This window comes from Halobacillus sp. H74, from assembly GCF_052246715.1.
Lineage (GTDB): Bacteria > Bacillota > Bacilli > Bacillales > Halobacillaceae > Halobacillus > Halobacillus litoralis_A.
Genome location: NZ_JBQQCI010000001.1, coordinates 171,063 through 286,405, shown reverse-complemented (window position 1 = coordinate 286,405; position 115,343 = coordinate 171,063). Strand labels below are relative to the sequence as shown.

The following is a 115,343-nucleotide window of genomic DNA, read 5'->3' as shown; positions in this document are numbered from 1 at the left end:
TTTCGGGTGGTGTCACAAATACAAAGGGAATTGTCCTTGACCAGGTGGAGAACGATTTAGGCTTGGACATGGGCCAGTTCGGTCTTGTCGTTTTCATTTTCCAACTTGGATTCACGCTCGCCAGCGTGATCATTGGTTACTATACGGATAAAAAGGGCTTGCGTACGATGACGATCATCGGTTCGATCATTATGGGACTTGGGTTTCTAGGTACAGGTCTTGCACCGAATATCATGTTCTTCCTCGGTTTTTATATGATCGTCGGTTTCGGTCTTGGCGCTCTCGGTGTAGCCTCGAATGCCATAGTACCAGCTGCCTATCCACAAAAACAAAATCAAATGTTCAACTTTGCGATGGGAGTGTATGGTTTAGGGATGGTGCTGTTCCCTCAACTCCTGAACTTTATGTTCCAATTCGCTTCTTGGCGTTATTTTTATATAGGAATTGCTGCTACTCTTATTGCAGTCATCATTTATATTACAAGTGTCGCTTTTCCTTCTGGTAAAGCAGAGAAAATCGATCTTAAAGCTTTTATTCCAATGTTGAAAGATGCTCAATTTGTATTCTTACTGGTCTTTTTAGTATTTCAAGTTTCTGCAGAAGTCTCTTTTACGAATTTCTTTCCCACCTATTTGAAGTCCCTTGATTTGGGCGGGATTTCAAAACAAGCAAAAGAAGACATGGTTGCTACGATACTTTCTGTCTTTTCCATCTTTTTCATGGTTGGACGTCTAGGTGTCGCTTACTTGACGAATTGGATCAATGAACGGATCATTTTGATCACATTCTCCGCAGGTTCGTTGATTATAGTAGGAGTAAGTTTTCTTGTAGCTGAAAGCTTTCCGTATTTATTCGCAGGTGCAGGTTTATTCTTTTCAGCGCTCTTCCCGACAGCGACAGCTTTCGGTACACAGCTATCTAAAACAAGTGGTTCTGCTCTCGGATTAATTTACATTGCAGCAGGTCTAGGAGGCGGTATAGCCGGTTACATTATCGGTGTCGCTTCTGAAATCTTCGGTATGGCCGGCGGTTTCAGTATTGTTCTTATTTTCTTGCTGCTCATGTTGATTACCTCATTCTTCATGAATAGTCAAAAGTCTACTCAAGCGAGCAGTTGACCTTAAACTCCGTCGATTAATTCGGCGGAGATTTTTCATTCTAGGATTTATAAAAAAGTTCCGGTGAAATTAACCCCTCCCGAAGGAAATAAAGTCTAAGCTTTGAGGTTATATAATTCCTTTGAATCCTGTAAAATTTTAGAGGAAGGGAGTATGGGCATGAAAAGAATATTAATACTGATAACAGTATCCATTTTATTTATTACAGGATGTGTCAACAAGGAGGACACTGATGAGCAGAAAGTGGGTAATGAGGCAGGCAGTGAATTGGAAGGTTATTGGGAAGGGACGATTGATGTACCGAACCAACCTTTAAATATCAATATAGAATTCAATAAAGAAGAAGAATGGAGTGGAACCATCAGCATTCCTGTCCAGAATGTCGATCGTTTTTCCTTATCGGAGATAGATGTGAATGGAGGAAAAGTGAGCTTTCAAATGCCTGTACCTGGTCAGTCCATCCGTTTTGATGGAACGATGGGAGAGGATAAATTAAATGGGACATTCAATCAAGCTGGGCAGAGCTTTCCTTTTTCTTTGAAAAAAAGTGACGAAATAAAGGAAGAGACAGGGAAAGAGGATTTTCTTTCTATTGAAACACCTACAGGAACCCTGTACGGTGAATTGCTTTTGCCAGAAGGGAAGGAGTCTGCACCCGTCGCTCTAATCATCCCGGGCTCAGGCCCCACGGATCGTAATGGGAATTCACAAAGCTCGCCAGGAAAGAACGATAGCCTTAAATTGTTAGCAGAAGGTTTAGCCGCACAAGGGATTGCCTCTGTTCGTTATGATAAACGTGGTGCCGGAAAGAATACTGAGGCCGTTGTAGAAGAAAAAGAGATGCGGTTTGATATTTTTATTGATGATGCTAAAAATTGGCTGGAACTGCTGGAAAGTGATAAACGATTCACTGATATTGCGGTTATCGGTCATAGTCAAGGATCGCTTGTCGGTATGATGGCAGCAGGACCAGAGACCACAGAGGCTTTCATATCAATAGCTGGAGCTGGAAGACCGATCGATAGAGTTCTTGAAAAACAGTTAGAACAGAGCTTATCGGAAGATCTGCTTAGTGAAAGTCGAGCACTGCTTGAAAACTTGAGAAGTGGGAAAGAGGTTTCAGAAGTAAGTGAGCCCTTGATGGGGTTGTTTGCACCTGACGTCCAGCCGTTTCTCCGTTCATGGATGGCCTATGATCCATCAGAACAACTGCAGGAATTGAATGTTCCGACATTACTTATTAATGGGGGCCATGACCTTCAAGTCCCTGTTGAAGATGCAAAGCTGATGAACGAAGCCAGCGCTAATAAATCGGAAATATTAATCATTGAGGACATGAACCATGTATTGAAGCAAGCACCTGAAAATAGAGAAGAAAACTTATCCACCTATACTGATCCTGATTTACCCTTGGCTGAAGGGTTGGTAGAGGGCATCATCGACTTTTTAGCTGAAAACAACTTTAATTAATAAAAAAACAGTTTCGGATATTTATCCGAAACTGTTTTCTGTTTGCTCATTCAATTAACGGCGAATCTTTTGTAATAGACGTAGAATTTCAATATATAGCCAAACGAGGGTCACAATCAGACCGAAGGCTCCATACCATTCCATGTGTTTCGGGGCTCCGCGATTCACCCCTTGTTCAATGAAATCGAAGTCCAGGACCAGGTTCAAGGCAGCGATTGCTACGATGAAAATACTAATACCGATTCCGATCGGTCCGCTTGAGTGCAGGTAAGGGACCTGCATACCAAAAAAGTTCATGACGAAGTTGATCAGGTAGACGACGAAAATGCCCAATGTAGCGGAAACGACCATTAATCGGAAGTTTTTAGTCACTTTAATGACTCTTGTTGCATAGAGGAAGAGAAGAACGCCCATTACCGCTAAAGTCAGGCTGACTGCCTGAATAACGATTCCTGAGTAAGATCCTTCCAGAAATGCTGAAATCCCTCCAATGAAAAAGCCTTCCAATGCTGCATAAATGGGGGCTGTAACTGGCGCAGCTTTAGGGAAGAAGGCTGTGATTAGAGCGAAAATCAATCCGCCGATTGCTCCGATCAGCATCATCATTGTGACGTTGACCCCTTGTGAGTACTGATACCAAGTATAGAGTGCTGTCCCTAGAAGGAACAGGAATAATAGCGTTATTTTAGCTACTGTGCCGCCAAGAGTCATGGTTTGATCTTGACCAGAAGAGCGTTGAAATGTGTTATTTTTAAGTACCGGGTTTCCTGATCTCATTATTTCACTCCTAAAAAAAGACCTGTTTCATTTATTACCCTGTAAAGGGGTGATTAACACACTTCTCCTCTAGTGAGCATACCACTTGTATAATTTCTTAGGACGGCCGATCTTTTGGTGACTGACCACTTGTTTGACCTTTCCTTCATCAAGGAGATGCATTAAATATCGATACACGGTCGGATATGCAAGACCTATTTCTTTTGATATTACATCAACAGGGTAGGCTTCGCGGTTTTCCTGTAAGAAACTTGCTATGGAATGGAGTGTACCTTTGCTGATTCCTTTTGCTGTGAATATGTCTTCATCTTCCTCTTGCGCATGCTTCATGTTGGCGATTTGCGCATGTAACTTGATACGGGAAATCAAATCAGGTGCTTTTACCGGCTTCAAAGCAAAATCGGTAGCTCCTTCTTCTAAAAATCGATCAGCTACTTCTTGTCTTTCATCAACGGTCAACACTAAGAGCGGGATAACCGAGTTGTGTTTTCGTATTTCCCGTACCGTTTGTAAGCCGTCCATCTCAGGCATATGGTAATCAACGAGAATGACGTCATAGGAACCTTTTAAAAACTTGTCTACACCTTCACGACCATTGGCAGCAGTGTCAGACTCCCACTGTGCATGCTTGCAGAACTCTGTCAGCATGTAACGCAGAGATTCATCATTATCCATGATCAGTATTTTCATCTTTTACTCTCTCCTTCGGTAAATGGATCCAGAATGTCGTTCCAATCCCTTGTTCACTTTCAATGGAAAGCTCGGCTCCATGTTCTTTGACGACATTTTTTACAAATGTCAGGCCCACCCCTGGGTGTGATTTTGTGCTGTATCCAGCGTTCCATATTTTATCGATGTTGTCTTGGCTGATGCCATGTCCATTATCTTTGACTCCAATCAGAATACCCTCATGAGCGACTTTTGTAGCGATGGTCACTCTGGCTTCTTTTTTCCCTTCCACAGCATCACTCGCATTATCAATCAAGTTGACGAGCGCTCGGGTCATACGGATTTTGTTGATGAAAATCTCGATATGCTCTGATGCTTCAAGGTCGAAAGCATAAATTGTTGCTGAGTCTGATAGTTTATTGGCACGTACATATTCGATGAACGTTTTCAGTGTACACCAGTTCTTTTTTTCGTGATATAGGATTTCTGATACCATATCGCTCGTGGCTTGGATGGAAGACGAAATCTTATTGGTATATTGAAGTATTTCCTGGTCGTTTGTTTTCATCTGAATCAGTGAATTTAACCCTTCCATTAAAGAAAGGGGGGTCTTCAAATCATGGACAAGATGAAGAGCCTCCCTTCCGGATCGTGATTCCACCATGTCCAAACGGGCAATATCGAGATCCTGTCTCATTCGTGTTTTTTGTTCAGAAACGGTCAAATAAATTGCCAACACCGTAGCATTAATGATGAATACAGCAAAAAAGACAAGGCTGTAAAAACTCAACGTACTGCCGAAACCTAGCTGCGAGGCAATTGTTTTGACTTCCATTGAAATTTCTCCCCCACCGAAACCGAAGGCAGTTAAGAACAAAACAGTGTCTAACCATTGGAATCCAAACAGTAATTGAGCAAGTATGAACGATTTAAATACAGGGCGGAGCTGTCCTTTACCTAAGAAATGAAGCACCGCTATGGAAAGTAATAGGAATAAGGCGGGACCGCCAAAATGATAATTGATAGAATTATACCCATTGATGATCGCATAGACAAGGGGGATGACGGTTAAGGGGATAGCAACCTTTAACCATGAATACCCGAGACGGGCCCCAAGTTCATCTCCAAGTAGTAGAGCCCCTAAGTAATGGGGGAGTGCCCGGACCGTATTTAACATGATAAGTCCGAAGGCAGCCATCATAAGTGTACTACCTGAAGGGGAAGCTTGTAGTTTTTCTATGATGGAGGCAAGACCTGATCGTTCCACGCTCAACCAAAGGGGCATGGTGATTCCAGTGAGGATGAGAGCTATTTTGATCCAAAAACTCTTAGCGCGTAATATCGTTCTAACCATTGTATTCACCCCCAACGACGTACTTCTTTCTATTTATTCTAATATAAGCGGGCATTTTTTTCGATGCTTTTTTACTTTGAAGCGTTACCATAATAATTTTTCAGTTATCCACCCTATGGCATTCCGGAAAAGGAATAGTATAATGGACATATATTTATTTCAGGATGAAAGGTGTCCACTTTTTATGATCGTAATCATCGATAACTATGATTCATTCACCTACAATTTATTTCAATATTTCAAGCAGATGGATACAGAGGTCATGGTAAAAAGAAATGACGAAGTGACCTCAGCCCAGATCCAAAGTATGAATCCGGATCTGATTGTTTTGTCTCCGGGTCCAGGTGAGCCTTCAGAATCCGGGGTTTCGGAAGAAGTTCTCCAGACATTCGGGAAGTGTACGCCGGTATTGGGAATTTGCTTAGGCTATCAATTGATTGTTAAACATTTTGGCGGGGAGATAGAAAAAGGGGGAAGACCGATGCATGGGAAAGTGACAAGCATGACACATGATGGTCAAGCGATTTTCTGCCATTTGCCCCGACAAGTGAATGTAACTCGCTACCACTCCCTCCAAGTGAACCCGGCTTCAATGCCAGAAGAACTTGAAGTAACCGCTGTATCGGAGGACGGGGTGATCATGGGGGTCCGGCATCGTCATTATCCTATTGAAGGCATTCAGTTTCACCCCGAATCGATTCTTACAGATTATGGGTTTGAAATGCTTTGTAATATGCTGAAACAAGCTATTCGTTTCCGTGAAAGCCAGAAAGAAGGGGTGACTGTATGAAGGAGTCACCATACCTTATCTATGATTTTGCGGACGATTCAGGAAAACCGAATACAAAAGTGTTTAAAGCTCCTGTTCAGATTCTTTCAACAGATAAGGTGAATGAGGTTCAAGGAGTCTTTGAAGAAGTAGAAAAAGCCCTCGATCAAGGGTATTATGTCGCCGGTTACGTTTCCTATGAAGCAGCACCTGCCTTTGACCGATCATTAGTTGTCCACACTAATTCAAAATGGCCGCTAGTGTGGTTTGGGGTTTTCCATGGTTACGAATCTGCCCCTGCTGTTTCTGGGGACCATCCCTTTGAAGTGTCCTCCTGGAAAATGAGAGGAGACTTTAATGCTTATAAACACGGGATGAAACGGATTAAGCGTGGGATTGAGCTAGGCGATACTTATCAGGTGAATTATACCACGAGAATGGAAGCTGACTTTGCTGGTGATGATTACTCATTCTATAGAAAGCTTGTCAGAAATCAACAATCTTCCTATAGCGCTTATTTGAATATGGGTGAACGGCGAATATTATCGGCTTCTCCTGAATTGTTTTTCCGAATCAATAAAAACAAGATTACGACTAAGCCTATGAAAGGGACAGCCGAACGCGGGCGTTTCTCTCAGGAGGATGTAAACCAGAAGAAACACCTTACTTCTTCAAATAAGGAAAGATCGGAAAATTTAATGATTGTAGATTTATTGCGAAATGATTTGGGTAGAATCGCTGTACCCGGCTCGGTACGTGTTCCGCGCTTGTTTGAAGTGGAGACTTATCCTACCGTCCATCAAATGACTTCTACGGTAGAGGCTGTCCTCCCCGAAAGTTTTGTGATGTTTGAATTGTTCGGAGCATTATTTCCTTGTGGTTCTATTACTGGAGCGCCTAAGGTCAGGACGATGAAGTATATCAAAGATCTTGAGGATTCCCCGCGAGAAGCATACTGTGGAGCAATCGGCTATATGACACCGAATCATGAAGCCGTCTTTAATGTTCCGATACGCACTGTCATGATAGATGAAACTAAAGGCAAAGCGACTTATGGTACAGGCGGAGGAGTCACATGGGATTCGACATCAGAAGGTGAGTTTGAAGAGTTAAAGACAAAGACGAGACTTTTGACGGAAGACAGGCCTCGTTTTGAATTGTTAGAAACAATGAAGGTTCAAAATGGAGTGATTCCACTTTTGCCCTATCATATAAATCGTTTGATGCAATCTGCTGATTATTTTGCGTTTCCAGTGGAAAGAGACAAGCTTCTGGAAGAGTGTGAAAAAGTGGTTGAAGAAAATCCGGCAGGGCTCCATAAGGTACGTATGTTAGTGGGGGAATCAGGAGATTGTAAAATCGAAACAAAGCCGATTGAATCGCAATCTCCCATTGTTGAGTGTTCCCTCGCAACAACACCGGTGGATGAGCGGAACCCCTTTTTATTCCATAAAACGACACACAGACAAGTCTATAATCAACATAAGCGACATGGAACAGATGCGACCTTGTTGTGGAATTCAAAAGGTCAACTGACTGAATTCACGATAGCCAACCTGGTTGTTAAAGTGAATGATGAATATTACACGCCCCCTGTCGAATGTGGGTTATTGGCAGGAACCTTCAGGGAAAAGTTGTTAGAAGGCGGAGTGATTGAAGAAAAAGTCATCCATAAAGAAGAATTGAGTCAATGTAAGGAAATTTGGATGATTAATGGAGTCAGGGGTTGGGTGGAAGTCAACTTAACTGAATAATAAAGTTTGAAGAAGGAGTGTTATTAATGAAACATATTGTTTTTTACGATGCTCAGTGTCCATTTTGCTTTTATGTGAAAAAAACGTTTCGTCAATTTGATTGGTTGAATCAAATAAAATGGGTTTCTGTCCAGGAAGTAGAGAAAAGCGGAAAGTACCCCTATTTAGAAGGTCGCAATACATTGGATGAGATTCATATGCTTACAAAAGAAGGAGAAATCAAGCAAGGATTCCGTACGATTCAAAAGCTGTTGCTCGTCTTGCCTCTTTTTTCTATGTTCGGGGTATTGCTATCGTTACCGGGATTTCATTTAATCGGTTCGCCGCTTTACAGGTGGTTCTCTGACCATCGTCACCAATGGTTCGGTCGTTACGATCTGCCTAGATACGCCTGATAAAGGTCTCCTCGATGAGAAGGCTTTATTTTAACTATACTTGTAAACGGGGGATGAAGTGGTAAACTATCTTCGTGATTATCTAAAGATTATTCAGATCTCTCTCACGGATATGCTGATCACTTTTGATGATTTCTAAATCGATCTTCCGCTGCTCTAACTCGATCTCTTTTTCTCTTAATTCAAAGTTCTTTTTCTTTTCGTAACCGTAGTAGATAAGAGAAAAAACGACGATCAAAGTAACATAAAACATAGGTGAACCCTCCATACTGTTGCCGTGATTTACTAGAATTATATCATTAATTATTGGGTTTAGTTACAAAAATTGGCTGTAGAATGAAATTCATTCTACAGCCAATTACTCAGTTGGGGGACGGTTCAGAAACTTTGACTAATTGTTTTCCGATGTTCTTACCTTCAAATAATCCAAAGAATGCATCAGGAATGGTTTGGAATCCTTCCTGAACGGTCTCCTCGTAGGTGAGTTTTCCTTCTTTCAGCCATTTTGATAAGTAGTTAAATCCTTCGTTGAAACGAGTTTGGTAATCTCCGACAGTGAATCCTTTTATAAGAGCACTAGATTTAATCAAGTGCATCTGCATGCGTGGGCCCTGGTCGTTCGGAACGTTGTAAGAAGCAATGGCGCCGCATTGGGCAATTCTCGCGTATTTATTCAATAAAGGGTATACACGGTCTGAAATGTCTCCGCCCACATTATCAAAGTATACATCGATTCCATCAGGGCAGGCATTTGCTAAGGCATCAGCCATGTTTTCTTTCTTATAATTGATTACTTCATCTACACCGAGCTCATTCATCAAATAAGATGTTTTTTCATCGGATCCAGCAATTCCGACTACGTGACATCCAACAATTTTTCCGATTTGGACGACGGTGGAACCGACTGCTCCTGCTGCACCAGAAACGACTAGTGTTTCGCCTTTTTGAGGCTGACCGATGTCCATCAATCCAAAGTAGGCAGTCAATCCAGGCATACCGAGGATTCCTAAAGAAGTTGTAACAGGGCCGAGGCTTGGGTCAACTTTTCTGACACTGTCTGCCTTTACGAGTGTATATTCTCTCCATGGTAGCATAGCTGTAACAATGTCTCCTTGATTGAGTGAATCATCCTTTGATTGGACAACTTCAGCGACGACGCCACCTTCCATCGGTTCATTCAATTGGAAAGGAGCGATATATGATTCAGCATCGCTCATACGTCCTCGCATATAAGGGTCCACAGAAACATAAAGCAGCTTCACGAGTGCTTCCCCCTGTTGAGGTTCGGGTTGTTCTGTTTCTACAACCTTTAAATGTTCATGAGATGGAGCAGCTTCTGGTCTTTTGATCAATTGTATTTCACGGTTCATACTTTCAACACTCCCTTTCTCTTAATATCTTAACTCGAGAAATGCTCGGATGGAAACTAAAAGAGTCTGCATTTCCATATTTCGTAAAATGAGATACTATGGAATGAGTAGCTTTATTGCGTGAGAGAAATGAAAAGGTAGGAGGGAAGGTAGTGAAATCGAAAGAAGAATTATATGAGGCTGTGAAATTCGTGGAAGGTGAGAACTCTGTCACAATCGAGGAAACTCATAATTTAACTTCAACAGAGTTAGTAAAACTAACAGATAGTGTTATTGAGCATCCCAACTATAAAAACTTGAAGTCCTTGACGATTTTACTGAATGACTCTTTCCCTGACGAAGTAGAAAGGCATTTATATAACCGTAACTTCAAGTGCCATGATGAGCTGCTTTTCGTGAAGAAAGATTTTAAAAATCTTGAACAAACATCTCCAGTGTTTACCCTTAAATCGTTAAGGGAGGTTACGTTTGATCATTTCAAGTCAATTTGGGAACGTGCGATGAAAGGATCATTGAATGCACCCTCTTTATTAGATATGGACGAGCAGATGAGGGGGGTAGAGAAAGAACTTGGGTCAACTTACATCGATACATGTATCCTGGCATTTGAAGGGGAGCGGGCGATTGGAGTTATTATGCCCCATATAGAACCTGGCACTGAGGCAGAAGGAAGGATTTTTTACTTTGGCCTTGTGCCTGAAGCCCGTGGTAAAAGAAAGGCTGTCCAGTTATATAAACAGGGATTGGATTTATTGAATAAACAGTTTGGGGCTACATATAGTATCGGTGCCACCAGTAAGAATAACAAGCCGATGTTAAGAGTGTTTGAGGAGACAGGATTTGAGATTACTGAAAGGGTGAAAGTGTATAAACGATCCCATAGGAGTCTGAAATCATGAAATTAAATACGGTCGTAAAGGGGAAGGGGGACGCCAGTTGTGTGGTGTTTCTGCCTTCTTAGAATAGAAAATGTAAGTGAAGAATGAGATATAACTCTCCTTTAATCATTTTAAATCATAAAATTATTTGATAACGAAAAAAAGGACCCTCACAGGTCCTTTTTTTATCTAGATCTTTTCTGATGCTTTAAGTTCCTGATACTCTTCATCTGAAAAAGCACGTGAACGAGTTAGGAATCGCTTTCCTTCAACCCCTTCTAGAGAAAACATTCCTCCACGGCCGTCCACCACGTCAATAATCAGTTGAGTATGCTTCCAATAGTCATACTGTCTTTTGTTGATATAAAAAGGGGTGTCCCCGATTTCACCAAGTAAAACGTCCTGACTACCTATCATGAGGTCGCCCTCTTCGTAGCACATCGGTGAACTTCCGTCACAACAGCCCCCCGATTGGTGAAACATAAGTGAACCATGTTTTTCTTTTAATTTTTCAATCAAAGCTATCGCGTCCTCTGTCGCTCTTACACGTTCAACCATTTCTTTCAGCTCCTTTCTTGAAACTGACAAGTGAAAGAGGCTGGCAGCATCGTCAATTAAAAGAATCCTAGTTTCTGAGGGCTATAGCTGACTAACATGTTTTTGGTTTGCTGATAATGACTAAGCATCATCTTGTGATTCTCTCGACCGACACCGGACATTTTGTATCCTCCAAAGGCAGCATGAGCCGGGTAGGCATGGTAACAGTTTGTCCATACACGACCAGCCTCGATGCCTCTTCCGAAACGATAGGCTGTGTTCATATCACGTGTCCATACGCCAGCGCCTAAGCCATATAACGTGTCATTAGCAATTTGCATAGCTTCTTCAGAGTCTTTGAATGTTGTAACAGAAAGAACAGGTCCGAAGATTTCTTCCTGGAAGATTCTCATGTCATTGTTCCCTTTGAAAACAGTGGGTTGTACATAATAACCATCTTTGAGATCGCCATCCATTTGATTGCGCTCTCCTCCGACCAGGCACTCAGCTCCTTCATCTTTTCCAATTTCTAAATAGGATAAGATTTTTTCCAATTGCTCTGAGGAAGCTTGGGCTCCCATCATTACTTCAGGGTCTAGTGGGTTGCCTGTTTTAATTTCCTTGATACGCTTAATAGCACGGTCCATAAATTCATCGTAAATGGATTCATGGATAAGCGCACGGGAAGGACAAGTACAAACTTCCCCTTGGTTTAATGCGAACATGACCATGCCTTCTATTGTTTTATCAAGGAAATCATCATCTTCACGCATGACATCCTCAAAGAAAATATTTGGTGATTTACCACCAAGCTCTAATGTCACAGGAATGATATTTTGAGAGGCATATTGCATGATCATACGCCCAGTCGTGGTTTCACCTGTGAAAGCGACTTTATTGATTCTAGGGCTTTGAGCTAGGGGTTTTCCTGCTTCCAAACCAAATCCATTAACGATATTCAATACACCTGGTGGTAACAGATCTTCAATCATTTCAATCAGATATAGGATGGATGCAGGAGTTTGTTCTGCAGGTTTCAAAACAATAGCATTTCCCGCAGCTAGGGCAGGCGCCATTTTCCAAGTCGCCATCAATATCGGGAAATTCCAAGGAATGATTTGTCCAACGACACCTAATGGTTCATGGAAATGGTAGGCGACGGTATCATTATCAATCTCACCGATGCTGCCTTCCTGAGAACGAATGACAGAAGCGAAATAGCGGAAATGATCGATAGCTAATGGGATGTCTGCGTTCAACGTTTCCCTCACAGCTTTGCCATTTTCCCATGTTTCGGCTATTGCTAGTTTTTCCAAGTTTTCTTCCATTCGATCGGCGATGCGGTTCAGGATCAGGGAGCGTTCAGTTACTGATGTTTCTCCCCATGCATCTTTTGCCTGGTGGGCAGCGTCAAGAGCAAGTTCTACATCTTCTTCAGTTGAACGTGCCACCTTGCAAAAATTTTGTCCAGTGACAGGTGTCACATTGTCAAAGTATTGACCTTTGACAGGTGCTGTCCATTCTCCGCCTATAAAGTTGTCGTATCGTTCCTTGAAATTCACTTCAGAACCTGCTGTGTTCGGGTTAGCATATACCATTAATTCATCCTCCTAATTAATGTTCATTTAAATGCGTAAACGCTTACAAAAACACCTATGTAAGTTCATACGCTTTATTTGAAGTTATCATTTTAACAGAAAATTGTCAATTTACAGAAAAGTATGGCAGGATTTTTGGTACGATCAAACACTGATCATTGTTATAATAGAGGTATTCATAAGTAAAGGAGCACGAAAAATGACAACAAACAGAGTACTGCTTGTAGATGGTATGGCGCTTTTATTTCGCGCATTCTATGCTACAGCAATGAGCAATTATTATATGATTAATAGTAAAGGTATGCCGACGAATGCAGTATATGGGATGGTGAAGCATTTGTTCACAGCCATTGAAACTTATCAGCCGACCCACGTGATCTGCTGCTGGGATATGGGAAGCAAAACATTCCGTAATGATTTGTTTCCTGAGTATAAGGCCAATCGAGGTGGTCCGCCGGAAGAATTGATTCCACAATTCGACTTAGCAAAGGAAGTTATTGAATCATTAGACATACCGAATGTGGGTCAAGTAGGGTATGAAGCTGATGATTGTATGGGAACCTTAAGTCGTATTTATAGTGAACATTCACAGGTCTATCTTTTGACTGGAGATCAGGATCTACTGCAACTCCTTCAACCAAACGTAAATGTCGTATTATTGAAAAAAGGGTACGGGAATTATTTAGAATATCATGAAGGTTCATTTCTGGAAGAGAAAGGGATTACACCTAAACAGATGGTTGATTTAAAGGCATTGATGGGCGATTCCAGCGATAATTACCCTGGAGTCAAAGGAATCGGAGAAAAGACAGCTTTGAAACTGTTGATGAAATATGAAACGATTGAAGGGATTCTGGAAAACCTTGAGGAACTGACGAAAGGACAGCGTACGAAAATCGAACAAGATTTAGATATGCTTCATATGTCCCGAAAACTTGCAGCGATTCATTGTGAAGCAGGTGTGGATTGCTCATTAGAAAAAGCACTGTTTTATATCAATGATGAAAAAATGGGAGCTAAGTTTGATGAACTGGAGTTCAAAAACTGGGAAAAGAATATCGTAAGGATGTAAAAAGTCGGAAGCACGTGTGCTTCCGACTTTCAGTTTTCCAAAACCTATTTGAATTCCAGCGCTGGCAGCCATTTTGCCATATGCTGTTTGATTTCTTTATGGAGGGTCTCTAACTCCGGTATGACATCATTCCCCGCCTTGCTCATCGGTATGACCTTGAAATTCGTCCCCGCCTCATTATTATCCAAAGGATCATAATCGACGACAGTAGGAATGAACACGGGCCTTTCTATATTTACTTGGTCTTTATCATCTTCGAGCACTACTTCAAACTGGATAATCCCCCCGATTCTCCGATAGGTATCTTCCTGGGCGGAAATAAAATTACCTAATGAATAGATGACAAGCCCTTCATGACCGTTCTTTCCCTTCAATTTCTCGATTGGCTGCAGTACGTGAGGATGGTGACCAAGAATAACGTCTGCCCCAACATTGACCATCATTTGGGCCAGCATTTTTTGAGATTGGTTCGGCATTCTTTCATACTCTTTTCCAAAGTGTATGCTTACGACAACAGCATCTGCTTTCCCCTTAGCTTTCTTAATATTTTTCCGAATCATATCAAGGTCGATTATATTCACCAGATAATCTTTCCCCTCGGGTACAGGAATACCATTGGTCCCATATGTATAGCTTAAGAAGGCTACACTGATCCCTGCTTCTGTTTCAATAACCCTGATCGTCTCTTGGTCCTTCTTATTTTCGTATGCACCCATATAGATCATAGAAATTTCTTTCCAGTAGGAGATGGCATTGCGGATCGCTGTTTCCCCACGGTCAAGAGTGTGGTTGTTCGCCAGTGACACGATATCGATACCTATATCCTTTAAAGCATCCCCCATTTCATATGGACTATTGAAAAATGGATAACCGGATAACTTGATTTCTTCACCGCCGATCATTGTTTCCTGATTGGCGACAGCAATGGTGGTTTCTTCGGTATATTCCTTCACATTCTCAAACATTGAAGTGAAGGAATAGCCCGATTCTGTTTTGGCATCCTCATAGACAGGCTTGTGAATCAATAAGTCACCGATTGCGGAAATTGTGATGCTTTTTTTGTAAGACGGCTCCGCTTTTTTCATTGTATGCCGCTCAGAATTCCCATGAGTGCGGCCAGTCCGGTCGGTTTCCTGCTGAGAGGTACAACCAGTAATAACTAACAAAGCAACAGTGAGCAATAGGGCTATTTTGATGTTTGGCATAAACCAACTCTATCCCTTCCTATAAAAACTTTGTTGAATTTCGGTATTGATTTTTTTAAGTACCCTTATCTTGAAACCTCAGTACCTAACAAGTGCTTTTTATTGCCATCATCCCCAAAAATGAAAGATTCTACTATAAGTAACGCATTACCTCAATAATACAAATCCAAAGTTATATACCTTTTGTTTATATTGCAGCAAATCATCTTTTTTAATCAGAACCTAGTTAGATTGATCCATAACGATAAAGTAGCGCAAGAAAGTTTTTGTAAGATCGTTGAGACAAAAAAAGTAGGTTATCTTCGTAATTAACGACCATATCGACTCGTACGGGGATACTTCCTATGGCTGTCGACGTAGTTCAAATAACCCAGAAAAACCATTGGATCATATAGTACATCAATTCGTAAAAGAGAAACTGGAAATAATTGAAAGAGGAACGAGAAAGCTTTTTGAGAATGAACATTCAGAGCTGAAAAACCTGAAGAACGGGGATACCCCCGGAAAATTCTAAATAAAGCCCATGGCTTAAGCCTTGGGCTTTATTTAGAATTTTTTCATTGGCTGCTAACTGTATTTATCCAAGTTTTCTCTTCAGCATTAAAAGTCGGAAGCACATGTGCCTCCGACTTTTTTATAATAGGTCTTTTTTTTGGGTATCTTTATAGTTATTAGCTTCTTTGTAATACATTGCAGCCTTTTTATACATGCGCTTTTCATAATATAGGTTTCCTAACATTTCTACAAACTCTTTATAATCCTTGTATTCATTTAACTTTCGAAAGCTAGGAATGATCTCGTTTTCCAAGGTCTTAATGAAATCTTCATTTAAAGTGCTATCAGATATCATGTGTCTAAGAATGTGAAATTTGTGCTTATATTTGAGTAAGTCGTGCTTCTCTGATTCTTTTTCACCGACTTTGATATACTCCCAGCAAAGAGATATGTCTCCGCTATGATAGCAAGTAAGAGCAAGGAGATAAATTGTACTAGAAGTAAACATTGATTCCTCTGTATCAATTACATACGCTTTTTTTAAGAAATCGAAAGCCTCGTCATATTTTTCTTGGTTAATATAATTAATCCCTAGGTTATGATAAATACGACGCTTCTCAATAGAAGAGAGGTGATACTTAGCTACCTTTAAAACCTTCAAGAGGTACTCTTCAGCAATTAGGTGTGCACCAAGAGAGTTGTAATTAATAGCTATGATGATGTAGGAATCGACCATGCGTGAATAATATAAGGTGCTTTTGTACCCCTCAAGGGCAAGGAAAGCGTAGTGAGTGGATTCAACAAATGATCTAGTTTTAGAGTAAGCCAATGCTAGGTGAAAGGGAACTTCAGTGTCATCTAATGGTAACATACCCATTATTCTTTTCGCCTCTAGAAAGTGGTGTAGAGCTTCGCGTAAGTTAGATAAAAATAAATGATGGACGCCTACTGTTTTATAATAGAAAAACTGAAATTCATTAGAGGCGTCATGAAATGTGTCATTCAATTTCTTTAATATTTCTTGTTGTATTGGTTTTTTTTCAAGAGTCATTAAATGGCGAGCTTCTATAATTTTGAAAAGATTGACAAGATTAATGTTCTTATTGTCCTCAAAAGCAAGCTGGCATTTCTCATAGAGCTCTCTCATCAATGGAAAATCCCTCATTTGAGCTGCTTCATGCCAATCGAGAAGGTCTTGATACATTTGCTCATCAAAATCCTGATTGATGTCTGTTAACTTTATTTTCAAACGCTCGCCAAGTAGGCGGTAGATTTCATCACTGGCGTTAATCGTATTATGTTCAATTTTACTTAAGTAGGATACGGAACAAATGCCTGATGCAAGATCTTCTAAGGTCATATTCTTAAATTTGCGGTGTTGCTTGATTAATGAGCCTTTCATATTCACTACTCCTTTAAAGCGCCAAGTATACACATTATAGCAAAATCTGATTGGGAGCAAGATTTTTCTTGATTATATGGATATGTGTGGAAATACTTTAATGGAAAAAAGCCCAGCCCTTCATTAAGAAAAGGCTGGGCTGCATTATATAAAAGGGGGAGGTTCATTTTGATTTATTGTGGCTGTTTTTTGTCTTTATAAAGTTTTTAAAGCTTCCTCAATTTGTGTGTCTCCAGTAATTAATTCAAATGTTTTATGGTAAGCATTCTGTTCCTGGAGGGCAGCGATCATCGTTTTGGCAACATCTGCGCGAGGGATGGTTCCTCTGTCGACTGTTTCACCGACTTGAATTTTACTAGTACCTTCCTCGTGGGTCAGTCCACCAGGGCGGACAACTGTATAATCAAGCTCAGTTGTTTTCAGATATTCATCTGCTTCGCCTTTCATTTTCAAGTAATGTCCAAGCTCTTCTGGACCTCTACTAGGGTCTCCTGCTGCGATAGCACTTAGCATGACAAACTTTTTAATGCCAAGGTTTTCTGTGGCTTTTGCAAGGTTGATCGCACCATCACGGTCGACGGCTTCTGTTTGTTCTGGTCCCGTACTGGAACCGGATCCAGCTGCAAACATTACAGCGTCCATCCCTTTCACAGCATAACCCACGTCTTGCTGGGTGACGTCTGCTAAGATAGGGGTACCACCCAACTCTTCGATTTTAGCTTTTTGTTCTTCTTTTCGTATTAAGCCAAATGGTTCATGACCATCTTCTTTTAAATATTGGATAAGCAAACGACCGGTATGTCCATTCGCTCCTGCGACAAGTACTTTCATCTTTCACCACGACTCCTTCCATGTAATGTCTCTCCATCCTCTATTTAGCCACTTTAGGAAGGATTCAAACATAAGCCTTTTAGTGTTAAGTGGAAAAGCACAATTCCTGGTAGTTGCAACGCGCGCAAACTCTAGGATCTTCCTGCATAGGGAATTGCTCAATCGGAAGCGGCTGGTTTTTACTGGCATCTTCTAAGAATGACCTCATCTGTTCCATACTAATTTGGTAGAGGTGTTGGACATTAATTAAATCCTGTTCAGTCAATTGATGTTCAACATGAGTGCCATCAACCAAATATTCATTTCGGATGATAATGTCATCAAGAGAATGAATATTGTGTTTCTGTTTTAAATAAAGGGCGTACAAGGCAAGCTGATTTCGGTCCTCATCTGATGACTTACCTGTCTTCCAATCTACAATCACCCATTTGTTACGTTTCAAATTTTTATAAACGAGGTCCATGACGATGAAAATCTTTATCCCGTCCGTTTTCATGAATCGGAAAGTTTCAGATTCTATGAATTTCATATTTTCTTTATTCAATACATCTGAAAAAGTTTTGCTGGCAAAAAAGTTTTTCACCGTCGTGTTAAGTCGGTCTGTGATTTTGCTGATTTTTCCCTCTGGGAGTGTGTTTGTTTGGCTATAATAGATTTCGTGAAGCATCGTATAATGTTTTGGGCGGTTCTGCCAAAGGTGTTCTTTTTTTGTAGACTCGATAAACCCTCTGTTCAGATGATGGCGCACCTCATCTGTAAACGCTCCTTCATCCAAAATCGGATGGTTTTTCAAAGTTTTTTGGATGGTTTGGTAAATGAGGTCGTGGACAATGCTTCCGAAAAGCATTTCCAAGTTTGTGATCTTTTTTAAGCGGTAAGTCTGCCGGGCTAATGTATCAGCCTGGTTCAACCACCCGTTATGGGAAACATAATAGTCATAAGCGTATTTCCGTAAACATGTCAGCATCGTTTTGTGTCGGGATAATGACCAGGAGAGGTCTGGATATGGTTTAATTTCAAACATTCTCAACACATCCTTCGTTATGTACAGTAAAGATCAGATGAAAGTGTCTTCGTGGTATGGTTCGTCTTTCAACAAGTACTGACCTAACTGGATTTTATAGTTGATAACCGTAATTCCTTCGGCTTGTAGAGATATTTTTTGAATTTCTGCTAGTGATTCATCTTTAATACTAATCTGCCCTTGAGCGTTTAGAACCCTGTGCCAAGGAAGTTTGTGCTTACGACTCATTGTGTGAAGTATTCGAGCTACTTGTCTAGCGGCTCTTGGATTGCCTGCCCATTGTGCAACTTGGCCATATGTCATGACTTTTCCGGGCGGGATATTTTTTATTATTTGGATGGTTTTCTGGGTGAAAGGCTTCATTAAAGTTATCTCCTTCTTCTTTATTTTAACTTATTCGTGATAGGGGATAATAGCAAACTGTTTATTAATTCTGATACAATTTATTTAGAAAGAATAGAGGGGGTCCATTCATGATGAGCATATCAAAGGTTTTGACGATTGCTGGTTCTGCCTCACAGGGAAGTGCCGGCATTCAAGCTGACTTGAAGACTTTTCAAGAATTCGACGTATATGGAATGAGTGCCATTACAGCTATTGTGGCTAATAATAGTAAGACAGGACAGGGTATTTTCACACAACCGATCGAGTCGATCGAGGCTCAAGTATACGCTTCACTGGAGCATGTGGGTGTAGACGCTTTAAAGACGGGTATGCTTTTCACTAAAGATATCATCGAACGTATAGCATCTCTTATTCAGGAGTCAGAAGTACCTCACGTAGTGGTAGACCCTGTAATGATCGGGAAAATGGGCTCTCAACTGCTCCGTGATGAAGCTATTGAGAGTTTGAAGAGGGACTTGATGCCTCTCGCGACGGTCATCACCCCTAATTTGCATGAAGCAGCCCGCATATTAGACTGTCCCGTGCCTGAAACCCCAGAGGACATGAAAGCAGTGGCCAGGGATTTATATCATTTAGGTCCTTCGTATATATTAGTGAAAGGAGGGGCACTGGACGACTACCCTGCTGTCGATATTCTTTACGATGGGAATAGCATTGTTGAATTGGAATCTGAACGTGTCGCTACCATCCATACGAGTGGTGCAGGATGTACTTACTCAGCAGCCATTGCAGCTGAACTGGCAAAAGGAAGCTCTGTGGAGGAAGCGATACATCGTGCGAAGTCTTTCGTGACGAGTGCAATCCGCTATGCGATATCATTCGATCGCGGGATTGGTTCGACTTATCATGCTGCCCACAGAACACATGAATAAAGTAATCCCTTAAACATTCTAATCCACAAAGCTGGCATTCTTCAATGAAACCTCCCATATCTTGAATGCTCAGTTTCGAGACTTTCGTATGAGGAGATGGTGGATGGGAAAACGGATCATCCAGCTCCACCGCCCAGACACTCGCGTCATAAGCAGAACATTAATGGAATGAAAAAGCACATTCCTTTGATGTTCTGCTTATGCCAGTCGTGTCTACCAGGGCGATTCCGCATTTGAACACTTTCCGTGGGCATGTGCTGAGCTTCCTCAGGCTTCGCCTTTCGGAATCTCACCGATCATGTTCACCCCACAGGAGTCTCACCGTTTTCCCAGCGCACTAAAGTATGATTTGTCCACCCAAGGGGAGGTTCTCCCTCTAGTGATTTCGAGAAACTAATATCGCTAGGGTCGTAGGGGAAGGGGAAATCTCCCGCGGGAGAAGGATCTAGGTGAGACCCCGTAGTGAGTGTCAACGACCGAGGAAGCTTGCCAGTTCCCTCGCAGGAAAGAGACCTCTTCCCCGAAGCCCCTTAATTCCCACAAAAATCTCGAAATCAGGTCTGCAAGATAACTGCCATTTTATCGAATAATCCAGCACTGGAAATATCCATCTATACTTAAAATAGCTTTATTATAAGGGGAGGATCGAGTATGGAAAGCAGCACACATTTGTTTTTGTTCGGATCTAGTCCGCCATTTACTCCACAGCTCGCCTCAAAATTTGAGAATGCTCTGGAGCAGCCTGCGGTTACAGTACTGTATATAGAAAGGGAAGGATCCGTCGATTATTTGCCTAAATACACCAGTGGAATGAAAGTAGAAGCTGACCATTTTCCGTTAAAACCTCACTATAGTGAACAGGAGCTCAACCGTTTAAGAGAAAGCGGAGGAGTAATAATTGGCGGTGGAGACACGTTGGCTTATCACGATTACATCATCGAAACAGATTTGGCAAATATTTTACAGGATAAATTTCAGCAGGGACAGCCAATAGCCGGTTTTTCTGCGGGGGCGCTAATTCTACCAGAATATTGTGTGATTTCTCCTGAGGATCATCCAGAGAGGATTCAAGTGGTGAGGACGGGAATAGGGCTTTTAAAGGGTGTGGTTATTTCTGCACATTTTTTAGAATGGAACGAACATAAAAATTTAGAAGCGGCACTCAAGCGAACTGGAATTCATAAAGGTTACGGGATAGCTGAAGGGGGAGGCATTTATTTGAAAGATCAACACCTTGTAGGTGTGGAAGGCTTCTTACATATTGAGCATCAAAAATAGCCCCCTTTCCTATAGAAAGGGGGGAAGGTTTATCCATTAACTTTGTCGTATTTATCAATTTGTTTTTTACGTTCGACATCCCAACGGTTCTCAGGATGCTCTTTACATTCTGCTGTACATGCGGCATGGTGTGATTCTTCGCATTCTCTGCAACATACATATTGACGATTGCATACTGGGTTGCTGCAGTTGATCATGCGGTCTTCCGGTTTGCCACAATGCTCGCATTGAGCAATCACTTTCTCTTCAACCTGGTTGACCGGAACTGCGATACGTTCATCGAATACGTACATTTTACCATCGAAAAGTTCGCCTTTAACTTCGGGGTCTTTCCCATAAGTTGTGATGCCGCCCTCAAGCTGGTAGACATCTTCGACACCATTTTTCTTCAGGATCCCTGTCAATTTCTCGCAACGGATTCCTCCTGTGCAATAGGTCAGAACCTTTTTGTCTTTCCATTGGTCGGCATTTTCAGCAACCCACTCAGGAAATTCACGTGAATGGTTCACAGCAGGTTGAATAGCATTACGGAAGTGTCCGATCCTATATTCATATTCGTTACGTCCATCAATGACGATCGTGTCATCATCTTTTAACAGTTCATTGAACTCTTTAGGCTTCAAGTGCTTTCCACCGAAACTTTTCGGATCAATATCGTCGTTTTCAATACTCCAGTTTACAAGTTCAGGTTTGACTCGGCAATGCATTTTCTTAAAAGCATGGCCCTCATGTTCGTCGATCTTGAAGTGGATATCAGCAAAACGCTTATCAGAACGTACATATTCCATATATTCTTCAACTTGCTCAACTGTACCTGAAACAGTTCCGTTAATCCCTTCGTGAGAAACGATGATTCTTCCTTTCAAGCCAAGGCTTTTACAGAATTCTAAGTGGTTAGTGCAATATTCTTCATAATCAGGAAGGTCGGTATACTTATAATACAACAGAACTCGATAATCATTTGAGCTCATAAGTGATTCCTCCTATATTTATATCTATATCAGTTATTTATAACAGAAATGTCCATAGTTCATCATATTTAATTTTACAAGAAAAATCAAATGTCATTTTTTTGAACATCTGCTAGGTGTTTAATCTTTCGTGAGTAAATGAAAAGAGTCGTCCATGATGCAACCATCAAAATAATTAAAGTACCGAAGGGAAGCTTGAAATTTACTGCTGTGTAGGGCTGTGAACTTATTTCCAGCAAAATACCGGCAAGCACAGAACCGGTAGCGCTCCCTATAAAGTGGGTTTGTTGTTTTAATCCTATCCCAGCACCGATTTGATTATTCGGCAAGATTTTTGAGATTTCATTTGTAGAACTGGAAGATAGGCTGGAAAAACCAAAACTTGTGAACATATAAGCGACCATGATCATATAAGGATTGACTCCGGCTAAGAAGAAAAAAACCAATGCAGAGATCATCAATAAAATCTGGGATAAGAGCAGCACTTTGATATTTCCATATGAATCGATCAACCGTCCGACGTAAATAGCGGCGACAGCAGATAGGATGGCACCTGGGAAAATAATGAAACCAATGGCTGCCGCTCCGCGTCCGTATACTTGTTCAAGCATAATCGGCATCAAAAAAAGTATCGCAAAGTGGAGAGTGAAACCGATATAACTCATGAACACTATTCTGCGGTAATGGCTATTCAACACTAGTTCGGGTTGAATGAAAGGTGCTTTTGTTCTGTTTATCCGCCACCATAATAAAGCAGCAGATAACAAGCCCCCGAGCAAGTAAAAATGTGTGAATGTTGAAATATATAAAAGAAACAAAGTAGCACTCGTACCGGATAATATTGCTCCAATGACATCGAAGCTTCCACGTTCTGCTTGTTCTAAAGGCATAAACTTATACAGAACAGGGAGGACGCCGAATACCATGAAGGTCACGATGAATAAAAAGTTCCAATTCAAATAATCTGTAATCAATCCACCCACGACAGGTCCTAGCCCGAATCCCAGAGATGTCGCAGAGGCAATAAGAGCATAAGCACTCCCACGTCTGGTCATAGGAATGTACCTCCCGGCGAAAACCATAGACAGGCCTGGGATCGACGCTGCCCCTGCAGCTTGGCATAAGCGGGAAATGAGCAGCCATAGGTAGCTGTCGGCAAAGAAACCGATAAATGACGATAAGCTGAAAATTGAAATCCCGATGGTTAACAAAGTTCGAATTGGGAGATAGTCTGATAATCTAGTAAAAGTGATTGTGAAAATTGCCAAAACAATCGAGTAACCTGACACTATCCAGGCTCCCTCAGAAGGTTGTAAGGAGAATTCACTTAATATATTTGGTAAAGCGATATTGAACATCGTCGTATTCATAACAACAATCAAAATTGATGCGCTCAAGATGAACACCGTTCGAAAGTGTTCATTTGAAGGACGAGACATAGATTTCATATAAGTCCCCCTCCTTATTCAAAGGAATTATTCGTTAGACACCCGAAATACTATACCACAACTTTCCATGATAGAAAAATGGCTGAAAAATTTGGCAATGTAAAAAGCCTCCCTTCATTGAGTCAATAAAGGGAGGCCTTTGTGGGTTTCTATTAAAGTGATTTTCCTGCATGAATAAAAACAGCCTATAACACAGTAGCTCCGAGTGAATTCTCAAAGTGAGAAATTGCCCAATCATGACCGGTAGGGTTGAAACTTGCAACTCCATCACGATGAATAGTGAGCTTATAGCCAAGGTTATAAGCATCCACCGCAGTATGAAGAACACAGATATCTGTGCAGACTCCGGCAATGTGGAGGTCGGTAATCCTTCTTTGTCTGAGCATCAAATCCAAGTCAGTACCTGCAAAAGCGCTGTATCGCGTTTTATCCATGTAAGATAAATTGGACTTCATTTGGTATTCTTCGTAAAGACTCTGCAGGGAACCAAAGAGCTTACGCCCCTCTGTCCCTCTAATGTTGTGGGGAGGGAACAAATCGGTTTCTGGATGGAATGGATCTCCTTCTTGGTGCGCGTCGACACCGAAAACGACAAAATCTTCGCTTTTTAAAAATTGCTCAGTGAGGCTGGTTACATACCCCTCAAGCGCTTGTGCAGGTAGACCGCATGTTAATGCACCGTTTTCAGAAACAAAATCATTTGTGTAATCAATAATAATCAAGGCACGTTTCATAAGATTCCTCCAGATGGTCTTTACACATATTTTAACAGAAAAGGGAGGAATTATTCATTAATAGCTGGGAACTTGTTTGGCGGCAGGTTCGTTTTTCTGCATAGTGATCAACATCAATCCTCCGCAAAGAAATAAGAGACCACTGGTGACAAAAAAGACCATAGAAAAGCCATATGCGCCAGCAATCATACCGCCCATCGCAGGGCCGATAATGTTGCCGAGAAAACGAATGCTGGTATTATATCCCAGAACTTCTCCTTGCATAGCAATAGGTGCTTCCTGTCTGATATAAGCAGTCCGTACGGGGATGATTCCTCCAATAGATACTCCAAGTAAAAAGCGTAAGAAGACCAGTTGCCATATATTCGTAACGAAGGCAGCAGGGAAATAAACCAGCCCTGCCATAAAAAGTAAGAAAACTAGAATTTTAATATAGCCTAATTTATCAGCAATTCTTCCCCAGCGTTTTGCCATCATCAAATTACCAAGACCCGCAGCTGAAAAAGCGATTCCGGAGAATAAGGCAAGGTTTTCCGCCCCATGTAACTCTCCTACAAACAAGGATAAAATCGGCTGGATACTGAAGTGAGCGATTTGTACAAATAAGGAAACTATCATCACCATCAGCAGGACTGGGTGTTTGATTATATGTGAGAGAACTTCTTTTGTTTGGTAACTCGCTTTTTCGTCAACATTATCATTTTCAATTCGTTGTTCTTGAATACCATAATAAACGATGATGGCAGATAAACAAATAGTGATGGAAACGAATTGAAAAGTGATCGCATATCCGATCGAATCGGCAATCCAACCTCCCAGCATCGGCCCTAGCAGACTTCCAGTGATGCTCCCTGTTTGTAAAGTCCCCAAAACCTGTCCAGCGATATTTTTCGGCGTTTGGGTAGAGATGAGTGCCTGGGACATGGGAATGAAACCGGTGAAAACTCCCATGAATAACCGGAGTATGAATAATTGCCATACAGTCGTTACGAACCCCATCAGAAGTACAGATAAGGCGAGTCCTGCAGCTGAAATGATGAGGATTTTTTTCCTGCCGTACTTATCCCCGATTTTCCCCCATACAGGAGAACAGATGAAGGCAGAAACGAACGTAATTCCGAAAACCCACCCTGACCATGTTTGGACGAACTCATCTGAGAAGTTGCCAAGCTCTTCTATATAGAGAGAAATAAAAGGTAAAACCATAGTTATGCTCCCTGCTATGAAGAAGTTAGCAAACCACATGATCCATAAATTTTTTCTGGATTGTATTTCATTGTCCAGGATAAAAATCCCTTCTTCCTATATATTTCGACACTCTAAATATATATCATAACCTCGTCTGCGCTCAAACCTTTTTGCTTATATTACCGATTTAGTTTTTATCGTTTGTCACTTATTGCGTTTTTAATTGAGAGGGAAGGGAATTCCAACTATATTAACAAAATGATAACGGTTGCAAAACTTGTATATACAGATTATAATCTAAATTAGTTCATGTATATACAAGTAGTTTGTTATGTAAGCGGTTAAGCAGGAAGTGTTTTTGGATTTGGAAATGAAAAGCCAGGTCATCTTAACGAATAGTGATGCCTTTGAAATGCAAGCGAGTCACTGGAGCATCTGTAATTGGTTAAGGTACAGTCCCGATGATGACTGTGAATAAAACTAAATCACCCAGGGAGGTATGGAAATGAATCACAGAAAGCAAGCCGAGCAAATATTAGAAGCTATCGGTGGAAAGGAAAACTTGTCTGCTGCGACACATTGTGTCACTCGACTTCGATTAGCATTGCACGATGAAGGAATTGTTGATCAGGAAAAGTTGAATAATATTGATGCCGTAAAAGGCGCATTTTCTACTAATGGTCAATTTCAAATCGTCGTAGGTCAAGGTACTGTCGATAAAGTTTATAAGGAACTCGTCGACCTGGCTGGAGTCGGCGAATCATCAAAAGAGGAAGTGAAAGAAGCTTCCAAACAAAAAATGAATCCACTACAACGTGCCATCAAAACATTAGCTGACATCTTTATACCGATTTTACCTGCGATTGTAACGGCTGGTCTCTTATTAGGGATTAATAATATCCTTACAGCGACCGGTATTTTCTGGGATGACCAATCCATCATTGATGTGTATCCGCAATGGTCAGGGATAGCTAATATGATTATCATCATCGCGAACACCGCCTTCGTATTCTTACCTGGTCTCATAGGGTGGTCGGCCGTTAAAAAATTCGGTGGCAGCCCGATACTGGGTATTGTTATTGGTTTAGTTCTTGTTCACCCTGACTTGTTGAATGCATGGTCTTATGGTGAAGCTGTTAAAGAAGGAACCGTGCCGACATGGGATTTATTCGGTATGACAGTTGAGAAGATCGGTTATCAAGGACAAGTGTTACCTGTTCTGGTTGCATCATACTTATTGACGAAAATCGAACTGTTTTTACGCAAGCGTATTCCGGATAGTATTCAACTCTTATTTGTAGGACCAATAGCTTTGCTGGTAACTGGTTTCTTGACCTTCATCATAATCGGTCCTGTCACATTCGCCATTGGTAACTGGATTACAGATGGTCTTGTCGCTACATTCGATATGTTCGCATGGCTAGGTGGTCTGATTTATGGTGGCCTTTATGGTGTGCTGGTTATTACAGGTATGCACCATACTTTCCTCGCTGTAGATATTCAACTGGTCGGTAGTACTGGTACGACCTTCTTATGGCCAATGCTTGCTTTGTCCAACATCGCCCAAGGTTCAGCGGCGTTTGCAATCTGGGCTGCTTCTAAAGATGACAAATTAAAAGGTTTGGGATTGTCCTCTGGTATTTCAGCGTGGTTAGGGATTACAGAGCCGGCCTTGTTCGGTGTAAACCTTCGTTTTAAATATCCGTTTATAATCGCAATCAGTTCGTCTGCCATTGCAGGGCTATACATTTCTGCTCAAGGTGTATTGGCTAATTCCATTGGTGTCGGGGGCGTACCCGGGATTTTCTCTATTGTCACGGATTACTGGTTAGATTTCATCATCGGCATGGCCATTGTCATCATCCTGCCATCTGTCGGAACCTACCTTTATGCAAAGCGCAAAAAAGACGTATAATTACTTGAAACGGTGGTGCTACTACAATGATTGAACAACCTTGGTGGAAAAAAGCTGTCGTTTATCAGATCTATCCGAAAAGCTTTAATGATACGACCGGAAGTGGAGTCGGTGATATCCAGGGTATCATCGAAAAGCTGGACTATTTGAATGAACTCGGGGTTGATGTTCTATGGCTGACCCCGATGTACAAGTCCCCACAGAACGACAATGGGTATGATATTAGTGATTACTATGACATTCATGATGAGTATGGCACCATGGAGGACTTTGAACGTTTATTAAAGGAAACTCATGAACGTGGAATGAAATTAATCATGGATATCGTGGTCAATCACACTTCGACAGATCATAAGTGGTTTCAGGAATCTCGGAAATCCAAGGATAACCCCTATCGTGACTATTACATTTGGCGGGACCCTGTCAATGGAGAGGAACCTACGAACTGGAAGTCAAAATTTGGGGGGAGCGCTTGGAAATACGATGATATTACGGGGCAATATTACTTGCACCTATTCGATGTCACCCAAGCAGATTTAAATTGGGAAAATAAAAAAGTCCGTGAAGATATTTATGAAATGATGCGCTTTTGGGCGATTAAAGGAGTTGACGGGTTCCGGCTGGATGTCATCAACCTCATTTCTAAAAATCAAAAGTTCCCGAATGACGATGGAAGTGTCGCACCAGGAGACGGACGTAAATTTTACACAGATGGGCCAAGAGTCCACGAGTATATGCAGGAAATGAACCTGGCTGTATTTAAACCTTATGATTTGATGACTGTAGGAGAAATGTCTTCCACGACCATCGATCACTGTGTGAAGTACACAGCTCCTGATCGAGATGAGTTGAGCATGACTTTCAACTTTCATCATTTGAAAGTCGATTACCCAAATGGGAATAAGTGGACTGTCGCTGACTTCGATTTCCATCAATTGAAAGGCATTCTTTCCCAATGGCAGCGGGAAATGAATAAAGGGAACGGATGGAATGCTTTATTCTGGTGTAATCATGATCAACCGAGAGTTCTTTCCCGGTTTGGCGATGACGTACACTACCCCGTAGAATCAGGGAAAATGCTCGCGACTACGATCCATATGATGCAAGGGACTCCTTATATTTACCAGGGGGAAGAAATCGGGATGACGAACCCCGACTTTGAAAGCATCCACCATTATCGCGATGTAGAATCTTTGAATATGTATGAAGAGTTTAAAGCAGAAGGGGTAAGTGAAGAAGAAATCCTGGAGATACTGAAGCAAAAATCACGGGATAATTCGCGTACCCCTGTCCAATGGAATAAGGGAGAGCACGCAGGCTTTACAAGCGGTACTCCCTGGATCGATGTTGCTGACAACTATAAAGACATCAATGCAGAAGTCGTAAAGAATAATGAGAACTCGGTTTTCAAGCATTACCAAAAGCTGATTGAACTGAGAAAATCACACGACATCATCACACATGGAGACTACCGATTGTTGACACCGGATCATGAGAGAGTCTTTGCATATTTACGTGAATGGAATGGTGAGCAATTGTTAGTCGTTAATAATTTTTATGGTGAGGATACCTCTTTCAAATTGCCAGCAGATACTATAATTGAAGGGAAAGCAGGAATCTTACTGAGTAATTACAGTGACTCCACAGGGGACTATAAAAATGTGAGTCTGCGTCCATACGAGTCTGTGGTTTATCATATTCAAAGTCACTGATATACTGAGTAAGGTGATGGACGATGAAAAATAAGTATGTCGAAATTTATAACAAACTCGTACAATCGATTCAGCAGGGCGATTTTTCTGCTGGTGAAACTCTACCTTCTGAACATGATTTAAGCGCGCAATATAGCACATCACGGGAAACAATCCGGAAAGCATTGAGCCTGCTTTCTCAGAATGGTTATATCCAAAAAGTGCGTGGGAAAGGTTCAGTAGTGTTAGATCAAAACAAATTTGAATTTCCTGTTTCAGGACTGACAAGTTTCAAAGAGTTGGCCATTAAAATGGGACAGAATTTTCAAACTCACGTGCATGAGCTGACGCTAGTCAAGGGAAAAGGAGAAGTTGCTAAGCAATTGAACTGCAACCAAACCTCTAGGTTGTGGAGAGTAGTGCGGTCGAGAGAAATCAGCGGTGAAAGGATTATTTTGGATAAAGATTATCTCCGAGAAGACCTGATCCCTGATTTGACGAAAGAAATTGCTGAGCAATCGTTGTATGACTATATTGAGAAAGTTCTTGGTTTAGAAATAAGCTTTGCTAAAAAGGAAATTGTCATTGAGCCGATTACCGAAGAAGATTTGGAGTTCTTAGACTTGAATGGTCACTCTCAAGTGGTCGTCATAAGAAGCTACGTCTATCTTTCTGATACGACAGTTTTCCAATTTACTGAATCCAGGCATAGGCCGGATAAATTTCAATTCGTTGATTTCGCCCGGCGTACAAAGGTCTGAAACAAAGGAGAACCGCATTCTGGGTTCTCCTTTGTTTTTTTTTAGTAAAACGTTAAAATAGAAGTAGAATAAAAAGTAATGGGGTGAAAAGAATGTTCGTAATTGGAGCTACTAAAAAGCTGCAAAATGAATTGAGAAAACCTATAGAGGATGTCGAAGAATATAATAATGTCCCTGAAATCCATCAATGGCATGCGAATATTATCACCCTCAACCGTAGAAAATGCTTGCTTTTGATTAATAATGAAACCGGCTTGAATCTTACGTTATTCGGTTTACGGAAGCAACAGTTTGAACATCTGGATAGTGTGATAAAAGGTTCTCTTCAGCAACTTTTTCAACTATTGGAAGTTGATCAGGAAATTGCTGATTACATGCTGGGGGCAGCAGATGAAATTGTTTATACAAAAACGAAAAGCCGTAAAACATTAGGGCGAATGAACGAAATCAAATTTATGATTGAGTCGAAAATTGAAGGCATGAATTATGAAGAAATTGATGCGGTGGAAATTAATGAATTCTGCAATAATAAACTCATTCTAACTTCGCTTAAAGAAAAAAATCCCTACGATACATTTGCAAAATATTTTGAAGAGAAGTAGTGCGTTTTGCCAGCGCACTGCTTTTTTATAATCCTTAAAAGTTCCTACATTGTATGACTAGAGATTCCTGGTCTACATATTGAATTTCAGTATTCTGAATTATAGATGCAATATTGAACAGCCCTATCAATATTTACTCACTACCACAATGGAAAAACATAAGGAAAAAGGAGTATGAAGTGATAACATGGAAGAGGATATAGGGCGATTTAAATGTTTTTAATATACGGATGCGGGTATAATACATATAGCAATGATATTGGAGGTATTTTGATGTTTTTTAAGTCTTTTTTTGATGATCATTTAGCACAGATGTCTTATATGGTCGCTTGTCAAAAGACCGGTGATGCAATAGTCATTGATCCGGGAAGAGATCTCAGCCCATATTTGGAAACAGCTGAAAAGGAAGGTCTCACAATAACGCAGGCGGCCGAAACGCATATTCATGCAGACTTCCTTTCAGGTGCACGTGAATTAGCAAACAAAAAGAATGTGAAACTTTACCTTTCGGATGAGGGAGGGGATGATTGGAAGTACCAGTACTTGGAAGAAGTAGACCATCAGCTTGTTAAAGATGGTGATGACATCCATGTTGGATTTGTATGTTTGGAGGTCATGCACACTCCTGGTCATACCCCTGAAAGTCTCTCATTTTTGCTGACAGATGAAGTTGGAGGTTCAGATGTTCCTATGGGTGTCTTCACTGGAGATTTCGTATTTGTCGGTGATGTTGGGCGCCCTGATCTATTAGAAAAATCTGCAGGTGCAGAAGGAACAGCAAAGGATGGGGCTAAGGAAATGTTCCAGTCCATAAAGAGGTTTAAAAGTCTCCCTGATTTTGCCCAAGTGTGGCCGGGTCACGGAGCAGGGAGTGCTTGTGGTAAGTCATTAGGGGCTGTACCATCCTCTACGGTCGGTTATGAAAAAGAAAATAATTGGGCCTTACGCCATAATAATGAAGCAGAGTTCATTGCAGAGTTGTTAGATGGTCAACCGGAACCACCAACATACTTTGCCATGATGAAGAAGTTGAATAAAGAAGGACCGTCAATAAATAAAGAAAGAAGGATAGAAAAAGTACCAGCAGATAAGCTTGAACATTATCGCACGAACGATTTTGTGATTTTGGATACTAGGGATGCGAGCGAATTTGCTAGTGGCCATTTACAAGGTACCATTAATATCCCTTACAACCGCTCATTTACCAATTGGGCAGGGTGGATCGTTGAATATAATCAACACATTTTAGTGGTAGCTGACGAAAAAGAGCTTGCAGCCATAAAAGGCTCCTTAGAATCGATTGGCTTAGATGATTTAGTTGGTTATGTCGAAGTTTCTGAGTTAAAGAGTTTTGGAGGCTTGGAAACATATAAAAGTATAACTGCTGAAGAGTTAGAGGAAAGTTATAGGAGTAATCGTGAATATGTCATCATTGATGTCAGGAATCCTACTGAATGGGAAGAAGGCCATATTGAGGGCGCCCAGCATATAATGCTTGGAAAGCTGAAGGACAGCTTAGAGAAAATACCTTCTGATCGTACTCCTATAGTCCATTGTCAATCAGGTATGAGATCTGCAATCGGGGCAAGCTTACTTCAAGCTTACGGCTTTAAGAACGTATTGAACTTACAAGGTGGGTATGGTGCTTGGAGTAAAGAAAATAAATAGTAACGGATTGGTCAGCAAACACGGCTTTGTAATCGAAGCCGTGTTTTTTGTTTGGATAATGTAAAATAATATCCTAACTTGTACATATAATTGCAAGAGTCATATGTACTGAATCATCTGCACAAAAAAAGACCTCTACCATTAGAGGTAGAGGCGAAAGTTTGTATAGGTATAGGATTAGGGGAGGTGCTAATTATATGAAAACTAAATTAACACGTAAATTAAACTTGATCTACAGTTAGTGGTCTAGGGTGTGTTTCATCCATCGCACTGTCTGTAAAAGTGACACCTGCAGATAATGAAGCAACTATTCCTAGTGTAGCAATGATAGCGATTAACTTTTTCATAGGACAATCCCTCCTAAATTAGAATGTTTATTTAACAAATCAATTGCTAACCTAAGGTATTTGGTAGATCTCTTATAGCTTCTTTCTGCTTCTAAGAGATCAGCTACGATGAAAGAGTATCGGATTACGAATCTGTCCTGCTTTCTTTCTTGAAAGCGAGGAATCGCAACATCTTCCAAGTATTGGCTTGTTTTATTATCATTATTGATTAACATTGTATAAACATTTAGGTGAATTTCGTCTGTAGAGGTATCATGAAGTGATGATTCTAAGTATGAGTATCCTTCACTTATCCACTTCTTGCAATCATCATATTCACCTGTTTTATATGTCTCAAATATTAAACAATAAATGGTCTCGAAAATCTCGTGGTCTGATGCAGTTTTTTTCCTATAAGGTAAGCTCTTCTTGTAATTCATAAGAGCAGTATCATAGTGGCCGCGACGAGATTCAATCACACCAATATTATGATAGATTACACCTAAATGATAATAGTTGTTAGTTTGTGTTGCGATTTTACTAACTAAATGATAATTCTCAAGTGCTTTTCCATAATTCTTAAGTCGTCCATAGTTGATGCCTAAGAGTATGTGACAATTGGCGCTTTTTAACAAGTTATACTGCTTTTGAAAAATGGTTAGTGCTCGATCTGCATTAAAAATAGAAGCAGAAATGTTATTCGCTTGACTTGCGCTAAGTGCCAAAAGGTAAAATAAATCACTTTGCTCCCAGTCTTCTAGATTTACGGAAACGCTATAGTTTTTTGCTTCCATCAACTCTAGATAGGACTCTTCATAATCACCTAAGTAATAGCTGACTAAACCAGAACTTAAATGAAAGTAGTACTCCATCTCTTCATCAAATGTATCTTCATGTCTTCTAATATTTTTCCATGCTTCGTAAGCCTTCTCCACCTCGTTTTCTAACAGCAGATGGCGAATGCGGAACAATTCATAAAAAATATACAAATGATGGTTGTTGAGCGTATCTTTCTGTTGAATGAGATCATCCTTCAATTTCCTTGCTTCTTCTTTACGTTTGAAAACAATCGTTTCATACCATTCCTTCAATTTTTCTTTTGAAGGGTGGTTGTAAGAAGAATCATGAAAATCGAGGCCAAGACGTTCGTAAAGTAACTCAAGCACCTCGAACGCTGGAACGGTTTGATCATTCTCAATCTTCGATAAGTACGCTGGCGAGATTATTCCATCGGCTAACTGATTTTGAGTTAACCCTTGCTTTACTCGATGGAATCGAAGTACTTTACCATATTCCATTTTCCACACACCTAGTTGATCAACTGTGATTTGTCAGAGTGTTCTCTCTTTCAAATCTAACTTTAGAATACATGTTCGATTAGTAAATTTCAACTATATTCACTAGTTTCCCAAGTCGGGGTGAATTTCTGCCTTAAAGGGGATTTTTACATAATGACTTTCACAGATTTCCATTTAAATGGGAGGATATAAGCATATTTACGCTTATTTTTTATTGGTTAGGTTGGAAACGTTCTGGAAGATATGAGTAATACTTCGACATTACGGGTATAAAAGGTATAGGCATAAAATATCGCCATCATGATGGACACCAATCATATACTTATTGTAAAGGAGGAATCAGTGTGAGTTATAATGTCACACAAAAATTAATTAAAGATCATCTTATAGAAGGTGAGATGACTCCTGGTTCGGAAATCGGTTTGAAAATTGATCAAACACTTACGCAAGATGCAACAGGTACAATGGTAATGTTGGAATTAGAAGCGATGGGGATCGATCGTGCTAAAACAGAAGCTTCCGCTCAATATGTCGATCATAACTTAATCCAGGAGGATAGCAAGAATCCTGATGATCACCTTTTCTTGGAGAGTGCTGCTAAAAGATTCGGTTTACATTTCAGTCGCCCGGGAAATGGAGTCAGTCACCCTGTACACATGCAACGGCTTGCCAAGCCCGGTAAAACATTACTAGGGTCGGACAGCCATACATGTGCGAACGGTTGTATGGGAATGCTTGCCATGGGTGCGGGTGGCATTGATGTGGCTATGGCCATTGCAGGGGAGCCCTTCTACGTAAAAATGCCAAAAGTTTGGGGCGTGAAAGTGACAGGTGAACTTCCTGATTGGGTCAGTGCTAAAGATGCCATTTTAGAGATGCTGAAAAGACATGGAGTTAAAGGCGGCGTCAACCATGTATTTGAATATTACGGTCCCGGGTTGAAGAACCTTACCGCTATGGATCGTCATGTCATTGCCAATATGGGGGCAGAGCTTGGGGCAACAGGTACCGTTTTTCCTTCAGATGAAGAAACGAAAAGGTTTATGAAGCTTCAAGGGCGTGAAGATGAATGGATTGAATTGAAAGCAGACGACGGTGCAACTTACGATGTCCATGATGAATTGAACCTTTCTGAAATTGGTCCAATGGTAGCTAAGCCTTCAAGCCCAGGAAATGTAGTGCCTGTGGAAGAACTCGAAGGAGAACCGATTTATCAATCATATGTAGGTTCTTCAGCGAACCCTGGGTATCGCGATTTTGCGATAGTGTCAAAAATCGTTGAAGGTCGACACATTGCTGATGGGGTTTCTTTTGATTTGAACCCGACTTCAAGGCAGATGTTGATCGATCTTTCTCAAGAAGGGCATATAGCGAACTTCCTCCAAGCTGGCGCACGACTTCACCAGGCAGGGTGTAATGGTTGTATCGGTATGGGGCAAGCCCCTGCCACTGGTAGAAACAGCTTGAGGACCACTCCTAGGAACTTCCCTGGCCGTTCAGGAACTAAAGAGGATAGTGTGTTCCTATGCAGTCCTGAAACAGCTGCCGTTTCTGCTTTGACAGGGAAAATAACAGACCCAAGAAAATCAGATTTTGATTTTCCGTCTGTGCAAGAGTTGGACCAACCGACTGTAGATACAAGGCTATTGGATAAGCCGTTGCCTTTTAATGAAGCCAAAGAGGTAGAGCTTGTAAAAGGACCGAACGTAGCTTCTATTCCAGAAATGGATGAATTGCCGAATGATATGGAACTGCCTATATTGCTGAAAATGGGTGACGATATCTCAACTGATGAAATATTAGCGGGAGGTGCGCGTGTTCTTCCATACCGCAGTAACCTTCCTGAAATCAGTAAATTCACCTTTGAAATCGTTGATGAAACCTATCATGATCGAGCGATGAAAATCAAAAGTGAAGGTGGTCATGCGGTAGTAGCAGGAGCGAACTATGGTCAGGGATCGAGCCGTGAGCACGCAGCACTGGCACCAAAATATCTGGGTTTGAAAGTGGCAATTGTAGAAGATTTTGCCCGTATCCACTGGCAGAACCTTGCAAACTTTGGAGTCCTGCCTCTAACCTTCGTTGATCCATCAGATTTGAAGGATTTAGAACAAGGGGATGTGCTCGTTTTCAAAGGCTTGCGTGATAAAATCAAACAATCACCTCAGGTGGAAGTAGAAGTCAAAGGTAAGGATAAGACACTAAAACTTGAACATGCTCTTTCAGATCGTCAAATAGAAATCATGCAAATGGGTGGCCTTATCAACTGGGTGAAAAATCGATTAGAAGAATAAAAAAAGATACGCCCCTTTTGAGGGCGTATCTTTTTTAATCACTATTAATCGTAGAAAGGGGATCCAAGTTTTTTTCGATTTCTTCTCTTTTATGTTCCAAGAATGGAGGAAGTGCAAGACTTTCGCCAAGGTGGTCAAGATCTTCGTCAGTCGCGAAACCTGGACCATCCGTAGCAAGTTCGAAAAGTATATGGTTAGCCTCTCGGAAATAAAGGGACTTAAAGTAATAACGATCGACAACTCCTGAGTTTGGAAAACCAGACGCTTGTATGATGTCCTGCCATTTCTTTAACTCCTGCTCATTATCCACACGGAACGCCACATGATGAACACTGCCACGCCCAGGCTTTTCTGGTTGTAATCCCGGTTGTTCCTCAAGGTGTACTTCAGCTCCTGAACCCCCTTCACCGGTTTCATAAACCACCCATTGGTCATATGTTCCTTTTTTCCGGAATCCCAGAATGTTTGTAAGAACATTTTCTGTCTTCTCTGCTTCAGATACAGTAAGGTGGACAGGACCGAGGCCAGTAATTCCACTTTCAGTTGGTACGGTGGATTTATCCCATGGTTTCCCGGCTGCAACTCCTCTATTCTGTTCATCAGAAACAATCATCAGACGTTGGCCTTCAGGGTCGCGAAAAGATAATGTTTTTCTCCCTAATCGCTCTTTGAGGGGATCCTGATCGACACCGTATTCTTCAAGGCGAGCTTGCCAATATACAAGTGCTTCATCATTATTTACTCGCAAAGAGGTGGTTGAAATGCTCCTTGAACCTGGATAGGTGTGGCCAGCCCGATTTATTTCAAAAAATGTCAAATCCGTCCCGGGACGACCTTTTTCGTCAGCATAAAACAAATGATACATAGAAGGGGCGTCTTGGTTCACAGTTTTTTTCACTAAACGCATTCCTAAAACATTTGTATAAAAATCATAATTATTTTTTGCGTTAGCTGTTATAGCAGATACGTGGTGAATACCTTTTAATTCCATTTACATACCTCCTAGTCAAATTATCTTGAATTCAAGATAATTATACAATGGGATAGAGGAGATGTCAAAACTTCCTTCTGCTTCAGGTTAGGTTCTTGGGGGATTGCCTTATTCAAAATATGTATGCATTTTTTTATCGAGGAGCCGCATGGTAATTTAATTAATTTTGCTAATTTATGAAGAAAGGTCTGATATAATAATGCAGTCTGATTATTTAAGAAATGGAATTGTTGAATTTAGAGAGGGGGAGAAATATGACATGGGATATATTGAATATTTTAGCTGTGAGTGCGTTTGCGTTCAGTGGGGCTATCGTAGCTCTGAACGAACGGTATGATATATTCGGAACTTTCATACTTGGGATTGCTACCCCATTCGCGGGAGGGATAATCCGGAATATAGCGCTTGATATTCCGGTTGTACATGTGTGGGAACAAGGGTATTTGCTTTACGTAGCCTTAGGAACAATTGCCATTGTCTATTTCTTCCCGAAAAGCTGGGTGATGACATGGGACCGGTGGAATATCTATCCTGATGCAGTCGGCTTATCTGCTTTTGCATTGCAAGGTGCCTCTTTCGCTATCTCAAATGATTTTCCTTTGGGTGGGATTATTTTTGCAGCCATTTTGACAGGAGTCGGTGGAGGGGTGACAAGGGATGTGTTAGCACAGCGCAGGCCGATGGTCCTTCATCAGGAAATTTATGCCGTTTGGGCAATGATGGCAGGTTTGTTAATAGGTCTTGGATTCATCGATGTCGGGAGTGCCTGGCAAACGTACATGTTATTTATTGCAGTCATCCTTTGTCGAGTTTTTTCTTATCACTTAGGCTGGCATTTAAGATTCAGAGACTTATATCGATTATAAAAGGAGCTCGATTAGTAATCGGGCTCCTTTTGTTGAAAAATAAAGTTATCTCACAAAACGTGCAGGATACTGGAAGCCCCGGTAATGAGATAATGGGGGTTCGTTACTGTATAAGAATAAGGGGTGGTTGGGAAACAACTCGCTTTCCTTTAGTAGCGGAAGAGATCTCCGGATAGATAACGTTCGCCCGTATCAGGAGCGATACATACGATTACATCTCCTGGTTGTTTTGTTTTTGCTACTTGAATAGCAGCCCAGCATGCAGCCCCGGCTGAGGTGCCAAGCAGCAAACCTTCTTCTCGGGCAAGGCGACGGGTGATATCATAAGCATTTTCATCCGTCACTTGAAAAATTTCATCATAGACCTCTTGGTTAAGGATGCTTGGGATGAAGCCCGGGCTTGTACCGACCAACTTATGTTTTCCTGGTTTCCCACCTGATAGTACAGCAGAACCGGCAGGCTCAGCTACATGGATCGTCATATCATTGAAACGCTTTTTCAACTCCTCGCCTGTCCCGGTGATCGTCCCGCCTGTACCAGCTGTAGATACGAAGGCTGTTAAAGGTTTGCCTAATTCATCCATAGCTTCACTGATTTCAGCTGCTGTAGTAAATCGGTGGGAGTCAGGATTAGCCATATTTTCAAATTGCATCGGCATAAAACTTCCTTCCATTTGGTCGACGAGCTCCTTGGCCTTGGCGATCGCTCCTGGCATTTTCTCGTCACCTGGGGTAAGGATGATTTCCGCTCCATATGCCTTCAATAGATTAATTCGTTCTTGAGTCATTGTATCGGGCATGACAAGAATAGCACGATATCCCTTTGCAGCAGCGTTCATGGCAATACCGATACCGGTGTTGCCGCTGGTTGGCTCAATAATAGTTGAACCTTCTTTTAAATGTCCGTCTTTCTCTGCTTGTTCCATCATATTGAAAGCAGCCCGGTCTTTAACGCTGCCACTCGGATTGTACTTCTCTAACTTCATATATATGTCAGCTCCACCCTTTGGAGCTACCCGATTTAATTTGACTAGCGGGGTATCACCGATTAAATCAGAAATGTTATCGACGACGCGCATTAGTGTCACTTCCTTCTCTTGGGACTGATAATTGTGATTTTATCATAAAAAGTGAAGAGCAATCATCCATAAAGCCTATAGGAATGGTGGGATTGTCTTCGGATTAAAAGTTGTCTTCTACCATTCTTTGCGCGAATTGGAAGGAGTCGCTTGGTACAGATATTTTAAATGCTAACTGGTTGGCATTCAAGTTGAAGCGATCGACTTTAACATTGAAATTGCTCGCAGTATCCATTTGGGTAACAGCTACATAAATGTTTTCATCGTTGGGGTTGACCATGACCCATTCGGGTAAGTTGTAATTATCTTTGACGAATTCTAATACTTTCTTGTTAGGAAGCGGGAGTTGACCCAAAGAAATACGCTCTTGTTCTAGTATAAGGTCCCCATTTTTCTGCACCTTCGGATTTAACTCGAGTTTCACGGGTATAACCTGTTCAAACGCCCGGATGTTACCAACTAAGGTTACATTCCGATCTAATGAAATAGAATAATCGAAGACAGTTTGGGTGGAGAGCTCTCCTAAATATTCATTAGCAAGCTGTTCCATGTTTTCTTTCGTTGATACAATAGTGAATTCAGCTTCCGAGCTTTTCTTTTCCTGATCGACATTTACAATCGTGTAAGAACTAGGAAGAAAAACTAAAGCGACCAACCATAAAATGACGCCCATATTGACGAGCGCCAATAACCAAAACAAAGTTCTCCATTTATTATTAAATAAAAATCTTTTCATATTTCATTCCACCTGTGTTATTGTTCGATGTCTTCTCTTATATATTCTAACACGCGTTCAGCCATTAGTTTATATCCGCGTTCATTTGGATGGAAGTTATCTTCTTCCCAAAGTAATTCTTCTTCAGACCCTTCAAAAAGGTCACGGATGGGAATGAAGGTTGCATTGTCGTAATTATCAATCACTCGTTTGCTGATGGCGTTCCAGTCACCCATAATTTGCCCCAGTTCTGGTATATTATTGAAGTATTTATCGAAAGGATTATAAAGACCCAGTAAATAAATAGGAGCGTCCTGATTGAGCGCTCTCACTTTTTGAATGATTAGATGAAGTCGTTCTTCATAGCCTTTTTGCTCGCGCACAAAGTCTTGGTAATTCAAACTTGTGAAATTATTTTTAACGACTTTCATTACATCATTGGCACCAATGGTGAGGAGAACTAAGTCCGCACTTCTAAGTGAGTTGCTGATTTCTTCATTTTCCAATCTTTCAAGAAGTTGATCTGTGCGGTTCCCGCGCTTACCATAATTAGCAATGTTTATGGTTTCCGCTTCTTTATTGCTATTGAATGTTTCTTCTAAAATTCCTACATAGCCGCCATTCTCTGTGGAATCTCCGACACCTTGGGTTAGAGAATCACCTACAGCGACAATTTGGATATCATCTTTAACAAGAAAGTGGCGGGCACTTTCAATAACGCTAGTAAATACATCGCGCAGGCCGTCACTTAATGTATCTGCTGACTCTTCTGTGTCCATTTCTTCTTGAGGGTCTTCCGCTGGCTCATTCTGCTCCTGATCAGTTTGATTCGTTTCAGCTGCTTCTTCAGTAGCTGGGGGTTGGTTTTGATTCTTGTCCTCTTGCTCCGGTGTATATATAAAAGCTGCTATGATAAAGAAAGCGATGATCAAGGAGAGTGAAACGGACGCCACCCATCTCCATTTTCTCAAAGAAATTCCTCCTGATTGTGTCTCTACTATAGTATATGGGGGTTATAGTTAAGCGGGAAAAGAAAAGTTTTAACTACAATTATATCACTAACATTATACAATAGACATACGGAAAAGCATGCAGGAAGATGAGGGTTATATGCTGAAATTCGAAATGCGGGAGGTTAATAATGGAAAAACGTGTCACAATATCTGTTCGTGAGCTAGTTTCATATGTATATCGGGGAGGAAGTATTGATGAAAGGTTTCAATCAAACACAGCTTTAGTTGAAGGCACAGCGATACATCAGGAAGTGCAAGGGAAATATAAAGAGGAGGATGAAAAAGAGGTATTTTTGCAATACGAGTTTGATCAAGATGGGATATCCTTGAATATTCAAGGGCGTTGTGATGGGCTCTTACGGACTGATGAAGGGGTTGTGATCGATGAAATAAAATCGACTGCACGAGAACTTGAGGAAATTGATGAGCATAGCCATCCCGTATACTGGGCTCAAGCAAAAGGATATGCTTTCATGTACGCCACCCAACAGCAACTTCAACATATCGAGGTTCAGTTGACTTATGTTCAGAAAAACACGAAAGAGAAAAAAAGGTTTCAACAAAAGTTTACTCATAAAGAACTGGCGGTGTTTATGGATGAGACGATTGCTGTATATTCATCGTATGCAAAGATTCTTCTACATATCCGGGAGCAAAAGGAAAAGACAATACCTGAATTGGGTTTCCCTTTTCCAAATTATCGGGAAGGTCAAAGAAAACTTGCGGGGAGCGTTTACCATACCATCGAAGAAAAAAGAAACTTATTCGCTCAAGCCCCTACAGGGATAGGAAAGACGATCTCTACACTCTTCCCAGCCATTAAGGCGTTGCAGTTAGAAGGGACGGAGCGTATATATTATTTGACTGCCAAAACGGTCACACGGGCTACGGCAGAAGAAGCATTGTTGAAGATGAAAGAACTCGGGTTACAACTCAGGTCTGTTACTTTAACAGCTAAGGATAAAATTTGTTTCCAAGAAGAAACGATTTGTCAGCCTGAATACTGTATGTTTGCAGATGGATATTACGATCGTATAAACGGAGCCATCATCGATATTCTCATTAATGAAACACAAATGACTCGCTCTGTCATAGAGGAATATGCACGGAAGCATCGGGTATGCCCATTTGAATTTTCTCTTGATTTGACCGATGTGGTTGATGTCGTAATCGGAGATTATAATTATATTTTTGACCCAAGAGTTTCATTGAAGCGACTTCTGCCTGAGAAGAAGAAAAAAACTGCCCTCTTGGTCGATGAGGCTCATAATCTGGTTGAAAGAGCCCGTGATATGTATTCAGCTGTCATTCATAAACATTCTTTTCAAGCTATTCTTGACGAATGGGGGAGTGATAATGAGAAGTTGTTAAAAAGTGCAAGCGCGATAGTCAAAGACCTGGAGCGAATTCACTTGAGTGGCGGGTCACACAGGAAACTTGATGATATTCCTGGAGAATTGGAAGAGAACATTGAAAGATTCATTTCAGCAGCAGAAGCTGTATTGCAGGAAGAAGCGGTAGGTGAGCAGTCTGAGGCGTTACTCGATGTGTATTTCCAGTCCCAGAACTTTGTTAAGATTCTTGAATTAGTCGATGATCATTATCGTTATATAGGAGAAAGTGTGAATGATGACTTCACCTTAAAGTTATTTTGTCTTGATCCTTCTCATGTATTGCGTCAAACGACAAAGTCTTTTCGTACCAGTGTTTTTTTCTCTGCAACATTATCTCCTTTCGCTTATTACAAAGAGATGCTGGGAGGAACGAAGGATGATTATATATTGCAACTCCCATCACCATATGAGGCCTCTCAAATAGATGTGATGATCACCCCGCTCTCCACTCGGTATAAGTCTAGGGAACAGACAGCTCGCCAATTAGTTGAAAGGCTCCAGCATCAAGCGGTCGAACATCCAGGAAACCATTTATTTTTCTTTCCCTCCTATCACTATATGGAGATGGTCTATCATGAATTTCGTAACACATCTGATTTGGATTCAGTCATGCAGGAAAAAGGGATGAATGAAGACAGGAGAGAAGATTTTCTGGCTCAATTTGTTGAGGGAGGGCGCTTGATCGGTTTTGCTGTTTTAGGCGGTATTTTCTCTGAAGGAGTGGATTTAAGGGGAGATCGTCTGAACGGTGTGGCTGTGGTCGGTATAGGGCTTGCACCAAGAAGCTTTGAAAAAGAACTGATTAAAGATTATTTCAATCAAAAAGGCAGAAGCGGTTATGATTATTCGTATGTGTTCCCAGGTATGAATAAAGTACTTCAGGCAGGTGGAAGATTAATACGTTCCGAGGATGACTCCGGTGCTATACAGCTTGTAGATGACCGTTTTCTATCCCGGAAGTATATGCAGCTCCTCCCAGAAGACTGGGGAAATTATCGAATATTAAGGTGAATTGATTTCCTGGGAAATATTATGCCGAATGGTGGGAGATATTTTAGAAAGAATGATTAAATTCTCTCTAAAATATCCTGACAAAACTCTTCCACATGACCCTGGTTTTCTTTGGAAATGCCATATATATCATAAATAGCTTCATCAATTGTTCGTTGAAGAGGTCCAGTATTGAAGTGTGGGTTCAGCTTTTTTTCTTTCACAAGAGAACGGGATGCAGCCCTTACTATTTCCTTGTTAATAGAAGAAGGTGCTGCATAAGGGAGCTTCTTTATATACCCTGATGTTATCATGTTAGTACGATTAAGGACCTTTCTGACCATATATGTAGCTAGCTTGCTGTTCAATAATCCTAAAAAATAGAATAAATCATCTTCATTTTCTGGAAAGAAGTTTGCATTCACACCAAAAAGACTGTTTTTTGGAAGATAAGCGGCAGAAAAACCAACACCCATGGAAGAGCAGGTAATTCCTTTTCTGTAAAAAAATGCTGAATTCCTTATGGTGAAATTGGGGTGTCCTTCTTGTTGGATTTGCCAATCTTTGTGTATGTAGTATTTCGGAGCATAATACCATCCATCATTTACTCCACCATTTTTGTAAAAAGGAATCCACTCTTTAAAATTATCAATTTGCTCATATTTACGAAGGAAATGCCTGTCGTTTCCAGTTGATATCCCTGTACCACCTTCTATGACATCACCAAATTTTTGGTAAGGCATCTGAAAGTGTTGAAGTATCTCAAATGGTACATTGATGGCGAAGTTGTAGCCTGGCAGAGATTCAAAGTGTTTCTGGTTCAAATATTGCACATTTTTCGTTAACGGCGTCTCATAAAACTGATTATCCAGCCGATCGACCAATTTCATCAGAGATCCGTTCTCGTCTTCTCCTGCTTCCTTCTTTTTCAGGATGAGAATGGCTGTGCGAACATCCGCTTTCCCTTTATGAAAAAGCCTTCTTGGTGCTAAGGCGATCTCTTTGATTTGGGTTTGGCTCAGCAAGTAGTGACGGAAGTTTTTGTAATAGACATTTGTCAAAAAGGAATCTTGTACAATCATAGTAAGGATCCCTCCAGGTTTTAAGGCCTGTATGCCTTTATGAATAAAAAGGGAATATAAATTATGTACGCCGATTGAGCCGAATTGTTTCTTAATGAACTCATTGTTTTCGAGGAAATATTCGCTTTGCCTTTTTGATTTGTATGGAGGGTTGCCTATTATTGCGTCAAATTCCTCGTACACGTCCGCTTTGAGGAAATCAGTAGTCATAAAGTTGACATCTGAATGTGGTGTAGATACAGTCGGATCTATATCATAGGCATAAAGTAATCCCGGGTCTATGCCTTCTGCTATAAGAGTAAGAGTGAAAATGCCATCACCAGTAGAGGGGTCAAGGATTTTCGGGCGTTCGATGGATGCTGGTAAATAAGATAATAATGTATGGACCATGTGGTTGACGGTTTCTTGAGGGGTTCCATATTGTCCCATCATACGTTTTTGAGATATCATCATACCCCTCCTTTTATACTGAGTATATATTACTATACATTCATTCATTTGTCACCATTTTTTACCAACCAATTACCTATTAAGGGATTGTTACTGACTTGAGTTCCTATATGCGGTACCATTCTCCCATAAGCCGTAATGCTAAAAAAGGACACCCTTTTAAGAAAGGCGACTGAAAAACCCTTCTCCATCCAGAGGAGCTGTTAAAGTTTGTTGTTGCTTCTCACGACTCGCTTGTCGGTGGATGCTTGCCGCGGGCACGGCCTCAGCTAACTTGGTCAAGAAGATCCCTTGACCAAGTGGATCTTCGGCTCGCGCTGTTCCCGCAGGCGTCACCACCGAACGCTCCTCGTGGAAGCAACAGTGGCCCATTTAAAAAGAGTGAAGCCGAGTTGAACGATAAAAGCGTCCAACTCGGCTTCTTTATTTGATGCCTAACTCAAAAAGATGCAGTTACCTCTTTTAAGAAGGTTCCTTTTGTTAACTTTAATTAAATTAAGTTGACATTTAGGTGGCGGTTCACGTATCTTAATAGATGAGATATAACGTTGGGAGGAAAATACTTATGAAGCGTTCTCGTTTTTCTGCATATGATATTACTTTGGGAGCTCTTTTCGTAGCACTGATGGCAGTTGGAGCGAACATTACTGCTTTTATGCCATTTTTACAGGTCATGGGCGTTCCGATAACGTTACAAACGTTCTTCGCTATATTGGCAGGGCTTGTGCTGGGAAGCCGATTGGGCTTTTTCTCACTCCTCGTCTACACCACTCTTGGGTTGATCGGTGCTCCTATATTCGCTGGGTTCAAAGGCGGGGTATCCATGTTGTTTTCCCCTACATTCGGATTCATTGTATCTTTTATTGTTTTAGCCTATTTAGTAGGGAAGCTTGCTGAATCCAATCGTCAATTACCTATGTATATCGGGGCGGCTTTTGCAGGACTTATTATCAATTATTTCATAGGAGTGAACTGGTTTTATTTCGCTCTGAATTTCTGGGTCGGTGGTGAAGGGATAAGTTTCACGTTAGCGTGGTCCAGTATGATACCATTTTTAATTAAAGATACCGTATTAGCAGTTAGTGCTGGTTTCTTTGCTTATCGTTTGGAAAAATCAGTGTTGCATCGAACACAACTGCGTCAGGCAGCATGATGAAAAGCAGACCAGCTGGGTTGCGTGGCTACTGAAAAACCCTATACAGTCTAGAGGATCTGTTAAAGTTTGTTGTGGCTTATCATGAATCGCTTCTCGGTTGATACTTGCCGAGAGTCGTGTTGTTCCTGCAGGCGTCGCCACCGCACGCTCATCGCGGAATCAATAATGGCCTATCTGATTTTCTTTAATTTATAAAAGAAAATTACTCTGCGTGTACAGGGGACATGGGCCGGTGGCGATATTCACCGTTAATATTAAACGAATACTAAAGCTCATGGAGGAGTAAGAACCTGAATGTCTCATCGAAATAAAGAAGCCGAGTTGAACGATAAAATCGTCCTGCTCGGCTTCTTCTTTGATGGAATCTTTCGGCATTGAAATAGGAAGTTGTGAATCTTGGCGGAACATCATCAGTCTCTTTGTTCCTTCTTATCTTTTCAATCCTTCTACTATACTTGCTAAAATAAGAGGAAAGAAGGGAGCTGTGGTGAGGAGTGAAATATGCAGGGTATTTACTATTGGTCATGTTGCTGGTTTCATGTTCAGAGGAGCCTTCGCAGGAAAAGGCGGAATTGAAGAGAGAAAGGTTTCAAACTGTCGAAAGTAACTTAGAAACTCCTTGGAATATAGAACATGACGAGAACGTCTTTTACATTACCGAACGCCCAGGTAACATTGTTTGCTGGAGTAATGGTGATGATCCAGAACGCTTGGCAGTCGAGACGGAAAAAGAAATATTGCAAAACGGAGAAGGCGGGTTGCTTGGTTTTACCCTTAACCCTGAACGGGAGGAACAGGCGATCATTTATCATACGTATCAGGAAGAGGGAGTCATTAAAAACAGGGTTGTACTTATTGAAAAGGGAGAAGGTAAATGGCAGGAGAAAGGAATACTATTGGAGGGAATTCCAGGTGCCCCTTATCATAATGGGGGGCGTATTGAAATTGGTCCTGACGGTAAACTCTATATAACTACTGGTGATGCTTCCGAGGAAAATCTGGGTCAGAAGCGGGAGAGTTTAGCAGGGAAAATTCTCCGGATGAATATAGATGGAACAGTACCTGAAGATAATCCGGTACAAGGATCGTTCCTATACAGCTATGGTCACCGTAATTCCCAGGGGCTTACCTGGAATAGCGAAGGTGACTTGTTTTCATCAGAGCATGGCCCGAATAATCATGATGAAATCAATAGAATCGAAGCGGGAAAGAATTACGGGTGGCCGACGATTGTTGGTGAAGAAAAGAATGAGGGAATGATGTCGCCACTCTATCAAACGGGAGATCGTACGTGGGCGCCATCAGGTCTCAGCGCTTTTGATGGAGAACTCTATGTAGCAACTTTAAGAGGGGAAGCGTTAAGAAGAATCTCTCAGCAAGGAGAGGACCCTGAAATAATTACTGACCGCTTTGGAAGAATAAGAGATGTAGAAGTTATTGAAGGCGAAATTTACTTTATTACGAACAATACGGACGGACGTGGAAACGCTGATGAAAAAGATGACAGACTTATTCGGTTTTCACCGGAATAACCAATATTATGAGAGAATGGCGGTTTATTATGGGCTTGGGGGACTGCGCCGTGGTCCTTGTCCATGCTGCCAATATAATGATTTTTTCATGAAAGAGTGAATGGTATTTCACCTGTATATGGAGAAAGAGGTCACAATTTCCTTTCCCTTCATCTTTTCGTAATTGAAGTAAATAAGGGTTAGAATTCAAAAAAGGGGTAAATATAAAAAGAGCGGGGCTTAGGCCCTGCTCTTTTAGGCATCTTCTGATATGAACTTTCCGTATAGGAAGGTCATGATAGCGAATAACGCAAATGCGACTAACAAAATTGTACCGCCGACAATAAAGAAAACGGTATTAAAAGCACTCATACCATCAATCGGCTGTGTGTAATATAGCCACATGCCCACCGTCAAGCCGAAGACTCCGAAGAAAGATGTCCATACATGAGCCTTAGCCAGTTTGGAATCTTTAGGTATGTTGAAGACTTTATAGTAAATGCCGAAAGCGAAGAGGGAAAGCCAGCCGACAACTAAAATATGTGCGTGGATAGCGCTTAATTGTAAGCCTCCACCCCCAGCCATATGGGATCCCATAAAGGCTCCGACCAATGCATAAATGGCTGCCACTCGGACGAAAAAACGTGTGCGATCCATTACTTAAACCTCCATTCAATCCTCTATCATCTTACGTCATTATATCGAAAGCTTTTACAAATGAAAATCAAAAATGGAAAATGTCTTAAAACGTTCATCATAACTTGGCTTTGTCATACTTTTGTGTCATTTGGATTGCCGGGGATGTTGAGATATGATGAATAATGTACTTACTGAAAGGAGTGTTTTCGATGGAACATAGATTAAATCAATTCACTGATTATTTAAAGGAAAATAGTGTGGATGCAGCATTTATCAATTCTACGGAAAACTTTTTCTATTTGACAGGCTTTCATACAGATCCTCACGAAAGACTGTTAGGGCTGCTTGTTTTCCCGGAGGACGATCCGATTGCTGTTTTACCGGGCATGGAAAAAGGGCAGATCCGTGATACAGGTTGGAAGTATGATGTGCTTGGGTATGCTGACCATGAGAACCCGTGGGATATGATGAAAGAGCTGATGAACCAAAAGGGTTTGACAGATATCCATACGGTTGGAATTGAAAAACAAGTCCTTTCATATGGGAGAAGTGAATCGTTCTTCAGCCTCTTCGAAAACATTGAAATTAAAGATGTCGAAGGTCAGTTAAATGAAATGCGCGTTGTAAAAGATTCTGAAGAAATCAGCATCATGAGAGAAGCAGCTGAACTTGCCGATTTTGGTGTGAAAGTAGGAACAGAAGCCTTGCAGGAAGGCGTCACTGAAATGGAGGTTCTAGCTGCTATTGAATATGAACTTAAGAAGAAAGGCGTTGCTGAAATGTCTTTCTCAACAATGGTCCTCTTTGGAGAAAAATCTGGCCAACCGCACGGAAATCCGGGAGATCGCCAATTGAAAGCCGGGGACTTCGTATTGTTCGATTTAGGTGTGGTGTGGAAAGGTTATACTTCAGATATCACACGAACCTTCGCCTATCGCTCTATCAGTGATGAACAACAAGAGATTTATGAAAAAGTGCGTGAAGCCCTGGAAGCTTCATTAGCTATCAGTAAACCGGGCACACGTATTGGTGATCTAGACCAAACAGCCCGTGATGTCATTACTGAAGCCGGATATGGAGATAAATTTCCACACAGAATCGGCCACGGTCTAGGGATCAATGTCCATGAATTCCCATCTATGAGTCATTTGAATGACGGCATATTGAAAGAAGGAATGACCTACACAATTGAGCCGGGTATTTATGACCCTGCCGTGGGTGGGGTGCGCCTTGAAGATGATGTGCTCATTACAGAGAATGGGTATGAAACATTAACAAAAACACCAAAAGAGCTTCGAATAATTGAGTAAAAGAAAGATGCTGGGATAAAAGAATACTTCCACTAGAAAACCCGAACGAAAAATCGTTCGGGTTTTCTTTATGAAGCAATAAATGCATACGCCGCTCCGGTAAACACCCACCGACAAGCGATTCGTAAAACTTTAACAGCTTTCCTAGATTGAAAAGGGTTTTTCGGTGGCCTCCACTGGGCGGCCTTTTTTTGCTATGGATTTGGATAGCGGAGCTAGAATCTCATAGGGCAACATATTTGGTTCTGTCCCCTCCCTAAGATTCCCGTGCTCTCTACAGGGTTTTAAAGCTGGCCTGCCAGCTTCTAAGCCTCTGGTCTTAGGTGAAAATATATCTCAGGCTCATTACGACAAAATCTTGTTATCGATATGATAGATATAAGAAAACAGCGAGGAGGGAAAAGATGAAAAAGTTTTTGCTATTCATTGCAGGGCTGGTAGCTCTTGGTATATTGCTCGCGAACCTTGGACCAATGGTTTTACTAGGCGTGAGTGTGTGGTTGCTCTATGTTGTGTTCAAACAATTTATGAAGACAGATTCTACAGCCGGTAAGATCGCTTGGATAATCGCCGGATTGATCATTCTGAGTGTGGCTGTGTCTAATGTTTTTGCAGTAATTGGATTGGTGGCTGCTTATGGACTTTATCTGATTTATAAAAATTGGACAAGCCAAAAAGAAGCAGCGGTTTCCAAATCAGATGACCCGTTCACGAATTTTGAAAAACAGTGGGCAGAAATGAACAAATAATTTTCTGAAGGAGAGATTTTGAATGACTAATTTATTTACACGTTTGAAAGATTCGATTTCTGCAGATTTGCATGATGCATTGGATCAAAAGGAGCAGAAAAACCCTGTAGCGATGTTGAATCAGTATCTTAGAGAAAGCGAAAGGGAAACAGAAAAAGTAAGAAAGCTGGTAGAACGTCAATATCGTCTGAAGGATGAATTCACACGGGAATACCAAAAAGCTCAGGATATGGCAGACAAGCGTACACGCCAGGCAGAGGTTGCTGAAAAAGCTGGGGAAACGACTATGCATGAATTCGCAATTAAAGAGCAGCAAGAATATGAAGCCCGCGCTGAACGTTTGAAGGAATCAAGGGTTGAAAGTATTGAACAGCTCGAGGCGCTAGAAAGAAAATACGAAGAAATGAAGCATAAATTGAAGGACATGCACTTGAAGCGTATGGAATTGATGGGGCGTGAAAATATCGCACGAGCTCATCACCGTTTGAATCAGGTGATAGAGGATGCTTCGGACAAGCCATATTCCAGGTTCTCAGAAATCGACAGGTATATTGAAGATTTAGAGTATAAGGTGAACAGTGCCTACTACCACAATACATTCGATAGTAAAATCGCACAATTAGAACATGGTATGAAGAATACAGAAGAAGTACCAGCTAAATAGAAATCGTGATATGATAAAGGCGCAGATTTCTGCGCCTTTTATGATACACAAGAGAGACGGAAAGGAGGATGACCCTTATGCTTAAAAGACTAACAACAGATACGATCAACACGATTTTAATCATCGGGGTGATTCTCCTTGTCGTAGAAATCGTCTTCTTTAATGGCGGCCTTGTTTTCTCGTTGCTTTTCTCCGGGATATTGATGTACATTGGCTGGAAAAACTATGCGCCTCTATGGCGTAAAGTTTTGTTTTGGGTCGGTTTAATCAGTTTGGTTTTCACTATATTCAGCATGATTGCAGTCAGATTCCTTCTCGTTGCGATCATTTTTCTGTTCGTTCGTAATTACTTTAAATCCCGTGAAAAACCGGAGCACATCACTCCTGAAATTCTTGATAAACATCAAGAAATGCCGCATCAGGAGCCGTTGTTATCTCAAAAAATTTTCGGAGATCAAATGACTCCCGATCATTCTTATGAATGGCAGGATATCAATATCCATGGAGGGTTTGGGGATCGAGTGGTAGATTTGAGTCAAACCGTGCTGCCGCATGATGAAGCAGTTATTTCCATCCGTCATCTTGTTGGGAATCTGACTATCTACATTCCTTATGAAATAGAAGTGAGCATCCATCACAGCGCGTTGATCGGAAGAGCGTCCATTTTCCAATACAGAAAAAACAAAGTACTCAACCAAGTTCTGTCTTATCAGACGCAAGATTACCGCCATGTAAAGCCGAAGGTGAAAATCATTACATCGATGGTTTCTGGAGATCTTGAGGTGAAGCGAGTATGAATGTGTGGCAGAAGCAAGTTTTGTCAGGAGTCCTGACCTTTCTCGTGTTCATGGTTATATTACTTGGTATTACTTTTTTCGCCTTTCCGGTAGGTTCGTGGTCTGATTTATGGAATCGCCGTGTCCTGGACCTGCCGTTTGGTTTTTTAGTTCTTGTCTTAGCTGTGACGGCTGGGTTTGTAGTCGGAATCGCGCAAGGTTGGTTTTGGCGTCGTCAGCTCCACGTCATCCAGCATCAGTTAAGCGAATTAGCCAAAGGTAACCCGATGGTGTATGAAGGATCGGATTTGAATGAAATTAAGCAAATTGAGGATAAAATACAACAAGTTGAAGAGAAAATGGCGAAACAAACCGAGCTTGCTCAACGTATGGTTACAGAGAGAGCAGAAGACCGGGAGAAGAGTTTGCAGGAGGTAGTTGTCCAGGAAAGGAACCGGCTTGCTCGAGAGCTTCATGATTCTGTAAGTCAACAATTGTTTGCAGCATCTATGATGATGTCAGCAATAAACGAGACACCTTCTCAAGATTGGCAGGCGACAAAGAAGCAAATGCAGATGGTGGAAAAAATGATTCATCAATCACAGTTGGAAATGAGAGCATTGCTTTTACACTTACGGCCAGTAGCGCTGAAAAATCAGTCATTATCTGAAGGAGTCGAAGAACTTCTTTACGAACTTACGCAAAAAGTACCCATGGATATTGATTGGTCAATAGAAGACCTGACGTTGGATAAAGGGATAGAAGACCAACTTTTCAGGATTCTCCAGGAGTCTGTATCCAACACATTGAGACATGCGAAAGCTACATCTTTAAATGTCATGTTGATTGAACGTGATCATAACATCATTCTCCGTGTAGTAGATGATGGGGTCGGTTTTGATGTGGAAGAAGGAAAGTCCAGCTCTTATGGGCTGCAGAACATGCAGGAGAGAGCTTTTGAAGTGGGGGGCACCCTGAAAATCGTCAGTTTGAAAGGTCAAGGCACCCGATTGGAAGTAAAAGTTCCATATCGGAAAAAAGGAGGGGAAGGATCTTGATTACAGTTTTATTTGCGGACGACCACGAGATGGTCAGGATTGGTGTTTCCGCTTACTTATCGGCACAACCAGATATTGAAGTCATCGCAGAGGCTGACGATGGTGAAGCGGCGATTGGGATGGCTCTTGAACACCGCCCTGATATCATCCTTATGGATTTAGTGATGGAGCGGATGGACGGAATTGAAGCCACAAAGCAAATCATAACTCAATGGCCCGAAGCGAAAATCATTATTGTAACCAGTTTCTTAGATGATGAAAAAGTGTATCCTGCCTTAGAAGCAGGAGCGACAAGTTATATGTTGAAAACGTCCAAGGCTGAGGAAATTGCAAAGGCCATTCGTTCTACACATGAGGGTCAGTCGATTTTAGAACCTGAAGTAACAGGAAAAATCATGACAAAAATGCGCTCCCCTCATGTGGAAGACTTACATGATCAATTGACGGGTAGAGAAAAAGAAATTTTATTGCTGATGGCTGAAGGGAAAACAAATCAGGAAATATCCGAACAGCTCTTTATCGCCTTGAAAACAGTGAAGGTCCATGTAAGTAATATTCTTGGTAAATTGGAAGTCTCTGACCGTACTCAAGCGGTCATTTATGCATTCAAACATAATTTAGTGAATTAGGCATTCTCGACGTCTTTTCGTCGAGTTTTTTATTGGACCATCATGACATACACCATAGCAAGGATGAGAATCAGGTAAAAAATAACCAGCTTCCAATAAAGTTTTTTCATACCATCCCCCTCTTTGATTTGAGAACTACATACTCTATTCAATTTATGTGAACAATCATATAAAATGACAAAAAAATCCGCTATAAAATCTCTGCTTTCATTTGTTCATTTTCTTGATCTCCGGTTGCTTGGATTTCTTTGTTTTCGGGAATACCAAAGAAGAAGAGGTGATGGACGTGAATTGGAAAAATTCTTTAGCTGTTCAGGCGACATGGTCAGGTGAGATTTCAAAACGTAAAGCCAAACAGAAGGTGGCTGATGAGGTCAGTCGATATGTCAAAAATGGTGATGTGATCGGAGTTGGTTCTGGATCGACCTCATACCTTGCTTTGGAAAAAATTACACAAAGGGTCCGAAGTGAAGGGATGAATGTGACCGCTATTCCAACATCCAAGGAAGCGGAAATGAACTGCAGCTATTTTGGTCTGCCTACTTCATCGCTTATTTCGGTTCAGCCGGATTGGGGCTTCGATGGAGCAGACGAGGTAGATGAAAACAACCGTTTAATTAAAGGAAGGGGTGGGGCGCTTTTTGCAGAAAAACTCGTGATGGCGAGCTCATCTAAAACGTATATTTTAATAGATGAAAGCAAGCGTGTTCATCAACTGGGAAAGAAATTCACTGTACCTGTAGAAGTGGACCCGCGTGCCATCCATTTGGTGGAGACGAAGTTAACACGATTTCCGGTTGAGCATGTTCGTCTGCGTATGGCTCAATCAAAAGATGGCCCTGTCCTGACTGAAGCAGGCAATGTGATACTGGATGTGGGTTTCAAGAATATAGGTGATCGCCTGGAAGACGAGTTAAGTGCTATACCCGGTATCATTGAAACAGGGTTGTTCATTGGGTATTCCGTGGAAATTTTAACGGTTTGACGCCCATTTTACTTATATTTATTGGTACATTGTAATACTTTTTCTATAATAGTAGTAAATCCTTATCCAAAGGGGAATCATTATGGGACTGCCGAAGAGGATTGCTTACCAGGATCAACGTTACCCGTATATTGTACTTGCGCCGATTGGAAAGAAGAATAAGCAGATTCGATCAATCGGACATAAATTCGAACGGGGGTTATTATCCAGGCTGAACGACGCCATCGTGGATCAAATTAAAGACAAAGCTCTTGACGTCTCTGCTATCCGCCCGTATTTGGGGTTATCGGGAAGAGCTGTCCTGCCGGTTTCTTTACAAAAAGAAGAAACCATTCATCCACATTTGTTGCGCCCAGAATTGTTTTTATGGGGGTCCTTGTCTGAAGAACATGGACTGCCTTTGAAAAGAGAATTCTTATATGAAACAGATTTTACCCAGCTTTCTTCTGAGCAACTAGGTAAACATGTAGGAGAAGTGCTTGAGGACTATCTGTTTTTATCACATATCAGTGAGCATGAGCGAGAATACTGGCTTCAAAAAATCTCCATAGCATTTCATGCACATCCGATTGTAAAGCTATTTCATGAAAAAAGGAAAGTGATTGATGCTGTCGAGGGGATGAATCAGTCTTCACTGATTTCTGTGTTGAATTACCCTGAAGATATCGCTTACTGGCGTCACCGGGTTGAAATCGTCATGAGGCCATTCCGTTCCTTACCTGAACAATGGTTGAGAGGGAGAGAAAGTAGCTGTTCCCATCAAAAAATCCTTGAATTCGATTCCGAACACCGCTCCATTTGCTGTTATTGTGAATCTTGTGATTTCTGTCTTTTCTATCATGTGGATGAAGATGAAGTCAGTTTCATGGAAGAGTATGATGTGGAGCGTGCGGAGAAGCGGATGGTGACAATTGAAAAACAATTCAATGAAATTGCCAGAAAGAATCAACGGCTTTTAGAACAACTTGTCCAGTTGAAGGCATTGAAGAAACAGCTTTCGTCTGCTCGTAAGACACTGGAAGAAAGTCTTGAGGTCATCCATCAGATTGAGCGTTATCAAAGGAAAGAAGAAAACCTCAAATTATATCCGCTGCTGTATATGTACGATAAAATGAGCCGGACCCAAATTCCGGACCAATCCAGTAAATCGGAATTGCTGTGGTTATCGAGAGTGGTCATGGACGATGTGCGAATGTTCAAAGAGCTCCGAGAATGGAAAAAGGTCGTACCGGAACATGTCTATCCGATCACAAGTCATGTTCTAGAAGAGCTGAAAAGTAAATTAGAAGAAGTCCGGTATGGGGATGAGGATATCATCATAACGGTGAAGGGGAGGCCACTCACTTATGCCTATACCCAGCAAATTTTAGATCTGATTTATTATTATGGCTCGGATTACCCTGCTCACACTTTAGTACAAATGCTTGCCGGTAAAGCGACGAACAAACTCCGTACCTTACATTTACATGAAACACGTTGGTTCGGACTCCTATCCAACTGGCCTGAAAAACACATCCAAAAACTCTTCAATCAATTAGAAAAGCAAGGATGGCTTATGAAACAACAAAAAGGTTATTCCATCAGTGACTATGCAGAAGAAGTTATGTGAAATAGAATCAGGGTACTGATCCGTCCACTTCCGGCAAGTGGTGTAAGCGTTCAGCTCCGTTCTTTCTTTGACGGATTACCTACGCGTGGATATAGACCTGCTGGTCAGGCAGGTCTTATTTTTATCTGCAACCCCTAAAAGGAAAGCGGTTACTTGTGCTATAATACCCATACATACTTACATGAATGAGATAGGTTTCTAAATCAAATCATATTCACGAAATAATAAAATATGAACGTGAAATCTAAGTGAAATGTGTTGCTTAATAAGGAGGGGACCAACTATGAAATCGATTTACCACAAAGCATTAGGAGACAATTTTCACCGCCTTCACCCAGAGATGCAAAAAAAGTATGGTCTGACAAGTAAGCAAAACCTGATGATCTTAGGTCAAGGAAGAATGACAGAAATCAGAGGGACTCATCCTCTGTTACGACCTTTATTGCAAATAGGAGCAAGAGATCATCTCGTTTTTGCTGAGCGTGGCAAGGATGTGCCATTCACTTTAGAGAATTATGTGTATACAGATGAAGAGGGACGTGAGACGATCAGCTGGATTCGCCGTTTCTTTTTCCCTTATTCCATCCGTGGCTTCGATGCGGCGATGAGGTTCGACGAAGAAAAGCAGAAGATTGTTGACTGTCTTGGTAAAACAGGAGTCTTCCAAACAGAACTCGATCTGCATGTAACAGCAGCAGGTGGTCTTTATATGGAGTCGAAGGCACTGAATCTAAAAGGTGAGCGATTCTTGCCGAGCCCTGTAACCGCGCTATATGAACACTATGATGAAGCCGAAGACGCTTATCGTGTCCATGTTCATGTTGAACATCCTTTGTTTGGTACAATACTTATGTACGAAGGAACGGTGCATACCGAATTTCTGCCAATGACATTTAACAATATTCCAGAACGTGGCGTATTAGAATAGGGAGTGACTGTATGAGTGATCGATATAACAAAGAAAACGAAAATGTCCATACGGATTTTGCGGAGCGGATGACCTATGGGGAATACTTGAATTTGGATGAGTTGCTAGCAGCGCAAAACCGTCTCTCCTCCCATCATGATGAAATGCTTTTCATCATTATCCACCAAGTGAGTGAACTGTGGATGAAGCTGACTTTGCACGAACTTTATGCAGCCATTGATGCCATACGTCAGAATGAGCTCCAACCAGCATTTAAAATGCTGGCAAGGGTCTCTAGCATCCAAAAGCAAATCATTCAAGCTTGGGATGTATTATCGACTCTGACGCCGGCAGAATATATGGAATTCCGTGACCAGTTGGGCCAAGCCTCAGGTTTCCAATCTTATCAATATCGAATGATTGAATTTGCTTTAGGTTATAAGACCCCTCATGTATTGAAGATTTATAAAAAGAATCCTGAGTTACATAAACAATTGGAGGATTCTTTTGAATCTCCGAGCATTTATGATGCTACGATTGAAAAACTCTCTGAAGCAGGTTTTAATATAAACCCTGATCTTATCGGACGTGATTATACGCAAGCATATGAGTATGATGCCTCTGTTGAAGCGGCGTGGGCTAAGGTTTATAAAAATGTCGATCAGTATTGGGAGTTATACCAGTTGGCGGAAAAGTTAGTAGATATAGAAGATAGTCTGCAACAGTGGCGCTTCAGACATATGAAGACAGTCGAAAGGATCATCGGACACAAAAAAGGGACAGGTGGATCCTCTGGTGTCGGTTATTTGAAAAAAGTTCTGGACCACCGTTTTTTCCCGGAATTATGGGACGTCCGTACACATGTTTAATAGACAGAAAAAACTGAATATAACTATTTCGTTAAGTCATTGTTACATTTATGTTACGATAGGTTGTGTGAATTTAAGATAAAGAGGGAAAAAATTTATGAAGCAACCTATTTTATATATGTTACTGTTTACCGTTTTGCTATCAACGGGCTGTTCGTTCATAGCAAGTGCTAATAAAGATTCAGAAGAAACTGCATCGTCAGAGTCTGCTGTCTATAAGGTAACGATGGAAACCGACATCGTAGAATATGATGAATTTCATATCACTATACATTATCCCCAGACACCCAACAATCAAATGAACCAAACCATCGTTGACTATGTGAATCAACAAAAAACATACTTTAAACAAGAAAGTTATAACAGTATTCAAGAAGGACAGTCTAATGAGTCGCATGAATTGCATATCGACTTTGAGGTTCTCCACCAAAACCAACGATTTTTCGTAGTGAGATTCAAAGAAACGATGGATATCGGTAAGGACAATCCGATTACTGATCAAACCATTATGAATTTTGACAAAAAGAACGGAAAACGTCTTGAAGTTGGTGAATTGTTCAAGGATGATGTTTACTACGTGGATCGACTGTCTGAACTCACAATAGAAAAACTTGAAAAAGACGTCGAACAGGGAACAGTAGAGAATTCCGTTAAAATACAGCCAAAGCCTGAAAACTACAAACATGTCGCTCTATCTGGAGAAGGATTAGTCATTTATTTTAATAAGGATAAGCGATTACCATCCAGCATTAATCTAGAGCTTGAAGAGGTTTCCAGTATGATGCGTTCGGAGTATGCAGAAGCGATAGGGGAACTTTCAAATGCGAAATCAAAATCTTCAACTCCTGAATCTGCATCTTCAACAGTTACCGTTGAGGATTCCATCGATGGGGATTTGGATGGAAAGAAGCGGGCAGCTATCACATTTGATGATGGACCTCACCCTAAAGTGACTGCAGAAATCCTTAATCTTTTAGACAAATATGAAGCAAAAGCGACTTTCTTCATGATTGGAAAAAGAGTCAGTTATTATCCAGAGGTGGCACGTGACGTGGCAGACCGCGGTCATGAAATAGGTAACCATACATGGAATCACCCGCGGTTAAACAGATTGACTTCTGAGCAAGTCGACAATCAAATTGAATCGACACAAAAAATAATCAAACAAGTGACTGGCAAAGAGGTAGGGCTGATCAGATTACCGTTTGGTGAAGAACCTCCGCTGGATTATAAAAACCAACTGGATGCGGTTCCTTGGACTATATATTCTGAAGGTTGGAAGGACAAAGAAGCTTTGGAAATCTCTCAGGAGATCCTTTCACAAGTAGAAGATGGTTCTATTATTTTACTTCATGAGTTGAATAATAAAACTCCAGAAACACTTGAGCTGATTTTAAAGAATCTGAAACATGAAGGATATGATTTGGTTCCTGTGAGTAAATTAGAACAAGATAAATAGAAGAGGCAGAGATAAAAGAATTTTTCCACTAGAAAACCCGAACGAAATTTCGTTCGGGTTTTCTATATGAAGCAATAAATGCATACGCCGCTCCGGCAACATACTTCGTTTTCCCAGTGTCAGTTATCGTTTTGTCCCGACATCTTTGTTTAGTCACATTAACTCTCAGAAGCCCTTTGCTGTGGCAAAAGTACCACTCCAAAGGTTTGCTTAAGATGGTCTGGGGGGTGAACAAGGCGCATGCGCTTTTAATCTCACTTATTTTATTTTTGGAATAGTTTGTTGTGGATCCAATTTCCCCAGCGGTTGAATTCAACAAGAAATCCATCATGCCCATAGTCTGTGTCCACATGATGATGCTCAGCTCGAGGCGGGTATTCAGCGAAATGGCTGATTAAGGCACAAGGATAGAGAAGATCATGTTCAAAGCTGATGGTATATAAATCTGCTTCGTATTTTTCGGCTGCTGTCTTCCAACCTTCCCTCCCTCGGCCGATATCATGATTATTCATAGCTTGAAGGAGATAAAGATAACTGTTGGCATCGAAGTGTTCTTTAATTTTATCCCCTTGGTGATCCAGGTAGGATTGAATGTTATATGAAGTTTCAGCATTGTGAGAGCGTGCAAACCTTTTCTGGAAAAGTGTACTGCTTCTATAGGTGACCATACCTGTCATCCGGGCAATTTCGAAACCTTGCAGCTGGTCATTCGATTCATAATAGCCTTCTTTGAACTGCGGGTCGGTTTGTATGGCGCGTGCCCCGATGTGATTGAAGGCAATGCCATAATCACTTAAATAGGGAGTAGCAGCCAGGATGAACAACTGCTTCATGTAACCTGGATAAAGAAGCCCCCATTCATATGTTTGCATTCCACCAAGAGAACCACCGGCGACGGCCTGGACTTCTTTGACACCTAATTTTTGCAGAGCTTGGTATTGGGCGTGAACCATATCACGTATCGTAACGTCAGGGAAGCTCTGGCGGTATTTTCTCCCTGTTTCAGGATTGATACTAGCAGGGCCGGTAGAGCCGTGACAGCCTCCTAATACATTGAATGTAATGACTTGAAAATGTTTGGTGTCTATTGGACAACCATCTCCGATCAATCCTGCCCACCAGCCTGGTTCTTCGTCTGATCCCACCGCAATTTGGTTACCTGTCAAGGCGTGACATACGAGGATGACAGGGGCCCCTTGAGGACCATAACGTTCATAAGCAAGCTCAACATGCTTCAAATGTTCACCAGATTCAAAAGTGAAAGGTCCGATGGCTATAGAACTGCTTGTAAGTGGTTGGCTGGTGGGGTTCTTCAATGACATATTTGATGCCTCCTTTCTTTTTATACAGATACCAGAGTAGTTGTAATGTCTTTCCCTGATTGAATAGTGATGATGGCTTCGTATAGATTCAACCCAGAGAAAATATAATCACTTTCGCTTTTATAAGGTTTTTGTGACCAGATGAGGGAAGGGTGTATAGAATCAGCTATTTGAAGGATTTCCTCATCGAGACGGTCCACGTACACAATATCCACTGGTGAAGTTAAATCAACTACATCTTCTACTTGTTGTAATGGAATAACTTTGAAGCCTAACCTTTCTAATTTCTTTTCTTCGTTTCCATGACTTTTGTCAGAAGATTGGATGATAGCAATCACCTTTTGACGTATTTCTCCATTCGATCTAGACAGAGAAGAGACAAGAATTTTTTCTGCGAGATTTTTTGCAGTACCATAAGGCTGGCTATATCCTGTCGCGTGCTCTATTGCACAATCGAGGTCGTGTATCAAATCTTCCACAGACTCTAGTCCTACAGACAAACGTACAAGTTCCTCTTTTACACCTGATTTTTGTAAGTTTTCTTCACTCAACTGCTGGTGAGTGGTTGATGCTGGATGGATAATCAATGATTTGGCATCGCCGACATTTGCGACATGGGACCAAATGGTAGTATGATCAATTAATTTACGTCCTGCTTCGCGGTCCCCTTTAATACCGAAAACAACAATCGAACCATATCCATAGTTGAAATATTTCTCAGCTAGCTGATGGGTCGGGTGATCGGTTAGGCCAGGATAGTTGACCCATTCAACCCCCTTGTGATTCTTCAAGTACTCTGCGACTTCAAGTGCCTGATCAGCGTGTTTTTTAATACGTAAATGAAGGGTTTCTAATCCTTGTAGCAATAAAAAGGCATTCTGAGGGCTGAGGCATGCACCGAGGTCACGTAACAGCTGAACACGAAGCTTGATTGCAAAACCAGCAGGCCCGACATCTATACCGAAACGAATGCCGTTATAACTTTCATCAGGTTCTGTAAAACCAGGGAATTTATCATGGTTCCAATCAAAGCGGCCGCTATCGACAATTACTCCGCCTATTGTAGTACCATGACCCCCGATCCATTTTGTAGCTGAATGAATAACAATATCCGCGCCCCAGGCGATTGGTTTACATACATAAGGAGTTGCAAATGTATTATCGATAATTAATGGGATATGGTGGGCGTTAGCTACATCTGCAACACCTTCGATATCCAACACATCGAGGCTAGGGTTTCCGATCGTTTCAGCAAAAATTGCCTTTGTATTCGGGGTGATTGCTTTATTGAATGCTTCGGAATCGTTCCCATCAACAAAATGGACATTTATACCATAACGAGGGAGTGTATGGACGAATAAGTTGTAGGTCCCGCCGTAAAGGTTGGTTGAGGTAACGATATCGTCACCGGCATGAGCCACATTCAAGATGGCCATGGTGATGGCAGACATCCCGGATGCCGTGGCTACTGCTGCTGCTCCATCTTCCAATAGGGCGATGCGTTGTTCAAATACATCCACTGTAGGATTTCCGATCCTTGTATAGATATTACCTGGTTCCGCTAAAGAGAAAAGGTTCTGGGCATGTGTTGTGTCGTTAAACACGTAAGAGGTGGTCTGATAAATCGGCACTGCCCTTGAACCTGTAGTGGGGTCGGGCTCTTGGCCACCATGAAGCAATTGGGTTTCAGCACCGTACGTATGGAAAGGTCGTGTCATCGAAAATTCCTCCTTGATTGAAAGTAGTTCTAGGAATCCTCAGGGGTGATGGAAGGAAATAAGAAAAGCCCTCTTCTGTTTAATAAGAAGAGGGCTTTATTTATAATATACCTCCCCTTATCTTTCAGATCATCTGACCTGTAGGATGTAGCACCTTTTCAAGGATTGCCTTGAAGGTTGCCGGGCGTCGTAGGGCCTAGTCCCTCTGCCGCTCTAGATAAGAGTTGTTTCTATTCGATTAGTCTGACTTGTTTGAAATTATAAATGGACGCTGTAATATTGTCAAACTATTTTTGCAATTACCTTCACGTTTGAATTTCTTCAACAATGGGAAATGTCTATTAAGTCAATAATGAAGGAGTGAAGATTTATGAAACAATATAGTGTTGTACCTAATAAAGATGTAACTGGATGGTTTGTGAAAATTGAGGATGTCGCTCCGACAGATGAATATGATGAGCGCGATACAGCTGTGGAGAAGGCTGAAGCGATCGCTAAGGAGAACAAGCCGAGTAAGCTTTCTATCTTAGATCAAAACCATGAGGTAGAAGAGGAACGAACTTATTAAGTTGAAAACTCCCCGTTGTGGGAGTTTTTTTATTTGGGAAAAAACAGTAAGCTTATCTTATCATTGTGAACGAAGACCGCTTCACTATTCAGGTATCCTTCGTTAAGATGGTAATAATAGAAAAAGAATGATTAAGGGTGAGTGCACGGATGGATGATCGTTTTGATGTAATTATAGTCGGAGCTCGAGTGGCGGGTTCTAGTTTAGCGATATTATTAGGACAAATAGGAAAGAAAGTATTGCTCATAGATAAAGCTGATTTTCCAAGTGATACATTATCAACACACTATATGTCGCATACAGAGTTTTTGAATGAGCTGGGTGTGCTGGATCGTTTAGAGCAATCAGGCTTACGCAAAGTCCGTCGTATGCGTACATATATCGGGGCGAGCTTTGTAGAAGGGCCTCGCTTTTCCTATACAATTATTCCAAAACGCGACCAGCTGGATTATGTTTTGATAGAAAAAGCAAAAGAATATCCGAATATCACTGTCATGCCCAAAAGTCCTGCTCGAGGATTATTGTGGGAAGGGAACAAAGTGGGTGGATTGCAAATCGGTAAGGGAAGTAACACTTTCCATGTACATAGTGATTTAGTCGTGGGGGCAGATGGAAAGAATTCAAATATTGCCCATTGGGTCAATGCAGAAAAGTACAAGCAAACAGACCCCATTCGCCCTGTTCTTTACGGTTATTATGAAGGAATACAGCCTTTGAGTGAACCTACGACCGAAATTTTCTTGCATGAAGGGAGAATCGGCTTCCTTTTTCCCATGGAGGAAGGGCGGGATTGTCTAGGATTGGAAATTCACCCGGAAGAATTCAAAACAATGATGAAAGATCCTGAAAAGAAATTTGAAGAAATTTATCAACAGCATTATGGAATGGAGAAGCGTATGGAGTCAGCCCGTTTGCAAGGGAAAATCATCGGGACACCCGGTATGCCAAACTTTTTCAGGGAAGCTTATGGAAAGGGATGGGCTCTGATTGGCGATGCCGGTCATAGTAAAGACCCCAGCACGGGTCTCGGTATCAATGATGCCTTCATGCAATCCTTTTACTTAGTTGAAGCTGTCAGACAGGTGGATCACGGACAAGATTGGGCTGAAGCAATGGCATCTTTTGTGAAAAAAAGAGATGAGCAGCTCCTCCCTGGATTTCAATTGACACTTGAATACATTCAATCACTAAGGAAGTGGACAACAAATGAAGTGGCTTTATTCCAATCTATCGCCGCTAACCCGATGGCATGGAATAAGCTGGCCCCGAATGTAGGAAAACATCTAGCAGAAGATACGAAAGATTTCCCCTTGCTCCATACAGTCGTTGAGATGGAAGCAGAGCAATTCGGCTATAAAAAGGAATAAAAGGAATCGCTTTCTTTATATCGAATTAATTAAGAGAGAGGTGATAAGGAATGGAATGGTCAAAAGACTCAGCCTATGAGAAACTGCAAGAGATTTATACAGACCGGGTCATGCAGGATGAAAAAAGGAGAATATTCCAACTCGTGTACCGGCATTTAAATGAGCACCTTGAAGATTTGGCAGTCAAATCGGGTTTAAAAGAAAAGGCAGAAAAACAATTGAAATTCTTTAAAGAATATACATTCATGCCTGGCGATAATTTGTTTCAGTCAATGCGTTATGTTTTCCTTTTGGCACGTGGGGAGAATGGAGAAGAACGAGAAGTTACCAGGCAGCACCTGAATCGGATTTATCGCTCTCTTTATCAGCCTGCCGGACTGAAAAACCCTTATATACCTGATTCTTTTTGGGAAACGCCGCTGGGTGTGGCCTGTTTAGTAGCTGAAGAAGGGGTAGAAGCTGTTTACCCTATACTAGATGAAGTCGTAGAAGCTGAAAAAGTATAAAAAGTTCAGCGTAGAAGTGGATGGACTCCTGCCGAGAATATTGAATCAGCCAATGACGATTGAACGGCTTTCGCTCTATGGTGAAAGCCGTTCAATCGTTTTGCCTGTATTTCCTGATTACAATATTAATGATATTTAATGGATTTCTTTCCTCGTAGCGATTCCAGCAATTTAACTCAAAGTTGATAAAAGGAGCGTACTTCAGACACGAAACCTTCATAATGTTTGTTTTTTTCTAGGTTTGTCAGCATCCCTTTCAATATAGCCGTGCGAGGAGACTCACGGTTCATTTCTTCCAGCAGCACAGCAACTGTGTCCTGTATTTCTTGATCGTCATCTGCTCGGATTTCCTGAAGCTTCGATAGGAGAAGATCTTTTCCATGACCTTCTAATGCCTCAGGAATGATTTTTTGTATGAATTCATCATTAATGACTGGTTGGTCACCACTTTGTTCAAAGCCTTCTATAATAAAGTCCGTGCGCCGCAACACCGCTTTGGACAAAACTTCGAAGTTTAAATCGGCACCTTCGATTATGATTAAATCCATATATCCTTTAAAGATTCCCTGCAATAAAAAGCTCACTTCCCAAATTGTCTCCTCGACGTGACTTCCATAGATGTTCAAAAGGTGTTTTTTATAAAATAAGTAAGAATTCAGTCGCATTTGTTTAAGAAAACCATCGATATTTTCGTTGAATGGAATAGCCTGTTCCCTTATTTGCATAATAATGAACTCGCGGTGATCGGCAAGTTCTTCAAATGTCACTTGTAATTGTTTTGTGAATTTGGTGCGAGCATCGACATCAAGGTTTTGAATCTCTTCTATTTTGGTTTGGATGCGATGATAATAATAATTGAAGATTTCAAATAAAAGGGCGTCTTTAGTTTTGAAGTGAAGATAAAATGCCCCTTTTGATATTCCGCATTCCTTAGCAATCTCTTGAACAGACGTTGAGCTAAAGCCTTTTTTGGCAAACAGTTTGATGGACTGTTCTATGATATATATTGATTTTTGGTCCATAATTTCCGCTCCTTCTTTCCTGGAAAGAATCACACATTTAACGATTTCCCCTTGACCTATGACTGGTCGGTCATTTATATTATATTTGGTTGTGACTAATCGGTCAATTGAAGGGGAGAGTATTATGAAAAGAATCATCGACTTTTCGATGAATAACAAATTTGCCATATGGTTAATGACTATTTTAATCACTGCTGCTGGCTTGTATGCAGGATTGAATATGAAACTGGAGACTATACCTGATATAGAGCCACCGATCATTACGGTGACGACGGTCTATCCGGGAGCTACTCCTGAAGAAGTAGCTAATGAATTATCAGAGCCATTAGAGCAGCAAGTGAGTAATTTGAGTGGAGTCAAGACGGTTAGTTCGACTTCATATCAGAACGCTTCTTCACTCCAGCTGGAATACAGCTTTGATAAAAGTTTAGATGAAGCAGAGGATGAATTGCAAGATGCAGTTGAGCAAGTTTCTTTACCGGAGGATGCTCAGGAGCCTTCTGTGTCACGTCTGAACTTCAATGCATTCCCCGTGGTCAGCTTAAGTGCCCTTAACGGAGAGGGGTCACTTGAAGAATTGACGTCGACGGTAGAAGAGCAAATTGTACCGAAATTGGAAGGTTTAGAAGGTGTAGCCGATGTTCAAGTGTCCGGGCAACAGCTTCAAGAAGTCCAAATTGATTTAGATGAAGAAGCGCTGAGTGACCGTGGGTTGGATGCGGAAACGATTACCAACTTGATTCAAGGCTCGGATGTTTCTTTCCCTCTTGGTTTGTACACCTTTGACGATACCCAAAAGTCCGTCGTTTTAGATGGAAATGTGACGAGTGTAGAGGAATTGAAAGAGCTACAGTTGCCTGCCATACCCAACTCCGGTGGTGCAGGGCAGATGCCTGGACAATCTGGAGCGGAGATACCCTCTCAAGAATCTCCAGGAGGCCAGGGAGAGGCTGGAGCAGCTTCACCGCCACAAGGGTCTGAGGGGACATCTGGCCAAACCGGGGCGGACATCCCACAGTCGATGGATGAGTCAGGAGGAGTTCCGACTGTAGCATTAGGCGAGATCGCTGATATTGAAGTGGTAGGAGAAGCAGAATCCATTTCCCGTACAAACGGCGAAGATTCAATTTCCCTCCAAATTGTAAAAACTCAAGAGGCCAATACGGTTGATGTTGTTAATAGTGTCAAAGAAGAAACAGCTTCTTTCCAGGATGAGTTGGACGGAGTAGATTTTGTTTACTCCTTTGACCAGGGAGAGCCGATTGAAGAATCTGTCAGCACGATGCTGAACAAAGCATTGTTTGGCGGCATCTTTGCGGTTATCGTTATTTTACTATTTTTGCGTAACATCAAAACGACTTTGATTTCAGTTATTTCTATTCCGCTATCCTTGCTGATTGCGATTTTATTCTTGAATCAAATGGATATTACGCTGAATATCATGACATTAGGAGCAATGACAGTTGCTATAGGACGTGTGGTCGATGACTCCATCGTAGTCGTCGAGAATATATACAGGCGGATGTCGTTATCAAGTGAAGAACTGCAAGGGAAAAATTTGATTCGTGAATCGACAAGAGAAATGTTCATGCCAATTTTATCTTCCACCCTTGTAACAATTGCGGTATTCCTGCCATTAGGGCTGGTAGAAGGGACGGTAGGGCAGATCTTTTTACCATTTGCACTTACCGTGGTATTCGCTTTGCTTGCTTCTTTGCTTGTGGCGGTTACCATTGTTCCGATGTTATCGCACCTGCTTTTGAAAAAAGCCAAAATAAAAGAGCAGCCTCACGAAGAAAGCGGAGGAAAAATGGCGGGCTGGTACCGTACAGTGTTGACACGTACGCTTGATCATAAAATAATTTCTACTATAGTAGCTGTGCTTGTGCTCGCTGGAAGTATCGCATTGGTTCCTTTAGTCGGAACAAGCTTTCTTCCTGAACAGGAGCAAAAAATGGTAATGGCTACGTATAATCCAGAGCCAGGTCAGACGCTAGACGACGTTGAAGAGATTGCTGAAGAAGCTCAAGAATATTTCCTTGGACGGGAAGGGACGGAAAATGTTCAATATTCCGTTGGCGGGGAGAACCCGATGAGCCCTGGTGCATCCAATCAAGCAATGTTCTACGTGGAATATGCAGATGACACAGAGGGATTCTCTGATGAAACAGAAATTGTAATTGACGGGTTAAATGAACAGACAGAGCGCGGTGAGTGGGCAAATCAAGACTTCTCTGGCGCAGGTTCAAGCAGTGGATTAGAATTGCGTATCTTTGGTGATAGTGTCGACGAGATCAAACCAGTGGTTTCTGAGGTCGAAGCTTTGCTATCTGAAAAAGAAAACTTGAGAAATGTGGATTCGAGTTTATCTGAATCCTATGAGGAATATACGCTTGTGGCTGACCACGAACGTTTGAGTCAACTTGGTCTGACAGCAGCACAAATCGGCATGGAATTGAGCCAGAACCGAGAGCAGCCGGTAGTAACGACTGTTGAACAGGACGGGGAAGAACTAGATGTCTATTTAGAAGTAGAAGAGGAAGATATCTCGAGCGTTGAAGACTTGACGAAACGAGAAATCCAATCACCTACGGGGCAATCAGTAGCCATTGATGAAGTTGTCGAAATTGAAGAGGGCACGACAGCTGATACCATCACCCGAAGAGATGGACGTGTTTATGCTAGTGTCAGTGCTGAAATCACAGTCGATGATGTTGGAGCGGTTTCTACCCAGGTGAATGAGATGGTCCAAGATATCGAGACGCCAGCCGGGGTGGAAATCACTCAAGGTGGTGTAGCTGAAGATATTGAAGAGTCATTCTCCCAACTAGGCTTAGCGATGCTTGCTGCGATCGCCATCGTTTATTTGATTCTCGTTGTCTTCTTTGGAGGCGGATTGGCACCATTAGCCATATTGTTCTCCTTGCCATTTACCATCATCGGTGCCGTACTCGGGTTGCTGGTCAGTGGTGAAACACTTAGTATCTCTGCGATGATCGGTGCTTTGATGTTGATCGGAATAGTTGTTACCAATGCGATTGTTCTCATTGACCGAGTCATCCATAAAGAGAAAGAAGGTTTATCGACTAGAGAGGCCTTGTTGGATGCAGGGATGACAAGGTTAAGGCCGATATTGATGACAGCCCTTGCTACAATCGGTGCATTGCTGCCATTAGCATTAGGCTTTGAAGGTGGTTCGATCATCAGTAAAGGTCTTGGGGTGACAGTAATTGGCGGCTTGGCAAGCTCAACTCTATTAACCTTGCTTATCGTCCCATTAGCTTATGAAACATTGACGAAATTCCGTAAAAAGAAAAAAGGGCGGCCGAATGAAGCGTGAGCGGTGAAACTTACGCATTTTGTCCCTTTCTTGTAATCGTTTAGATGGTAAAATAAGAACATCCTCTCATTCTGAGGGTGTTCTTTTCATATAATCAGGGAAACAAATGAATAAATGATATGGAGGTGTCGGGATGGAGCATTATGAGATTACGATCATCGGTGCAGGGGTGGCTGGCATTACTGCTGCAAGGCGATTGATCAAGCAAGGCAGAACGAACTTCCTTTTGACGGATAAAGGAAAATCTGTCGGCGGCCGTTTAGCCACTAGACGGGTGGCGGATGGAAAAGCGGATCATGGAGCACAGTTCTTTACAGTTCGGACAGAAGAGTTGGAAGAAGAATTAGAAGAGTGGCTGAATCGAGGGTGGATAAAGCAATGGTTTGGCGATCGCTATCCTCGTTATACTGCAATCGATGGAATGAACCAATTAGCTCAGCACCTGGCTTCAGATATCAATACATCTTTACATACAAAAGTAGTGAAACTGTTAGAAATCGATGGGGGATATCATGTTTATAGTGAAGATGGGTCAGAGTGGAAGACGGATAAAATATTGTTGACGATGCCCACACCCCAAGTAGTCGAACTGTTGAAAAACAGTAAACTGGATATCGTAACAGCAGAGCTTAAACGCTTGAAAGAGATTATCTTTGAACCCACTTACGTCGGAATCTATCACTTTAATCATGCAACGAACCTACCTGAGAACGGGCACTTGGATCAGGACTTACCTGAAGGAGTAGAGCGGATCGTTGACCATCGTAAAAAAGGAATTTCCCAAGATACAATAGTCAGTGTTTATATGAAGGGAGACTGGTCAAGGAAATATTATGGGGAAGACTATGTTCTTTCATTGATTAAAGAAAAAACCGAACCCTATCTTGAGTGGAGTACTCTCGAATCTGAACAATTGAAACGCTGGCGCTATGCACAAGCTAAGAAAACCATAGAACAGTCTTATATTGATTTATCCGGAGATGGCCGTTTAGTTGTTGCAGGAGATGCCTTCTTGCGTTCAAACGATGAAGCAGGACGCACCAGGTTTGAAAGTGCTTATCTATCAGGGAAAGATGCAGCTGCTTATTTAAGCTGGTAAAAAGAAAAACGCGAGGGCCTCAGGTTATACCATGGCTCTCGCATTTTTCAGTACTAACTAGCTTTAGCTTCATATCTCTTCAGGCGCTTCATCCGAGTAACTGTGTAGACAGCCAGCCCTGCCCAAATGAGTGTGAACGAAACGATGTGAACTTCTGTGAAGGGTTCATCGTACAAAAACACACCAATTATGAGCATGATGGTCGGAGCGATATATTGCAAAAAACCTACCATCGATAATGGGATACGTTTAGCCCCAGCTGAAAAGAGCAGTAGTGGAACAGCGGTAACAATTCCGGCACCAAAGACGACAACTGCTGTATGGGATAGTAAGCTCACCTCTGACCATTGACCGCTTTGCTGTTGAAATAAGAAAATCAAGGCTGCAGGTGTAACGATAAGTGTTTCAATGGTCAATCCGAACATGGCGTTCAAAGGTACAAGCTTCTTAAGCAATCCGTAGGCACCGAAACTGAATGCCAGTAAGATCGCAAGCCAGGGAACAGACCCGAAGTTGATGGTCATATAGAGAACCCCTAGACCTGCTAATAAGAAGGCCAGCCACTGTGCCTTTGAAAATTTTTCTTTTAATACAATCATCCCGAGTAAAATGCTCACAAGTGGGTTGATATAATACCCGAGGCTGGCTTCCACTACATGCTCTGTATTGACTGCCAGGATGTAGGTGACCCAGTTGATACTTATGGCCAATGAAGCAAGTGTAATCCCTAGGATTCTTTTTCTGCTTTTAAAAATATACCGGCATTCTTCTATGAAAGCGGTCCGTTTCCTTGCCAGGATAACTATCAAACTCATAAAGACGAAAGACCACACGATACGGTGGGCAAGAATTTCAAAAGCGGGGATCTGCTGGATGAGCTTCCAATAGATCGGAAGCAAGCCCCATAGAATATATGCGCCGGCTGTATAAAGTACGCCTGATTTTTGATCATTGAGCATGTTGAGGATCCTTTCAAAAGGGATATGGATGTTAAATCATACGCTTCATTATATCACCGATTTAAAGGAGAAACAGAAAAAATGCATGACCCATTTTTAGGGTCATGCATTTTAGATGGTGATAGTATCGAATCGCTTAAAAGGATTCTTGATTTTCATCGTAATCATCCCCGACGTTTTGTATTGGGGCATCATTTTTGTCCTGAATAGCTATTTTCATTAATGGTTGTTCGGCTGGTCCTTCGACCACTGATCCATTAAAAGAGAACCGGGAACCATGACACGGGCAATCCCAAGTATGTTCGGCACTGTTCCATTCGACTTCACACCCCATGTGTGTACAAGTGGTATCAAGTACGTGGAGCTTCCCTTCCTCATCCCTATAGGCGCCGGCTCGTTCTCCCTTCCACTGTACGACCATACCTTCACCTTTCTTTAAGTGTTTAGGACGGTCGCTTACCAATTCTAACTTTCCTTCCACAAGATGAGTGGCTACATCGAAATTTTGTGAAAGAAAATGCTTCATACTTGGATCTGATTTGAATCTTGTAGGCTTGAACAGCTCATGAAAAAGGGAGTCTTCTCCTGTGACATAGTCACAAATCAGCTGGGCAGCTAACGTGCCGTTTGTCATCCCCCATTTCCGAAAGCCGGTGGCAATAAATACACGATCATTATTTCTTGTAATGGGGCCGATATAAGGGACTTTATCTAATGTGGTCAAATCCTGGGCAGACCACTGGAACAGCTTCTTCTTAATACCGAATGTTTCTGCGGCGAACTCTTCTAGAGCGTTATAGTGAAAAGAGGTGTCAACCCCCTGGCCGGTTTTGTGGCTTTCCCCTCCAATCAGTAAGAGAGGTGTCCCATTATAGTGCGCAGTCCGGATCGAACGTTTTGGCTCATCTACTGATAAATACATTCCTTCTGGAACTTCTTTTTCCGGCTCGATGGCCAGAAGGTAAGATCTCTCAGCATACATCCTGCTGAAATAAAGACCTTTTCCATCGTAAAAGGGAAAGTGACTGCAAGAAATGACTTTTTCACAAGCCACTGTAAATCCATCTCCTGTCATGACTTCCACTTTATCCTTTTCTTGTACATCTGTCGCTTTCGTATGTTCATAAATTTCTCCCCCGAGTTTAGTGAACTCTTCTACAAGGGCAGATAAATACTTCAGGGGATGGAATCTAGCTTGGTTCTTCATGCTTAAAGAACGGGTGGTTTCAATAGAAAATGGAAGAGTTTCACCAAGTTCCCCCTCAATCCCTAATGCTTGATACGCTTCATACTCTTTCTCTAACTTTTGTGCTCCAATGTTTGTTGTAGCAAATAAGTAAGCATCTTCTTTCGTCCAATCACAATCGATTCCATATTTATTGATCAGCTCTTCTACTTTTTGTAAGGCTGTCATTTGAGCTTGATAGTATAAGGCGGCTTCTTCTTCGCCGAAATGTTTCATTATTTCATGGTAAATAAGACCATGCTGTGCCGTCACTTTGGCAGTTGTATGTCCTGTTGTGCCATTGAGGAGCTGATCCGCTTCCAGGAGTGTGACCTGTTTGCCTTCCTTTGCCAGCAAGTAGGCAGTAGTGATCCCGGTGATACCTCCACCTACAACCGCCACTTCTGTTGCTGTATCTTCCTTCAAGGTTTCGAAAGTTGGTAGTGCCATGTCTTCACGCCACAATGATTCTGGTCGAGTCCATTTCTGATGATGTTCCATACTTTCCCTCCTGTGGGTCTCTTTCCTTTCATTCTTTCCTTTCTCTTACATTTCATGTATAGGAAGCATGGAAAATTAACAACTTTTTACCTTTATAGTATAATTGAGGCATTGATTATGTATGGAGAAAGGGGGCAGCTGAGAATGGAAGTATTTGTGGCACGACAGCCGATCTTGAATGTGAACGATGAGGTTTATGCCTATGAACTTTTGTACCGGAATAGTGAAGAAAACCGGTTTGTTCCAATTGATGCCAATCAAGCGACATCTGAAGTATTGATGAACAGCTTTGTTACGATTGGATTGGAACGTTTATCCCAGAATAAACCTTGCTTCATCAATTTCACAGAAGATCTGCTGTTTGAAAAAGTCCCCGAATACTTCAATCCGCAACAGTTGGTCGTTGAAATACTGGAGCACGTTTCTTTCAGTCTTGATTTAATCAGGGTGTGCCGGGAGCTGAAAAGGAAGGGGTACCTGATCGCTCTTGATGACGTTATAGATTTGGACAGGGCTTCACTGTATGAACTTCTCCCATATGTAGATATTTTGAAGGTGGATATCAGAGCTGTTACGAAAGAAAATCGCTTGAAAATCATTCGCTTGACTGAGGACTTCAACCTCACGCTTTTAGCTGAAAAAGTGGAGACGAGAGAAGAACATCACCAGTGTAAGGTGGAAGGCTTCGAACTTTTCCAGGGTTTTTACTATAGTAAACCGTTGATCGTTAAAGGGTTGGAGATTCCTTTTTATACGGGTACTTATTTTCAGATAATCAAAGAATTATCAGCTTCTGAGGAAGAGGTCAATATTGAAAAGGTAACGGAAATTCTAGAACAGGATGTAGCTTTAACCTACAAGTTACTGCGTCTGATCAATTCATCTCAATACCGGTTCAAGGTACCTGTTCAATCCATCAAACAAGCAGTTATGCTTTTAGGTACGGAGTCTTTGAAAAAATGGTTATATGTCTTATCAGTGGAACAGACGGCTCCCGTCTCTTCTTCAAAAACACAATTAATTTTAAAGACCAGTTTACTAAGGGCGAAGATGTGTGAACAAATTGCCATCCGTATTAGGACAAAAGCAAAGGCTGATGGTTTCTTTCTTACGGGATTCATGTCTCTGATCGATGTGATCACTCAAAAGCCCGTGGGTGAAGTCATTGACTTACTGCCCCTTGATACAGCTATAAAAGAAGCTTTGCTCGGAACTGAAAATATTTACCGGCAAATACTTGATCTGGTAATTGGAATGGAAAAGGCGGACTTTGAAATACTGGAAAGTCATTTAATCGTCGGGGGAGTGGGCTTTACTGAGATTTTTGAAATTTATGGGCAGGCAATAGCGTGGACAGATCAATTGTATCAAGAGCATTTCACCGAAAGTGCAACATAGTGGACAGGCAGCAATAATAATGGTAATCTAATTCATGTTTGCTTCCTATAAATGAGGAAGCAACTATTTTTATGTATAACGTTACCTAGGTAACGAAAAGGGAGAGCGTAAGTTTGACACTATTATTTCATCGTATCCAACAATTATCGAGAGACTTAAACAAATATTTAAATGAATCTTTGGAAGAAGAAGATATCTACATGTCCCACTGGGCTGTTTTATTTCAATTGGAATCCAACGACGGGTGTATGACTCAAGCAGAACTTAAGGAGCGCCTAAATATCGAAGCTCCGCCATTATCAAGAGTCATTCAGAAACTGGTAAAGCTCGGTTACATTGAAAAGAATAAAAGTGAAGATCAGCGCACAAATGACATCACTATCACAAAAAAAGGAGAAGAAAGATATCCTTTTTGGCGGAAAGCTATCGGAGAAGCTGAGGAACGCTTGTTAGAAAAGTTGGGGACAACGGGGGAGAAGGCTTTAGAAGAACACGTATTGTCCTTATCTCGTATGGTCTCTGAAGAAAGGAGGGGAAGCTGATGAATGCTGCGGCGAAACAGCCCCTTTGGACGAAGAGCTTTCTAAATGTATGTCTCAGTAATTTTTTCGTGTTCTTGGTTTTTTATCTGATGTTTGTGACCTTACCTATTTATGCTATCGAGGAGGTCGGAGTAGCAGAAGGACAAGCTGGATTGATAATAACCCTCTTTTTGTTAGCTGCTATCATGATTCGTCCGCTTACAGGACAATGGGTGGAATCGATTGGGAGGCGACCTGTTGTTATTTTGTCATTGAGCATCTTTCTGATTAGCTCAGGATTGTATTTTTTCTTTGATGCATTCGGATTTTTGCTTGTTGTTCGTTTCATACAAGGTCTTGGATTCGGAATGGGGACAACTGTCCTTGGAGCGTTAGCAGCAGATGTTATTCCTGAGCAACGTAAAGGGGAAGGAATGGGCTATTTTGCTATGTCCATGAACTTCGCTATGGTCATCGGTCCTTTTTTAGGGTTGACGATTATCCAGTCCGTGAATTTCATGTTTATGTTTCTTGTATGCCTGTTTTTTGCAGCTGTAGCCTTTTTATCAGGAATTATGATCAAGGTGCCTGAAAAAGGATCCTCTACTAAGAAAAGTGTCATCCCGAATTTAAATGGGCTTCTTGAAAAGCCTGTCATTCCTTTAGCTTTGACAGGAGCTGTATTAGCGCTTACTTATTCCGGTGTTTTGTCCTTTGTATCGGTGTATGCGAACAACCTTGGCCTTGAGGAGGCTGCTAGTTATTTCTTTGTAATATATGCTCTCGTTCTCTTGATTTCCCGACCTTTTACAGGGAAGTGGTTTGATCAGTATGGGGAGAATGTCATTGTCATTCCTTCCATTATTCTATTTGGTGTAGGGATGTTCGTATTGAGTTTTGCGGAAACTTCCCTGCTTCTGCTGGTCGCCGGTGGACTGATCGGCTTAGGGTGGGGAACGCTCGTGCCTAGCCTTCAAACCATTGCTCTGAAAAAAGTCCCGGATCGCGCAGGTGCAGCTACAGCCACCTTTTTCACCATATTTGATATAGGGATGGGAATCGGTTCCTATGTGGTAGGTGCTGTTGCAACAGGAATCGGTTTTTCCTCATTATATTTCAACAGTTCATTCATAATATTCGGAGCGGTTTTCCTATACATTTTGTTACACGGAAGAATGGTCCAGCCGAACTCGAAGCACGAAATTGAATATAGTAAATAAGAAGGAGGACGTGTGCTCCTTCTTTTGTTAAAATTAAATGAAAACGCTTACAGAAAATGTAAAGGGGAGTAAGATGTGAAAGAAAACATTAAAAGAATGGAAACATCCATGATCCACAGTGAACATAAGGTACGCGATGTCCATGGGAGCTTGACGACGCCGATTTATCAGACATCGACGTTCTCTTTTTCATCAGCTGCAGAGGGTGCACGCAGGTTTGCCGGTGAGGAAGAAGGTTATATATATTCTAGACTTGGAAACCCGACTGTCAAAGCCTTGGAAGAGCGAATAGCTATTTTGGAAGGTGGTGAAAGAGGGTTGGCCTTCGCCTCAGGAATGGCGGGCGTAAGTGCTGTACTTATCGCTATGACGAAAGCGAATGACCACATCCTATGTTCAAATGGTCTATATGGTTGTACTTATGGTCTCCTTCAAATGCTGGAAGAAAAATATGACATTACACACGACTTTAGTTTTATGGAATCTGAACAAGAACTAAGAAACAAGATTAATAAGAACACTTCTTGTATTTTTATTGAAACACCGATTAATCCCACGATGAAGGTGGTCGACTTATCTATGGTCGCGCAGGTAGCTAAGGAATACGGCATTCCTGTCGTCGTTGATAATACATTCTGCACACCGTATCTTCAACGCCCATTGGAAAAGGGGTGCGACATCGTCATCCATAGTGCGACGAAGTATATCGGTGGGCATGGGGACGTCATTGCCGGTCTTGTCGTTGGCAAGGGAGAATTCATGAATGCCCTGGCAATGGCTGAGCAAAAGGATATCGGCGGCGTCCTTTCCCCTTTTGATGCCTGGTTGTTGTTAAGAGGTATAAAAACCCTTCATATCAGGATGGATCGTCACAGTTCTAATGCTGCAGAAATCGCTCGAAAACTTAAGGAACATCCAAGAGTTGAAAATGTTTACTACCCTGGGATGGAAAACCAAGAACAAAAATCAATAGTCAAAAAACAAATGAAAACGGGGGGAGGGGTCATCGCATTCGAATTAAAAGGGTCGAAATCCGAAGCCCAAAATTTCATGGATCGGTTGGAACTCATTCAAATTGCGGTGAGCCTGGGTGATGCAGAAACATTAATACAGCATCCAGCCACAATGACTCACGCGGTTGTTCCAGAAGAAAAGAGAAAGGAAATGGGAATAGGCGATTCGCTTATCCGTTTATCTGTAGGCCTTGAAGCTGTAGAAGATATTTGGCATGATATGAATCAGGCACTGCAATCTTAAATAACTACTTAAATGTTGGAAGCCGGGGCATTCCCCCCGGCTTCTTTTTGTTGAGAAAAATTCCTAAACTGACAGCAAGGGTTTATCCATCTCTACGTGGGGGAAAGTAGTACTAGAATGATGATGAACAAACATGAAATATCAAATAATAAAAGGTGAATTCAAGAAAGGGACGGTGCAGTATGTTAAAGAAACTATTCGGTAAGAAAAGTGTAGAAGAGCAGCTTGTGGCTCCTGTAAGTGGGAAGGTCGTTTCCTTGGATGAGGTGGATGACCCAGTATTTAGTCAACGGATGATGGGAGACGGGGTAGCTGTGGAACCGACAGACGGAAAGGTCGTTGCGCCGGTTTCAGGTGAAATCGTCCAACTGTTTCCTACTAATCATGCTGTCGGTGTTAAGACGAAATCAGGTGTAGAAGTACTAGTTCATATTGGGTTAGAAACAGTATCTATGGAAGGTGAAGGTTTCGAGGGTCATGTGAAAACAGGAGATCATGTCAATGCAGGAGACCAATTGGTAACCTTCGATATGAACTTGGTAAATGAAAAAGCTAAGAGTACGATTACTCCAGTTGTCATCACAAACTATGATGATATTGTTGATAGCTTTGAGCCTTCATACAGTGATGGGGCGGAGGCTGGACAATCCACAATTGCAACACTGCAAACGAAATCATAAAAAAAAGACCTAAAGCAAAGAATTCTTTGCTTTAGGTCTTTTTCTAATTAAGTCCTTCCCCATATTCCATAAAAGCTCCCTTATCTTGAATGCTCAAGAGGATTGGCAATTCCAAGGAAGGCATTCTGATTATGGGAGCTTGATATAGAGCGTTTTATGACTATAACACAGGGGTAGTAAAGACAACCCACCTGAGTAAGGAGTTCGTTTCTCACATACATCAGATGGGTTGGTGGGGAAGCTGCGAGACTCCCGTGGGAGAAGGAGATAGGCGAGATCCCGCAGGGCGTAGTGAAATGACCCCATAAAGTTGGACACTATTTTATTAAGCCGATTTTTCAAGTTTTTTGCGAAATTGAACAGGGCTCATTCTTAACTTTGACTTGATTCTTTCATGATTATAGTCGTCCATGAATGCCCTAAGTTCGTTTTTAAAGTGCTCCACACTTTTAAACTCTTTGTAGTAGAGGAGTTCTGATTTCATAATGCCAAAGAAGTTTTCAATCACGGCATTATCATGACAATTGCCTTTTCGAGACATACTTTGGGTAATCCCAGCTTCCTTTAGACGCTGGCGGTAGGGAAGCATTTGATAGTGCCAGCCCTGGTCAGAATGCATTAATAGTTTATCACTTTCGTTTAAGTGCTCTAAGCCTTTCTCTAACATCTCGCCAACGAGGGAATACGTAGGGCGTGAACCAATCGTATAAGTGATAATCTCGCCGTTAAAGAGGTCAAGAATAGGAGAAAGATATAGTTTTTCACCAAACAGCTTGAATTCTGTGATGTCCGTCACCCATTTTTGATGAGGTTTCTCTGCGTTGAATTCCCGGTTCAAAAGGTTATCGGCCACTTTACCGACTCGACCTTTATAGGATTTATATTTCTTCATGCGCACGTGGCATTGAAGCCCTAATTCCTTCATCAGGCGATACACTTTCTTATGATTGACATGGAGGCCTTGATTTTGAAGGTCATTTTGAATCCGGCGATAACCATAGGTCCCATTCCGTCTTTTATAGATTTCTGTAATCTTCTTCTTTAACTTCTGATCGGGATCAGGCTTGTTCTTTCGTTGGATTTGATCATAGTAAGAGCTGCGGGAAATTCCGGCCACTTCGACCAATTGGTTGACCGGAAAGTCGCGCCTTAGTTCGAAGACCGCTTGCGCTTTTGTTTTTTGGATGTTTGCTTCTCTTCCTCTTCGACTAAGGCTCTCAACTTTTTTAAATACGCGTTCTCCATGCGTAGGTATTCCACTTCTTCCTCTATAGACTTGAAGGAAGAAGAAGAATGGTTCTTTTTACGAGCTGGCATGGGAAGGGTCCCCTTTCGTTTGGATTCAAGGGCTTCCATACCGCCATTCTCCCACTTCCGTGTCCACCTTCGCACCATCGAGAAATGAGGAATGTGGAAGATGGCCGACGCCTCTCGTATGGAATACCCTCGGTCCTTAATAAACTGAATTACTTTCAGTTTAAAGGCCGTCGGATAGTTTGTATAGGGATGGGTGAACGCTTGGTCGCCATGACATTCCACCAATTGCCGCCAGTATCGTAATGTGGAAGAATCGATGCCTACCTGGTTCGCTAGTTCTCGATAGCTGACGGACTCGGTTAAGTAGCGCTGGATCACTTGATGTTTTTCGTCATTGGTAAATCTTTTCAACGAAAGTACCCCCTTTTAGGTTGGATATGTGTCCAACTATTGGGGGGCACTTTATAGCCCGAGAAAGCTCACCAGGTCCCCCACAGGAAAGTGTTCAAATGCAGAATCGTCCTGGTAGACACGACTGGCATAAGCAGAATAGCAACGGAATGTGTCTTTTCATTCCATTGCTATTCTGCTTATGACGCGAGTGTCTGGACGATGGAGCTAGACGAGTAGCTTCCCAATCAACCCTGAAGCTCAACATGGCAACGAACCCTGAGAATCTCGAAATCGTGTCTTCAATAATCCTGCACGTTTATGGAATAACAGTAAATACTAAATTTCAAGATGCCTAATACAAAAATAACCATGAGGTTTATAGTTTTTTAAAGAAAAGACATCCATTATTTCGATTGGAATCCGCTTGGCGAAAAACGTATAATGGGAGCAGACTAAGGAGGCGGGTGAAGGGACCTCTTTTCATATTTGCGAAAGGATGATGGAAATGACCCAAGGAATCATAACATTAGGAGAAGCATTGATCGACTTCATTCCACTTGATGCCCACAATGTCAATTTTCAAAAAAGCCCTGGTGGCGCACCGGCTAACGTAGCTGTAGGTCTGGCACGCCTTGGTGCAAAGGCGACGTTTTTAGGTAAGGTCGGTGATGATGTTCTCGGTCGGTTTTTAAAGGAAACCCTCACTGATTACGGAGTACATACACAACATATGCATTTGACCGGAGACGTAAGGACGGGTGTGGTCTTCGTCACATTAGGCGAGGAAGGGGAGCGCAGCTTTGATTTTTATATCAACCCGAGTGCCGACCGCTTCCTTGAGAAACAAGAAGTGGACGAAAGCCTCTTCCATTCCCATAACCTTTTTCATTTTGGGTCGATTTCTATGATTGATCAACCAGCTCGCTCGGCTACGAAGTTTGCTGTTGAGCGAGCGAAGCAGAACGGACTGATTATATCCTACGACCCCAATTTGCGATTAGGACTCTGGCCTTCTGAAGAAAAAGCGAAAGAAACGATTCTTTCCATGCTGGGAGAAGCGGACGTTGTGAAAATTTCTGAAGAGGAACTTGAGTTTTTAACTGCGGAAATAGATATCGATGCTGGTGTCAAAGCATTAACAGATTACAATATTCCTGTTTTATATGTTACCAGGGGTGGAGAAGGAAGCCACGTGTTTACGAAAGAAGGCCAAACCCACATCCCCGCCATGAAAGTGGATCCTGTTGATACAACTGGGGCAGGAGATGCTTTTGTTTCTGCCATACTTTATCAAATGAGTGAAAAGGGGCAGCCTGTTACGGAGTTGTCTCTTACTGACTTAGAGGGGATCACGCGTTTTGCCAGTGTATCAGGAGCTTTGGCCGCCTCTACTAAAGGGGCTATGACAGCTTTACCGACGCGGGAAGAAATAGAAGGATATTTGAGATAGGAGGGTGTATTTTGTCTGAACGCGATCTTGAATTACGTAAATTAGCTAATGAAGAAATAGAAAGGTATAAAGATAAGGTAGAAGCGGATCCTTATCGTTTGAACTATCACCATATGGCACCAGTGGGCCTTCTGAATGACCCGAATGGTTTTATCCAATGGAAAGGGACGTACCATCTTTTTTATCAATGGATGCCTTTTGATACTGATCATGGAGCCAAGTTCTGGGGACATTATAGTTCGGAGGATTTCGTCCATTGGAAACATGAAGATATCGCCCTTACTCCTTCCGATTGGTTTGATGAAAATGGAGTATACTCAGGAAGTGCAATTGCTCATGATGATTATCTTTATTTGTTTTATACCGGTAATGTTAAAGATGAAAATGGAGAACGGGAATCATACCAATGCGTGGCAGTTTCTGAAGACGGGGTGAACTTTGAGAAGAAAGGTGTTTCCGTTTTTTTGCCTGAAGGTTATACGTCCCACTTCAGGGATCCTAAAGTGTGGAAAGAAGGAGACACATGGTATATGGTCGTAGGTGCTCAAAGTGAAGATTTGCAAGGGAAGGCTGTTCTGTTCAAATCAGAGGACTTTTCAGAGTGGGAACACCTTGGAGTGATCACAGGAAGCGGTGAAGGTAAGCTTGGAGAGTTCGGCTATATGTGGGAATGCCCTGACTTATTTGAACTGGATGGAAAGCATATCCTGGTTGTTTCTCCACAAGGGCTCGAAGCCGAGGGGATGCAATTTGCCAATACGTACCAAAGCGGTTACTTCGCCGGTTCTTTGGATTTTGAAAAAGTTCGTTTGAAGCATGGAGATTTTCGAGAATTAGACAGGGGTTTTGAATTTTACGCCCCTCAAACAACTCTTGATTATAAAGGGAGGCGAATCCTGATCGGCTGGATGGGAGTGCCTGACCAATATGAACAGGCCCAGCCCACAATCGAAAACCACTGGGTCCATTGTTTAACGATTCCTCGAGAACTGACATGGAATGGGGAGCAGCTTATCCAGACCCCTTTAGATGAGCTGAAAGAAATGAGAGGACCGGTCATACTCCATTCATCTATTACCATAGAGAATGATCAGAAAGCGGTTAGAGGAATTGAGGGAAAGTCCATTGAATTGAACTTAGAATTCGATGAGATAGAAAATCAGTTCGCGATTGAAATGTTCCAATACGCTTCCCTGAGCTATAAAGATGGAATTCTTACGTTATCCAGACCTCATTTTGAAGAGAATCAAAAAACAGAATTCCGAAGAGTTGAATTGGCAGGAAAATTGAAAAGTCTTCGCCTGTTCATCGATCATTCTTCTTTGGAAGTTTTTGTGAACGAAGGGGAAGAGGTCCTCACCTCAAGAATTTTCCCACATTCCGAAGATGAACATATTTTGTTCACATCACTAGGTACGAGCACTTTTTCCATTGAACAGTGGAAGTTGAAAGGCTTCCAATAAATTTGAGAATATTTTCCTATCCTCTTATGGAATTCCTGCAGTTTGTGATAAGATATTCTTACGTAAATCGCACGAAGGGGTCATTCAAATGAGTCAATCTTCTAAGAAAATGAAAGCGAACGAACGAAGAGAACATGTTTTATCTTTATTAAAACAAAGAGCTGAGCCGGTTACAGGGAGCTCTTTAGCTGAAGAAATGAAGGTTACAAGGCAAGTCATTGTTGGGGATGTATCCTTGTTGAAGGCAAGAAACGAGCCGATTGTAGCTACAAGTCAGGGTTACATGTACATGACAGATGCCAAAGAAGATTTGGCCTTTCAACGGACGATTGTCTGTCAGCATCCAGGAGAAGAAACGGAAAATGAATTGAACATCTTGGTCGATCATGGTGTTCATGTTCAGGACGTAGTCGTGGAGCATCCAATATACGGCGATTTAACTGCTCAACTTAGAATTTCCAATCGCCGTGATGTGAAGAAATTCATCCAGCAAGTCCGCTCTACTCAGGCCTCCTTTCTATTAGAGCTGACAGATGGTATCCATACCCATACCATTGCATCTGACAGTAGAGAAGCCTTAGATGAAGCGGAAGCTGCTCTTGAAGAAGCAGGGATTTTGATGGAAAAATAACGGAGGATGGGAAGAGACATGCTTAGATCATTGAAAGCATGTCTTTTTTCCTTGTGGTCAGGAAATTAGTGGATATCAAATGCAATATAAGCTCCATCCAGCTCCAGCGCCTAGCCCCTCGAGGTCTTAAGCAAGCCCTTTGCTGGGGCAAAGAACGCCCCTTCAAAGGTTTGCTTAAGCTAGTCGGGGCTGATCAAGGCGCTTGCGCATTTGCTCCATCCAGCACCAGCGCCTAGCCCCTCGAGGTCTTAAGCAAGTCCTTTGCTGGGGCACAAGACGCCTTTTCGTAAGCAGGCTTGCTTGTATTTTTCGTTTCTATTGAGAAGAATTTGTTTAGAATATGATATATTTAAAGAGCGATCTTTTGTTAGAAAAAGGCAGGTGAGCTACATTGAATATACTTCCATATATACTGACTTTCATCTTGGGCTTGAATGTGCTATTAGCCTTGGCAATCATTTTTCTTGAGCGCAGGGATGCCAGTGCAACTTGGGCTTGGTTGATGGTTTTGCTCTTTTTACCAATTGCAGGATTCCTTCTGTATTTGGTTTTTGGACGACGGTTAAGTAATAAAGAAATCTTCACTTGGGATAAAAAAAGCAGGTTAGGACTATTGACAGCTGTACAGGAACAACTGGCAGCCATCAAGGAAGATAGACTCGCAGTACACTCAAAAGCCATCATTCCATATGAAGACTTGATCTATATGCATTTGAAAAATAATGATGCGTTACTTTCCCAAAACAATGAAGTGGAAGTGTACACAGATGGCCAAAAGAAATTTCATGCACTCATCGAAGATATCGAGAAAGCAGAAGACCACATCCATCTGCTTTATTATATTCTTAGGGACGATAATCTGGGGCAGCGCTTAGCTGAAGTACTGATGAGAAAGGCAAGAGAGGGAGTAGAAGTCAAACTTCTCTATGATGATATGGGATCAAGGTTGCTGACTCGTGGATATAAGAGGAAATTGGAAGAGGCAGGGGTGCAAGTCGAATCCTTCTTTCCCTCCTTTATACCTAAAGTGAATTTGAAAATTAATTATCGTAATCACCGAAAACTAGCCATCATTGATGGTGAAATAGGTTATATAGGTGGATTTAATATCGGAGATGAATATTTAGGTTTCAATAAACGATTCGGGTACTGGAGAGATACTCACTTGAGAGTAGAGGGGGAAGCGGTCAATAATATGCAGACCCGCTTTATTCTTGATTGGAATCAGGCGTCGAGACGGGATATCGTTTATGAAAATCGATATTATCAAGCAAAACCCAAAGGTGATGTCGGGATGCAGATCGTTTCCAGTGGACCGGACTCGGAATGGGAACAGATTAAACATGGGTACCTTAAAATGATACTCTCTGCTAAAGAGTATGTGTACATCCAAACTCCCTATTTCATCCCGGATGATAGTTTACTTGATGCCTTAAGGGTGGCAGTCTTATCCGGAGTAGATGTAAGGATCATGATTCCGAATAAACCGGATCATCCATTCGTCTATTGGGCGACTTTCTCCAACATTGGCGATATGTTGAAAGCAGGAGCGACTATCTATGTATATCAAAAGGGTTTCTTACATGCGAAGACGCTGGTTGTCGATGGGAATATCGCTTCCGTTGGGACAGCGAATATCGATGTTCGGAGCTTTCGATTGAACTTTGAGGTCAATGCGTTTATCTATAATCCTGATGTAGCTCAATTGTTAGCCGACCGTTTCCATGAAGATATTGTTGAATCTACGGAACTTACTTATAAATTGTATCAATCGCGATCGAAATGGATCAGGTTCAAAGAAGCCATTTCCCGCTTGCTGTCTCCTATCTTATGAAACGTTGAAGCATATCACAGGGGTGGGAACGGTAAAACCTTTGAAGGTGGGCACCTTTGGAGAGCTGTTTGCCAGCGTACCAGCAGGCTTATTTTTAAAAATTTCCTCATAAAAAATCCCTGCGCTTAAGCGCAGGGATTTTTTGAGAGAGGTTGGTTTGGTATAGTTTGCATTTCTTGCTTTCGGAAAGACCTTAATGGCTTGAAGGGATCCTGCAGAGTCGGAGGGGGGATTCGTATCTGCTGAATTGAATCAATCCCACCAAAGTGTTTCCGATTTTCTTACACGTATTCTCCATATTCATATCTGTTCAATTTTTACTGGGAGGTTAGTGTTAGTTCGACTTTCGTTTGTTCTCCGTCTCGGTAGACGGTGAGTTCAGCTGTATCTCCATCTTGCACTTGGTTGTAGAGATATTTTCTTAAACTCATAAGTGAATCGACTTTATTCCCGTCAATAGCGGTGATGACATCGTATTGACGAAGTCCTGCTTCATCGGCCGGAGAACCTTTTTCGACACCTTGGACAATGACACCATGGTCGATGTCGTTAGGTAATCCTAATTCCCTCTGAAGCACAGGATTAGGGATTTGGTTTACGTCCTGGAGGGAAACTCCCATATAAGGACGCTCCACTTCTCCCTTGGTTTCTAAATCTTCGATGACTGGTTTAGCTACATCCATCGGAATTGAGAAACCGATTCCTTCAACTTCTGCTTTTGCGATTTTCATAGAGTTTATCCCTATTACTTCGCCTTGCAAGTTTACCAGCGGCCCACCACTGTTACCAGGGTTGATGGCAGCATCTGTTTGAAGCACTTCGGTTTGCCAGTCTGGCTGTTGGTCTCCGTTAATATCTACAGGGATATTGCGGTTAAGACCACTGACAATACCTTTAGTGGCTGATCCAGCGAATTCCATGCCCAGCGGGTTACCTATGGCTATGGCTGTCTGCCCGACCTCTACGTCATTGGCTTTGCCTAATTCAGCAACCTTCTGCACATGTTCGCTATCTATTTGTAAAACGGCCAAGTCTGTCAATGGGTCACTGCCTTTCAGCTCGGCTTTTACTTTAGTTCCATCACTCAAAATCACTTCCAATTCGGAAGATTTTTCAACAACGTGATGGTTGGTGGCAACAAAAGCTTTATCGCCGTCTTCTTTATAAATGACCCCAGAACCTGTACCGGCTTTTTTAGTTCCCTGCGGTGTTTCTTGAACATTGCTGATTCCTACGACAGCTTGTGAAGCTTTGTCGATGGCTTGGGTTACTTCTTCCTGGTTTTTACCAAGCTGTAATTCATTGGCTTGAGCTGTCGGCTTCTCCGTGTTTACATTGACGGATACACCTTTCCATTGAAAAACTGTAGTAACTATAAATACAGCAATAATCGCACCTAATACACTGAAAGCTAAACCTGTACGCTTGTATTGACGCTTTTCTTTCTTTTTTTCTTCATCAAACATCGAGAAGCGGCAACCCCTTTCCTATATAAATTGATGCGATTTTCCTGTTGTTTCCCTCTGACAATTCTTATTCTACGGTGAAGTTATGGCATGACTTTGGTGTAAATGTGGAAAAAGTGTGTAAAGCAGGAGCAAATCCTGAAAATGTGAGAAAATAGATGTAAGAATAGCTAATGGCAGGAGGGTGAATGATGAATGATACAATTGGTCTCGTTGAAGACGACCCTAATATAAGAGAGATTGTTGAAGCATACTTAACAAAAGAAGGATATGAAGTGAAAGCTGTCGATACAGCAGAAAAAGCCTGGGATATCTTTGAAACAGGTGCCCCGGACTTGTGGGTTCTGGATATCATGTTACCAGGGATGGATGGCTATGAGTTTTGTAAACGCATTAGACAAACATCAGAAGTTCCAATCTTAATCATTTCAGCTAAAGATGAAGAAGTGGATAAAATTTTAGGTCTTGAATTAGGCGGGGATGACTATCTGACAAAGCCTTTCAGTCCAAGAGAGCTGGTCGCAAGGGTGAAGCGGCATTTGAAAAAATGGGAAGCTATGAAGCCTCTGCCAGAACAAGGCGAGGAGAAGATTACAGCAGGGGAGCTTGTATTGAATCAGCAAGAAAGACGTGTGTATTTCAAGGGTGAAGAAATAGAAGTGACGACAAAAGAGTTTGAAATCCTCAAGATTTTAGGGGCACAGGAAAATCGAGCTTTCTCAAGGGAAGAATTATTGGTGAAGGTTTGGGGTGATGACTATTTCGGAAGCGATCGGGCTGTAGATGATCTTATTAAGCGTTTACGCAAAAAAATGAAGGACCTGCCGATTGAAACGGTGTGGGGACATGGCTACCGACTAAGGGATGGATCCTCATGAAATTGCTTCATCAATTGAATGCAGCTTTTGCAGCTTTGATTATCGTCATCATGTCTATCACGGCTTTTTTCATATACTCTCTATTGATGGATATGTTGATCCAGGATGAACAAAGGCAATTGAAAGGGAGAGCTGAACTGTTGATTGATATCATCTCTGAACAGGACCCTGACCGGAGTCCACAACTGTCCCAGCTCATCCAGGATCGTAATTATCCAATATTGCTGTTCGATCGTGCCCAGGATGAAGTATTGTTTCGAACGATGCCTGCTGAAGTCGCTGATTCTTGGATGGAGCGCTACGAAGAGGAGTTAGTGGACCAGGAAGTGTGGGAAAGCGGTGGCGAGAAATATGTTGTTTATGATTTTCCTGTCAACGCCGGGAATAATCAAATACTTGTCATGGCCACACCTCTGAACGACTTGCAAGCCGTACAGTCTGTTTTCGCTCTTCGTATGATCGCTGTATTCTTGATAGGATTATTTCTCGCTCTAATTGTCAGCTCTATTTTGACATGGAGGCTTGTCACTCCATTAACGAAATTGAAACAGGAAGTGAAAAAGATAGAGAAAAGGCAATTTTCCAAGGTGGAAAAAGTCAATGCTTCAGGTGAGATCAAAGAAGTTGAACAGAGTGTCAGGCACATGGCTGATGAACTTGCCCGCTACATTCATTCTCAAAAACAATTTTTCCAGAATGCTTCCCATGAATTGAAGACACCCTTAATGTCGATTCAAGGCTATGCAGAAGGAATTCGTGATGGAGTTTTTGAAGGAGAGGCAGCGGAAAAAGGTTTGAATGTGATGGTCAGTGAAACGGAGCGGTTAAAGAAAATCGTAAATGAAATGATTTTACTAGCCAAACTCGATAGCAGTGAAGATATTTATAAACCTGAACTTACAGATATTTCGGAAGTCATCAGTCAGGCTAAAGATCGACTTTTCCCTTTGGCTAATGAAAAAGGGATCGACCTTGAACTTACTCATCTTCCATCCTTTTACTCAGTAGTAGATCGTGAGCGTGTTTTGCAGGCATTAATCAATATTTTAAGCAATGCGGTAAGACATGCAAAACAGAAAGTTACCATAACAACTGAAGTGCAAGAGGGACGATTGAAAATCCAAGTGGGCGATGATGGCAATGGCATCTCAGAGGAACTTCTTTCCCAACTGTTCGAGCGTTTTATTAAAGGGAAAGAAGGGGAAACAGGATTAGGTCTTGCTATCTCACGAGCTATAATCGAACGGAGCGGTGGTACAATATACGCATTCAACCGCTCACAAGGAACGGGAGCGATTTTCGAAATAGAATTTAACCGCAAAGAGTGATATCAAACAATCATGGTATAATAAAGGACAGAGAACGATTCCATATGGAAAGAGAGGAAATAGATGATGGATGCTAAACCTTGTATAGATTCTTTAACTGTAAAAAGCTCACATGTGCTCCCACCTGATACGAATAGTCACGGGACACTTTTCGGTGGTAAACTGATGGCACATATTGATGATGTAGCCGCAATTGCCGCTGTCAGACATTGTAGAAAACCTGTCGTAACAGCTTCTATGGATTCTGTAGACTTCCTGCAGCCGGTGTTCGAAGGTGATACGGTGTGTTTAGAAGCCTTTGTAACATGGACACATAACACATCTATGGAAGTTTTTGTAAAAGCGATAACTGAAAATTTACTGACAGGTGAACGAAAGGTTTGTACGACTGCATTTCTTTCGATGGTGGCGGTTGATGAAAACAATGAACCTTCCCCTGTCACGGCTGTATTTCCTGAATCAGATGAAGAAAAATGGCTCCATGAAGGTGCAAAAAGACGCCACGAACACCGTAAGAATAGAAGGAAGGAATCGAAAGAGCTTGCGAATAAGTTCGGTACAAGCCTTCCTTGGAAAAGGGGGCTGTAATCAAGCGCGGTTGCTTCCAAAGTAATCCGGAATATGGAAGCATTGATAAAGGTGATGTTTTTAGAGTCGAGCCCTAAATCGAAAAGATTTAGGGCTCGACTTTTTTCTGTTAAATAAGCATCAACCCTTTGTTAAGTCAACAAAAATAAGGGTGAAATCTGTGTTACTCCTCTTCACAAAGAATAATACAGAAGAAAAGCATGCCCCACAGATTCCCAGGTTCGCGCTCGCTCTGAACGCTCCTCTGGCTAATGTGAAGTAATAACAAGTAAGTCAGTACTTTATTTTTCGATAGTACAATTAGTGAAAGAGGGCTCTGGATCATTATTTATGGTAAAATTGTCGAGTTGTCGCAATTTATTGTTTGTTATAAGGTGAGAAGGGGAAAGGTTTATAAGTTGTAAATATTTTGATACTATCATAATGAGGTGAAATGCATGCAAGAAGTACTCGGTTTTCTGAACGATTGGATGTGGGGGACCATCCTGGTCGTCACTCTTCTTGGGTTAGGACTTTGGTTCTCGATTAAATTGAACTTTGTTCAGTTCAGGTACATACCAGAAATGATTCGCGTATTGTTCGACAAACGATCCATCTCAGCAGAAGGGAAGAAAGGAACATCTCCATTCCAGGCATTTGCTATCAGTACAGCCTCCCGTGTCGGTACGGGTAACCTGGCAGGTGTAGCCGCTGCTATTACAGTCGGAGGGCCTGGGGCTGTTTTTTGGATGTGGATTGTAGCGATTCTCGGAGGGGCTTCAAGCTTTATTGAAAGTACGTTGGCACAAGTTTACAAAGTACCAGATAAAGACCAGTACCGGGGCGGCCCTGCTTATTACATTGAAAAAGGGTTGAAGAACCGGACATTAGGAATAATATTCGCGATCACCATCACCTTTACATATGGTCTTGTGTTCAGTTCTGTCCAATCAAATACGATTCGTTTAGCTTTTGAAAACTCTTTTAACGTCGATAAATGGCTGATGGGTGGTTTACTCACACTAGCTGTTGCTCTGATCATTTTCGGCGGGTTGAAACGAATTGCTCAAGTCACACAATTCATCATACCGATTATGGCGATTTTCTACATCATTTTAGCTGGTTATGTCCTTTTAGCAAATTTAGGACAAGTTCCTACAATGTTCGGTCAGATTTTTGCAGGAGCATTCGGTTTCCGTGAGATTGCAGGCGGAACCTTCGGCGGTATGATTCTGATCGGAATCAAACGTGGATTATTCTCGAATGAAGCAGGAATGGGTAGTGCGCCGAATGCGGCTGCAACATCTGAAGTAACTCACCCAGTCAAACAAGGATTAATCCAAACACTTGGAGTTTTTACAGACACATTGCTCATCTGTAGTGCAACAGCTGTCATTATCTTGTTCGCTGGCGATTATGCCGGGACAGATTTAGATGGTATTCAATTGACACAAGAAGCCTTCGAATCTCAGCTGGGTGCGTGGGCGGCCATCTTTATTGCTATTGCAATTCTCTTGTTCGCTTTCAGTTCCATTATAGGAAATTATTATTATGGTGAAACGAATATCGAATTCATTAAAACAAGCAAAGTCAACATTTTCATTTATAGAGTTGCGGTTCTTGCAATGGTCATGTTTGGTGCTGTAGCTGAATTCGGTCTCGTTTGGTCACTTGCCGACTTGACGATGGGGATCATGGCATTAATTAACTTGTATGCTATATTGCGGTTGTCATCGGTCGCTTATGCTGCTTTAAAAGATTACCGGAGGCAGCGTAAGGAAGGGAAAGATCCCGTTTTCTATCAAGACCATCTTCCTGGTGTAGATGGAATGGAATATTGGAGAAGAGATCAGAGTTCTGAAAAAGAAAATTAAATTACAAGTTTGATTAAATACGACAAGTAATCACCAAAAAGGTAATGGATGGGAAACCGGGCTTAGGCCCGGTTTCTTTAATTTAATAGGTTACGCGACGCGATGATTAACGTATGAAAGTGAATGAAGGTACAATATGATATGATGAGAAAAGATTCTTTTTAAAGGGATGAGCGGAATGAGCCTATTATCAGTAAACAATTTAAGTAAAAGTTATGGAGATAAAGATCTGTTCGAGGACTTGTCTTTTGCAATATCAAGCAGGCAGCGCATTGGATTGATCGGCGTTAATGGGACGGGGAAATCGACGCTGTTAAAAATACTAGCAGGTTTGGAAACTGGTGATTCAGGAAATTTGGATCATGCCAAAGATTTCACGGTTGAATATTTGCCTCAAGAGCCGGATTTGGAGGAAGATAAGACTGTACTTGAGCAAATCTATTACGGTGATGCTGAAGTTATGGTGGTAATGCGTCAATACGAACATGTCCTGCTGGAGTTATCCCAGGACCCAGAGAATACAGCTGTGCAAGAACGGATGCTCGAACTCCAACAGAAGATGGAAGAAAAAGATGCCTGGGAAGCGAATACAGCAGCGAAGACGATCCTTTCAAAACTTGGTATTGAATTCTTCGATAAGAAAGTGGGAGAGCTGTCGGGCGGGCAAAAGAAGAGAGTCGCGATTGCTAAAGCGTTGATCCAGCCAGCAGACTTATTAATGTTAGACGAGCCGACCAACCACCTCGACAATGAAACCATTGAATGGTTAGAAGAGTTTTTGTCTTCCTACAAAGGAGCGCTAATGGTTGTCACACACGACAGGTATTTCCTCAACCGTGTGACAAACTTGATTTATGAGTTGGATCGAAGCGATCTTTATATATATGAAGGAAACTATGAAACCTTCTTAGAGAAAAAGGCAGATCGGGAAGAGTGGGAACGCCAAGCCCAGCAAAAGCATCAAAATACGCTGCGTCGTGAGCTTGCATGGCTGAAAGCGGGTGTGAAAGCAAGATCAACTAAACAGAAAGCCCGTAAGCAACGGGTGGAAGCGATGAAAGAAGAGAATTTCGATACAACGAAAGAGAATGTCGACATGGCGATCGGCTCAAAAAGGCTGGGTAATCAAGTCATAGAATTAGAAGGGATTTCACATTCAATTCAATCGCATTCACTCATTAAAAACTTAGATTACCTCGTGGTGCCAGGGGAACGGTTAGGCATTATCGGCCCGAACGGATCCGGAAAAACGACATTGCTCAACATCATGGCAGAACGCATCAAACCTGATCAAGGAGAGGTCCGCGTTGGTTCTACGGTACGGATTGGTTACTATACACAGGACCACGAAGAATTGGATGAGAGTTTGAAGGTGATTGAATACATCAAAGAGGTAGCTGAAGTTATTAAGACGGCTAATGGAGATGAAGTCACCGCAGAACAGATGTTGGAACGATTCTTATTCCCGAGACCTCAGCAATGGACTTATATTAAACGATTATCTGGAGGGGAGCGTAGACGCCTCTATTTGTTAAGAGTTCTAATGAGCGAGCCCAATGTACTTTTCCTTGATGAGCCGACAAACGATCTGGATACGGAAACATTAAGTGTATTGGAAGAGTACTTGGAGCATTTTCCGGGAGTTGTCATTACGGTTTCTCACGACCGCTATTTCTTGGATCGTGTAGTCGATAAATTGCTTGCTTTTGAAGGAAAGGCAGCCATCCGAAAGTTTTTTGGAAACTACAGTGAATATCTGGAAGATAGGAAAAATGAGAAAGAAGCTGTACAGGTTGAGAAAAAAAGTTCTGCTCAAGAAGACACTCGCAGATCCAACCGGAAACGAAAATTGACCTATCGTGAAAAGCAGGAGTGGGATACGATCGAAACGGTAATTTCTAATTTGGAAACCCGTTTAGAGGAACTGAACAAACAGCTCACAGAAGCAGCTGCGAACTATGATAAAGTCCAAGAAATTTCTCTTGAACAGGAGAAAGTAGAAGCCGAATTGGAAGAGAAAATGGAAAGATGGGAAGAGTTGTCCTTGATCGTTGAAGAAATAGACAATCAATGATGGACCAGAGATCCAACGAGAGTTGGGTCTCTATTTTTAATTTTTCTGGAAATTAAAGCGGTTGTGCTAGCTTATTTTTGAGGTTCTGAGCGTTTTGTGGAATAATGAATACGGATACAAAGCACTGAATAGGAGGAATGTTCGATGAAAATGCCAAGCAATGACAAATTACAAAAATATGCTGAACTGGCGTTGCGTACAGGAGTCAACTTACAAGACGGCCAGCTGCTCATGATCAATTCCACAATCGATGGAGCTGAATTCACACGCATCGTGGCTCAAAAGGCTTTCGAAATGGGAGCAAAAGATGTACATATCAACTGGGGTGACGACACACTCACTCGTATGAAGTACGAACATGCGGACCAAGAGACCTTATCAAATGTTCCACAGTGGCAGCAACAGAAATTCACTTACTTTGCTGAGCAAGGAGCCGCGATTCTATCCATCCGATCCACCGACCCGGATTTGCTGAAAGGTATTGATGCTGGGAAAGTAGCTGCAGCTAACAAGGCAAGAGCAGAAGCTATGGCTACATTCCGGGATTACACAATGAATGACCGCATCCAATGGTCGATTGTAAGCATCCCTATCCCTGCTTGGGCTCAAAAGATATTCCCGGATGAGAATGTAGAAATAGCTGTAGAAAAGCTTTGGGAGCAAATTTTCAGTATCGTACGTGTAGACCAGGAAGATCCCATCGCTGCTTGGGAAGAACATAACCGAACCTTAATCAAGGCTCGCGAATATTTAAACAAAAAACAATATCAAAAATTAATATACAAAGCTCCGGGAACAGACTTAGAAGTTGCGTTACCTAAAGGGCATATCTGGAAAGGCGGTCCTTCCAAGACAGTAGAAGGAGGAGTGCAATTCAACCCCAACATGCCGACAGAAGAAGTGTTCACAGCTCCTCATAAATACGGAGTGGAAGGCACCGTATCAAGCACGAAACCATTGAATTATGGTGGGAATGTAATTGATAACTTTTCTGTTACTTTCAAAGAAGGTAAAGTGGTTGACTACTCAGCAGAAGAAGGCAGTGAAACATTGCAACACCTTCTGGATACAGATGAGGGCTCACGTCGCCTTGGCGAATTGGCTCTTGTTCCACACGAATCACCTATTTCTAAGTCAGGGCTGATTTTCTATAACACGTTATACGATGAAAATGCTTCTTGTCACTTGGCCCTTGGGAAAGCATACCCGAACAATATGACAGGCGGGTCAGATATGAGTGAAGATGAGCTAGATCGAAATGGTGTCAATCATAGTTTGTCCCACGTGGATTTCATGATGGGTTCAGAAGAACTTGATATTGATGGGGTATTGGAAGATGGTACGACAGAACCAGTGATGCGTAACGGCAGCTGGGCTATTTCGTTCGAATAATGAAGCAGAAAAAGGCAGCTTAAGTATCAGCTGCCTTTTTTATTATGCATGTGCTAATGTTTCTTCCGATTCGGCTATTTCAAGGTCATAAGGAGGTGAGCCATCGTTGACGAAGTAAACCTCATACCAGATCAAGAATACATAAACTGTCCAAATGTAGCGGTGGTAGTTCTCCTGGTTTTCATAATGAGCATCTAAATATTTCAACAGTTCCTCTGTATGAAAAAAACCGGCTGACGTTTTAGACATGAGTACCTCTTTGACATGTTCATAATATTTTTGTTTTCTTAACCAGTCACGGATGGGAACGGGAAAGCCGACTTTGACACGATTGGCCCATTCCTCTGGGAGAACAGATTTTGCTGCTTGTCTTAATGCGTATTTTGTATCTTTCGGGTGCACTCTCAGGGAAGGAGCAAGTTTACTGGCTGTTTCCATCACCTGTTTGTCTAAAAAGGGAACCCGCAATTCAAGGGAGTGGGCAGAGCTCATTTTGTCTGCCTTTTGCAATATATCACCTGGAAGCCAATGGTGGATATCTGTGTACTGCATTTTGGTGTGATCATTAGCGCTACGAACTTTTTGGTATGTTTTTTCAAGTATGTTAGACGCTGATTTTCCGCCTTGATATGATGGTTTCATTAGATTTCCCGCGTCCTCTTCCGAGAATACTTTTGCTTGCCCGATGAATTTTTCTTCTACTTTCTTCCCACCCATGAGTAAGAAATTGGTGATCTGATTTTTTGGCAAACGCTCGCATATTCTAGAAACGAATTGACGTAATGGAAATGGAACCTTCTCATAAGCCTGCTGCTTCTTACTAATTTGATACCAATCATAACCTCCGAATAATTCGTCTGCTCCTTCTCCTGATAAAACGACGGTGACATGTTGGCTGGCAAGTCCCGCTAAGAAATAGAGAGGTATGGAAGATAAGTTTGCATGCGGTTCATCCATGTGGTATTGAATAGCAGGAATCTTCTCGAAAAACTCTTCACCTGAAATCAATTTTCTATGGTTTCGGATCTTAAGGTGTTCAGATAGTTCTTCCGCCAGATTCGTTTCGTTAAACATCCCTTTATAATCCTTAAATCCCACGGAGAATGTGTTTTCAGGTTTCATCAAAGTCGTTACATAGCTTGAATCGATCCCTCCTGAAAGAAACGCTCCGACTTTCACATCACTCATTTGGTGGTGGCTGACAGAATCTTTCATGGCATTCTTAATTTCCTCGACAGCCTTTTCTAAAGTTAGTGTCGTTTCGGTATAGGTGGTGTCCCAATACTCGTGCACCTGGTAACTCCCCTTTTTATAAATCATATAGTGTCCAGGATTGAGTTTATAAACTCTTTTAAAAAATGTTTCCTCAAGAGCAGAATATTGGAAGGTTAGGTATGGCTTTAATGCTTCCTTATTAAATTCTTTAACAAAAGAGGGACAGGGAAGAAAGGATTTGATTTCAGAGCCGAATAGGAAAGATCCATCTTTAGTGTTACTACTATAATAAAGCGGCTTGATGCCGAAGGGGTCCCGCGCTAAAAAGAGTTCTTCTTGTTCTTTATCCCATATTGCGAATGCGAACATACCACGCAGTTTATGAAGAATTTCAACTCCATATTCCTCGTATCCATGAAGCACCACTTCGCTGTCTGTGTGACTTTGGAACTGGTGTCCTCTTTCTATTAGGGAGTCTTTTATGCTGTTAAAATTATAAATTTCTCCATTAAAAGTCAAAAGAAAGCGTTTGTTTTCACAAAACATAGGTTGATTCGCGTTTTCAGTCCTATCGATAATGCTGAGTCTCCGGAACCCTAAGCTTACTTCTCTATCATGATAATAACCACCATTATCGGGTCCGCGATGATGGATTTTCTTCATCATTTCCTGGATCACTGACGGTTCGAAATATTGATCATTATGTATAAGTCCGACAATTCCACACATTGTAACATCCTTTTTTTAGTATATTTTGAATAACAGATAAGCCCGCAACCTCATGGATACGGGACATTATCATTCATCAAATCTGGTCTTTGACTTTATCTGGCCTGATTCACTGTCTGAACCTGGCAGGTTGGCAGTTGATACTTACCAACGTACATCGATGCCTTCGAATTGTAATTTCTCATAATCTGGCACGACCGAGGGATCGACTCTTACGATCGTCAGTGACTCTAGCTTGAGGATGTCTTCAGCATTACCTTGGAAGGAAGAATTGATTAAGTTCAAATACTGAACATTCTGCATTCCCTCAGCAACACGGCTCAAATCTTTTATAGTTGGCCCGATGAAAGTGACCTGTTCTAAACTTGGAACTTCTTTCAATAATTCACCGGGGATGATGGCCTGGTTCAGTTTTAGTACTCTCAGTGACTTCATTGCTTCGAAATAAGAAGGGTCAGCTTCAACATCAAAAATTCCGTTTAAATGTGAGGCGTTAATCGTTAATTCTTCGAGCTCCAATAAGTCGCTTTTCGTAAGCGAGTCAGGTTCTTTATCCAGTGAACGTGCGATGGATCGCAATGTGAGGTCTTTCATGGAAACCGGATCTTCAGCTCCCACCACCTTTGCGAATTCTCTTTTTAAAGCGTTGCCTGTGAATCTTTCTTCAGTTAAAGATTCCCCATCATCGGACAGGTAAGTGAGTGTAGCTGAAGAAAGGCCGTTGGATTCATCGTTCCATTGAACAGCCAAAAACAAGTCGAGCTCACCATTTTGGAAAGCTTCAAGTGAAGGTGGTTCATGACTTGTAAAGGAAGTGTTTTGCATCTCCGAATCAGGTGCGAAAACGAATGACATCAATTCCTCTGTCCCTTTCTTTTCTTGGGCAGATTCTATTTCCACTCCATCGAGGGATTCAACGGTATCCCTGATTTGATTTTTGCCGGGGCCATTCAGCACCAGATTTTTAATCTCTTTAATTCTAGTATCGAGAGGTGGATGATTATACTGCTCTTTTTCAGGGACCGGCCCTTCTTTTACTGTCTCTTCCTCAGGGGAAGCAGGGGATTGGAATGGATTTCCGGAAGTGAAAAAGTAAAAAGATCCAGCCAGGAGAAGCAAAGTGGTCATGGCTGTCAATAACTTGGGGAAGCCCTGATTCCACCAAGAGAAACCCTTATTTTGTTTATTGGCGTAAAACCGGCGGCGATCTTCATTCGTGAATAAAGGCTTTTCACTGATTTGGCGATCAATCGCTTTTTTTATTTTATTATTCAAGGGTCAGTTCCCCCTCATTGACTTGTTTTTTTAACATTTGGCGAGCACGCTGCATGCGCGTTTTCACTGTGGACAATGGTGTATCAGTAACGTCCGCAATTTCCTTCTGGGACATATTTTGTTGAAAGGTGAGGATCATTACTTCCCGATATTTGATGGGCAGGCTGAGAATCGCTTTGGCAATTTCATCCCATTGTTCCTTTTGGATGACCGTCTCTTCAAGGTGCTGGGGATCTTTTTTATCTAACCATTGATCTTTGACGATTTTGATTCGATGAAGAGGAGAGCGTAAATAATCTTTACAACGATTAATAGCTATTCTTATCGCCCAAGTTTTTAACTGAGATTGGCCGTGAAATTGATCCCACTTCCGATAAATGAGTATAAGCACTTCTTGAAAAAGGTCATCGGTTGTGTGGTGATTTTTCACATAAGTGAAAATAGTTCGTTTCAGAATCTCACCATAATGGTGCATAATGTATTCGATTGCTTCGTCACGTGTGAAGTCGACTTGTGTATTTCCGGTCACCGGGCTCTCTCTCCTTTCTTCAATTATTAGACGTCCGGAAGTTAGCGAAGGTCCCGATCGAATGGAATTTATTTTGTATAGATGAAAATTTTGATATATGTGGATTGAATGCGTTCTACAATAAATGTGTGTAATGGAAGGGTATTGGGTTGTGAAAAGGAGTTCTATTCTCAAATGATATACAGAATGGAAATACTTCGGATTTAATGATGCTAGTAATTCTTATATTAAAACACAAGTCTTAATAGGTAAACAGTCCTATGCTAAAGGTATAACAGAAAAAGAATTGATACAATTTTGATATTACCCAGGTATAGAAGTGGAATTTTGCAAAGTCGCGAGTTTTTTTCCTTCCTTAGATAGCTGCAGTTCAACTAAAACAATGATTAGTAAGATGTGATTAGGGAATAAGAATGGAAAGAGTTATTTTGATGAAGGAGAGGAATAAATATGATAGGGCCAGAAAATAATATCCCTGGTTTTCAAGCGAATCCTAATAGTTTCAGTGAATGTGGAAGGTGTGGGAAACCACTTGCCACAAAAAGAGAAGAAGAATTGAAATTATGTAAAGAATGCCAGAAACTGCAGGAAAACCATAAAGTTGAAAATGATGAGGAACAGTAAAGGCCACAAATTCGTGGTCTTTTTTTATTTGTATGGGGTGGCAAAAACGCCACTTCAAAGGTTTGCTTATGCTTGTCGGGGGTGATCAAGGTGCTTGCGCTTTTGTACCAAAAGCATAAAGTATATGTCTTTACATCATAATAATTAAAGTGGTAGAGTGTTTAATTGTGCGTTCAAACAAGTATGAACAAAAGGAGATAGATATGGATAATAAAGTTGCAGGTCGAATAGATTGGCCGGTGTTTGCGATTAGTGGAGGAATATTGGTCCTCTTTGTAATTATTGCACTTATTGATATTGATTTAATTGAAACAATTGTAAATGGAAGTTTCGCCTGGTCTGCCAAGTATTTCGGTGCCTTCTGGCAGGTGCTGATGCTGGCTACTTTTTTTGTCGGATTATGGCTCGCCTTTTCTAAGTATGGAAAAATTAAAATGGGAAATATGGAAAAGCCTGAGTTAGGCCTCTATAAATGGTTGTCCATTATAATGGCAACACTTTTGGCTGGTGGAGGAGTATTCTGGGCAGCAGCCGAGCCAATGTGGCACTTTCTTACTGTTCCACCACACCAGTCAGGTATAGAAGCAGGTACAGAAGCGGCGATCGATCCTGCTCTAGCTCAAAGCTTCATGCACTGGGGCTTCCTTGCATGGGCGATTCTTGGTACCATCAGTGCTGTAGTGATGATGTACGGTCACTATCATAAAGGCATGCCGATGAAACCAAGAACGTTGTTATATCCGATTTTTGGAGAAAAGTTGAAAAATAGCTGGCTTGGGACGATAATCGACGCTTTCTCTGTCATTGCTGTTGCTGCTGGAACCATCGGGCCGATTGGTTTCTTAGGCTTGCAAGCGAGTTACGGGCTGCAGGCGATTTTCGGTATTCCGAACGAATTCAGCACTCAGTTCACGATTATTTTTATCGTTGTCATTATATCGACGATATCTGCTGTTTCAGGTCTCTACAAAGGTATTCAAATGTTGAGTAGTTTCAATGTCCGTTTGGCGATTGCTTTGATGGCTTTCATCGTAATCTTCGGTCCAGGAGGATTTATCCTGAACCACTTTATTTCTTCATTCGGTTTTTATGTGGATCAATTCATACCAATGAGTACTTATCGGGGAGATGAAGGATGGCTTTCACTTTGGACAGTCTTCTTCTGGGGTTGGTTCATTGGATATGGTCCGATGATGGCGATTCTAGTGAGTCGTATTTCCCGGGGAAGGACCATTCGGGAAATCATTATTGCTGTTTCTGTCTTTGCGCCAGTGATTTCAACTTTCTGGTTTACCGTTCTGGGAGGCTCTGGGATTTTCTTCGAACTAAGCAACCCGGGTTCTGTATCAGAAGCTTTAAATGAAGCAGGAAATCCAGCAGCAATGTTCGCAATTACAGAACAATTCCCATTGGCATCAATCATCTCACCATTGTTCCTTATTTTGACGATTCTGTTCGTTGTAACGACTAGTGACTCCATGTCCTATACGATTGCAATGGCTGTTACCGGTGAAGGGAACCCGAAAAGTTGGCTCCGCATTTTCTGGGCTGTGCTTATGGGCGCTATTGCGGTTATTTTGCTGATTACAGGTGATAGCGGCATTACCCAGTTACAAAACTTTATCGTGGTTACAGCCGTCCCGGTATCCCTTTTATTGTTACCGATGATTTGGCTTGCACCGAAAGTGGCGAAGAAAATGGCGATTGATCAAAGAATTACAAAAAAATAAACAATCGTTTGAATGTAAGCAGTTCAGTTTTGAGGTACAAACGCAAATTGTACCCATGACTGAACTGCTTTTTTTGTTTGATATGATTTATCAATGGGGGGGCTCCGCACAGTCATAACTAGTCTTTCGAATCTTTCGCTCCATTCTCGTAGCAGCGCAATTATTCATCAAACAAGAGCCCTTTAATGAAAAGGAAAAGCATACCCAAGGAGGGATATGCTCTGCATTTGATGGTGAAAGTATACTTAATCCATGTTTCTGTTAACTTTTCTTCAGTACGGCTCTGACAGGGCTGCCATCTGCTTCCTCCATTTTTAAAGGAAAAGCCATCAATTCATAAATGTCTGGAGTCACATGAGCAAGCTGCAATCCTTCTAGAATGAGGATGTCATGATTATAAAGGGAATGGTGACCTAGCAATTTTTTGCTTGTCTCTGGATCTACAGATGGTGTATCCACCCCGATAAGGTTAATTCCTTTCTCATGTAAAAATGGCCCCATGTCTTCACCGATGACGGTATATGTTTCCGGGAATTTCGAGCGGTCCTTCCAGCTGTTCGTCTTGAAGAGGACTTTATCCACATTACGGAAATCTACATGTTGTAAGTCCTCCGCGGAAATCTTACTTTTACCTTCAATAGAAACGAGCAGTGCTTTACCTGTGAAACGTTCCAGCGGAATTTCTGCGATTTTCAAACCTTCAGAATCGTAATGATAGGGTGCATCCACGTGCGTTCCGATATGGTTGCTCCCTTTGAACTGGCCGACGTTCACCGAACCTGTTTCTTCCATTGAGAAAGTCAGTTGATACTGAAAAGGCTCATCTCCAGGCCATGGGGGGGTAGCATTATTCAAGGGCATTGTTATATCAATGAGTTTCATGGTCAGCCTCCTTAAGCGATAATTCCCCGTTCGTTTTTGTATTGCTTATGTTTTTTGTTTTCCATGATATCCTTCAATAGTAACATGACATCCAACACGTCTTCATATGAAGTATAAAATGCGATCGGTGCTAAACGGATGACATTGGGGGCGCGGAAATCAGGTGTGACACCTTCCTTTTTCAAGGCTTTACAAATGCTTGCTGCTTCATCATGAACAAAACAGACGTGTCCTCCACGACGTTCATCGTCCAGAGGATTGGCAAGTTTGAATCCGAAGCCGGGGAGTTCTTGGTGAGTAAGATCCATCATCAAACGTGTCAACTTCAACGATTTTTCCCTGACAGCTTCAATCCCGGCTTCTTGGAATAGTTCAAGGGAGCCTAAAAGGGGAGCAGAACTTAGAATATGCGGTGTACCGATTTGAAAAGCACCGGCCGTTTCCGAAGGGCTCAAATCATGGCTCATATCAAATTGCTTCTCTTTATTTGAACTGAACCATCCCGCAAGTCCGGGTTTTTTGCCAAGATGTTTTTGATTGACGTAAAGTCCACCGACACCGCCAGGCCCACTATTTAAATACTTATAGGTACACCAAACAGCGAAGTCGACCCCCCATTCGCTCAGATGGTGGGGAGTGGCGCCTATGGAATGTGCTAAGTCGAACCCTACAATGATGCCATTCTTATGTGCTGCATGAGTCAGTTTTTCTATATCCAGAAGCTGTCCACTGCGGTAAAGGACTGATGGAAGGAGTAAAAGAGCGACATCCTCATCCATTTCACGAATGATATCCTCCTCCTTAAAGGTATAACCATCTGCACTTGCAACCCGGATCAGATGGTCTTCTGGTTCAAGGCCATGCAACTCGATTTGACTCTTGATTGCATAAATGTCAGAAGGAAAATTCAATTCGTCTGCAAGGATTTTCGTCCTTTTTTCCTCAGGTTTATAAAAAGTAGCCAGCAATTGATGCAGGTTTGTAGTTATGGAGCCAGTATTGATGACTTCAAAAGGCTCCGCCCCAATGAGATGTGCTGTCTTTTCGCCTATTTTCTCCGACATGTAAAACCAAGGTTCTCTGGCCTCCGTCCAGCCTTCAATCGCATGACGCTTCCAGTCTTCTAGTGAGGTGGAGAGTGCTTTTTCTGCGCGTTTAGAAAGGAGCCCTAGTGAATTGCCATCCATGTAATAGTGGTCCTTTTTTAAATAAAACTCATTTTTAAAAGCTCCAAACGGGTCTTCATGATCAAGCTTTTGGACTGTCTCCCGTGTGATTACAGGCTTTGTCATAAAATCTCCTCCCAGCATTGTTGTTACATAAGGTCGTGTTTGATTAACACAGCTTTAATCATCGAATAAGTAAAGGTTTCAGGCAACGCATCTTTTAAGGGCTTCAGCTTTCGTTCTTCTAGTTGGTCATAAGCTTTCATGACTTGTGATTCCTGTTCTTCATCAAACCATCTATCCCAATTGATATCTGTTCCTTCTTTTGCACAACGGAAGAGGTGATTTTCGATCGTCTGGGTACTCATTTCCCGTTCCTTAGCAATTTCTTTAATCGATTGTTTTTCCTGCCACATATCATAGGTAATGATGTAGCTCGGTCGCTCTTCAAAGGGATCTTTTTTCCTCACAGAAGGTTCAGATGTACGAGTGGGTTTGGGTTTTTGTTCTGCCCTCTCAGCCCATGGACGGGTCACTTCTAAAAATGCCTCTCCGTATTTTTCGTATTTTTGCTCTCCGACACCTTTGATTGCCAGCATTTCCTCTTTGTTTTCAGGTAAGTAGATTGTAAATTCTTTTAATGTAGCATCGGAAAAAATCACATAAGGGGGCAAGGCAGCTTCATCGGCAAGTGTCTTTCTCAACTGACGAAGCTCTTCAAAATATACTTCGTTATAATCCAGATCCTGTTTGGCCGTAGTAGTTTCAACAAGCATAACAACAGGTTGGTCCCCTTTGATGACTTCGACAGCTTCTTGAGTCAACTGCAAAGCAGGATAGCGTCCCTGTCCTGGTGACAGATAACCTTCTGCCGTCAAAAAGTGTATAAGTCGTGTTAATTCCTTCTCTGTGTAATTCGGCATAATCCCATAAGTAGAAAGGTTTTGAAAGCGGAATTGCTTTACTTTCTGATCAGATGAACCTTTCAACACTTTTGCTGTCAAACCTGCACCGAAGCGTTCTCCCATCCTTTTGACACAAGATAGCACCATCTGGGCTTCCTTCGTCATATCCTGTTCTTCACCATCATGGGTACAGTTCGAGCATTTTCCACATTTTTTTGCAGATGAAGGGTCATTAAAGTAATCAAGGATATATTGCTGCAGGCACGTATGGGTATGGCAATAATTCACCATCGACTGTAGTTTGTTGTATTCCTCTTTTTTCTTTTCTTCCACAGGTGACTGGTCAATTAAAAACCTTTGCAGATTGATATCCTGACTTGAAAAAAGAAGGACACAATCTCCTGGTTCTCCATCACGACCTGCACGCCCAGCTTCCTGGTAATAGGATTCAATATTCATTGGCATGGAGTAGTGGATGACATATCGGACATTCGATTTATCAATGCCCATACCGAAAGCGTTCGTTGCAATCATGGTGGTGATTTCATCTTGAACAAAATCCATCTGAGCTTGCTTCCGTTGGTTTTCAGTCATTCCAGCATGATATTTACCAGCAGCGAAGCCCTTTTTTGTTAAAAGATAATGGAGTTGATCAGCATCTTTTCGGGTTGCCGTGTAGATAATGCCAGACTCATTGGGGATTTGTGTCAGATACTCTCCGACGAATTCCCGTTTGTCACGGCCTTTGATGATTCGGAAGGATAAATTATCTCTTGCAAACCCTGTGTTCACAACGTGTTGATCGGTAACATGTATCAATTGCTTGATATCTTTAATGACTTCTTGGGTAGCTGTAGCTGTTAGAGCCATGATTACAGGCAGATCTGGAATCTTTTGCAAAGTTGAAACAATGGAACGGTAACTAGGTCTGAAATCATGCCCCCATTGTGAAATACAATGGGCTTCATCGAAAGCAATCAAGGAGAGCTTCATACCTTTTAATGCGGAAAGGAAAGAAGGGGCGTCGAAACGCTCCGGTGCAACGTAAATGAAGGCATAACTTCCTTGTTGCATATCCCGCATCCTTTGGCGCTGTTCTTCCGTTGAAAGTGAGCTATTAATATATGTCGCTGCAATCCCATAGGAGTTCAGTGCATCTACCTGATCTTTCATTAAAGAAATGAGAGGAGAGATGATGATCGCTGTCCCCTCTAGAGCAAGGCCGGGGATTTGATAACAGAGGGATTTGCCTCCCCCTGTAGGCATGACGGCTAAAGTGTTCTCACCATCGAGGACGTGGCTGATCGCTTCTTTTTGACCAGGTCGGAAGGAAGGATAGCCGTAGTATTGCTGCAATAGTTTTTCGGCCTGTTGAATCATCTGGATCATCCTTTGTACGTAGTGTTTCTTCTTCCATCATCTTATCATGTTTCACGTGAAATGAGAGGGGAAAACTATATGAGAGCAGCCATGATTAAAGAGCTGCCATATGATTGTCCAAAGGAGTGAATCATATAATGAAAGCTGTAGTTATTGAACAATATGGTAATAAAGAGCAATTGATTGAAAAAGAAATAGAAATGCCGGTGGCTGGATCTAAGCAAGTGGTGGTGGAATTGCATGCCACTTCAATTAACCCGATTGATTGGAAGTTGAGGGAAGGATACCTGAAAGAAATGTTGAATTTTGAGTTTCCGATAATTTTAGGTTGGGATGCTGCAGGAACGATTAAAGAAGTCGGTTCAGAGGTGAACAAATTCGAGGTCGGTGACAGAGTGTTCGCTCGTCCAGCTACGACCCGATTCGGAACTTACGCTGAATACACGGCTATTGACGAAGACCTATTAGCTCATCTTCCAGAGAATGTTTCCTTTGAGGAAGCCGCAGCAGTGCCGTTGGCGGGATTGACCGCATGGCAATGCTTAGTAGACTTTGCGGATATTCAAGAAGGAGACCGGGTTCTCATCCATGCTGGGTCCGGTGGTGTCGGTCATTATGCGATCCAGTTAGCTAAAAAAATGGGTGCCTATGTAGCTACCACAGCTAGTGGGAAAAATAGAGACTGGGTAGAAGAATTAGATGTGGACGAATTTATTAATTATAAAGAAGAAGATTTCTCCGAATTATTAAGTGACTTTGATATCGTCCTTGATACTCTGGGCGGGAGTGTACAGGAGAAAAGCTTCAAAGTATTGAAGGAAGGTGGCAGACTCGCATCCATCGTTCAACCTCCTGAAGAAAAGGCAGCGAAAGAGCATGATGTGAAAGCTGGCTTTATTTGGTTGGAGCCATGTGGTGAAAAACTCTCTAAACTAGCGGATATGATGGAAGAAGGAAGTCTAGTGTCAATTGTCGGACGACGCTTCGGTTTCTCTGCTAAAGAAATTAAAAAAGCACATGAGTTGAGTGAGACCCATCATGCCAAAGGCAAAATCGTGGTCAATATCAAGTGATATGGAAATATAAGACACCTCAAGCCATCCAAATTCTGGATGGCTTGAGGTGTCTTATATTTCCAAAACAAAAGTAGATTTTAAATTTTCTTACAATTTTTGTGTCGCTGGAGTAAACTAAGGGTAAAGAGTATAAAGTATGTGGAAATGGAGGAGAGGTCGTGTTAACCAATTACCAAACAGGGATTTTCTTTGATGAGATGATGCAGCATAGTGGTGAGCCTAAAGGCCACTATCAATGGTTTTATCAACTTGTAAATCAATTTTCAGAACGAGAATTGATTAACAAACATGAAACCGCTCAATTGAATTTCCTACGCCAAGGCATTACATTCACCGTTTATAACCACACCGGAGGAACTGAGAGGACCATGCCTTTTGATTTCGTTCCCATTATCATTCCAAGAACAGATTGGAAGAAGATTGAAGAAGGAATGAAGCAGAGAATGACAGCTTTAAACCATTTCCTTGATGATATCTACCATGAACAGAGAATCGTAGAGGCGGGGATCATTCCAAGAGATCTTATTGAAAACAACCCCAATTACTATCAACGGCAAGTAGCCAACCTCGATATACCGCTTAAAAACCACATTTTTTTAGCAGGGGTGGACCTGATCAGAGATGAAAATGGAGAATATCGTGTGCTTGAAGATAATTTAAGGAACCCTTCAGGCATGTCCTACGTCTTCCAGAACCGGTATGTCATGAGACAGGTTTATCCGGAACTATTCTTCCAACATTCTATTGAAACATTGGAACACCAAATATCTGAACTGCACCAGTCTGTGATCAGCCACGTCCCGGATAATGCAGATTCAAGCAAAGCGCCGACAGCTGTCTTACTGACGCCGGGCATATATAATTCCGCATATTATGATCATGTATTTTTAGCTCAACAAATGGGGATTGAACTTGTTGAAGGGAGAGACCTATCTGTTAAAGATGATGTCGTCTACATGAAAACCATCAGGGGATTGAAACGTGTGGATATCATTTACAGAAGAATTGATGATGATTTCCTCGATCCAGATGCTTTCCGTCCAGATTCTGCTCTTGGAGTTGCTGGGTTGTTAAGAGCTTATAAAAAAGGGAATGTATCCATATTGAATGGGATAGGCAATGGAGTCGCGGATGACAAAGCGATGTATGTCTATGTACCTGATATGATTCGTTTTTATCTTGATGAGGAACCTATCATACCGAATGTCGAAACCTATTTTTTGAGTGATCCTGAGAAGCTTGATTACGTTTTGGACAATATTGAAAAACTTGTCATCAAGAATGTTGGAGCATCAGGTGGATATGATATGCTGATCGGCCCCCAATCTGAAGAAAGTGAACGTGAAGAGTTCAAAAGAAAAATAATTGAACACCCCCATCAGTACATTGCCCAACCGACAATTAAGCTTTCCCGGGCACCTGCTTATCAGGAAGGGCGTTTCTATCCATGTCACGTAGATTTGCGTGTATTTATCATGAATGGTAAAGAGATGAATGTATTGCCAGGCGGGCTGTCCAGGGTTGCCCTCAAAGAAGGTTCTTTAGTCGTTAATTCTTCCCAGGGCGGCGGAGGGAAAGATACGTGGATTTTGACGGAAAGGGGTGGTAAGGATGCTTAGTCGTGTAGCTGATTCTCTTTATTGGATGTCACGCAACATTGAAAGGGCGGAGAACAACGCCAGGGTACTCAGTGTCCAACTCATTCACATGCTTGAGGCGACAAATAAAGAATCGGCTGACCGTGATTGGGAAGAGATTTTGGAAGTTTGTGCTTCTTCAGAGGATTACTATGAATTGTATGATCGCTTGGATCGTGAAACGCTCATTCAGTATTTGACCATCAGCCCCCTTAATGTGAATTCTTTAATGAATAGTATGATATACGCGCGCGAGAATGCCCGGGCGACAAGGGACATCCTTCCGGAGGAGCTTTGGGAAGTGTTAAATGAATTTCACTTAAGTCAAAAAGATTGGCAGGAACTTCCGAATACAAGACAACATACGCAGGATTACTTGAAAAAGGTGATTACGACCTCTATGACCTTGCAAGGTGTCATTGAATCCAGCATGACTCGAGGGACACCTTATACTTTTATTAAGGTAGGCAAATGGCTGGAGCGCGCAGAGAAGACTGCCCGCATCTTGAATGTGACATGTGAAAAGAATATAAAAGAGACAAATGTAGGTACGAACCATTACTATTACTGGCTTACAGCTCTGCAGTTTCTGAATGGCTATGATGCCTATATTAAGGAACATCCACCAACAATGGAATCCAAACATGTGTTGAGCTTTTTGATTAAAGAGGAGACTTTTCCCAGATCGATCCGTTACTGCATGAACCACGTAATGGAGGCTGTTTATAACGTAGAGGGAGGGAAGATCTCTCATTATTCAGAAGACCTTTTCCAAATGCTTGAAGTTATCCAGAATGAAATATATGAAACCGATATTGAGGAAATGGATATGGAACAGCTGATGAGCTTTCTCGATCATTTCCAGGATCGCTGTATGACAGTCAGTCGTATGTTCTCTGAGACGTATTATCTCATTGAACCTGTGCATGCCAAGTAGGAAGAGACACAGGAGGTAGACCTAGTGAAGTATCAAATAGAGCACACCAATACCTTTTATTATGAAAACTTCGTGGATCAGAGTATGAATCACATACGTTTGAAACCACGATCTGATGAATGTCAACGCTTGCTAGCTTATCGGACAGAAATTACACCTGGATCGATGACGAAGGAACATATCGATTTGTGGGGGAACCATGTAGAAACTTTTTTCATCCCTGAAAAACATGAACATCTTACATTGAAAACAATCTCCACCATCAGTATTCAGAAGAGTCCTCTTATAAAGATGATTCATTGTTCAGATGAGATGCGGACGATATTTCATTCAGAATTGTTCCATCATCATTATTTGGCTTACTTGAATGAAACTCCCTATACCTTTTTATATAAAGAGCAAATTGCGGAAATCATTGAGGCGGTGGGGGACGCTCAAGATCCTATCCGCTTTGCGTTGAATCTGATGGAGTACATCCATAAATCCATACGTTATGATACGACAATTACACAAGTCAATACGAAAGCTTATGAATCGTGGCCGTATAGAGCGGGTGTGTGTCAGGACTATGCGCATACCATGATCAGTGTATTAAGGTCGCAAGGTATCCCGGCTCGCTATGCTAGTGGTTATTTATACGTAGGAGAGGACTCTGACTTGATTGGAGACGCCGCCACACATGCCTGGGTGGAAATGATGGTCCCTGGCATTGGCTGGATAGGATTGGATCCGACAAATAACATGGAAGCCTTAGAACAGCATATCCGCATCGGAACGGGAAGGGACTATGCAGACGTCAGTCCGCTTCAAGGCGTGTACCGTGGCGGGGGGCAGAGCTTGGATGTGAAAGTAACGGTAACCTTATTGGATCAATAAGGTGTTATAGAGTTATTTCTTACATCTTAACCAATGCGGATTCACAACACAATTTAAATAATAGTTTGCAAAATAAATCCCTCTTCATTATGAAGAGGGATTTTGATAGGTAGATCTCTCTTTAATTTTGATAACTTTCGGAAGTTCTTGTCTGGCCTTTGAAATATTGGAAGAGCATGCCGAGTATACCACCAAGGATGGCAGGAAAGACCCAGCTCAAATTCAATTCATATAGGGGTAATTGGCTAACCAACGGAGTGATGACCGAGACGTCTGTACCAAATGCGACAAGACCATCATAAAGCCCGATGATTGCTGTAAGCAGGATAGCCCCGCGGTAAACATATGGTGAATGATTGAAAAGCCTGCCCATGAATGTGAGGGCCACTAATACGATTGTGATTGGATAAAAGAATACGAGCACGGGGACAGAATAAGAAATAATCTGGTTAAGACCTATATTTGAGATCCCGAAACTGATGAACGTAACAATTAAAATGACAGCCTGATAAGATAAACTTGGGATACGTTTGGAGAAGAATTGTCCACAGGCCACTGTCAGCCCCACACAAGTAGTGAAGCAGGCTAGTCCGACAATCAACCCTAATAGAACCGTACCGACATCACCGTACATGATTTGGGCAGCCCCGGAGAGAATGGCACTCCCGTTGTCATACGTTCCTTCGGTGGCCATCTTAGCTCCAATCCAACCGATCGCAATATACACACTTGCCAAGCCTGCTGCGGTAACAAGGCCAGCTTTTAAGGTGCGGGAAGTGAGTTCTTTAGGATCGGTAACGCCTCGATCGCGAAATGAAGAGACAACGATGATCCCGAATGCTAAGGAAGCTATCGCGTCCATGGTCAAGTACCCTTCGACGAAACCTGTAAAGAACGGTTGAGCTTCATATTTTTCACCTGCAGGCTGGATTGGTCCGTCTAACATAAAGAAGCTGCCGATGACTAATGCTAAGATAGCTAAGAAAAGTGCGGGGGTTAATATTTGTCCGACGCGATCCACTAATTTAGAAGGATTACGGCTGACCCAATAGACGAAAATAAAGAATACGACTGTGAATAGGAAAAGGGTCAGTGCTTCCCCATTCAAGAACGGGGCGACTCCCGTTTCGAAAGCTACATTGGTAGCACGTGGGATTGCAAAAAAAGGCCCGATGACCAGGTAAACCATCGCAGTAAATAATAAACCGAACGTGGGATGTACCCGCCCGGCTAATTGGACTGCTCCATTGCGAACAAGGGAAATCGCAGCGACAGTGACGATCGGCATCCCCACTCCTGTAATAACAAATCCAATGATTGCAGGTATATAGGAAGTACCGGATTCAATCCCCAAAGAGACCGGATAAATCAAGTTTCCGGCACCGAAAAACAGAGCAAACAGCGTGAATCCGATAAAAATTGTATCTTTTGCTTTCATGACTTGCTCCTCCTCATAGATGTCTTAATATTTTGCGTAAAAAAAGCGCTCCTATCCAGACGGTGAGCGGCATTTTATCGACAACTTTAAGTTAATTATAATGAATTTTCTTTTAGCACCGCCGTAATACTATCAATGTCATAAAATTATGTCAATCCTTTTTTAGAAAATTTAAAAGGTTAAGATTACCAGTAAAGAAAACGTTACCAATAATATGGAAGTCCTTTCTCATATTCGCTTTAGTTTACAGATTGGGGTGCGGGTTATAGAATGATGTCTATATCAATATTGGTCCGTACATAAACCTCACGAAGACAAGGAGATTATTTAATGATTGATTCACTATTGCTTCAGTTCATGTTAATAGGATTTCTTGGTGTCGGTTCACAGTGGGTTGCCTGGCGATTTCGATTACCGGCAATTGTCATTATGTCCATTACTGGTCTCTTAGCTGGACCTGTGTTCGGATTGATGAATCCTGAGCAAGACTTCGGTGATTTATATAGCCCTATCATCTCTTTAGCTGTGGCAGTAATCTTATTTGAAGGAAGTTTGAACTTAGACTTCAAAGAAGTAAAAGGGCTGGGACGTCCTGTGTTTCGGATTGTGACTTTCGGCGCCTTCCTGAGCTGGATCCTAGGCTCTCTGGCCGCTCATTATGTCGCGGGGTTAGCGTGGCCTGTCGCTTTTACTATCGGAGGGCTATTCATCGTTACAGGTCCTACGGTCATTATGCCATTGTTGAGGCAGGCGAAGCTTAAGCCAAGACCTGCGAAGATTTTAAAATGGGAAGGCATTATTGTAGATCCGATTGGGGCTTTACTGGCGGTCTTCGCTTTTGAAATCATCGTTTTCTTCATGGGCAGTAATGTGGATCCATCTTCATTGCTTTTATTCTTCCTGGCTTCAGCTTTTGCTGTGTTCTTAGGTTGGGTTTGTGGAAAAGGTGTCGGTTGGATGTTCGAAACCGGCTATGTGCCAGAATTTTTGAAGTCACCTGTTGTCTTCGCTGTTGTTATCGCGTGCTTTACAGTAGCAGATGAAATCATGCATGAGACCGGGTTATTGTCCGTTACAGCCATGGGGATGACACTTGCTAATATGCACATTTCATCCATAGCTGATATGAGGCATTTCAAGGAGAATATATCTCTGCTATTGATTTCTACGATCTTCGTCATGTTAACGGCATCCCTGACTGTAGAAACACTTGTAGAGATTTTCAATTTTCAAATTATTGGATTCGTAGCTTTGATGTTATTTATCGTCAGGCCTTTGTCCATCTTCCTTTCTACAATAGGAACGGATTTATCGAAGGCTGAGAAATTACTGGTTGGTTGGATAGCCCCACGTGGAATCGTAGCTCTGACCGTAGCTAGTTATTTTGCCAGTGTGCTGGCAGCTGAAGGGTTTGAAGATGCTTATATCCTCATTTCTCTTACATTCGCCCTTGTGTTTACAACCGTTGTTGCACACGGTTTCTCAATAGGATGGCTGGCTAAAAAGTTAGGATTATCGATGGAGGGTCCTCCCGGAGTTTTAATCGCCGGTGGAAGTGCTTTTTCGACAGGCTTAGCGAAAACACTGGAAGAGCTGAAAACCCCCGTATTGCTGACCGATTCTTCGTGGCAGCGCTTATCGCGGGCACGATCTAGAGGGATTGAATCCTATCATGGGGAAATCTTATCCGAACAAACCGAATATTATTTAGATATGACACCTTATGAATATCTAATCGCTGCCACTGAGTTAGATTCCTATAATGCTCTTGTTTGTACGACATTTGTTCCTGAGTTCGGAAGGAACAATTCATTCCAACTTAGCTTGAGTAATAGGGAAGGGGATAATTTAGAGGACCTCGTTCACACCATTGGTGGAAGAGTCTTATTCCAAGAAGGCGCTTCATGGGAAGAGTTGAATGCGAGGGTTGAAAATGGTTATGTATTCCGTAAGACGAACATAACCGAGCAATATACATTCAAGAAATATTTAGAGAATATTGATGAACACTCCCTCCTGCTGTTTGCTAAAAGGTATTCGGGAAAAATTGACTTCTTCACCCCAGAAACAGAGTATAGGGCTGATAGTGGCGATGTCATTGTGTCACTGATGCCACCTAGTAAGGAATTTGAGAAGATTCAGGAGAAACTCGAAGGTCAAAGGAAAGACCAGGAGAACAAGAAGTCTAAATGACAAAAGACGGGGCAGGGTTTAAACACTTGAAAAGACGAACAATAAGGTAGAATGGATCAAATGTTGCTGGAGCGGCGTATGCATTTATTGCTTCATAAAGAAAACCCGAACGAAAAAATTCGTTCGGGTTTTTTAGCGAGAAAATTCTTTTGTCACAGCCTCGTCTTTTGTTTTAGGTATTGCAAAGTGATGGCCCATGGATTTACTCCTCAGCCTCAGCCTCAGCCAGTTTCTTATTCAATTCTTTCAATTCTTCTTCCATACTAGCTAGTTGTTTTTCAGCGTTTTGTATATTTCCACCTGCTGCTTCCAGTTTATCTAAATCTCCTTGAATGCGAATATAATCGGATTTTAAAAACGCGATTTGATCCTGGATTTCTTTCTTAGTCATGGATAATCCTTCCTTTCACTATTGTTCAACATTGGGCAAAGACGTATAATATAAGAAACTATATTTTGAATTTTAACAAAAAAGCGGTGTTGTGCAAAAAGAAAAGGGGGGATGAAAGGATGACTATGATCTGCGAGAAAGACCCAATCAAGTTCTATACGCATGTAGAATCACTACTCATGGATCGTGAAGCAGAAAATAATCTACCATTAGGGCTGTTGGAACGAATGAAAGACTCAAGCTTCAATGGTGAGCATTATCTAGTTCATATACAGAAATCAGATAAAAGTATGTTCATGTCTATGAGAACACCTCCTCATCTGTGGATCCTTCCTTCGTTGATTAACTTGGAACCAGAGCATCTGAGTGAATTTGCACGATATTTACATAAGCATCACTATGAGGTGCCAGGCGTTCTTGGAGAACGGACGGCCGTGAAATGGTTTATAGACGAATGGCATGAACTCACTAAGCAGAAATATGACTTACATATGGAACAAGGGATTTACCGCTTAGATGAGTTGAAACCGATTGCTGAACAGTCAGGTGAATTGGTCAAAGCAGATCAGACTCACAAGGAACTTGCAGAGGAATGGATGCGCCAATTTAGCAGAGAGACGAATGAACCGGATTTATATGAACGTGCATCTGAATTGGTAAATGAGATGATTGAAACGGGTCGCTTGTATTTATGGAGTATGGAGGGGAAACCTGTCTCCATGGTCAGCAGGGCTAGAACGACAAAGAATGGAGCTACAATCAACAGCGTCTTTACACCGGATGAATACAAAAGAAACGGCTATGCTTCACAAGCGGTATGGCACCTCACAGGTCGATTGCTGAAAATGGGTTATAAATTCTGTGCATTGTACACGGACTTAGCTAATCCGACGTCGAATTCCATCTACCAAAAGCTTGGATATAAGAGAGTTGGCGACTCAGTGGTTTACAAATTCCGGAAGTGAAATGGATGGAATTGCAATATAAGGAAATAGTAATGGTGAAATTGAAGCAATATGTATCTACGGTGAGCAATGTAGATGATAAGGGCATCCCATCATTACATGTACCCCTCACTTTAAAATATAATCAAAATAGACGGAAAATTCTGTTTGAACTTGTTTGAGCGTTTCCGCCTATTTCGGTATGATGTTTAGTAACTGGCCTTTAAAACTACTACCCTATCCATATTAGGAGGATTATATTCTTGAAATTTTTAAAAGTAGTAGACAAAATCATCTTGAAAATAGAAGAATTCATATTAAGTTATGCAGTCATCATCATAGCACTGATGGTGGTAGGTAAGGCTTTAAGTCGTGCGATATTCAGTTATACTCCACCATTTGCTGATGAAGTCAGCCAAATCGCTATTGTAGTGGCTACATTCATGGGAATCAGTTATGCAGCAAGGAAAGGGCGGCACATCAGTATGTCTGCCTTTTACGATCTCGCTCCCTTCAAAGTGAGAAAAGCACTTATGATTTTCATTCCATTCGTAACAGCGGTCATTCTATTTGTACTTACTTACTATTCCGCATTCTATGTGCTGGATATTTATGAATCAGGAAGAGTTACATCAGCTCTGGAGATGCCGTCATATTTCCTATACATTTTCATCCCGATCGGATTTTTACTTGGAGGAATTCAATTTTTAAGAAATATGTGGATTAATATCAAAGAGCGTGATGCAATCTATCTTGGTACAGACGCTAAAGATTACAATGATGAAAATAATCAAGATATTCAAGAAGGAACACACTTGTAATGAAAATACGGAAGAAGAAAGGATAACGATATGATTGCAACAATGCTCACAATCATGGTGGTCCTTCTATTATTGAATTTTCCAATGATGATTCCACTGATGGTGGCTCCATTGGTTATCATGTTTTTGTATTTCCCAAACTTGGACCCTATGATTTTAATGCAACAATTTTCTACAGGTATTGAACCATACGTACTATTAGCCGTACCTTTATT

Annotated in this window: 101 protein-coding genes and 1 riboswitch (2 of these 102 cut by a window edge); of the genes, 60 read left to right on the top strand and 41 right to left on the bottom strand. The window is 41.7% G+C overall.

The genetic code is table 11. The features are described 5' to 3' along the window. Positions 1 to 1,118 carry the 3' portion of an MFS transporter gene (locus tag ACTWPX_RS01395; RefSeq protein WP_443118187.1) on the top strand. 55 nt of this gene lie to the left of the window's left edge, so the window shows 1,118 of its 1,173 coding nt (coding positions 56–1,173); the start codon falls outside the window, past its left edge; the stop codon is at positions 1,116 to 1,118. A gap of 159 nt (positions 1,119 to 1,277) precedes the next feature. Continuing rightward, positions 1,278 to 2,588 carry an alpha/beta hydrolase gene (locus tag ACTWPX_RS01390; protein WP_443118186.1) on the top strand — a complete coding sequence of 437 codons (1,311 nt, stop codon included), beginning with the start codon at positions 1,278 to 1,280 and terminating at the stop codon, positions 2,586 to 2,588. Positions 2,589 to 2,642: 54 nt separating this feature from the next. Here ACTWPX_RS01390 and ACTWPX_RS01385 read toward each other — a convergent pair whose 3' ends face one another. The 3 genes from ACTWPX_RS01385 to ACTWPX_RS01375 all read right to left on the bottom strand — a co-directional run bounded on the left by ACTWPX_RS01385 (position 2,643) and on the right by ACTWPX_RS01375 (position 5,388). Continuing rightward, entirely contained in the window at positions 2,643 to 3,365 is a 723-nt protein-coding gene (locus ACTWPX_RS01385) for a Bax inhibitor-1/YccA family protein (protein ID WP_443118185.1), read from the bottom strand. Between the two features lie 69 nt (positions 3,366 to 3,434). Then, positions 3,435 to 4,055: a response regulator gene (locus ACTWPX_RS01380; protein WP_128525416.1), complete on the bottom strand. Its 621-nt coding sequence runs from the start codon at positions 4,053 to 4,055 to the stop codon at positions 3,435 to 3,437. Further along, positions 4,033 to 5,388: a sensor histidine kinase gene (locus tag ACTWPX_RS01375; protein WP_443118184.1), complete on the bottom strand. Its 1,356-nt coding sequence runs from the start codon at positions 5,386 to 5,388 to the stop codon at positions 4,033 to 4,035. The genes ACTWPX_RS01380 and ACTWPX_RS01375 overlap by 23 nt, the downstream gene beginning before the upstream one ends. Before the next feature lie 184 nt (positions 5,389 to 5,572). Between ACTWPX_RS01375 and ACTWPX_RS01370 the strand changes: the two genes are divergently transcribed. The 3 genes from ACTWPX_RS01370 to ACTWPX_RS01360 are packed head-to-tail and all read left to right on the top strand — an operon-like array spanning position 5,573 to position 8,306. Next, entirely contained in the window at positions 5,573 to 6,178 is a 606-nt protein-coding gene (locus ACTWPX_RS01370) for an anthranilate synthase component II (protein WP_443118183.1), read from the top strand. Beyond that, positions 6,175 to 7,911: an aminodeoxychorismate synthase component I gene (gene pabB, locus ACTWPX_RS01365; RefSeq protein WP_443118182.1), complete on the top strand. Its 1,737-nt coding sequence runs from the start codon at positions 6,175 to 6,177 to the stop codon at positions 7,909 to 7,911. The genes ACTWPX_RS01370 and pabB overlap by 4 nt, the downstream gene beginning before the upstream one ends. 26 nt (positions 7,912 to 7,937) lie before the next feature. Beyond that, entirely contained in the window at positions 7,938 to 8,306 is a 369-nt protein-coding gene (locus ACTWPX_RS01360) for a thiol-disulfide oxidoreductase DCC family protein (RefSeq protein WP_128525420.1), read from the top strand. 82 nt (positions 8,307 to 8,388) lie between these two features. Here ACTWPX_RS01360 and ACTWPX_RS01355 read toward each other — a convergent pair whose 3' ends face one another. Both ACTWPX_RS01355 and ACTWPX_RS01350 read right to left on the bottom strand, forming a co-directional pair. Then, the gene (locus ACTWPX_RS01355) at positions 8,389 to 8,559 is read right to left on the bottom strand and encodes a hypothetical protein (RefSeq protein WP_164908560.1); all 171 of its coding nucleotides are present in this window, start codon (positions 8,557 to 8,559) and stop codon (positions 8,389 to 8,391) included. A 109-nt stretch (positions 8,560 to 8,668) separates the two neighbouring features. Beyond that, a complete protein-coding gene (locus ACTWPX_RS01350) occupies positions 8,669 to 9,676 on the bottom strand; it encodes an NADP-dependent oxidoreductase (RefSeq protein ID WP_443118181.1) in 1,008 nt (335 codons plus the stop codon). 152 nt (positions 9,677 to 9,828) lie between these two features. Here ACTWPX_RS01350 and ACTWPX_RS01345 point away from each other — a divergent pair, with 152 nt between their 5' ends. Beyond that, positions 9,829 to 10,575 (top strand): GNAT family N-acetyltransferase, encoded by a 747-nt coding sequence (locus ACTWPX_RS01345; protein WP_443118180.1) that lies wholly within the window; start codon positions 9,829 to 9,831, stop codon positions 10,573 to 10,575. A 168-nt stretch (positions 10,576 to 10,743) separates the two neighbouring features. Here ACTWPX_RS01345 and ACTWPX_RS01340 read toward each other — a convergent pair whose 3' ends face one another. Then, positions 10,744 to 11,112: a DUF779 domain-containing protein gene (locus ACTWPX_RS01340; RefSeq protein ID WP_128525423.1), complete on the bottom strand. Its 369-nt coding sequence runs from the start codon at positions 11,110 to 11,112 to the stop codon at positions 10,744 to 10,746. Positions 11,113 to 11,168: 56 nt separating this feature from the next. Further along, positions 11,169 to 12,689 carry an aldehyde dehydrogenase gene (adh, locus tag ACTWPX_RS01335; RefSeq protein ID WP_443118179.1) on the bottom strand — a complete coding sequence of 507 codons (1,521 nt, stop codon included), beginning with the start codon at positions 12,687 to 12,689 and terminating at the stop codon, positions 11,169 to 11,171. Positions 12,690 to 12,888: 199 nt separating this feature from the next. Here adh and ACTWPX_RS01330 point away from each other — a divergent pair, with 199 nt between their 5' ends. Next, on the top strand, positions 12,889 to 13,761 hold the full coding sequence (locus ACTWPX_RS01330) for a 5'-3' exonuclease (protein WP_443118178.1): 873 nt from the start codon (positions 12,889 to 12,891) through the stop codon (positions 13,759 to 13,761). 44 nt (positions 13,762 to 13,805) lie between these two features. Here the strand turns inward: ACTWPX_RS01330 and ACTWPX_RS01325 are convergent, their stop codons facing one another. The 5 genes from ACTWPX_RS01325 to ACTWPX_RS01305 all read right to left on the bottom strand — a co-directional run bounded on the left by ACTWPX_RS01325 (position 13,806) and on the right by ACTWPX_RS01305 (position 19,081). Then, positions 13,806 to 14,966 (bottom strand): CapA family protein, encoded by a 1,161-nt coding sequence (locus tag ACTWPX_RS01325; RefSeq protein WP_443118177.1) that lies wholly within the window; start codon positions 14,964 to 14,966, stop codon positions 13,806 to 13,808. Positions 14,967 to 15,600: 634 nt separating this feature from the next. Beyond that, positions 15,601 to 16,863: a helix-turn-helix domain-containing protein gene (locus tag ACTWPX_RS01320; RefSeq protein WP_443118176.1), complete on the bottom strand. Its 1,263-nt coding sequence runs from the start codon at positions 16,861 to 16,863 to the stop codon at positions 15,601 to 15,603. A 195-nt stretch (positions 16,864 to 17,058) separates the two neighbouring features. Continuing rightward, positions 17,059 to 17,694, bottom strand: coding sequence for an SDR family oxidoreductase (locus ACTWPX_RS01315; protein ID WP_443118175.1), 636 nt, complete (start codon positions 17,692 to 17,694; stop codon positions 17,059 to 17,061). Positions 17,695 to 17,779: 85 nt separating this feature from the next. Continuing rightward, positions 17,780 to 18,718: a PD-(D/E)XK nuclease family protein gene (locus tag ACTWPX_RS01310; protein ID WP_443118174.1), complete on the bottom strand. Its 939-nt coding sequence runs from the start codon at positions 18,716 to 18,718 to the stop codon at positions 17,780 to 17,782. A gap of 33 nt (positions 18,719 to 18,751) precedes the next feature. Next, positions 18,752 to 19,081: an MGMT family protein gene (locus ACTWPX_RS01305; RefSeq protein WP_443118173.1), complete on the bottom strand. Its 330-nt coding sequence runs from the start codon at positions 19,079 to 19,081 to the stop codon at positions 18,752 to 18,754. Positions 19,082 to 19,194: 113 nt separating this feature from the next. Between ACTWPX_RS01305 and thiD the strand changes: the two genes are divergently transcribed. Together thiD and ACTWPX_RS01295 are read left to right on the top strand one after the other, a co-directional pair. Continuing rightward, positions 19,195 to 19,995 (top strand): bifunctional hydroxymethylpyrimidine kinase/phosphomethylpyrimidine kinase, encoded by an 801-nt coding sequence (gene thiD / locus ACTWPX_RS01300; RefSeq protein ID WP_443118485.1) that lies wholly within the window; start codon positions 19,195 to 19,197, stop codon positions 19,993 to 19,995. 651 nt (positions 19,996 to 20,646) lie between these two features. Then, on the top strand, positions 20,647 to 21,273 hold the full coding sequence (locus ACTWPX_RS01295; protein WP_443118172.1) for a Type 1 glutamine amidotransferase-like domain-containing protein: 627 nt from the start codon (positions 20,647 to 20,649) through the stop codon (positions 21,271 to 21,273). A 29-nt stretch (positions 21,274 to 21,302) separates the two neighbouring features. On the opposite strand, the gene trhO is transcribed toward ACTWPX_RS01295, so the two are convergent. The 4 genes from trhO to ACTWPX_RS01275 form a co-directional block, all read right to left on the bottom strand. Continuing rightward, positions 21,303 to 22,244, bottom strand: a complete 942-nt coding sequence (gene trhO / locus ACTWPX_RS01290; RefSeq protein WP_443118171.1) for an oxygen-dependent tRNA uridine(34) hydroxylase TrhO — start codon at positions 22,242 to 22,244, stop codon at positions 21,303 to 21,305. 86 nt (positions 22,245 to 22,330) lie between these two features. Then, the gene (locus tag ACTWPX_RS01285; RefSeq protein WP_443118170.1) at positions 22,331 to 23,692 is read right to left on the bottom strand and encodes an MFS transporter; all 1,362 of its coding nucleotides are present in this window, start codon (positions 23,690 to 23,692) and stop codon (positions 22,331 to 22,333) included. 185 nt (positions 23,693 to 23,877) lie between these two features. Further along, positions 23,878 to 24,426: a cysteine hydrolase family protein gene (locus ACTWPX_RS01280; RefSeq protein WP_443118169.1), complete on the bottom strand. Its 549-nt coding sequence runs from the start codon at positions 24,424 to 24,426 to the stop codon at positions 23,878 to 23,880. Positions 24,427 to 24,483: 57 nt separating this feature from the next. Continuing rightward, a complete protein-coding gene (locus tag ACTWPX_RS01275; protein WP_443118168.1) occupies positions 24,484 to 25,671 on the bottom strand; it encodes an MFS transporter in 1,188 nt (395 codons plus the stop codon). Positions 25,672 to 26,119: 448 nt separating this feature from the next. Here ACTWPX_RS01275 and treP point away from each other — a divergent pair, with 448 nt between their 5' ends. From treP to ACTWPX_RS01250, 5 genes are all read left to right on the top strand, one after another. Further along, the gene (gene treP / locus ACTWPX_RS01270; RefSeq protein WP_443118167.1) at positions 26,120 to 27,529 is read left to right on the top strand and encodes a PTS system trehalose-specific EIIBC component; all 1,410 of its coding nucleotides are present in this window, start codon (positions 26,120 to 26,122) and stop codon (positions 27,527 to 27,529) included. 26 nt (positions 27,530 to 27,555) lie between these two features. After that, positions 27,556 to 29,241, top strand: coding sequence for an alpha,alpha-phosphotrehalase (gene treC, locus ACTWPX_RS01265; RefSeq protein ID WP_443118166.1), 1,686 nt, complete (start codon positions 27,556 to 27,558; stop codon positions 29,239 to 29,241). Positions 29,242 to 29,264: 23 nt separating this feature from the next. Then, positions 29,265 to 29,981: a trehalose operon repressor gene (treR, locus tag ACTWPX_RS01260; protein WP_443118165.1), complete on the top strand. Its 717-nt coding sequence runs from the start codon at positions 29,265 to 29,267 to the stop codon at positions 29,979 to 29,981. A gap of 92 nt (positions 29,982 to 30,073) precedes the next feature. Beyond that, complete coding sequence (locus ACTWPX_RS01255; RefSeq protein ID WP_443118164.1) at positions 30,074 to 30,583, top strand: DUF6933 domain-containing protein; 510 nt, start codon at positions 30,074 to 30,076, stop codon at positions 30,581 to 30,583. 273 nt (positions 30,584 to 30,856) lie between these two features. After that, on the top strand, positions 30,857 to 32,251 hold the full coding sequence (locus ACTWPX_RS01250; protein ID WP_443118163.1) for an MBL fold metallo-hydrolase: 1,395 nt from the start codon (positions 30,857 to 30,859) through the stop codon (positions 32,249 to 32,251). 221 nt (positions 32,252 to 32,472) lie between these two features. Here the strand turns inward: ACTWPX_RS01250 and ACTWPX_RS01245 are convergent, their stop codons facing one another. Further along, positions 32,473 to 32,598, bottom strand: a complete 126-nt coding sequence (locus ACTWPX_RS01245) for a hypothetical protein (protein ID WP_443118162.1) — start codon at positions 32,596 to 32,598, stop codon at positions 32,473 to 32,475. Continuing rightward, entirely contained in the window at positions 32,595 to 33,875 is a 1,281-nt protein-coding gene (locus ACTWPX_RS01240; protein WP_443118161.1) for a tetratricopeptide repeat protein, read from the bottom strand. Before ACTWPX_RS01240 ends, ACTWPX_RS01245 begins: the two co-directional genes overlap by 4 nt. A 344-nt stretch (positions 33,876 to 34,219) precedes the next feature. Between ACTWPX_RS01240 and ACTWPX_RS01235 the strand changes: the two genes are divergently transcribed. Continuing rightward, positions 34,220 to 36,169, top strand: a complete 1,950-nt coding sequence (locus ACTWPX_RS01235) for an aconitate hydratase (protein WP_281974455.1) — start codon at positions 34,220 to 34,222, stop codon at positions 36,167 to 36,169. Between the two features lie 34 nt (positions 36,170 to 36,203). Here ACTWPX_RS01235 and ACTWPX_RS01230 read toward each other — a convergent pair whose 3' ends face one another. Continuing rightward, the gene (locus ACTWPX_RS01230) at positions 36,204 to 37,160 is read right to left on the bottom strand and encodes a ring-cleaving dioxygenase (RefSeq protein WP_443118160.1); all 957 of its coding nucleotides are present in this window, start codon (positions 37,158 to 37,160) and stop codon (positions 36,204 to 36,206) included. Positions 37,161 to 37,414: 254 nt separating this feature from the next. Between ACTWPX_RS01230 and ACTWPX_RS01225 the strand changes: the two genes are divergently transcribed. Further along, entirely contained in the window at positions 37,415 to 38,026 is a 612-nt protein-coding gene (locus ACTWPX_RS01225; RefSeq protein ID WP_443118159.1) for a trimeric intracellular cation channel family protein, read from the top strand. A 149-nt stretch (positions 38,027 to 38,175) separates the two neighbouring features. On the opposite strand, the gene cysK is transcribed toward ACTWPX_RS01225, so the two are convergent. The 3 genes from cysK to ACTWPX_RS01210 form a co-directional block, all read right to left on the bottom strand. Further along, the gene (gene cysK, locus ACTWPX_RS01220) at positions 38,176 to 39,105 is read right to left on the bottom strand and encodes a cysteine synthase A (RefSeq protein ID WP_443118158.1); all 930 of its coding nucleotides are present in this window, start codon (positions 39,103 to 39,105) and stop codon (positions 38,176 to 38,178) included. Positions 39,106 to 39,208: 103 nt separating this feature from the next. After that, positions 39,209 to 39,841, bottom strand: coding sequence for a YpmS family protein (locus tag ACTWPX_RS01215; protein WP_443118157.1), 633 nt, complete (start codon positions 39,839 to 39,841; stop codon positions 39,209 to 39,211). A gap of 17 nt (positions 39,842 to 39,858) precedes the next feature. After that, positions 39,859 to 40,791: an SGNH/GDSL hydrolase family protein gene (locus ACTWPX_RS01210; protein WP_443118156.1), complete on the bottom strand. Its 933-nt coding sequence runs from the start codon at positions 40,789 to 40,791 to the stop codon at positions 39,859 to 39,861. 170 nt (positions 40,792 to 40,961) lie between these two features. Between ACTWPX_RS01210 and ACTWPX_RS01205 the strand changes: the two genes are divergently transcribed. Next, positions 40,962 to 43,238, top strand: a complete 2,277-nt coding sequence (locus tag ACTWPX_RS01205; RefSeq protein ID WP_443118155.1) for a helicase C-terminal domain-containing protein — start codon at positions 40,962 to 40,964, stop codon at positions 43,236 to 43,238. 56 nt (positions 43,239 to 43,294) lie between these two features. Here ACTWPX_RS01205 and ACTWPX_RS01200 read toward each other — a convergent pair whose 3' ends face one another. Both ACTWPX_RS01200 and ACTWPX_RS01195 read right to left on the bottom strand, forming a co-directional pair. After that, the gene (locus tag ACTWPX_RS01200) at positions 43,295 to 44,749 is read right to left on the bottom strand and encodes an Eco57I restriction-modification methylase domain-containing protein (RefSeq protein ID WP_443118154.1); all 1,455 of its coding nucleotides are present in this window, start codon (positions 44,747 to 44,749) and stop codon (positions 43,295 to 43,297) included. Between the two features lie 159 nt (positions 44,750 to 44,908). Continuing rightward, positions 44,909 to 45,088 carry a hypothetical protein gene (locus ACTWPX_RS01195; protein ID WP_443118153.1) on the bottom strand — a complete coding sequence of 60 codons (180 nt, stop codon included), beginning with the start codon at positions 45,086 to 45,088 and terminating at the stop codon, positions 44,909 to 44,911. A 226-nt stretch (positions 45,089 to 45,314) separates the two neighbouring features. Here ACTWPX_RS01195 and ACTWPX_RS01190 point away from each other — a divergent pair, with 226 nt between their 5' ends. Further along, a complete protein-coding gene (locus ACTWPX_RS01190; protein WP_443118152.1) occupies positions 45,315 to 45,902 on the top strand; it encodes a biotin transporter BioY in 588 nt (195 codons plus the stop codon). A 192-nt stretch (positions 45,903 to 46,094) separates the two neighbouring features. On the opposite strand, the gene ACTWPX_RS01185 is transcribed toward ACTWPX_RS01190, so the two are convergent. Continuing rightward, positions 46,095 to 46,313 carry a hypothetical protein gene (locus ACTWPX_RS01185; RefSeq protein WP_443118151.1) on the bottom strand — a complete coding sequence of 73 codons (219 nt, stop codon included), beginning with the start codon at positions 46,311 to 46,313 and terminating at the stop codon, positions 46,095 to 46,097. Between the two features lie 86 nt (positions 46,314 to 46,399). Here ACTWPX_RS01185 and ACTWPX_RS01180 point away from each other — a divergent pair, with 86 nt between their 5' ends. Next, positions 46,400 to 47,437 (top strand): PQQ-dependent sugar dehydrogenase, encoded by a 1,038-nt coding sequence (locus ACTWPX_RS01180; RefSeq protein ID WP_443118150.1) that lies wholly within the window; start codon positions 46,400 to 46,402, stop codon positions 47,435 to 47,437. 234 nt (positions 47,438 to 47,671) lie between these two features. Here the strand turns inward: ACTWPX_RS01180 and ACTWPX_RS01175 are convergent, their stop codons facing one another. After that, entirely contained in the window at positions 47,672 to 48,073 is a 402-nt protein-coding gene (locus ACTWPX_RS01175) for a hypothetical protein (protein ID WP_443118149.1), read from the bottom strand. 191 nt (positions 48,074 to 48,264) lie between these two features. Between ACTWPX_RS01175 and ACTWPX_RS01170 the strand changes: the two genes are divergently transcribed. The 11 genes from ACTWPX_RS01170 to ACTWPX_RS01120 all read left to right on the top strand — a co-directional run bounded on the left by ACTWPX_RS01170 (position 48,265) and on the right by ACTWPX_RS01120 (position 59,070). After that, entirely contained in the window at positions 48,265 to 49,365 is a 1,101-nt protein-coding gene (locus ACTWPX_RS01170) for a M24 family metallopeptidase (RefSeq protein WP_443118148.1), read from the top strand. A 404-nt stretch (positions 49,366 to 49,769) separates the two neighbouring features. Beyond that, the gene (locus tag ACTWPX_RS01165; protein WP_443118147.1) at positions 49,770 to 50,114 is read left to right on the top strand and encodes a lmo0954 family membrane protein; all 345 of its coding nucleotides are present in this window, start codon (positions 49,770 to 49,772) and stop codon (positions 50,112 to 50,114) included. Between the two features lie 22 nt (positions 50,115 to 50,136). Next, the gene (locus ACTWPX_RS01160; protein ID WP_443118146.1) at positions 50,137 to 50,778 is read left to right on the top strand and encodes a PspA/IM30 family protein; all 642 of its coding nucleotides are present in this window, start codon (positions 50,137 to 50,139) and stop codon (positions 50,776 to 50,778) included. Positions 50,779 to 50,855: 77 nt separating this feature from the next. Then, positions 50,856 to 51,575: a cell wall-active antibiotics response protein LiaF gene (gene liaF, locus ACTWPX_RS01155; protein WP_443118145.1), complete on the top strand. Its 720-nt coding sequence runs from the start codon at positions 50,856 to 50,858 to the stop codon at positions 51,573 to 51,575. Then, positions 51,572 to 52,612 carry a histidine kinase gene (locus ACTWPX_RS01150; protein WP_443118144.1) on the top strand — a complete coding sequence of 347 codons (1,041 nt, stop codon included), beginning with the start codon at positions 51,572 to 51,574 and terminating at the stop codon, positions 52,610 to 52,612. Before liaF ends, ACTWPX_RS01150 begins: the two co-directional genes overlap by 4 nt. Further along, positions 52,609 to 53,241, top strand: coding sequence for a response regulator (locus ACTWPX_RS01145; RefSeq protein WP_443118143.1), 633 nt, complete (start codon positions 52,609 to 52,611; stop codon positions 53,239 to 53,241). Before ACTWPX_RS01150 ends, ACTWPX_RS01145 begins: the two co-directional genes overlap by 4 nt. Positions 53,242 to 53,521: 280 nt before the next feature. After that, the gene (rpiA, locus tag ACTWPX_RS01140) at positions 53,522 to 54,226 is read left to right on the top strand and encodes a ribose 5-phosphate isomerase A (protein ID WP_443118142.1); all 705 of its coding nucleotides are present in this window, start codon (positions 53,522 to 53,524) and stop codon (positions 54,224 to 54,226) included. A gap of 82 nt (positions 54,227 to 54,308) precedes the next feature. Next, entirely contained in the window at positions 54,309 to 55,835 is a 1,527-nt protein-coding gene (locus ACTWPX_RS01135) for an RQC-minor-2 family DNA-binding protein (protein WP_443118141.1), read from the top strand. 283 nt (positions 55,836 to 56,118) lie between these two features. After that, positions 56,119 to 56,763, top strand: coding sequence for a DUF4166 domain-containing protein (locus ACTWPX_RS01130; protein ID WP_443118140.1), 645 nt, complete (start codon positions 56,119 to 56,121; stop codon positions 56,761 to 56,763). Positions 56,764 to 56,774: 11 nt separating this feature from the next. Continuing rightward, entirely contained in the window at positions 56,775 to 57,611 is an 837-nt protein-coding gene (gene kynA, locus ACTWPX_RS01125) for a tryptophan 2,3-dioxygenase (RefSeq protein WP_443118139.1), read from the top strand. Between the two features lie 97 nt (positions 57,612 to 57,708). Further along, positions 57,709 to 59,070: a polysaccharide deacetylase family protein gene (locus tag ACTWPX_RS01120; protein ID WP_443118138.1), complete on the top strand. Its 1,362-nt coding sequence runs from the start codon at positions 57,709 to 57,711 to the stop codon at positions 59,068 to 59,070. Positions 59,071 to 59,333: 263 nt separating this feature from the next. On the opposite strand, the gene metX is transcribed toward ACTWPX_RS01120, so the two are convergent. Together metX and ACTWPX_RS01110 are read right to left on the bottom strand one after the other, a co-directional pair. Further along, positions 59,334 to 60,392, bottom strand: a complete 1,059-nt coding sequence (gene metX, locus ACTWPX_RS01115; RefSeq protein ID WP_443118137.1) for a homoserine O-acetyltransferase MetX — start codon at positions 60,390 to 60,392, stop codon at positions 59,334 to 59,336. A 20-nt stretch (positions 60,393 to 60,412) separates the two neighbouring features. After that, positions 60,413 to 62,110, bottom strand: coding sequence for an aminotransferase class I/II-fold pyridoxal phosphate-dependent enzyme (locus ACTWPX_RS01110; protein ID WP_443118136.1), 1,698 nt, complete (start codon positions 62,108 to 62,110; stop codon positions 60,413 to 60,415). A 114-nt stretch (positions 62,111 to 62,224) separates the two neighbouring features. Further along, positions 62,225 to 62,334: riboswitch (SAM riboswitch) on the bottom strand. A gap of 146 nt (positions 62,335 to 62,480) precedes the next feature. On the opposite strand from ACTWPX_RS01110, the gene ACTWPX_RS01105 reads away from it, so the two are divergent. The 3 genes from ACTWPX_RS01105 to ACTWPX_RS01095 all read left to right on the top strand — a co-directional run bounded on the left by ACTWPX_RS01105 (position 62,481) and on the right by ACTWPX_RS01095 (position 64,551). Beyond that, entirely contained in the window at positions 62,481 to 62,678 is a 198-nt protein-coding gene (locus tag ACTWPX_RS01105; RefSeq protein ID WP_128525468.1) for a DUF2188 domain-containing protein, read from the top strand. Positions 62,679 to 62,827: 149 nt separating this feature from the next. After that, on the top strand, positions 62,828 to 64,045 hold the full coding sequence (locus ACTWPX_RS01100) for an NAD(P)/FAD-dependent oxidoreductase (RefSeq protein ID WP_443118135.1): 1,218 nt from the start codon (positions 62,828 to 62,830) through the stop codon (positions 64,043 to 64,045). 50 nt (positions 64,046 to 64,095) lie between these two features. Continuing rightward, positions 64,096 to 64,551, top strand: a complete 456-nt coding sequence (locus ACTWPX_RS01095; protein WP_443118134.1) for a hypothetical protein — start codon at positions 64,096 to 64,098, stop codon at positions 64,549 to 64,551. A 176-nt stretch (positions 64,552 to 64,727) separates the two neighbouring features. Here ACTWPX_RS01095 and ACTWPX_RS01090 read toward each other — a convergent pair whose 3' ends face one another. Beyond that, the gene (locus ACTWPX_RS01090; protein WP_443118133.1) at positions 64,728 to 65,573 is read right to left on the bottom strand and encodes a TetR/AcrR family transcriptional regulator; all 846 of its coding nucleotides are present in this window, start codon (positions 65,571 to 65,573) and stop codon (positions 64,728 to 64,730) included. A 124-nt stretch (positions 65,574 to 65,697) separates the two neighbouring features. On the opposite strand from ACTWPX_RS01090, the gene ACTWPX_RS01085 reads away from it, so the two are divergent. Both ACTWPX_RS01085 and ACTWPX_RS01080 read left to right on the top strand, forming a co-directional pair. Continuing rightward, positions 65,698 to 68,913: an efflux RND transporter permease subunit gene (locus ACTWPX_RS01085; protein WP_443118132.1), complete on the top strand. Its 3,216-nt coding sequence runs from the start codon at positions 65,698 to 65,700 to the stop codon at positions 68,911 to 68,913. Positions 68,914 to 69,046: 133 nt separating this feature from the next. Continuing rightward, complete coding sequence (locus ACTWPX_RS01080) at positions 69,047 to 70,012, top strand: NAD(P)/FAD-dependent oxidoreductase (RefSeq protein WP_443118131.1); 966 nt, start codon at positions 69,047 to 69,049, stop codon at positions 70,010 to 70,012. 53 nt (positions 70,013 to 70,065) lie between these two features. Here the strand turns inward: ACTWPX_RS01080 and rarD are convergent, their stop codons facing one another. Further along, a complete protein-coding gene (gene rarD, locus ACTWPX_RS01075) occupies positions 70,066 to 70,971 on the bottom strand; it encodes an EamA family transporter RarD (RefSeq protein WP_443118130.1) in 906 nt (301 codons plus the stop codon). A 136-nt stretch (positions 70,972 to 71,107) separates the two neighbouring features. After that, positions 71,108 to 72,697: an FAD-dependent oxidoreductase gene (locus ACTWPX_RS01070; protein ID WP_443118129.1), complete on the bottom strand. Its 1,590-nt coding sequence runs from the start codon at positions 72,695 to 72,697 to the stop codon at positions 71,108 to 71,110. Between the two features lie 144 nt (positions 72,698 to 72,841). On the opposite strand from ACTWPX_RS01070, the gene ACTWPX_RS01065 reads away from it, so the two are divergent. The 5 genes from ACTWPX_RS01065 (at position 72,842) to ACTWPX_RS01045 (ending at position 77,773) form a co-directional block, all read left to right on the top strand. Beyond that, positions 72,842 to 74,095 (top strand): EAL and HDOD domain-containing protein, encoded by a 1,254-nt coding sequence (locus ACTWPX_RS01065; protein WP_443118128.1) that lies wholly within the window; start codon positions 72,842 to 72,844, stop codon positions 74,093 to 74,095. Positions 74,096 to 74,208: 113 nt separating this feature from the next. After that, positions 74,209 to 74,637, top strand: a complete 429-nt coding sequence (locus ACTWPX_RS01060) for a MarR family winged helix-turn-helix transcriptional regulator (RefSeq protein ID WP_443118127.1) — start codon at positions 74,209 to 74,211, stop codon at positions 74,635 to 74,637. Next, complete coding sequence (locus ACTWPX_RS01055) at positions 74,637 to 75,836, top strand: MFS transporter (RefSeq protein ID WP_443118126.1); 1,200 nt, start codon at positions 74,637 to 74,639, stop codon at positions 75,834 to 75,836. Before ACTWPX_RS01060 ends, ACTWPX_RS01055 begins: the two co-directional genes overlap by 1 nt. Positions 75,837 to 75,911: 75 nt before the next feature. Further along, positions 75,912 to 77,093 carry a methionine gamma-lyase gene (gene megL / locus ACTWPX_RS01050; RefSeq protein ID WP_443118125.1) on the top strand — a complete coding sequence of 394 codons (1,182 nt, stop codon included), beginning with the start codon at positions 75,912 to 75,914 and terminating at the stop codon, positions 77,091 to 77,093. A 182-nt stretch (positions 77,094 to 77,275) separates the two neighbouring features. After that, complete coding sequence (locus ACTWPX_RS01045) at positions 77,276 to 77,773, top strand: PTS sugar transporter subunit IIA (RefSeq protein WP_443118124.1); 498 nt, start codon at positions 77,276 to 77,278, stop codon at positions 77,771 to 77,773. Between the two features lie 325 nt (positions 77,774 to 78,098). On the opposite strand, the gene ACTWPX_RS01040 is transcribed toward ACTWPX_RS01045, so the two are convergent. Then, a protein-coding gene (locus ACTWPX_RS01040) for an IS3 family transposase (RefSeq protein ID WP_443118123.1) occupies positions 78,099 to 79,441 on the bottom strand; the annotation gives its coding sequence in 2 pieces (ribosomal slippage) (positions 78,099 to 78,944 and positions 78,947 to 79,441; 1,341 coding nt in all). A 487-nt stretch (positions 79,442 to 79,928) separates the two neighbouring features. Here ACTWPX_RS01040 and ACTWPX_RS01035 point away from each other — a divergent pair. The 4 genes from ACTWPX_RS01035 (at position 79,929) to cls (ending at position 84,801) form a co-directional block, all read left to right on the top strand. Next, positions 79,929 to 80,873: an aminoimidazole riboside kinase gene (locus tag ACTWPX_RS01035; RefSeq protein ID WP_443118122.1), complete on the top strand. Its 945-nt coding sequence runs from the start codon at positions 79,929 to 79,931 to the stop codon at positions 80,871 to 80,873. Positions 80,874 to 80,881: 8 nt separating this feature from the next. Beyond that, positions 80,882 to 82,336 (top strand): glycoside hydrolase family 32 protein, encoded by a 1,455-nt coding sequence (locus ACTWPX_RS01030; RefSeq protein WP_443118484.1) that lies wholly within the window; start codon positions 80,882 to 80,884, stop codon positions 82,334 to 82,336. Positions 82,337 to 82,424: 88 nt separating this feature from the next. After that, positions 82,425 to 82,967, top strand: coding sequence for a transcription repressor NadR (locus tag ACTWPX_RS01025; RefSeq protein WP_443118121.1), 543 nt, complete (start codon positions 82,425 to 82,427; stop codon positions 82,965 to 82,967). A gap of 391 nt (positions 82,968 to 83,358) precedes the next feature. Beyond that, entirely contained in the window at positions 83,359 to 84,801 is a 1,443-nt protein-coding gene (gene cls / locus ACTWPX_RS01020) for a cardiolipin synthase (RefSeq protein WP_443118120.1), read from the top strand. Between the two features lie 317 nt (positions 84,802 to 85,118). Here cls and ACTWPX_RS01015 read toward each other — a convergent pair whose 3' ends face one another. Continuing rightward, complete coding sequence (locus ACTWPX_RS01015) at positions 85,119 to 86,267, bottom strand: S1C family serine protease (RefSeq protein ID WP_443118119.1); 1,149 nt, start codon at positions 86,265 to 86,267, stop codon at positions 85,119 to 85,121. A gap of 191 nt (positions 86,268 to 86,458) precedes the next feature. On the opposite strand from ACTWPX_RS01015, the gene ACTWPX_RS01010 reads away from it, so the two are divergent. From ACTWPX_RS01010 to ACTWPX_RS00985, 6 genes are all read left to right on the top strand, one after another. Continuing rightward, positions 86,459 to 87,145: a response regulator transcription factor gene (locus ACTWPX_RS01010; RefSeq protein ID WP_443118118.1), complete on the top strand. Its 687-nt coding sequence runs from the start codon at positions 86,459 to 86,461 to the stop codon at positions 87,143 to 87,145. Continuing rightward, positions 87,142 to 88,473 (top strand): ATP-binding protein, encoded by a 1,332-nt coding sequence (locus tag ACTWPX_RS01005; RefSeq protein WP_443118117.1) that lies wholly within the window; start codon positions 87,142 to 87,144, stop codon positions 88,471 to 88,473. The genes ACTWPX_RS01010 and ACTWPX_RS01005 overlap by 4 nt, the downstream gene beginning before the upstream one ends. 66 nt (positions 88,474 to 88,539) lie before the next feature. After that, the gene (locus tag ACTWPX_RS01000; RefSeq protein ID WP_206659667.1) at positions 88,540 to 89,061 is read left to right on the top strand and encodes an acyl-CoA thioesterase; all 522 of its coding nucleotides are present in this window, start codon (positions 88,540 to 88,542) and stop codon (positions 89,059 to 89,061) included. Between the two features lie 437 nt (positions 89,062 to 89,498). Next, positions 89,499 to 90,914: an alanine/glycine:cation symporter family protein gene (locus tag ACTWPX_RS00995; protein ID WP_443118116.1), complete on the top strand. Its 1,416-nt coding sequence runs from the start codon at positions 89,499 to 89,501 to the stop codon at positions 90,912 to 90,914. Positions 90,915 to 91,092: 178 nt separating this feature from the next. Next, positions 91,093 to 92,988, top strand: a complete 1,896-nt coding sequence (locus ACTWPX_RS00990) for an ABC-F family ATP-binding cassette domain-containing protein (protein WP_443118115.1) — start codon at positions 91,093 to 91,095, stop codon at positions 92,986 to 92,988. A gap of 144 nt (positions 92,989 to 93,132) precedes the next feature. Further along, complete coding sequence (locus tag ACTWPX_RS00985; protein ID WP_443118114.1) at positions 93,133 to 94,380, top strand: aminopeptidase; 1,248 nt, start codon at positions 93,133 to 93,135, stop codon at positions 94,378 to 94,380. A gap of 42 nt (positions 94,381 to 94,422) precedes the next feature. Here the strand turns inward: ACTWPX_RS00985 and asnB are convergent, their stop codons facing one another. From asnB to ACTWPX_RS00970, 3 genes are all read right to left on the bottom strand, one after another. Beyond that, positions 94,423 to 96,324 carry an asparagine synthase (glutamine-hydrolyzing) gene (gene asnB, locus ACTWPX_RS00980; protein ID WP_443118113.1) on the bottom strand — a complete coding sequence of 634 codons (1,902 nt, stop codon included), beginning with the start codon at positions 96,322 to 96,324 and terminating at the stop codon, positions 94,423 to 94,425. Positions 96,325 to 96,468: 144 nt separating this feature from the next. Next, positions 96,469 to 97,599, bottom strand: coding sequence for a hypothetical protein (locus tag ACTWPX_RS00975; RefSeq protein ID WP_443118112.1), 1,131 nt, complete (start codon positions 97,597 to 97,599; stop codon positions 96,469 to 96,471). Then, positions 97,592 to 98,128 carry a sigma-70 family RNA polymerase sigma factor gene (locus tag ACTWPX_RS00970; protein ID WP_241655857.1) on the bottom strand — a complete coding sequence of 179 codons (537 nt, stop codon included), beginning with the start codon at positions 98,126 to 98,128 and terminating at the stop codon, positions 97,592 to 97,594. Before ACTWPX_RS00970 ends, ACTWPX_RS00975 begins: the two co-directional genes overlap by 8 nt. 450 nt (positions 98,129 to 98,578) lie before the next feature. Here ACTWPX_RS00970 and ACTWPX_RS00965 point away from each other — a divergent pair, with 450 nt between their 5' ends. Further along, entirely contained in the window at positions 98,579 to 98,752 is a 174-nt protein-coding gene (locus ACTWPX_RS00965) for a hypothetical protein (protein ID WP_164908564.1), read from the top strand. Positions 98,753 to 98,955: 203 nt separating this feature from the next. Then, positions 98,956 to 100,482, top strand: coding sequence for a BCCT family transporter (locus ACTWPX_RS00960; RefSeq protein WP_443118111.1), 1,527 nt, complete (start codon positions 98,956 to 98,958; stop codon positions 100,480 to 100,482). 261 nt (positions 100,483 to 100,743) lie between these two features. Here ACTWPX_RS00960 and kynB read toward each other — a convergent pair whose 3' ends face one another. The 3 genes from kynB to recQ are packed head-to-tail and all read right to left on the bottom strand — an operon-like array spanning position 100,744 to position 104,815. Next, positions 100,744 to 101,364, bottom strand: a complete 621-nt coding sequence (gene kynB, locus ACTWPX_RS00955; protein ID WP_443118110.1) for an arylformamidase — start codon at positions 101,362 to 101,364, stop codon at positions 100,744 to 100,746. Positions 101,365 to 101,375: 11 nt separating this feature from the next. Next, positions 101,376 to 102,656 (bottom strand): kynureninase, encoded by a 1,281-nt coding sequence (kynU, locus tag ACTWPX_RS00950; RefSeq protein ID WP_443118109.1) that lies wholly within the window; start codon positions 102,654 to 102,656, stop codon positions 101,376 to 101,378. A 23-nt stretch (positions 102,657 to 102,679) separates the two neighbouring features. Then, positions 102,680 to 104,815, bottom strand: coding sequence for a DNA helicase RecQ (recQ, locus tag ACTWPX_RS00945; protein ID WP_443118108.1), 2,136 nt, complete (start codon positions 104,813 to 104,815; stop codon positions 102,680 to 102,682). A gap of 137 nt (positions 104,816 to 104,952) precedes the next feature. Between recQ and ACTWPX_RS00940 the strand changes: the two genes are divergently transcribed. The 4 genes from ACTWPX_RS00940 to ACTWPX_RS00925 all read left to right on the top strand — a co-directional run bounded on the left by ACTWPX_RS00940 (position 104,953) and on the right by ACTWPX_RS00925 (position 109,341). Further along, positions 104,953 to 105,888 carry an NADP-dependent oxidoreductase gene (locus ACTWPX_RS00940; RefSeq protein WP_443118107.1) on the top strand — a complete coding sequence of 312 codons (936 nt, stop codon included), beginning with the start codon at positions 104,953 to 104,955 and terminating at the stop codon, positions 105,886 to 105,888. A gap of 161 nt (positions 105,889 to 106,049) precedes the next feature. Beyond that, complete coding sequence (locus ACTWPX_RS00935) at positions 106,050 to 107,510, top strand: circularly permuted type 2 ATP-grasp protein (protein ID WP_443118106.1); 1,461 nt, start codon at positions 106,050 to 106,052, stop codon at positions 107,508 to 107,510. Further along, positions 107,503 to 108,465, top strand: coding sequence for an alpha-E domain-containing protein (locus ACTWPX_RS00930; protein WP_443118105.1), 963 nt, complete (start codon positions 107,503 to 107,505; stop codon positions 108,463 to 108,465). Before ACTWPX_RS00935 ends, ACTWPX_RS00930 begins: the two co-directional genes overlap by 8 nt. A gap of 24 nt (positions 108,466 to 108,489) precedes the next feature. Beyond that, on the top strand, positions 108,490 to 109,341 hold the full coding sequence (locus tag ACTWPX_RS00925) for a transglutaminase family protein (protein ID WP_443118104.1): 852 nt from the start codon (positions 108,490 to 108,492) through the stop codon (positions 109,339 to 109,341). A 121-nt stretch (positions 109,342 to 109,462) separates the two neighbouring features. Here ACTWPX_RS00925 and brnQ read toward each other — a convergent pair whose 3' ends face one another. Beyond that, positions 109,463 to 110,779, bottom strand: a complete 1,317-nt coding sequence (gene brnQ / locus ACTWPX_RS00920) for a branched-chain amino acid transport system II carrier protein (protein ID WP_443118103.1) — start codon at positions 110,777 to 110,779, stop codon at positions 109,463 to 109,465. Between the two features lie 330 nt (positions 110,780 to 111,109). Between brnQ and ACTWPX_RS00915 the strand changes: the two genes are divergently transcribed. Beyond that, positions 111,110 to 112,972, top strand: a complete 1,863-nt coding sequence (locus tag ACTWPX_RS00915) for a cation:proton antiporter (RefSeq protein WP_128525501.1) — start codon at positions 111,110 to 111,112, stop codon at positions 112,970 to 112,972. 202 nt (positions 112,973 to 113,174) lie between these two features. On the opposite strand, the gene ACTWPX_RS00910 is transcribed toward ACTWPX_RS00915, so the two are convergent. After that, on the bottom strand, positions 113,175 to 113,363 hold the full coding sequence (locus tag ACTWPX_RS00910; RefSeq protein ID WP_443118102.1) for an SE1832 family protein: 189 nt from the start codon (positions 113,361 to 113,363) through the stop codon (positions 113,175 to 113,177). A gap of 119 nt (positions 113,364 to 113,482) precedes the next feature. Between ACTWPX_RS00910 and ACTWPX_RS00905 the strand changes: the two genes are divergently transcribed. The 3 genes from ACTWPX_RS00905 to ACTWPX_RS00895 form a co-directional block, all read left to right on the top strand. After that, complete coding sequence (locus ACTWPX_RS00905; RefSeq protein ID WP_443118101.1) at positions 113,483 to 114,328, top strand: GNAT family N-acetyltransferase; 846 nt, start codon at positions 113,483 to 113,485, stop codon at positions 114,326 to 114,328. A 242-nt stretch (positions 114,329 to 114,570) separates the two neighbouring features. Continuing rightward, positions 114,571 to 115,128, top strand: coding sequence for a TRAP transporter small permease (locus tag ACTWPX_RS00900; RefSeq protein WP_443118100.1), 558 nt, complete (start codon positions 114,571 to 114,573; stop codon positions 115,126 to 115,128). Between the two features lie 30 nt (positions 115,129 to 115,158). Beyond that, positions 115,159 to 115,343: the 5' portion of a TRAP transporter large permease gene (locus ACTWPX_RS00895; RefSeq protein ID WP_128525505.1), read on the top strand. Its footprint extends 1,081 nt past the window's final position; only the first 185 of its 1,266 coding nucleotides appear in the window; the start codon lies at positions 115,159 to 115,161; the stop codon falls past the right edge of the window.

What these genes read in the sequence shown, in the direction of transcription:
- ACTWPX_RS01200 (WP_443118154.1), bottom strand. Translation starts at nt 44,749, where the DNA reads ATGATATCTCAAAAACGTATGATGGGACAATATGGAACCCCTCAAGAA.
- pabB (WP_443118182.1), top strand. Translation starts at nt 6,175, where the DNA reads ATGAAGGAGTCACCATACCTTATCTATGATTTTGCGGACGATTCAGGA.
- kynB (WP_443118110.1), bottom strand. Translation starts at nt 101,364, where the DNA reads ATGAAACTCATTGATATAACAATGCCCTTGAATAATGCTACCCCCCCA.
- ACTWPX_RS01340 (WP_128525423.1), bottom strand. Translation starts at nt 11,112, where the DNA reads ATGGTTGAACGTGTAAGAGCGACAGAGGACGCGATAGCTTTGATTGAA.
- cysK (WP_443118158.1), bottom strand. Translation starts at nt 39,105, where the DNA reads ATGCGCGTCGTCGATAACATTTCTGATTTAATCGGTGATACCCCGCTA.
- ACTWPX_RS01245 (WP_443118162.1), bottom strand. Translation starts at nt 32,598, where the DNA reads ATGAAAAAGTTAATCGCTATCATTGCTACACTAGGAATAGTTGCTTCA.
- ACTWPX_RS01120 (WP_443118138.1), top strand. Translation starts at nt 57,709, where the DNA reads ATGAAGCAACCTATTTTATATATGTTACTGTTTACCGTTTTGCTATCA.
- rarD (WP_443118130.1), bottom strand. Translation starts at nt 70,971, where the DNA reads ATGCTCAATGATCAAAAATCAGGCGTACTTTATACAGCCGGCGCATAT.
- ACTWPX_RS01320 (WP_443118176.1), bottom strand. Translation starts at nt 16,863, where the DNA reads ATGAAAGGCTCATTAATCAAGCAACACCGCAAATTTAAGAATATGACC.
- ACTWPX_RS01325 (WP_443118177.1), bottom strand. Translation starts at nt 14,966, where the DNA reads ATGCCAAACATCAAAATAGCCCTATTGCTCACTGTTGCTTTGTTAGTT.
- ACTWPX_RS01230 (WP_443118160.1), bottom strand. Translation starts at nt 37,160, where the DNA reads ATGGAATTAAAAGGTATTCACCACGTATCTGCTATAACAGCTAACGCA.
- ACTWPX_RS01240 (WP_443118161.1), bottom strand. Translation starts at nt 33,875, where the DNA reads ATGGAATATGGTAAAGTACTTCGATTCCATCGAGTAAAGCAAGGGTTA.
- ACTWPX_RS01280 (WP_443118169.1), bottom strand. Translation starts at nt 24,426, where the DNA reads ATGAAACGTGCCTTGATTATTATTGATTACACAAATGATTTTGTTTCT.
- ACTWPX_RS01310 (WP_443118174.1), bottom strand. Translation starts at nt 18,718, where the DNA reads ATGTTTGAAATTAAACCATATCCAGACCTCTCCTGGTCATTATCCCGA.
- ACTWPX_RS01070 (WP_443118129.1), bottom strand. Translation starts at nt 72,697, where the DNA reads ATGGAACATCATCAGAAATGGACTCGACCAGAATCATTGTGGCGTGAA.
- thiD (WP_443118485.1), top strand. Translation starts at nt 19,195, where the DNA reads ATGAGCATATCAAAGGTTTTGACGATTGCTGGTTCTGCCTCACAGGGA.
- ACTWPX_RS01355 (WP_164908560.1), bottom strand. Translation starts at nt 8,559, where the DNA reads ATGTTTTATGTTACTTTGATCGTCGTTTTTTCTCTTATCTACTACGGT.
- ACTWPX_RS01015 (WP_443118119.1), bottom strand. Translation starts at nt 86,267, where the DNA reads ATGTTTGATGAAGAAAAAAAGAAAGAAAAGCGTCAATACAAGCGTACA.
- ACTWPX_RS01100 (WP_443118135.1), top strand. Translation starts at nt 62,828, where the DNA reads ATGGATGATCGTTTTGATGTAATTATAGTCGGAGCTCGAGTGGCGGGT.
- ACTWPX_RS01330 (WP_443118178.1), top strand. Translation starts at nt 12,889, where the DNA reads ATGACAACAAACAGAGTACTGCTTGTAGATGGTATGGCGCTTTTATTT.
- ACTWPX_RS01160 (WP_443118146.1), top strand. Translation starts at nt 50,137, where the DNA reads ATGACTAATTTATTTACACGTTTGAAAGATTCGATTTCTGCAGATTTG.
- ACTWPX_RS00960 (WP_443118111.1), top strand. Translation starts at nt 98,956, where the DNA reads ATGGATAATAAAGTTGCAGGTCGAATAGATTGGCCGGTGTTTGCGATT.
- ACTWPX_RS01130 (WP_443118140.1), top strand. Translation starts at nt 56,119, where the DNA reads ATGAAATCGATTTACCACAAAGCATTAGGAGACAATTTTCACCGCCTT.
- ACTWPX_RS01035 (WP_443118122.1), top strand. Translation starts at nt 79,929, where the DNA reads ATGACCCAAGGAATCATAACATTAGGAGAAGCATTGATCGACTTCATT.
- treR (WP_443118165.1), top strand. Translation starts at nt 29,265, where the DNA reads ATGAAAAATAAGTATGTCGAAATTTATAACAAACTCGTACAATCGATT.
- ACTWPX_RS01055 (WP_443118126.1), top strand. Translation starts at nt 74,637, where the DNA reads ATGAATGCTGCGGCGAAACAGCCCCTTTGGACGAAGAGCTTTCTAAAT.
- ACTWPX_RS01375 (WP_443118184.1), bottom strand. Translation starts at nt 5,388, where the DNA reads ATGGTTAGAACGATATTACGCGCTAAGAGTTTTTGGATCAAAATAGCT.
- ACTWPX_RS01045 (WP_443118124.1), top strand. Translation starts at nt 77,276, where the DNA reads ATGTTAAAGAAACTATTCGGTAAGAAAAGTGTAGAAGAGCAGCTTGTG.
- ACTWPX_RS01000 (WP_206659667.1), top strand. Translation starts at nt 88,540, where the DNA reads ATGGATGCTAAACCTTGTATAGATTCTTTAACTGTAAAAAGCTCACAT.
- asnB (WP_443118113.1), bottom strand. Translation starts at nt 96,324, where the DNA reads ATGTGTGGAATTGTCGGACTTATACATAATGATCAATATTTCGAACCG.
- ACTWPX_RS01370 (WP_443118183.1), top strand. Translation starts at nt 5,573, where the DNA reads ATGATCGTAATCATCGATAACTATGATTCATTCACCTACAATTTATTT.
- ACTWPX_RS01085 (WP_443118132.1), top strand. Translation starts at nt 65,698, where the DNA reads ATGAAAAGAATCATCGACTTTTCGATGAATAACAAATTTGCCATATGG.
- treP (WP_443118167.1), top strand. Translation starts at nt 26,120, where the DNA reads ATGAATCACAGAAAGCAAGCCGAGCAAATATTAGAAGCTATCGGTGGA.
- ACTWPX_RS01385 (WP_443118185.1), bottom strand. Translation starts at nt 3,365, where the DNA reads ATGAGATCAGGAAACCCGGTACTTAAAAATAACACATTTCAACGCTCT.
- ACTWPX_RS01105 (WP_128525468.1), top strand. Translation starts at nt 62,481, where the DNA reads ATGAAACAATATAGTGTTGTACCTAATAAAGATGTAACTGGATGGTTT.
- ACTWPX_RS01350 (WP_443118181.1), bottom strand. Translation starts at nt 9,676, where the DNA reads ATGAACCGTGAAATACAATTGATCAAAAGACCAGAAGCTGCTCCATCT.
- rpiA (WP_443118142.1), top strand. Translation starts at nt 53,522, where the DNA reads ATGGACGTGAATTGGAAAAATTCTTTAGCTGTTCAGGCGACATGGTCA.
- ACTWPX_RS01005 (WP_443118117.1), top strand. Translation starts at nt 87,142, where the DNA reads ATGAAATTGCTTCATCAATTGAATGCAGCTTTTGCAGCTTTGATTATC.
- ACTWPX_RS00915 (WP_128525501.1), top strand. Translation starts at nt 111,110, where the DNA reads ATGATTGATTCACTATTGCTTCAGTTCATGTTAATAGGATTTCTTGGT.
- kynU (WP_443118109.1), bottom strand. Translation starts at nt 102,656, where the DNA reads ATGACAAAGCCTGTAATCACACGGGAGACAGTCCAAAAGCTTGATCAT.
- ACTWPX_RS01380 (WP_128525416.1), bottom strand. Translation starts at nt 4,055, where the DNA reads ATGAAAATACTGATCATGGATAATGATGAATCTCTGCGTTACATGCTG.
- ACTWPX_RS01255 (WP_443118164.1), top strand. Translation starts at nt 30,074, where the DNA reads ATGTTCGTAATTGGAGCTACTAAAAAGCTGCAAAATGAATTGAGAAAA.
- ACTWPX_RS01275 (WP_443118168.1), bottom strand. Translation starts at nt 25,671, where the DNA reads ATGTGGTTTGCTAACTTCTTCATAGCAGGGAGCATAACTATGGTTTTA.
- ACTWPX_RS00985 (WP_443118114.1), top strand. Translation starts at nt 93,133, where the DNA reads ATGAAAATGCCAAGCAATGACAAATTACAAAAATATGCTGAACTGGCG.
- ACTWPX_RS00940 (WP_443118107.1), top strand. Translation starts at nt 104,953, where the DNA reads ATGAAAGCTGTAGTTATTGAACAATATGGTAATAAAGAGCAATTGATT.
- liaF (WP_443118145.1), top strand. Translation starts at nt 50,856, where the DNA reads ATGCTTAAAAGACTAACAACAGATACGATCAACACGATTTTAATCATC.
- ACTWPX_RS01285 (WP_443118170.1), bottom strand. Translation starts at nt 23,692, where the DNA reads ATGAAATCTATGTCTCGTCCTTCAAATGAACACTTTCGAACGGTGTTC.
- ACTWPX_RS01090 (WP_443118133.1), bottom strand. Translation starts at nt 65,573, where the DNA reads ATGGACCAAAAATCAATATATATCATAGAACAGTCCATCAAACTGTTT.
- ACTWPX_RS01390 (WP_443118186.1), top strand. Translation starts at nt 1,278, where the DNA reads ATGAAAAGAATATTAATACTGATAACAGTATCCATTTTATTTATTACA.
- ACTWPX_RS01095 (WP_443118134.1), top strand. Translation starts at nt 64,096, where the DNA reads ATGGAATGGTCAAAAGACTCAGCCTATGAGAAACTGCAAGAGATTTAT.
- ACTWPX_RS01295 (WP_443118172.1), top strand. Translation starts at nt 20,647, where the DNA reads ATGGAAAGCAGCACACATTTGTTTTTGTTCGGATCTAGTCCGCCATTT.
- ACTWPX_RS00965 (WP_164908564.1), top strand. Translation starts at nt 98,579, where the DNA reads ATGATAGGGCCAGAAAATAATATCCCTGGTTTTCAAGCGAATCCTAAT.
- treC (WP_443118166.1), top strand. Translation starts at nt 27,556, where the DNA reads ATGATTGAACAACCTTGGTGGAAAAAAGCTGTCGTTTATCAGATCTAT.
- ACTWPX_RS01225 (WP_443118159.1), top strand. Translation starts at nt 37,415, where the DNA reads ATGACATGGGATATATTGAATATTTTAGCTGTGAGTGCGTTTGCGTTC.
- ACTWPX_RS00905 (WP_443118101.1), top strand. Translation starts at nt 113,483, where the DNA reads ATGACTATGATCTGCGAGAAAGACCCAATCAAGTTCTATACGCATGTA.
- ACTWPX_RS01190 (WP_443118152.1), top strand. Translation starts at nt 45,315, where the DNA reads ATGAAGCGTTCTCGTTTTTCTGCATATGATATTACTTTGGGAGCTCTT.
- ACTWPX_RS00990 (WP_443118115.1), top strand. Translation starts at nt 91,093, where the DNA reads ATGAGCCTATTATCAGTAAACAATTTAAGTAAAAGTTATGGAGATAAA.
- ACTWPX_RS01185 (WP_443118151.1), bottom strand. Translation starts at nt 46,313, where the DNA reads ATGTTCCGCCAAGATTCACAACTTCCTATTTCAATGCCGAAAGATTCC.
- ACTWPX_RS00910 (WP_443118102.1), bottom strand. Translation starts at nt 113,363, where the DNA reads ATGACTAAGAAAGAAATCCAGGATCAAATCGCGTTTTTAAAATCCGAT.
- ACTWPX_RS00930 (WP_443118105.1), top strand. Translation starts at nt 107,503, where the DNA reads ATGCTTAGTCGTGTAGCTGATTCTCTTTATTGGATGTCACGCAACATT.
- ACTWPX_RS01110 (WP_443118136.1), bottom strand. Translation starts at nt 62,110, where the DNA reads ATGACACGACCTTTCCATACGTACGGTGCTGAAACCCAATTGCTTCAT.
- brnQ (WP_443118103.1), bottom strand. Translation starts at nt 110,779, where the DNA reads ATGAAAGCAAAAGATACAATTTTTATCGGATTCACGCTGTTTGCTCTG.
- recQ (WP_443118108.1), bottom strand. Translation starts at nt 104,815, where the DNA reads ATGATTCAACAGGCCGAAAAACTATTGCAGCAATACTACGGCTATCCT.
- ACTWPX_RS01315 (WP_443118175.1), bottom strand. Translation starts at nt 17,694, where the DNA reads ATGAAAGTACTTGTCGCAGGAGCGAATGGACATACCGGTCGTTTGCTT.
- ACTWPX_RS01205 (WP_443118155.1), top strand. Translation starts at nt 40,962, where the DNA reads ATGGAAAAACGTGTCACAATATCTGTTCGTGAGCTAGTTTCATATGTA.
- ACTWPX_RS01170 (WP_443118148.1), top strand. Translation starts at nt 48,265, where the DNA reads ATGGAACATAGATTAAATCAATTCACTGATTATTTAAAGGAAAATAGT.
- ACTWPX_RS01135 (WP_443118141.1), top strand. Translation starts at nt 54,309, where the DNA reads ATGGGACTGCCGAAGAGGATTGCTTACCAGGATCAACGTTACCCGTAT.
- ACTWPX_RS01250 (WP_443118163.1), top strand. Translation starts at nt 30,857, where the DNA reads ATGTTTTTTAAGTCTTTTTTTGATGATCATTTAGCACAGATGTCTTAT.
- ACTWPX_RS01360 (WP_128525420.1), top strand. Translation starts at nt 7,938, where the DNA reads ATGAAACATATTGTTTTTTACGATGCTCAGTGTCCATTTTGCTTTTAT.
- ACTWPX_RS01080 (WP_443118131.1), top strand. Translation starts at nt 69,047, where the DNA reads ATGGAGCATTATGAGATTACGATCATCGGTGCAGGGGTGGCTGGCATT.
- ACTWPX_RS01305 (WP_443118173.1), bottom strand. Translation starts at nt 19,081, where the DNA reads ATGAAGCCTTTCACCCAGAAAACCATCCAAATAATAAAAAATATCCCG.
- ACTWPX_RS00995 (WP_443118116.1), top strand. Translation starts at nt 89,499, where the DNA reads ATGCAAGAAGTACTCGGTTTTCTGAACGATTGGATGTGGGGGACCATC.
- ACTWPX_RS01025 (WP_443118121.1), top strand. Translation starts at nt 82,425, where the DNA reads ATGAGTCAATCTTCTAAGAAAATGAAAGCGAACGAACGAAGAGAACAT.
- ACTWPX_RS01010 (WP_443118118.1), top strand. Translation starts at nt 86,459, where the DNA reads ATGAATGATACAATTGGTCTCGTTGAAGACGACCCTAATATAAGAGAG.
- ACTWPX_RS01165 (WP_443118147.1), top strand. Translation starts at nt 49,770, where the DNA reads ATGAAAAAGTTTTTGCTATTCATTGCAGGGCTGGTAGCTCTTGGTATA.
- ACTWPX_RS01175 (WP_443118149.1), bottom strand. Translation starts at nt 48,073, where the DNA reads ATGGATCGCACACGTTTTTTCGTCCGAGTGGCAGCCATTTATGCATTG.
- ACTWPX_RS01150 (WP_443118144.1), top strand. Translation starts at nt 51,572, where the DNA reads ATGAATGTGTGGCAGAAGCAAGTTTTGTCAGGAGTCCTGACCTTTCTC.
- metX (WP_443118137.1), bottom strand. Translation starts at nt 60,392, where the DNA reads ATGTCATTGAAGAACCCCACCAGCCAACCACTTACAAGCAGTTCTATA.
- trhO (WP_443118171.1), bottom strand. Translation starts at nt 22,244, where the DNA reads ATGAGCTCAAATGATTATCGAGTTCTGTTGTATTATAAGTATACCGAC.
- kynA (WP_443118139.1), top strand. Translation starts at nt 56,775, where the DNA reads ATGAGTGATCGATATAACAAAGAAAACGAAAATGTCCATACGGATTTT.
- ACTWPX_RS01215 (WP_443118157.1), bottom strand. Translation starts at nt 39,841, where the DNA reads ATGAAAAGATTTTTATTTAATAATAAATGGAGAACTTTGTTTTGGTTA.
- adh (WP_443118179.1), bottom strand. Translation starts at nt 12,689, where the DNA reads ATGGTATATGCTAACCCGAACACAGCAGGTTCTGAAGTGAATTTCAAG.
- ACTWPX_RS01065 (WP_443118128.1), top strand. Translation starts at nt 72,842, where the DNA reads ATGGAAGTATTTGTGGCACGACAGCCGATCTTGAATGTGAACGATGAG.